Genomic DNA, 108,883 nt, shown 5'->3' on the forward strand with positions numbered 1-108,883 from the left:
CTGCTCGGTGGGGCCGAGCTTCCACCCCTCCCGTACCCCCCACCAGCCCAAAACAGCCTGCAGGCGCTTCTCTCGGAGAAGCGCGTAGCGATCTGCAGGCGTGCTTGTGTCTTGTGGTCGTTGTCTTGTCGCCCGGAGGGCGCGGCATGGCCGCACTCGGAGCCCCCGCCCCAGGCGCCCGGAACCCTGGTTGATGGTCTCGTTCCCCCCTGCCCTTCCTCCGGGGGCTTCCCGGCAGTTCTTGGCTTTCCGTGACGGGGTGGGCTGTCAAGGGTGGCCGTAGGCCATCGCGCAGCGACGCGACCGTAGGGAGCGCCCTTGATAGGGCGCCCCGGCGCGGAGAGACAGTGGAACTGGCGGGCAGCCCCCGGGGCCTCTCCGACCCCGAATGTGTGTGATCCGGCCTTCGCGGCGGAGCCGCGTTGGGCATGGCTCGGGGGTAAAGCGGGGCGTATGGGGCTGGGGGTCGGTAACGATCCGGCCTCGTGGGTGGCTGAGAGGTGTCGTCGGATGGGTGGAGGTGATCGCTCCGGGGTTGGGGTATCCACCAATTGGACTGGCGTTCGGGGTGGTTCTGGTTTGCGGGGTGGAAGGGGCGTGCTCGGTGTTCTCGCACGTCAGGCGTCTGGGTGGGGTGGTGGTTCGCTGGCGCGACAGGGGGAGGGGGGTTGGGGGCGCGGGTTTCGCATACGCCGTCCTGGTCGCGGCCGCTAGTGGAGGAACCTCCATGGATGGGTGCGCGAAACCTCAACAATTTGTGGAAGTCGACGATATCTGGGAAGCCCCCCACAGGCGTTCAATTCCGGTCACACGGCGAGCGGCTGCCCGTAACACGGCGCGGCTTCGATTCGCGTGAACGCACTGACAACCCTGGCGGATCAACGGGTTCGCGACCCACTCCGTCCCAGGGATAACCAGGTCCCAGATCCCCCATTCCTCTCGCTTACCTACCTCTTGAAGGGCAAGGCAGAGATGGCACGTGTCGCCGCCCGGCTTTCCACCAACGGAGAGCAGAGCACGCACCCGGTCGACGAGGTGCTCCCCCTCCCCAAGCTCGCGCTGTACGGCTTCCAGCACGTGCTCGCGTTCTACGCCGGTGCGGTGATCGTTCCGATCCTCGTCGGCAGCGCGCTCAAGCTCACCCCCGAGCAGTTGGTCTACCTGATCAACGCGGACCTCTTCACCTGCGGCATCGCCTCGATCATCCAGGCCTGGGGCATCGGCCGGATCGGTGCGCGGCTGCCGATCATCCAGGGCGTCACCTTCACCGCCGTGTCCCCGATGATCGCCATCGGACTGGGCGCGGGCGGCGGGACGGCCGCCCTGTTGGTGATCTACGGAGCCGTCATCACCGCGGGCATCGCGACCTTCGCCTTCGCCTGGATGCCCGCCCGGGTGTTCAAGGTCGTGATGTCGTTGTTCCCGCCCGTCGTCACGGGCACGGTGATCACGATCCTCGGCATCGTCCTGCTGCCGGTCGCCCTCAAGGACGTCGTCGGCGGTGCGCCGCTGGTCGGCGACGGCGGTGACCCCACGCAGCTGGCCTACGCCGCCGGCACGATGCTCTTCGTCCTGGTCGTGATGCGGCTGGGCAAGCCCTTCCTGTCCAGCATCGCCGTCCTGCTCGGCCTGGTGGGCGGCACCCTCGTCGCCTTCGCCCTCGGTGACGCGAAGTTCGACGCCGTCAGCGCCTCCGACTGGGTCGGGGTCACCACGCCCTTCCACTTCGGCGCCCCGAAGTTCGAGTGGTTCCCGATCCTCCTCATGCTGATCGTCATGCTGATCACCATGGTCGAGACGACCGGTGACACCTACGCCGTCGGCGAGATCGTCGGCAAGGACATCGACAGCGAGACCGTGGCCCGCGCCCTGCGCGCCGACGGCGCGGCCACCGCGATCGGCGGTCTGCTGAACTCCTTCCCCTACGTCGCCTTCGCCGAGAACGTCGGGCTGGTGCGGGTCACCAAGGTCAAGAGCCGGTTCGTGGTGGTCGCCGCGGGCGTGATCATGATCATCCTGGGGCTGCTGCCCAAGGCCGCGGCCATCGTTGCGGCGATCCCGCCGGGCGTCCTCGGCGGCGCGGCCACCGTGATGTTCGGCATGGTCGCCCTGGCGGGCATCCAGACCCTGGGCAAGGTGGACCTCAAGGAGGAGAAGAACGCGCTGATCGTCGGCGTCTCGCTCGCCTTCGCGCTCTTCCCGGCCACCGTCCCGGCCTTCTTCGAGAAGCACATGAGCGTGGACACGGCCTCGCTGCTCAACAGCGGCGTCACCCTCGGTGCCACGGCCGCGATCGTGCTCAACCTGCTCTTCAACGGCCTGTCGAAGGGCGACCCGCACGCGGTGGCGCCCGTACCCGAGGCGGTCGTGCCGGCGCAGGCGACGGAGGGCGAGAGCGCCCCGGCGCCGACCGTCTGACCCGTCGGCTCGGACCGTCCCCGGACCGGCTCCCTCCGCCGGTCCGGGGACACCGGCGTCCGTGGTCTGTCAGTGCCGTACGGGACAATGGGGCCATGAGTCTGTTCCGCGACGACGGCATCGTGCTGCGCACCCAGAAGCTGGGTGAGGCGGACCGCATCATCACGCTCCTGACCCGTGGCCACGGCCGGGTCCGGGCCGTGGCCCGCGGCGTGCGGCGGACCAAGTCGAAGTTCGGCGCCGGGCTGGAACCCTTCTCCCACGCCGACGTGCAGTTCTTCGCCCGGGGCAGCGATCTGGTCAGCCGCAGCCTGCCGCTGTGCACCCAGACCGAGATCATCCACCCCTACGGCAACGGCATCGTCGTGGACTACGCCCGCTACACCGCCGGCACCGCGATGCTGGAGACGGCCGAGCGCTTCACCGACCAGGAGGGCGAGCCCGCCGTACAGCAGTACCTCTTGCTCGTCGGCGCCCTGCGCACCCTCTCGCGCGGCGAGCACGCGCCCAACCTCATCCTCGACGCCTTCCTGCTGCGCTCCCTCGCGGTCAACGGCTACGCCCCCAGCTTCACGGACTGCGCGAAGTGCGGGATCCACGGACCCAACCGGCATTTCTCCGTCGCCGCGGGCGGGGTCGTCTGCGGGGACTGCCGGGTGCCCGGCAGCGTCGTACCCTCGTCGGAGGCCGTAGGACTGCTCAGCGCCCTGCTCACCGGGGACTGGGCGCACGCGGACGCCTGCGAGGCGCGCCACGTCCGGGAGGGGAGCGGCTTGGTCTCCGCCTATTTGCACTGGCATCTGGAGCGCGGGCTACGCTCCCTGCGATACGTCGAGAAATAGGAGCTGGACACATGGCACGACGCGGGATCCTGGGACGCAGCCGCAGGGACTACAAGCTTCCGGAGCCGCACCCGTCCGGTGCGCGCCCGCCGAAGATTCCCGGCGAACTGATCCCGAACCACGTCGCGGTCGTCATGGACGGCAACGGCCGTTGGGCCAAGGAGCGCGGCCTGCCGCGCACCGAGGGGCACAAGGTCGGCGAGGGCGTGGTGCTCGACGTGCTCAAGGGCTGCCTGGAGATGGGCGTCAAGAACCTCTCCCTGTACGCCTTCTCGACGGAGAACTGGAAGCGCTCGCCCGACGAGGTGCGCTTCCTGATGAACTTCAACCGCGACGTCATCCGGCGCAGGCGCGACGAGATGAACGAGCTGGGCATCCGCATCCGTTGGGTCGGCCGCATGCCGAAGATGTGGAAGTCGGTCGTCCAGGAACTCCAGGTCGCGCAGGAGCAGACCGTCGACAACGACGCGATGACGCTGTACTTCTGCGTGAACTACGGAGGTCGGGCGGAGATCGCGGACGCGGCGCAGGCGATCGCCCGCGACGTGGCGGCGGGCCGCCTCGACCCGTCGAAGGTCAATGAGAAGACCTTCGCGAAGTACATGTACTACCCGGACATGCCGGACGTGGACCTCTTCCTGCGGCCCAGCGGTGAGCAGCGCACCTCCAACTACCTGCTCTGGCAGAGCGCTTACGCCGAGATGGTCTTCCAGGACGTGCTGTGGCCGGACTTCGACCGGCGCAACCTCTGGGCGGCCTGCCTGGAGTACGCGCAGCGCGACCGCCGCTTCGGCGGGGCGCTGCCGAACACGCCGGAAATCCCCGGACAGCCGGGCTGAGCGGGGCCTATCCTCACCGCCATGGACACGGGTGGGGATCAGGCACATGACATGAGCGTGGGGGCCGGTGACGGCGGGGCGGAGCGATCCGTGGAACTCGTCTACCGGCCCACCACGCAGGACCTGGCCGAGGCGCTGCGCGCCCGGGCCCGGCACACGGGCTCCGGGCGACTCCAGCGGTGGCTGCTGCTGAGCGCCGGGCTGTTGATCACCTTGGTCAGCGGCCTGGCGCTGTTCGCGAAGGGTCCGTTCGACGCCTCGCGGCTGGTGTTCCCGTGCGCCGGGCTGCTGATGCTGGCCCTGGCGTTCTACGGGCCGCAGCTCACGGCGCGCACCATGGGCGGCCTGCTGGCCAAGATGGGGGAGACCCGGGCCGTGGTCGGTGACGCCGGGCTACGGGTGACCACGGCGGACAGCGAGACGCGGATCGCCTGGGCGCTGCAACCGACCTACGTGGAAACGCCCGCGACATTTGTCATGTTGAGCGACGACAAGCGCTCCGTGGCCATGACGGTGCTCCCCAAGCGCGGGGTCGCGGACCCCGCCGACCTGGAGCGGCTGCGGGCGATCCTGGACCGGAACCTGCGGCGGCGCTGAGCCCGCCGCCGGCGCCGGATCAGCCCGCCGCGGCGCAGTCCGCGCAGGTGCCGAAGATCTCCACGGTGTGGGCGACGTTCACGTAGCCGTGCTCGGCGGCGATCGTCTCGGCCCACTTCTCCACGGCCGGGCCCTCCACCTCGACGGCCTTGCCGCACTTGCGGCATACCAGGTGGTGGTGGTGCTCGCCGGTGGAGCAGCGCCGGTAGACGGATTCGCCGTCGCTGGTGCGCAGCACGTCGACCTCGCCCGCGTCGGCCAGGGACTGCAGGGTGCGGTAGACCGTGGTGAGGCCCACGGAGTCGCCGCGGTGGCGGAGCATGTCGTGCAGCTCCTGGGCGCTGCGGAACTCGTCCACCTCGTCCAGCGCGGCCGCGACGGCGGCCCGCTGCCGGGTCGAGCGCCCTCGTACTGGCGCGGTGTTCATCTCGCCAGGGGCAGTCGCCACCGGGTCCTCCTCGTCTAGGGCCGTCGTGCCATTGTGCCAGTCCGGCGGTCCCGGGTACCCCGTCCGGAGCGCTACTGGACCTTCACGTCGTCCCGGGTGCAGACCTGTTCGGTGGCGCGCGCGGCCCGGGCCCGCCGCCGGGCGAGCGGGGTGGAGACGAGCGAGAGCACCAGGAAGACGGCGATGGCGAGGAGCACGATCATGGCGCCCGAGGGAACGTCGATGTAGTACGTCGCGGCCGTGCCGGTCAGCGAGATCGTGAGGCTGAGGGCCATGGCCAGGCCCAGGGTGGCGGCGAAGCCGCGGGTGAGTCGCTGGGCGGCCGCGACGGGGATCACCATCATGGCGCTGACCAGCAGCAGGCCGACGATGCGCATGGCGACGGTGACGGTGACGGCCGCGGTGATCGCGATCATCAGGTTCAGGAAGCGCACCGGCAGGCCGGCGACCCGGGCGAACTCCTCGTCCTGGCAGACCGCGAAGAGCTGGCGGCGCAGGCCGATGGTGATGGCGAGGACGAAGGCGGACAGGATCGCCATCGCGGTGACGTCCTCGGGGGCGACCGCGGCGATCGAGCCGAACATCGGGCCCAGCAGCTTGGCGGTGGAGCCGCCCGGGGCCAGGTTGATGATCATCACGCCGCCCGCCAGGCCGCCGTAGAAGAGCATCGCGAGCGCGACGTCGCCGCTGGTCTTGCCGCGCGCGCGGATCAGCTCCATGCCGACGGCGCCGATGACGGCGACCAGCGTGGCCATCCAGACGGGGCTGCTCTGGAGCAGGAAGCCCAGCGCGACACCGGTCATGGCGACGTGGCCGAGGCCGTCGCCCATGACCGCCTGGCGGCGCTGGACGAGGTACGTGCCGATGGCGGGGGCCGTGATGCCGACGAGGGCCGCGGCGATCAGCGCCCGCTGCATGAAGGGGTAGGTGAGGAGGTCCATCAGCTCAGCAGTCCCGTCCGGATCGGTTCGGCGTCGTGGGCCGCGTGAGGGTGTACGTGGTCGTGGCCGGGCAGCGCGTGCTGGCCCAGGGCCTCGGGGGGCGGTCCGTCGTGCGTGACGCAGCCGTCGCGCAGGACGACGGCCCGGTCGATGAGGGGCTCCAGCGGGCCCAGCTCGTGCAGGACGAGCAGGACGGTGGTCCCGGCCTCCACCTGGCCGCGCAGGGCGTTCGCGAGGACCTCCTGGTTGGCGAGGTCGACGCCCGCCATCGGCTCGTCCATGATCAGGAGCTCGGGCTCCACGGCGAGGGCCCGGGCTATGAGCACGCGCTGGTGCTGGCCGCCGGAGAGGGCGTTCACCGAGGAGTCGGCGTACCCGTCCATGTCCACCAGGGCGAGGGCGCGCTGCACGGCCGCCTTGTCGGCGGCGCGCAGCCGTCCGAAGCGGGTGAGGGCCAGGCGGCCGGCGGAGACGACCTCGCGCACGGTGGCCGGGACGCCGCTGGCGGCGGTGGTGCGCTGGGGGACGTAGCCGATGCGCGACCACTGCCGGAAGCGCTTGAAGTCCGTACCGAAGAGGGAGAGCGTGCCGGCGGTCAGCGGGACCTGGCCGACGACGGCGCGGACGGCCGTGGACTTGCCGGAGCCGTTGGCGCCGAGCAGGGCGACGACCTCACCGCGCCGCACGGTGAGGTCGACCCCGCGCAGCACGGGGCGCGAGCCGAGCGTGGCCGTGGCCCCGCGCAGGGATATGACGGGCTGCTCCGCCGCTGTCGCGGCTGCCGTGGATTCCATGGCTCGCGCCTCCGTTGCTGCTACTGCTGCCATTACTTGTTGCCGAGCGCCTTCTGCAGGTTCTTGAGGTTGGACCGCATGATCGCGAAGTAGTCAGCGCCCTGGGACGTGTCGGTGATTCCCTCGAGCGGGTCGAGGACGTCGGTCTTCAGTCCCGTGTCGCGGGCGAGCGTCTTGGCCGTCTTGTCGCTGGCCAGCGCTTCGAAGAACACGGTCGTCACATTGTCCTTCTTCGCGACGTCCTGGAGCTGCTTCATCCGGGCGGGGGTCGGCTCGGACTCGGGGTCGACGCCGGAGATGCCCTCCTGGTCGAGGCCGTAGCGCGCGGCGAGGTAGCCGAAGGCGGAGTGGGTGGTGATGAAGGTCTTGGAGGCCGTGTTCTTCAGGCCGTCCTTGAACTCGGTGTCCAGCGCGCCCAGTTTGGCCACGAGGTCGTCGGTGTTCTTCTTGTAGTCCGCCGCGTGGTCCGGGTCGGCCTTCTCCATCGCGGCGCCGACGCCCTTGGCGATCTCCGCGTACTTGACCGGGTCGAGCCAGACGTGCGGGTCCTGACCGGATTCGCCGTGGCTGTGCCCGTGGTCCGCCTCGCCCTCGGCGTGGTCGTGGCCGGAGGCGTCGTGCACCTCCAGCTTGGTGAGGGTGGCGGCGTCCACGACGTTCTTGGCGGGGGTCTGCGCGACGGCCTTGTCGACGGCGGGCTGCAGGCTCTTGAGGTAGACGACGAGGCCGGCCTCGCCGAGGCGGGCGGTCTGCTGGGGGGTGATCTCCAGGTCGTGCGGTTCGACGCCCGGCTTGGTCAGGGAATCGACCTTCACGTGGTCCTTGCCGATCTGCTCGGCGAGGAACTGCATCGGGTAGAACGACGCCATCACGCTGAGTCTGCCGTCCTTGTCGGTGCCCGCGGCGGCGGTGCCGGAGCAGCCGGTGAGGGCCGCGGCGCCGAGGGCTGCGGCGGTGGCGAGGGCGGCGGTGGGTATGAGGCGTCGTACGTTCATGACATCCATTTTCATCAAAGATGGAAACGATTGTCAACAAGCTGGGCAGCGGAGCCCCTGCGGCCGCTTTAAGGGGATCCGATTTGAAGGAGGGGGTGGGCGCGCCGGTAACCTAAAGGCTTCGCCGTTCGTCCTCGTAATGAAGAGAGCACCGTGGCCGCCGACAAGATCGAAACCATCGTCAGCCTGAGCAAGCGCCGTGGCTTCGTTTTCCCGTGCAGTGAGATCTACGGCGGCTCCAGGGCTGCCTGGGACTACGGCCCGCTCGGAGTCGAGCTGAAGGAGAACATCAAGCGCCAGTGGTGGCGTTCGATGGTCACCGGTCGTGAGGACATCGTCGGCCTCGACTCCTCCGTGATCCTGGCCCGTGAGGTCTGGGAGGCCTCGGGCCACGTCGCGACCTTCTCGGACCCGCTGACCGAGTGCACCTCCTGTCACAAGCGCTACCGCGCCGACCACCTGGAGGAGGCGTACGAGGCGAAGCACAAGCGCCTCCCCGCGAACGGCCTGGCCGACATCAACTGCCCGAACTGCGGCAACAAGGGCCAGTTCACCGAGCCCAAGCAGTTCTCCGGCATGCTCCAGACCCACCTCGGCCCGACCCAGGACGCCGGTTCCGTCGCGTACCTGCGCCCGGAGACCGCCCAGGGCATCTTCACCAACTTCGCCCAGGTGCAGGTGACTTCCCGCAAGAAGCCCCCCTTCGGCATCGCCCAGATGGGCAAGTCCTTCCGCAACGAGATCACGCCGGGCAACTTCATCTTCCGCACGCGCGAGTTCGAGCAGATGGAGATGGAGTTCTTCGTCAAGCCGGGCGAGGACGAGCAGTGGCAGGAGTACTGGATGCAGGAGCGGTGGAACTGGTACCGCGACCTCGGCATCCGCGAGGAGAACATCCGCTGGTACGACCACCCGAAGGACAAGCTGTCCCACTACTCGAAGCGCACCGCTGACATCGAGTACCGCTTCAACTTCGGTGGCAACGAGTTCTCCGAGCTGGAGGGCGTGGCCAACCGCACCGACTTCGACCTCAAGGCGCACTCCGCGGCCTCGGGCCAGGACCTCACCTACTTCGACCAGGAGTCGGGCGAGCGCTACACCCCGTACGTCATCGAGCCGGCCGCCGGTGTGAACCGCGCGATGCTCGCCTTCATGCTCGACGCGTACAACGAGGACGAGGCCCCCAACGCCAAGGGCGCCATGGAGAAGCGCACCGTGATGCGCTTCGACCCGCGCCTGGCGCCGGTCAAGGTCGCGGTGCTGCCGCTGTCGCGCAACGAGAAGCTCTCGCCGAAGGCCAAGGGCCTCGCCGCCGACCTGCGCAAGAACTGGAACATCGAGTTCGACGACGCGGGTGCCATCGGCCGCCGCTACCGCCGCCAGGACGAGATCGGTACGCCGTTCTGCGTCACCGTCGACTTCGACACCCTGGACGACAACGCGGTGACCGTGCGCGAGCGCGACACCATGAAGCAGGAGCGCGTCTCCCTGGACCAGATCCAGAGCTACCTCGGCAGCCGCCTGCTCGGCTGCTAGGGCCACCTGTACGAACGGGGGTGGCCCGGTGCGCACAGCGCACCGGGCCACCCCTTCGTCGTGTCCCTCCGGATCAGGCGGTGCTGGCGACGGCCCGCTCGGCCGCCTCGCGCGCGGCGGCCCTGACCGCGCCCTCGGCCTGCTTCCGCTTCGAGTAGCGGATGGTCCAGAAGATCAGCGCCACGAGGAAGCCGTAGATCAGGACGGGGCTGAGGACCACCATGGTGTCGGTGGTCAGCGTGTACGCCAGCACCACGCGCAGCGCGGCCTCGACCAGGTAGGCGACGCCCCACACGGTGGTCATCTTCCTCATCGACGCACGGAACTCCGGGTACTGCCACAGCCCGTTGAAGTGGGCCACGCCCGCGGCGGTGCCGTCGGTGCCGAACTTGCGGCCGAAGTAGAACATCAGCGGCCGCGGCGCCAAGAGCGTGGCGACGCACAGCGTGCCGAACAGGCCGGTCACGGCCGAGTCCTTGACGAGCAGGGCGCGGGCCGAGTGGGTGCCGACCAGGGTGACCAGGGCGGTGATCACCAGGAACACCAGGGTGACGATGGCGAATTCGTCGATGTGGCGGCGCCAGGCGAGCGAGACGACGGTGTCGACCACCGGCCAGGCGCTGCTCAACAGCAGCGCGGTGAACTCCGTCCACCCCCGGCCGGTGAGGATGTTGTAGGTGACGATCGGCGCGACCACGTTGAAGACGATGGTCACGATCCAGCCGATCGCCGTGGCCGAGCCCGAACGGGCCGGTGGTGCGGCCTGTGTTGCCGGTGTTTCTTGAGCGGACAACGTTCCCCCTGAGGCATGCCTGATGAAGTGCGGTAAGGGGAACGTAAAGACGATGCCCGGTCAGGGCAACGGCCTGCCGCACAAAATGATCACCAAGCTGTCCGGACCACCCGGTTCCGGCTCTGCTGGGCGGTCCGTGGCACCCGGGGCGAGAGGCGTCAGGCGCGCAGGCCCCGGACGATGAGTGCGCAGACGGCCTCGAACTCCGTGATGATCGTCGGCGAGAGCCAGTCCGCCGCGTACTGCGGGTCGTGGAAGCGGCCGGTGGCGTCGAAGACGGCGCGGGCGGCCGCCGGCACGTCCGGCGCGGCCAGGGATCCGGCGGCCACGCCCTCGGCGATGATCCGGGTCAGCTGGGCGATCAGCTGGCTGAGGTGGTCGTCCACCACCCCGCTGTTCTCGGCGAGCAGCACGGTGTAGGTGGCGAACAGCTCCGGGTCGGCGCCCGCCTTGTGCCGCTTGGTCTCGAACAGCGCCTCCAGCCACGCCTCCAGCTTGGAGGGGGCGGTCGCGGTGGGAGCCGAGACGATCTCCTCCAACATCACCACGTTGCGCGAGAGCCAGCGGTCGGTGACCGCCTCGCGCAGGGCGGCCTTCGACGGGAAGTGCCGGTAGACGCTGCCGTGGCTGACTCCGAGGGCGCGCGCCACGTCCACCACGGTCGCCTTCGTGGGGCCGAAGCGGCGCAGCACCTCCTCGGTGGTTTCGAGGATGCGCTCGGGGGTCAGGGGTTCGGCAGCTGCGGGAGGCATGTCTACGACCGTACCGGCAGCTCAGTGCTCACTGTCGAGGTGGGCCATCTGCGCCGCCGGATACCGCTCGCCCGCCGCGGCGCCGGCGGGCACGGCCGCCTCGATCGCGGCCAGATCGGCAGGGGTGAGGACGGTGTCGAGGGCGCCCAGGGCCTCCGCCAGCCGGTCCCTGCGGCGCGCGCCCACCAGCGGGACGATGTCCTCGCCGCGCGAGAGCACCCAGGCGATGGCGGTCTGCGCCACGCTGACGCCCTTGTCGTCGGCCACCTTGCGCAGGGCGTCGACCAGGTCGAGATTGCGGTCCAGGTTGTCCCCCTGGAAGCGGGGGCTCATCCCGCGGAAGTCGCCGGGGGCGAGGGCGCGGTCGCGGGTGAAGTGGCCGCTGATCAGGCCGCGCGAGAGCACCCCGTACGCCGTGATGCCTACGCCCAGCTCGCGGGCGGTGGGCAGGATCTCCTCCTCGATGCCGCGGGAGATCAGGGAGTACTCGATCTGGAGGTCGGAGATCGGTGCGACCGCGGCGGCCCGGCGCAGGGTGTCCGCGCCGACCTCGGACATCCCGATGTGCCGGACGTGCCCCGCCTGTACGGCCTCGGCGATCGCGCCGACGGTCTCCTCGATCGGGACGTCCGGGTCCACGCGGGCGATCCGGTAGATGTCGATGTGGTCCCGGCCGAGGCGCTGGAGCGAGTAGGCCAGGAAGTTCTTCACGGCCGCGGGGCGACCGTCGTATCCGGTGAAGCCGCCCTCGACGGTGCGCAGCGCGCCGAACTTGACGCTGGTGAGGGCCTGGTCCCGGGCGGCGGCCGGAGCGGTCCGCAGGGCTTCGTTGATCAGGAGTTCGTTGTGCCCCATGCCGTAGAAGTCGCCGGTGTCCAGCAGGGTGACCCCCGCGTCCAGGGCGGCGTGGATGGTGGCGATGGATTCCGAGCGGTCCGCCTCGCCGTACAGGGCGGACATGCCCATGCAGCCGAGGCCGAGCGGATGGACGGTCGGGCCGGTGGTGCCGAGGGTGCGGTGGTGGGTGGTCTGGGCGTTCTGCGTGTGCTCGTTCGTCGTCATGCCAGAAGAATGGCATGACAGGTGACAGATTTCAATATCTGTCACCCGTTCTCCATCCCCTTCACTCGAACGGGCGCTCGGGCGCGCTCACGCCGAGGCGATGCGGAGCGTCAGGGCCGCGGCCGAGACCAGCGTGAGCACGGCCGCCGGGGCGAGTTCGTAGTGCTTGACCCGCAGATGGGCGATGACGGCGCCGATGAAGTAGAGGGTCACGCCGGTCGCGGCGGCTATGCCCAGGGGGGTGGACCAGAGTCCGCCGACGAGGCCGACGGCGCCGGCCGCCTTGAGTGCCGCCAGTCGGGGCAGCCAGGAATCGGGCACGCTCACGGCGCGCATGTTCGCGGCCACCGGCTCCGCGCGGCGGGCGGTGAGCGTCGCGGAGGTGAGCAGGATGAGCGCGAGGAGGGTGGCGGTGGTGGCGTACGCGATGAACATGAAGTTCTCCAACGATCGAGGATTGCTAATCATTGAATAGCATCAATGATCGATGGATGGTAATCATTTCCTGACTGTTACGGTAAGGAGATGACCGCTCAGGATGCCCAGCACGTCGCCCAGCGCCTCGGGATGCTGCTGGCCTGGCACGGTTCGGCCACGGAGGCCCGCATGCGGCGGGCGCTCAACGCCGCCGGCCTGACCCCGCGGCACGTCCTGACCCTGCTGCACCTGGAATCGGGACCCGTGAGCCAGCGGGCCCTGGCCGAGCGGCTGGAGGTGGACCCGAGCGTGCTCGTCGGCCTCCTCAACGACCTGGAGGGCGCCGCCCTGGTGGAGCGGCGTCGCGACCCGGCCGACCGGCGCCGTCACAACGTCGCCATCACCGGGGCCGGCGCGGACGTGCTGCGCACGACGAACGAGGCCCTCGACGCCGTGGAGCAGGTCCTCTTCGCCCGCCTGTCGGAAGGGGAGCGCGACCTGCTGCGCGACCTGCTCGGTCGGGTCGACACGAACGCCGCGGACTTCAGCTGCGGCGAGTAGCCCCGCGGCGGGAGCAGGGCGGACCGGGGGAGGGTGGCCCCGGGGTCAGGCTGCCTGGACCTTCTCCAGCGTCCGGGAGGTCCGTACGGCCGTGGCCCGGGCCCAGCGGCCGCTGGTCAGCAGGCCCACGACGAGGACGGCCAACCCGCAGGCCGTGATGATCCACCAGGCCGGTCGGGCCGCGTCCGCGAAGGCCGTCGCCGTGTAGGCGTGCCCGCCGAGCCCGGCCGCCAGCACCGCGCCGATGACCGCGACCCCCAACGTGCCGCCGGTCTGCCTGCTGGTGGAGGCCACCGCGGCCGCCACTCCCGCCTGGGCGCGGGGCATCCCGGAGACGGCGGTGTTGGTGATGGGCGCGTTGACCATGCCGAAGCCGAGCCCGAAGAGCACGTACCCGGTGAAGAGCGGCGCGGCCCCGGCCGCGGCGTCGAAGGCGGCGAACAGCAGGCCGCTGGCCCCCATCGACACCCCCGCGACCAGCAGCGGCAGCCGCGGCCCGCGCGAGCCCACCAGCCGTCCCGACAGCGGGGCCATGAGGAAGGTGAGCGTGGCCATGGGCAGCATGTAGAGCCCGGCGTGCAGCGCGCTCAGCCCGCGCACCTCCTGGAGGTACAGGGTGTTGAGGAAGAGGAAGCCGGACAGTGCGGCGAAGGCGCTGACCGCGATCACGGTGGCCCCGCTGAAGGGCGCGCTCCGGAAGAACCGGGGGTCGATCAGCGGGTCGGCCCGCCGGGGTTCGTAGACGAGCAGGCCGACCAGCGAGGCGACGGCCAGCGCCGCGCAGCCCAGGGTCAGCGGGGAGGCCCAGCCGGCGGCCGGCGCCTCGATGATCCCGTAGGTCAAGGAGCCCAGCAGGGTCATGACGAGCAGCTGGCCCACCGGGTCCGGGCGGCGCGGCCGCTCCGCGCGGGACTCGGGGACGTAGCGCAGGGTCAGGAGCAGGGCGAGGAGGCCGACGGGGAGGTTGACCCAGAAGATCGACCGCCACCCGACGGAGTCGACGAGCAGCCCGCCGATCAGCGGGCCCGCGGCCATGGAGATGCCGACGACCCCGCCCCAGACGCCGATGGCGCGGGCGCGTTCCTTCGGGTCGGTGAAGGTGTTGGTGATGATCGACATCGCGACCGGGTTGAGCATCGAGCCGCCGACGGCCTGGATCATCCGGAAGACGACCAGCCATTCCAGGCTGGGGGCCAGCGAGCACAGCAGCGATCCGGCGGCGAAGAGCACGAGTCCGGCGGTGAAGACCTTGCGGCGGCCGATCCGGTCGCCCGTGGAGCCGGCGAGCATCAGCAGCGAGGCCAGGACCAGCGTGTACGCGTCGATCGTCCACTGCATCCCGGAGACCGAGGCGTCCAGTTCGCGGCGCATGGATGGCAGCGCGACGTTCAACACGGTGTTGTCGAGGCTGACGATCAGCAGGCTCATGCAGCAGATGGCCAGGATCAGGATGCGGCGCCCGGGGCTCACGTCGTGCATGATGCCGATAGTACGCCTAACTAAACAAATGAGGTGCGTGGCGCGGCTGGGCGACAATGGGGGCATGACCACGCTCCCCCCGCCCCTCGCGATCGGCCCGCACACCGTGCAGCCCCCGGTGGTGCTCGCGCCGATGGCCGGGATCACCAATGCCCCGTTCCGCACCCTCTGCCGCGAGTTCTCGGGCGGCAAGGGGCTCTTCGTGAGCGAGATGATCACGACGCGCGCGCTGGTCGAGCGCAACGAGAAGACCATGCAGCTGATCCACTTCGACGAGAGCGAGAGGCCCCGCTCGATACAGCTGTACGGCGTCGACCCGGTCACGGTCGGCAAGGCGGTCCGCATGATCGTGGAAGAGGACCGGGCCGACCACATCGACCTGAACTTCGGCTGCCCGGTCCCCAAGGTGACCCGCAAGGGCGGCGGCTCGGCCCTGCCCTACAAGCGGAACCTGCTGCGCGCGATCCTGCGCGAGGCGGTCGCGGGCGCCGGCGATCTGCCGGTGACGATGAAGATGCGCAAGGGCATCAACGACGACCACCTCACCTACCTCGACGCGGGCCGGATCGCCGTCGAGGAGGGCGTCACCGCCATCGCGCTGCACGGGCGCACCACCGCCCAGCACTACGGCGGCACCGCCGACTGGGAGGCCATCGCGCGGCTCAAGGAGCACGTGCCGGAGATCCCGGTGCTCGGCAACGGCGACATCTGGTGTGCCGAGGACGCGCTGCGCATGGTCCGCGAGACGGGCTGTGACGGCGTGGTGGTCGGACGCGGCTGCCTGGGGCGGCCGTGGCTGTTCAACGACCTCGTGGCGGCCTTCGAGGGCCGTCCCGAGGACTTCCACAAGCCGACGCTGCGCGAGGTCGCGGCGACCATGCACCGCCACGCGCAGCTGCTGGGGGAGTGGATCGGCGACGAGGCGCGCGGGGTGATCGACTTCCGTAAGCACGTGGCCTGGTACACCAAGGGCTTCTCGGTGGGCTCCGAGATGCGGCAGAAGCTCGCCGTCACCTCCTCCCTGGCCGAGCTGGACGCTCATCTGAGCGAGCTCGACCTGGACCAGCCGTGGCCGGACAGCGCGGACGGTCCGCGCGGCCGGACGTCCGGAAACAACCGAGTTGTCCTCCCCGAAGGCTGGCTCAAGGATCCCTACGACTGTGCCGGGGTCAGTGAGGACGCCGAGCTGGACACGTCCGGCGGCTGAGAAAAGGGCTTCCGGCACCCCCTCGGGCGGCGTGAGATACGCCACGCATGGGTGGGGTTGCGCTCAGATGAGCGCCCATTTCGCGGCTATGACTTCCAAAGGGTGGCACTGGGTGCCACCCTTTGTGCGTTCAAGACTTGAACGCAAATGTATCGATGATCGCTCATCCGAGCGCAAGCAAGCCGAAGCGAGCACTTCTCGCTTCGGGATGTGAAGGCTCTGGGGGTGCTCCAGCTACCCGCGAGTTACTTTCGATCTCCTGGCGCACGGGTGGTTACGGCCATGTGACCGCCAAGTGGACGTACCCATAAGCCTTCGATCTGGGTATGTTCCTGGCCGTCAGGGCAGCCACCCGAGTCCTCGAGGAGTCGAGACCCGTGTCGGAAAACAAAGATCAGAAGTTCGTTTACGACTTCACCGAGGGCAACCGGGACCTCAAGGACCTTCTCGGCGGCAAGGGGGCCAACCTCGCCGAGATGACGAACCTGGGCCTCCCCGTCCCGCCCGGCTTCACCATCACCACCGAGGCGTGCAAGGTCTACCTGGAGAGCGGCGACGCCCCGGTGGAGCTGCGCGACGAGGTGAGCGCCCACCTGGTCGCCCTCGAGGCGAAGATGGGCAAGAAGCTCGGTCAGTCGGACGACCCGCTGCTGGTCTCCGTGCGCTCCGGCGCGAAGTTCTCCATGCCCGGCATGATGGACACGGTCCTCAACATCGGCCTGTCCGACGAGTCGGTCAAGGGCCTCGCCGCGCAGGCGGGCAACGACCGCTTCGCCTGGGACTCGTACCGCCGTCTGATCCAGATGTTCGGCAAGACGGTCCTCGGTGTCGAGGGCGAGCTCTTCGAGGACGCGCTCGACGAGGCCAAGGCCGCCAAGAAGGTCACCGTCGACACCGACCTGGACGCCGCCGACCTGCAGAAGGTCGTCGCGCGCTTCAAGGAGATCGTCGCGCAGGAGGCCGGCCGGGAGTTCCCGCAGGACGCCCGCGCGCAGATGGACCTCGCCGTCGAGGCGGTCTTCAACTCCTGGAACACCGACCGCGCCAAGCTCTACCGCCGCCAGGAGCGCATCCCGAGCGACCTGGGCACCGCGGTCAACATCTGCTCCATGGTCTTCGGCAACCTCGGCCCCGACTCGGGCACCGGCGTCGCCTTCACCCGTGACCCCGCCAGCGGCCACCAGGGCGTCTACGGCGACTACCTGCAGAACGCGCAGGGCGAGGACGTCGTCGCGGGCATCCGCAACACGGTCCCGCTCGCCGACCTGGAGTCGATCGACAAGGCGTCGTACGACCAGCTCATGCAGATCATGGAGACCCTCGAAACGCACTACAAGGACCTGTGCGACATCGAGTTCACCATCGAGCGCGGCCAGCTGTGGATGCTCCAGACCCGCGTCGGCAAGCGCACCGCGGGCGCGGCCTTCCGCATCGCCACCCAGCTCGTCGACCAGGGCCTGATCGACGAGGCCGAGGCCCTCCAGCGGGTCAACGGCGCCCAGCTCGCGCAGCTGATGTTCCCGCGCTTCGACGAGGCGGCCGCCTCGCAGCTGATCGGGCGCGGCATCGCCGCCTCCCCGGGCGCGGCCGTCGGCAAGGCCGTCTTCGACTCCTACACGGCCGTCAAGTGGTCCCGCTCCGGCGAGAAGGTCATCCTGATCCGCCGCGAGACCAACCCGGACGACCTGGACGGCATGATCGCCGCCGAGGGCATCCTCACCTCGCGCGGCGGCAAGACCTCGCACGCGGCCGTCGTCGCCCGCGGCATGGGCAAGACCTGCGTCTGCGGGGCCGAGGAGCTGGAGGTCGACACCAAGCGCCGCCGGATGACCACCGCCTCCGGCGTGGTCGTCGAGGAGGGCGACGTCGTCTCCGTCGACGGCTCCACCGGCAAGGTGTACCTGGGTGAGGTACCCGTCGTACCGTCGCCGGTCGTCGAGTACTTCGAGGGCCGGATGCACGCCGGTGCCGACGACGCCGACGAGCTCGTCTCCGCCGTGCACCGGATCATGGCCTACGCGGACCGCGTCCGCCGGCTGCGGGTCCGGGCGAACGCCGACAACGCCGAGGACGCGCTGCGCGCCCGCCGCTTCGGCGCCCAGGGCATCGGCCTGTGCCGCACCGAGCACATGTTCCTCGGTGAGCGCCGCGAGCTGGTCGAGCACCTGATCCTCGCGGACACCGACAAGGAGCGGGAGGCGGCACTGAGTGCCCTCCTGCCGCTCCAGAAGAAGGACTTCGTCGAGCTGTTCGAGGCGATGGACGGGCTCCCCGTCACCGTCCGCCTGCTCGACCCGCCGCTGCACGAGTTCCTGCCCGACATCACCGAGCTGTCGGTGCGCGTCGCCCTCGCCGAGTCCCGCAAGGACCACAACGAGAACGACCTGCGCCTGCTCCAGGCCGTGCACAAGCTGCACGAGCAGAACCCGATGCTGGGTCTGCGCGGTGTCCGCCTCGGCCTGGTCATCCCCGGCCTGTTCGCCATGCAGGTCCGCGCCATCGCCGAGGCCGCGGCCGAGCGCAAGAACGCCAAGGGCGACCCGCGGGCCGAGATCATGGTCCCGCTGGTGGGCACGGTCCAGGAGCTGGAGATCGTCCGCGAGGAGGCCGACCAGGTCATCGCCGAGGTGGAGGCCGCCACCGGCACCAGCCTCAAGCTGACCATCGGCACGATGATCGAGCTGCCGCGCGCCGCGCTGACCGCCGGTCAGATCGCCGAGGCCGCGCAGTTCTTCTCCTTCGGCACGAACGACCTGACCCAGACGGTGTGGGGCTTCTCCCGCGACGACGTCGAGGCCAGCTTCTTCACCGCGTACCTGGAGAAGGGCATCTTCGGGGTCTCCCCCTTCGAGACCATCGACAAGGACGGCGTCGGCGCGCTGGTCCGCAGCGCCGTGCAGGCGGGCCGGGCGACCCGCCCCGACCTCAAGCTCGGCGTCTGCGGCGAGCACGGCGGCGACCCCGAGTCGGTGCACTTCTTCCACGAGGTCGGCCTCGACTACGTCTCCTGCTCGCCCTTCCGGATCCCGGTGGCGCGCCTGGAGGCGGGCCGTGCCGCCGCCGAGTCGAAGGGCAGCGACAGCCGCTGACCCCCTACGGCGTGGCCGCCGCTCCGCACGCTCCGCGCGTGCGGTGTCCGCCTCCCACGCCCCTCAGACCGCGCCTGCCCCGGGTTCCCTGACACCCTGGGGTGGGCGCGCCTGCGTTGTGAACAAGTGCGGCGTGAAGAGCGCGGTGTGAAGAAGCACATTGTTCAACAACTCTTTACGTCAGCAGGCGGTGGACGGATCCCCACCCGTCCACCGCCTGCTGACAATCTGCCGGGCACGTCGGCGCTTCCCGGTGCGACCGACCGCCAGGCCCCGCAAAGCCCCCCACGGCCTTCGCGGAGCGTTTCGGTCGCGCCGGAGTGTGCCCGGCGGAGTACAGGATTTCGGTTGTCACACCCCCGCCGAAAGGGGTTTCAACTGTGGCCGAAAGGCTGTGGTGACGTCGTGTGACGGCATGCATACTCATGAGGCGGGGGGATTGCGGTTGCACAGGTGGGGGTTCGGTGCTTCGTATCCATTTCACTGGAGTGGACCTGGCACGCGTACGGATGGCAGGGCGTCCCGATGCGTTGTGGGAAACGATTCTCAGTTTTCACCGTTTAAGGGACCGGCGTGATGTCCGGTTGTTCGGTGAATGGCGTACTACAACGCGGAGCAGGTTGAATAGTGAAACACGTTTGCTCGGCGCGCTCATACCGAGTCGCGGCTATTTCCCCGATTTCCTGACCCCTGTCGAAGGACAGTACGGATGGGACACGGGGCTCGACGCGCTGCGCGGGATCAGGCCCGAGCGGATGCGTCGGGAGCTGCTCGTGCTGGGGCAGGGGGCGCCGCCCTCGCCGCGGTTACGGGACTTCGTCGACGACGGTCCCCGGTACCTGCCGCGGCTCATGGACGAGCTGCGCGGGTACCACCGGGCGGCCGTGGAGCCGCACTGGACGCACATCCAGGCGCAGATCGAGGCCGAGCGGGCCGCCAGGGGCCGCGCGCTGCTGGACGGCGGCGCGGACGAGCTGCTGGCCTCGCTGCCGCCGATGCTGCGGTGGCGGGCGCCGGTGCTGGAGTGCGACTACCCGGTGGACCGGGACGTCCGGCTGCGCGGGCGAGGACTGCTGCTCCAGCCGTCCTTCTTCTGCCGGCGCACGGCGGTGACGCTCCACGACCCGGAGCTGCCGCCCGTACTGGTCTACCCGGCCGCGGCGCAGCTCGCCTCGGCCCAGACCGGCGGCGAGGCGGCCCGGCCCGTGGAGGAGCAGCGCCAGCGGACCCTGGGCAAGCTGGTCGGGCACACCCGCTCGGTGGTCCTGCGGGCCATCGGGGACGGCGCGACGACCAGCGAGCTGGCCCGCCGGGCCGGGGTCTCCCTGGCCTCGGCCAGCCAGCACGCCTGCGTGATGCGGGAGGCGGGCCTGGTGACGACCCTGCGCCGGGGCAGCGCGGTGCTGCACACCGTGACCCCGCTGGGCGCGGCCCTGCTGAAGGGCGGCGCGGTGGCCTCGTGAACGGCCCCCGGGAGCCCCGCGGGGCTCCCGGGGGCCCCGGGAGGCGTTCGGGGGCCGCTCGTCGGCGAGCGCGGGACCTTGGGCCCTGGGGCGCCGGGGAGCGGCGCAGGAGGGTGGAAGCATGGACTCCTCCCCTGTCGAAGGCACCGTCGTCGAAGCCGACATCCAGGGGCGCGCCGACCTCGACGTCGTGCTGCGCCGCTTCTACCGGGCGGCCTTCGCCGATCCGGCCATCGGGCCGTTCTTCACCGAGGTCGCGGGCACCGACCTGGACACGCACCTGCCCCGGATCACCGACTTCTGGGAGCGTGCCCTCTTCCGCAGCGCCGACTACCGCCGCAACGCCTTCGCCCCGCACGCCGCGCTGCACTCCGCGCGGGCGATGACCGCCGCCGACTTCGGGCGCTGGGTGCAGCTGTGGCGCGCCACCATCGACGGACTGCACCGCGGGCCGAACGCCGAGCGGGCCAAGGCGCAGGGCGAACGGATCGCGCTCACCCTGCACAAGCGGCTGGCCGGGGCGGACGGGACGCGCGACGGCGACGGCACCGGTTTCATTGCGCTGGCCGCCCTGGAGCTGCGCGCCGGAGCGTGAGAACGCCCTCGCGGAAGGCCGGTGAAAAAAGTCTTCCCCGCGGCGATGAGTTTCCGACGGGGCCGCGGTCTACCCCTCGTAAGCACCGGACGCCACCGGACGCCGCCGGCGCTCCGGACGGCGCCGGAACACCGGACCGCACCGCGCGAGAGAAGCGAGCCCCAGATGTCAACGATGATTTTCGTCAATCTGCCGGTCAAGGACCTGGACGCGAGCAAGGCGTTCTGGACGAAGCTCGGCTACGGCTTCAACGCCCAGTTCAGCGACGAGAACGGCGCCTCCATGGTCATCAGCGACACCATCGTCGCGATGCTCCTGACCGAGGCCCGCTTCAAGGACTTCACGCACAAGGCCATCGCGGACACGGCCGCCACCACCGAGGTGCTGCTGTGTCTGAGCGCCGAGAGCCGGGCCGCCGTGGACGAGCTGGTCGACGGGGCCGTCGGGGCGGGTGCCACCGAGCCCCGCGCGGCCCAGGACCACGGCTTCATGTACGGCAGGGCCTTCGAGGACCTCGACGGCCACACCTGGGAGATCATGTGGATGGACCCGGCCGCCGTCCAGGCCTAGGCCGCCGGCACGGGTGAGGTCGCGGCGGTCCGTACGGGGTACGTCCGGACCGCCACCTCCTCGTCGTCCAGGCACTGCCCGGTCGCCAGGTCGAAGCGCTGCTTGAGCAGCGGCGACGCCACGAACGGCCGGCCCTCCACACAGCCCACCAGCCCGCGCGAGAGCACCTGCGCCCCGGTGAAGGGGTCCTGGTTGCCGATCGCGTACGTACGCCCCGCGCGGTCGACGAACACCGCGGCCTGCGTTCCGTCCGGCAGCAGGGCCGCGACCCCGCGCCCCGGAGTGAGCTCCGTGTACTCGCACACCGTCAGCCAGCCTTGCGGAACCTGCAGTTCTACGGTCATCGGGTCCCTCCCAGGGGTTCCAGGGTCAAGAAGGTCAGGTCGGGCTTGACCTGGTCGCGTTCCGCGACGAACTTCACGGTCGGGTCGGGGGCGCCGGGCGCGTTGACGAAGGAGACGAACCGGCGCAGCCGCTCGGGGTCCTGCAGCGTCTCGGCCCACTCGTCCCGGTAGTGCGCCACGTGGTCGGCCATCAGGGACTCCAGCTCCCCGCACAGCCCGAGCGAGTCGTGGACGATCACGTCCCGCAGGTGCTCCAGGCCGCCCTCCAGCCGCTCCAGCCAGGCCGAGGTGCGCTCCAGCCGGTCGGCGGTGCGGATGTAGAACATCAGGAACCGGTCGATCAAGCGGACCAGTTCGGCGTCCGACAGGTCCTGGGCCAGCAGGTCGGCGTGGCGCGGGGTGGCCCCGCCGTTGCCGCCGACGTACAGGTTCCAACCGCTCGCGGTGGCGATCACCCCGAAGTCCTTGCTCTGCGCCTCCGCGCACTCGCGGGCGCAGCCGGACACCGCCGACTTCAGCTTGTGCGGGGCGCGCAGGCCGCGGTAGCGCAGCTCCAGGTCGATGGCCATGCGCACGCTGTCCTGGACGCCGTAGCGGCACCAGGTCTGCCCCACGCAGGACTTCACGGTGCGCAGCGCCTTGCCGTAGGCGTGCCCGGACTCGAAGCCGGCCTCGACCAGGCGGGCCCAGATGTGCGGGAGCTGGTCGACCCGGGCGCCGAAGAGGTCGATGCGCTGCCCCCCGGTGATCTTCGTGTAGAGGCCGAAGTCGCGGGCGACCTCGCCGATCACGATCAGCTTGTCGGGGGTGACCTCGCCGCCGGGGATGCGCGGGACGACCGAGTACGAGCCGTTGCGCTGGAGGTTCGCGAGGAAGTGGTCGTTGGTGTCCTGCAGCGCGGCCTGTTCCCCGGCCAGTACGTAGCCGGGCGCGCCCACGGTCGGGGCGAGCGAGGCGATGATCGATCCGACGGTCGGCTTGCAGACCTCGCAGCCGTTGCCGCCGCGCGCCGCCTCCCTACCGTGGCTGTCGAGGAGGCCGTCGTACGAGGTCACGCGCAGGGTGCGGACGATCTCGTACAGCTCGGCGCGGGTGTAGGGGAAGCAGGCGCAGAGCCCCTGCTCGGCGGCGGGCGGCAGCAGCTGGCCGATCACCTTGACGCAACTGCCGCAGCCGGTGCCCGCCTTGGTGCACTTCTTGACCTCGGGCAGGGTGGCGCAGGCGGTGATGGCCTTCTTCGTGACGTTGTGGCAGGAGCAGATGACCGCGTGGTCGGGCAGCGAGGCGGGGCCGAGCTGGACGGCGGCGCCGACCCCGGCGGGCAGGACGAGCTGTTCGGGCGCGGCGGGCGGCACGCTGCCGGTGAGCGGCCGCAGCAGCCCGTAGGAGTCGGCGTCACCGACGAGGACCCCGCCGAGCAGCACCCCGTCGGGGGAGACGACGAGCTTCTTGTAGATCCCCGAGCGGGAGTCGGAGTACACGACGTCGAGGCAGTCGGGGGTGGCGCCGTGGGCGTCGCCGAAGGAGGCCACGTCCACGCCGAGCAGCTTGAGCTTGGTGGAGAGGTCGGCGCCGGTGAACCGCTTGTCGCGGCCCAGCAGGTCCTCCGCTGCCGTCTCCGCCATCTCGTAGCCGGGCGCGACCAGGCCGTAGACCCGGCCGTCGGTGGCCAGGGCGCACTCGCCGATCGCGTAGACGTGGGGGTCGGAGGTGCGGCAGTGGGCGTCGACGGCGATGCCGCCGCGTTCGCCGACGTCCAGGCCGGCCGCGCGGGCGAGCTGGTCGCGGGGGCGGACCCCGGCGGAGAAGACGACGAGTTCGGTCTCGACCGAGGAGCCGTCGGAGAGCGCCATGCCGCTGACGGAGCCGTCCGCCGCGGTGAGCACCTCCTGGGTGCCGACGCCGGTGTGCACGGTCAGGCCCATCGACTCGATGGTCCGCAGCAGGGCCGCGCCGCCGCCGTCGTCGATCTGCGCGGGCATCAGCCGGGGCGCGAACTCGACGATCCGGGTGGCCAGGCCGAGTCCCTGGAGCGCGCCGGCCGCCTCCAGGCCCAGCAGGCCGCCGCCGATGACCGCGCCGCTGGTCCGCCCCTTCGCGTACGCCTCGATCGCGAGGAGGTCCTCGATGGTGCGGTAGACGAAGCAGCCGGGGGCGTCCTTGCCGGGGACGGGAGGTACGAAGGGGTAGCTGCCGGTCGCCAGGACCAGCACGTCGTAGCGGAAGACCTGCCCGGAGCGGGAGGTGACGGTGCGCGCCTCCCGGTCGATGTGCTCCGCCGGGTCGTCGAGGTGCAGCTCGATCCCGTGGGAGGCCATGAACCCCTCGGGGGTCAGCGACAGGTCCTCGGCGGAGCTGCCGGAGAAGTACGAGGTGAGGTGGACGCGGTCGTAGGCGGGGCGCGGCTCCTCGCAGAGCACGGTGATCCGGTGGGTGGCGGTGGCGCCGCGCTCGGCGAGCGCTTCGAGGTAGCGCTGGCCGACCATCCCGTGCCCGATGAGCACGACCTGGGGGGTGGGCGTCGTGGATGCGGCCATGTTCAGGAGCCTCCGTCGTCGGTGAGCAGGTGGGAGAGGTCGTCGTGCGCGCGCAGGGGCTCGTCGCCCTCCCAGCTGCGGGCGAGGGCGCCCACGGTGGAGAGTTCGCCGAGCAGGACCCCGCCGACCAGCCGGTCGCCGCGGACGACGACCTTGCGGTAGGTGCGCCGGGTGGCGTCCGAGAGGCGGATCACGTCGTCCCCGGGCCGCGCGGTGGTCTCGCCGAAGGCGGCGAGGTCCAGGGGGCGCGGGCCGCGGGAGAGGGTGAGCCGGGTGAGGGCGCGGGTGCCGCTGTAGCGCGGCGGCCCGGATCCGGCCGGGGCCGCGCCGGTGAGGTGGGCGGCGAGGGCGTCGGCCTGCTCCAGTGCGGGGCCGGCCAGGCCGTACACGCGGCCCGCGTGCTCGGCGCAGTCGCCGATGGCGTGGATCCGCGGATCGCTCGTGCGCAGCGCGTCGTCGACCACGACGCCCTTGCGCACGTCGAGTCCCGCCGCCCGGGCCAGGCCGGTGCGGGGGCGCACCCCGCAGGCCAGGACGACGAGGTCGGCGTCGAGGTGGAGGCCGACCGCGAGCTCGACGCCCGTGACCCGGCGACCGGCGCCGTCCGCGCGGGTGGTGAGGCCGCGCACCCGGCACTCGGTGTGGATCTCGACGCCGAGTTCGCCGAGGTGGCTGTGGAGCAGGGCCGAGGCGTCCTCGTCGAGCTGGCGCTCCATCAGCCGGGTGCCCTGCTGCGCCAGCACCACCCGTACCCCGCGTTCGGCGAGGGCGCGGGCGGCGGAGACCCCGAGCAGCCCCCCTCCGATGACCACGGCGTTCATGTCGAGGCGGGCGGTGACGGCGCGGTCCAGGGCCAGGCAGTCGTCCATGGTGCGAAAGGCGTGCACCCCGTCCGGGAGGTCCCGGCCGTCGGGCTCGAACAGCCCGCGCAGGGGCGGCAGCACCGGGTTGGATCCGGTGGCCAGGACCAGGGCGTCGTACGGGTGGGTGCTGCCGTCGTCGCAGCGCACCCGCCGCTCGGCCCGGTCGACGCGCACCGCCCGCACGCCCCGGCGCAACGCGGGGCCGGGGGCGGGGAGGGCGGTCACCTCCGGCGCGTAGCGGCCCGCGAGGACCTCGGCGAGCAGGACCCGGTTGTAGGGGAGGTGCGTCTCCTCGCCGAGGACGGTCACCGTCGCGTCCGCGCCGAGCCGGCCCGCGAGCCGCAGGCCCGCGAGGCCGCCACCGATCACCACCACGTGCTGTTGCGAGGTCATGGCGTCAGCCTGCGCGCCCGCTGTTTCCCGGCCGCATCGCCTCTGTTACCCGTACGGAACACGCGTCTCAGCACCCGGGTTAAGGGGCCGTGAGGCGTTCCTCAAGGCCGCCTTAAGGATCATCCGGAGGGGGCCGCGGCCGCCTAGCGTGGGCCGCATGCGAGATGTGGCGGGGCGGGGCACGGCGGTGGACGCGCGGGTGCGCGGCGGGTGGGGGGCGGTCCTCGGGGCGGTCGCGGTGCCGGGTGCGGGTGCGGTGACGGCGGTGCGGGTCCGGGGTGCGATGGGCGTCGGGGCCGCGCTGGTCGTCCTGCTCTGGGCGGTGCAGGTGCACCCCTCGGCCCGGCTGGACGCGCTCTTCGCCACCGCCGCGCACCTCACCGGGCTGCTCGCCGGGTACGGGATCCTCGTCATGCTCTTCCTGATGGCCCGGGTGCCCGCCGTCGAGCACGGGGTGGGCGCCGACCGGCTGGCCCGCTGGCACGCCCTCGGCGGCCGCCACGTCCTGCTGCTCTGCTTCGGCCACGCCCTCTTCGCGCTCCTCGGGTACGCCGTCCACGGCGGCCTCGACGTCCTGACCGCGGCCCGGGACCTGCTGGGCTACCCGGCGCTCGCCGCCGCCACCGCCGGGACCGGGCTGCTGGTCTGCGTGGGGGTGACCTCCGCCCGGGCGGTACGCCGCCGGGTCTCGCACGAAACCTGGCGCGGGGTGCACCTGTTGGTCTACCTCGCCGCCGCGCTCGCCTTCGTCCACCAGCTCGCGGGCCCGGACCTGCGCCCCGTCGCCTGGTTCTGGGCGCTGGCGCACACCGTGGTCGCGGTGCTGCTGCTCTGGTACCGGGGCGTGGTGCCCGTGCGCCAGGCCCTGCGGCACGCGCTGCGGGTCCTGGAGGTGCGCGATGAGGGGCCCGGGGTGGTGTCCGTGGTCATGTACGGCGCGCACCTCGCCGAACTGCGGGCCGAGCCGGGTCAGTTCCTGCGCTGGCGGTTCCTCCGGCGCAGGCTCTGGTACACCGCCCTGCCGTTCTCCCTCTCCGCCCCCGTCCGGGGCAACACCCTGCGGATCACGGTGAAGGCGCTGGGCGGCCACAGCCGCCGGATCCGCAGGCTGCGCCCCGGCACCCGGGTGCTCGCCACCGGCCCCTTCGGCGCGCTCACCGCGGCCCGCCGGACCCGGCCGCAGGTGCTGCTCATCGCGGGCGGGGTCGGGATCACCCCGATGCGGGCGCTGTTCGAGACGCTGCCCGGCGAGCCGGGGGACATCACCCTGCTCTACCGGGCGCGGGCCGAGGAGCACCTCGTCCTGTGGTCGGAGCTGGAGGCCATCGCCGCCGGGCGCGGGGCCCGGCTGCACTACCTGCTCGGGCCCTCGGACGCGGCCTATGATCCGCTGGCCCCGCGGGCGCTGACCGAGCTGGTGCCCGACCTGGTCGAGCACGACGTCTACCTGTGCGGGCCGCCGGGGATGGCCGGGGCGACGCGGGCCGCGCTGCTGCGGGCCGGGGTGCCGGACGGACGTATCCATTCCGAATGCTTCAGCTCCTGATGCCCCTGATGCCCCCGAGAGGCGACCGCTCCATGCGTCACCCGCTGCACGTTGCCCTGTCCGTCGGAGCGGCGGAGGCGGTCGACCCGGTGTCCGCCGCGCCGCCCGTACGGCCGGTCCCCGCGGCCCGCGCCCGGCACCGCAAGCCGCCGGTGCGCCCCGCGCTGCTGGGGGCGCTGGCCTGCGTACCGGCCGGGCGCCGGGTCGCCGCGGGGCTCGGGCTGGCCAGCGTGCTCGCGGCGACGATGCTGACCGCAACGGTGGAACCGTCCGCTCCGGTGGCCCCGGACCGGATTCCCGCAGGTCCAAGCTCAAACCTTGCGCAAGTTTCCCGGGATTGATGGCCCTTGCACCCACAAGATCCATAGGGTCGGGCCGTGCCTGACATATCAACGACCATGATCATCGTGCTGTGCGCCGCAGCGGCCGCCGCGGGCTGGATCGACGCGGTGGTGGGCGGCGGCGGACTGCTGCTCCTGCCCGCCCTGATGCTCGGCCTGCCGTCCCAGGTGCCGCTGACGCACGCCCTCGGCACCAACAAGGCGGTGGCCATCGTCGGCACCACGGGCGCGGCGGTGACGTACGCCCGCAAGGCCCCCGTCGACGTGCGCATCGCGACCCGGATCGGGCTGGCCGCGATGGCCGGCGCCGCGGGCGGGGCCGTGCTGGCGGGGGTGTTCAGTAAGGACACGATGCGCCCCGTGATCATGGTGGTGCTGCTGCTGGTCGCCGCGTTCGTGATCTTCCGCCCCGGCTTCGGCTCCGCCCCGGCCACCGGCCCCGTCAGTCGGCGCCGCGTCGTCGCCGCGATCGGCCTGGCCGGGCTCGGCATCGGCTTCTACGACGGCCTGATCGGCCCCGGCACCGGCACCTTCCTCGTCCTCGCCCTGACCGCCCTGCTCCACCTCGACCTGGTCACGGCCTCCGCGACCGCGAAGATCGTGAACGTCGGCACCAATGCCGGCGCGCTCGCCGTCTTCGCCTCCAAGGGCGAGGTGATGTGGCAGCTGGCCGCGCTGATGGCCGTCTTCAACCTGATCGGCGGGATGGCGGGCGCCCGGATGGCGCTGAAGAAGGGCAGCGGCTTCGTGCGGGTCGTCCTGCTGACGGTGGTGTCCGCGCTGGTCGTCAAGCTCGGCCTGGAGCAGTGGGGCTAATCGGGGTCCTCGGTGCCAGAGGGGCCGGAGTGGCTGGATGGTTCGGAGGCCGCGGTGCGCGGCTGCTCGCGGACGTCCGTGAGGTGGGCGAACACCACCACGTTGCCCTGGTAGCCGGTGCGCGGCGAGAAGCGGCCGCCGCAGGTGATCACACGCAGTTCGGCGCGTGGCGAGGGCCCGTAGACGAGCCGGTCGGGGAAGGCCCCGGCGTCGTACACCTCCACCGCGTGGACGGTGAACACGGCCGTGCGCCCGTCCTCACGGGTCACCTCGATCAGGGCCCCGCGGCGCAGCGCGCCCAGCCGGTAGAAGACCGCCGGGCCGGTGGCGGTGTCGACGTGCCCGGCGATGACCGCGGTGCCGACGGCGCCGGGGGTGGTGCCGTCCCGGTACCACCCGGCCAGGTCGCGGCGTGCGGGCGGCGGGGCCGCCAGGCTGCCGTCGGCCTCCAGGTCGAGGCCCGTCAGCGGGGCGTCCACCCGGATGGCGGGAATCCGGATCCGCCGGGGCGGGGAGCCGGGGAGCGGGGCGGCGGCCCGTACGCGGGGCGTGGTGGCGAGGGCGTCCGCCGGGGACGGTCGGGGCGGATGGACCGGCTCCGCGGAGCCGCTGGTGACCAACCAGATGCCGACGCAGGCGGTGAGCGCGACGAGCCCGGCGCGACCGGCGCCCGTACCGGCGCCGCGGGCCGCCAGGAGGCGGTGGTGCGGGGCGGGGCCGGGACGGTGGTGTGGACGGTGCGGGCCGTGGTGGTGGTCGCGGTCGTGGCCGGAGGTGCGCATGCGTGCCCCCTTGGTGCGGGTGCTTGCCGGTGGCGCGGGTGGTGCGGTGCTCGCGGTGGAAGAGGCCGTCGCCCGACCCCGCGAACGGGGGGGACCTCGCGGGGCGGGCGACGGCGGGGCGGTACCGGTCGGACCGCGGCCGGGGCCGCGGTGGGCGTCCGTCAGTTCCGCGTGCCGCTCGCCCGGCGACGCAGGAACCAGGTACCGCCGACGGCGGTCACGGCCAGTACGGCCGCTCCCGCCGCGATCTTGGTGGGGTCGGCGGTCGTCGTCGTGCCGCCGCCCACCCCCGTCCGGACGTGCCCCTGCGGGCCGCGCTCGGTGACGACCAGGTCACCGGTGGCGAACTTGCCGTCCGCGCAGGTGGCGCCGATCTCGTAGGTGCCGGGCGAGGTGTCGCGGGAGACCTGGAACTGCCCGACGACCATCTCCGCGCGGGTGCCCGGGGTCAGCTTGAACCGGCCGCCGCCCACCGTGGACGCGTCCCCCTCGGCGTGGCTGGCGCGCCCGCAGGCGGAGGTGTTCACGGTGACCGTGGTGCCGGCGACGGCAGACTTGGGCCAGACCTCCAGCGGGGCGAAGTCCCCGGGTGCGAAGCTCCCCACGCCGAAGTCCGCGGCGGCCACCGCTCCCGCGACCGGACCGGCGAAGGCGACGGCGGTCAGTGCGGTGGCGGTGAGCACGTGGGCGGTGCGTCGGCGCACGGGTCCTCCTGGGAAACGGGGTCGTGTTCCGAGGTAAGCCCGGGTGCGCGTGGAGCGCCTCCTGATGGAATGTCAGATTCCGCTGCGGCTCGGGCGTGTCCCGCCATCACGGCACGTCAGGACCGCTCCGCGGCCATCCGGGTGCCCCCGCCCCGTCCGGGTGACGAGGCGACGCGTCGCCGCCGCCGGGAGCCGGCGCGGGCGGGAGCGTGAGCAGGGCGTGCGCGCCCCCGTCGGCCGGATTGGACAGTTCCACCCGGGCTCCGATCACCTGGGCCTGCCCGAAGGCGATGGTCAGCCCGAGGCCGGTGCCCTGCCCCCGCTCGACCGTGCCGGTCAGGAACCGCTGCGGCCCCTCGCGCAGCAGCTGCTCCGGGTAGCCCTTGCCGTGGTCCCGCACCGCGACCGTGGTCCCGCGGACGGTGACCTCGACCGCGCCGCCGCCGTGCTTGCGGGCGTTGACGAGGAGGTTGCCGAGGATCCGCTCCAGCCGCCGCACGTCCGTCCGTACGTACGCGCTCGCGCCCGACCGGACCACCGTGTCCGGGCGCGGTCGCTGGTGCGGCCCCGGAGGCGGATCCGGGAGTTCCGCCGTGAACCGGATGTCCGCGGCGACCCCCGACCGCTCCGTGATCGCGGCGACCAGCGGGCCCAGCCGGTGCACGTCCAGGGCCGCCTCCTCCCGGTTCGAGTCCAGCCGCGCCACCTCCAGCAGGTCCTCCGTGAGGCTGCGCAGCGCGGCCACCCGGTCGCGCACCAGCTCGGTCGGCCGGCCCTCCGGCAGCAGCTCGGCCGCCGTGTGCAGCCCGGTCAGCGGGGTGCGCAGCTCGTGCGCGACGTCGGCCGTGAAGCGCTGCTCGGCCTCCAGCCGGGACTGGAGGCTGGCCGCCATCATGTCCACGGCCGAGGACAGGTCGGCCACCTCGTCGCGGGCTCCCGGCACGCCCGGGGACCCGATCCGGGCGTCCAGATCGCCGTCGGTGATCCGGCGGGCGGTCTCGGCGGCCGTCCGCAGCCCCTTGCTGAGCCGGCTGGCCAGCAGGGCTCCGGCAACGGCCGCCAGGGTGACGACCGCCAGTCCGTACGCCACGAGCTGCTGGTCCAGATCAGCCAGCTCGCCCTGCTCCGCCGCCAGCGACTGGTGGACCGACAGGGTGTGCTTGCCGTCGATCGGGCGCGCGGCCCACACCGTGGGGTGGTCGCCGGACATGTCGATGTAGGTGCTGCGCCGCCCGCTGAGGGCCAGGTCGCGCAGCGGGGGCGGCAGGCCCGGGGCGTCGACCTCGCCGGCGGCCGCGCCCGTCTTGTCGGTATCGAGCCGGCCGGTCAGCTCGTAGAACTGGCGGACCCGGAAGAGCTCCACGGTCGCGCCCGTGCGGGCGGCGGCCGACACCTGGTGGACGCGGGCCCGGTGGATGAAGACGCCGATCGTGACCGCGACCAGGGAGCAGCCGACGGCGAGGAGCATGGCGATCTTCCAGCGCAGGCCGAGGGAGCGCAGCCGGTGGCCACGGCGGAGCGGGAGGCGGCCCCCGGGCGGCGTCGTCACCGGCCCGCCGCCCAGTCGCTGCCCGGGCCGGCGCCGGGGCCGGTATCGGGAGCCGTACCGGAACCGGGTTTGTGGTAGCGCTTCTCCTCGCTGGAGACCGTCATCCGCGTGCCGTCCCAGCGGAAGCGGGCGGCCTGCTCGATGCCCTCGTCGGGGGTCGTCCGTACGAGCAGGTCGGCTCCCATCGCCTCGACCTCCATGCGCAGGCCGGTGGTGTAGAGGACGGACACGACCTGGCCGTCGACCACCGTGTACACGCTGAGCACCGAGCGGCCGCTCTCCGTGTCGGCGGCGGCGATCAGTTCGAGGCCGCCGCTCGCGGTCAGGTCCTTGTAGACGGGCGGCCGGACCCCGGCCCGGCCGGGTGCGCTGATCGCCCCCTGGCGGGTGTACGGCCGCATCATCGGGTCGGCGCGCAGGATCTCCATGTACGACATGGCCCCGAGCCCGCCCGCGGGCACCGCGGGAGCGCCCTTGAGCGGCTGCGGCGGCGGCACCCGGGTGCCGACCTCGACGCCGGGGGCCTGATCGGTGTGTTCGGTCCAGGCGGGCCAGATCGGATCCGGCCGGGGCTGGGGGGACATGGGCGGCGCGGGTTCCCCCGGCGAGAGTCCGCCGGGCGCGGCGCAGCCGCCGGCGGCGAGCGCGCAGGCGCACAGCAGGGCGGCGGTGAGGCGGCGGGACAAGCGGGGTCGGCTCATGGGGGAGGGAGGGTGCCGTCGGGGTGAGGGGCGTGCGTACGGTGGACCGGGCGCGCGGCGCGGGGCCACCCGTCCGGGGTGTCCGTCCGGGTGGCCGGTCGGACGGTCCGGCCGGGCGCGCGGTCCGTCGCACCCGGTCCGTACCGTTCTATCCGAGGGGCGTCACGCATGGCATCGGTCAATCGGCCAGGAGAACAGTCGCCGGTCGAAGAGGAGGAGTTGCCCTTCTTCGTCTACGGCACGCTGCGCCCCGGCGAGGTCAACCACGACGCCTTCCTGCGCGGACGCACCCGTTCCGAGGAGCAGGCCCGGCTTCCGGACGCGCTGCTCTACGACGGTCCCGGCTATCCCTACGCCGTCCAGTGCGCGGGCGCGCAGACGCTCGGGGAGCTGGTCGCCGCGGCGCCGGGGCAGTACGCGCGGCTGCTGGCGGAGTTGGACCGGCTGGAGGAGTACCACGGGCCGGCCAGCCCGCTGAACCTCTACGAGCGGGTCCGGCGCACCACCCTGCGCCCCGACGGCACCACGGCCGCGGCCTGGGTCTACCTGGCCGCTCCGCAGCTGGCGGACGCACTGGCCCGGGCCGGCACCCCGATCCCGGGCGGCGACTGGCTGCGCCGCATGGGGCCCGCCGCGCCCTAGAGGCCCTCGGGTCCTAGAGGCCCTCGGCGCCGCGGTTGCGCAGGCGCTGTCCGTACTGCTGGAGCACCCACAGCTCTTCCTGGACGGCCGCGAGCTGCTCCGCGGGAGCGTTCGGGCCCAGCCGGGACAGGGTGCCCTGGATGTCGTGGACCCGGCGGTCGACCGCGCGCAGCCGGACCTGGACCAGCTGGACCCCGGCGTAGATCTCGTCCACCGTCTTGGCGTGGATGGCCTCCACGGCCAGTTCGGTGACCATCGCGCGGACGGTGTCGTTGGGGGCGGCGTCGCGGACCCGGGCGAGGTAGTCGTCGGTGCCCAGGGAGGCGCCGCCCGCGTCCTGGATCGCCTGGCGGACCGCCGCGTACGGCGGCGCGGTGAACTCGTCGGGGCCGTAGGCGTCGAAGGCGGGGGAGACCAGGGCCGGGCGCTGCAGGGCCAGCTTGAGCAGCTCCCGCTCGGTGCGGTGGGCCGGGCTGCGCAGGTTCAGCGCGGGACCCGGGGTGTGCCCGGCCGCTTCCGGGGCGCCCTGGTCGTGCGCGGACCGGGTACGGGCGCCCTGCTGCTGACCGGGGCCCTGGCCCTGGCCCTGCCCGGGGCGGCCGCCGCGTTCGCGGGCCCAGCGGGCGACCTGGGAGACCCGCTTGACGACGAACTGCTCGTCGCGGATGCCCAGCATGCCGGCGAGCTGGACCGCCGACTCGTGCTGGATCGCGATGTTCTTGATGGCCGCGACCACCGGGGCCGCCTCGTCGAGCGCGGCCGCGCGGCCCGCCGGGTTCTCCAGATTGTGCCGGGCCACCATCTGCCGCAGCGCGAACTCGAAGAGGGGGGTGCGGGAGGAGACGAGCGCGGCCACGGCGGCGTCGCCCTCGGCGAGCCGCAGGTCGCAGGGGTCCATACCGCCGGGCGTGATCGCGATGGAGGTCTCGGCGGCGAACTTCTGGTCGTCCTCGAAGGCCCGCAGCGCCGCCTTCTGCCCGGCCGCGTCACCGTCGAAGGTGAAGATCACCTCGGCGGTCGCGTTGTCCATCAGCAGCCGGCGCAGGATCTTGATGTGGTCCCCGCCGAAGGCCGTGCCACAGGTCGCGATCGCGGTGGTGACGCCGGCCATGTGGCAGGCCATGACGTCGGTGTAGCCCTCGACGACGACCGCGCTGGAGGTCTTCGCGATCTCCTTCTTGGCCAGGTCGATGCCGTAGAGGACCTGGGACTTCTTGTAGATCGGGGTCTCGGGCGTGTTGAGGTACTTGGGCCCGTTGTCGTCGTCGCGCAGCTTGCGCGCGCCGAAGCCGACCACCTCGCCGGTGATGTCGCGGATGGGCCACATGAGGCGCCCGCGGAAGCGGTCGATGGGCTTGCCGCTGCGGCTGTCCTGGGACAGGCCGGAAAGGATCAGCTCCTTGTCGGTGAAGCCCTTGCCGCGCAGGAACCGGGTGAGGTGGTCCCACCCGGCCGGGCTGTAGCCCACGCCGAAGTGCGCGGCCGCGGCCTGGTCGAAGCCGCGGGAGGCCAGGAACTTCCGGCCGATCTCGGCTTCGGGGCCGTCCAGCTGGTCGACGTAGAACTGGGCGGCGGCCTTGTTCGCCTCGACCAGCCGGATGCGCTCGCCGCGCCCGCTCTGACCGGGGGTGTAGCCGCCCTCCTCGTACCGCAGGGTGATTCCGGCGGTGCCCGCCAGCCGCTCGACCGCCTCCGAGAAGGAGAGGTGGTCGATCTTCATGATGAAGTCGAGGGTGTCCCCGCCCGCCTGGCAGCCGAAGCAGTGGTAGAGCCCCTTGCTCGGGCTGACCTGGAAGGAGGGGGACTTCTCGTCGTGGAAGGGGCAGAGGCCCTTGAGGTTGCCGCCGCCCGCATTGCGGAGCTGGAGGTACTCGGACACGACGGCGTCGATCGGGACCGCGTCCCGGACCGCCTTCACATCGTCGTCGTTGATCCTGCCTGCCACGCGTGAAGTCTACGGCCGGGCTCGGACAATCCCACCCGCCGCCCCTCCCCTCCCCTTCCCGCCCTCGCGCCGCCGGGCTACCCGGCCCGCTCCGAGGACGTGACCAGCGAGGACAGCGCGACGCTCGGGTCCGCCAGCGCGTCGCGGTCCACCTCCACCCCGGCGCGGATCAGCGCCTGGATGGGCTCGGTGACATCCCACACGTTCACGTTCATGCCGGCCAGCACCCGGCCCTCGGACAACCAGAAGGCGATGAACTCCCGCTTGGCCACGTCCCCGCGGATCACCACCTGGTCGTAGGCGCCGGGCGGGGCGTACCCCGAGTACTCCAGCCCCACGTCGTACTGGTCGGAGAAGAAGTACGGCACCCGGTCGTACGAGACCTCCTGGCCCAGCATGGCCCGGGCCGCGGCCGGTCCGCCGTTGAGCGCGTTCGCCCAGTGCTCGACCCGCAGCCGGGTCCCCATCAGCGGGTGGTGGGCGGCGGCCACGTCACCGGCGGCGAAGACGTCCGGGTCCGAGGTCCGCAGCGAGGCGTCCACCGCGATGCCGCCCCCGTGCTCCCGGTCGACCAGGGCGAGCCCGGAGGTCTCGGCGAGCGCCGTGCGCGGCGCGGCGCCGATCGCGGCGAGCACCGCGTGCGCCGGGTGCTCCTCGCCGTCGTCGGTGTGGGCGGCGAGCACCATGCCGTCGCGGCCGCTGATCTCGGTGAGGCGGCCGCCGAAGTGGAAGCGGACGCCGTGCGCGGCGTGCAGGTCGGCGAAGACCCGGCCCAGCTCCGGGCCGAGCACCCCGTGCAGGGGAGTCGCCTCCGGTTCCACGATGGTGACCTCGGCGCCGTAGCCGCGGGCGGCGGCCGCGACCTCCAGGCCGATCCAGCCCGCCCCGGCGATCAGCAGGTGGCCGTTCTCCCGGCCCAGGGTGGCCAGCACCCCGCGCAGCCGCTCCGCGTGGGCGAGGCGGCGCAGGTGGTAGACCCCGGCGAGATCGGTGCCCGGGATGTCGAGGCGGCGCGGCTCGGAGCCGGTGGCCAGCAGCAGCCGGTCGTAGTGCACCACGGTGCCGTCGCCGAGGACGACCTTCTTGGCGTCGCGGTCCAGCTGGACCGCGGGCTGCCCGAGGTGGAGTTCGATGTCCGCACGCGCGTACCAGGTCGGCTCGTGCACGAAGACGCTCTCGCGCTCCTCCTTGCCCGCGAGGTACCCCTTCGACAGGGGTGGGCGTTCATAGGGGTGGTCACGCTCGTCGCCGATCAGGATGACCCGGCCGGTGAACCCCTCCGACCTCAGCGTCTCGGCCGCTTTCGCTCCGGCCAGCCCTCCGCCGACGATGACAAACGTCCGGTGTGCGTCGACCACCTGATGCCTCCTCATAACCTCTCCGCCACATGCGACCACATGCGAGCGTCCCGCACCGAGCCTGCCGCGTGAAGGGGGAGTGGCCCGATCGGCTCACCTTCCGGCGCGTCGCGGGCGCAGCGCGATGCGGGAGTGCAAGGAGCGGGCCGCGGCGTCCGTGAGGCAGGCGATCTGGTCGATGACCGCGCGTTTGCGGGCCTTGTCGTCCGGCGCGGCGTCGAAGATCGCCCGGAACTGGGGGTCCAGTCCCTCGGGGGCGCGGGCGCTGAGCGCCTCCGCGAGTTCGGCCAGGACGATGCGCTGGTCGGCCCGCAGGCGCTCCTGTTCGTCGCGCTGCATCACGTACAGGTCGGCGACCGCCTTCAGGACGGCGCACTCGTTGCGCGCCTCGCGGGGGACCACCAGTTCGGCGGCGTACCGGGTGAGCCGGCCGGTGCCGTAGGCGGCGCGGGTGGCGCCTTCCGCGGCCAGGCAGAAGCGGCCGATCAGCTGGCTCGTGGCGTCCTTGAGACGGGCCTGGGCGACCGCGGAGCCGTCGTAGCCGTGCGGCCACCACTCCTGCTCCATCAAACGGTCCAGCGCCGCGCGCAGTTCCCCGGGATCGGTGTCCGCCGGGACGTAGCGCCCGATGGCGACCCGCCAGATCTCGTCCCGTTCGGGCTCGGCGAACAGCATGTTGGGGTCGAGGTGGCCCGCGTGCAGCCCGTCCTCGAAGTCGTGGACGGAGTACGCCACGTCGTCCGCCCAGTCCATCACCTGGGCCTCGAAGCACTTGCGGTCGGCGGGCGCGCCGCGCCGCAGCCACTCGAAGACCGGCAGGTCGTCCTCGTAGGCGCCGAACTTCACCGAGCCGGGGTCGGTGGGGTGGTCACCGCGGGCCCACGGGTACTTGGTGGCGGCGTCGAGACAGGCCCGGGTGAGGTTCAGGCCGACGCTGACCAGCTCGCCCGTGTCCGGATGCGGGGCGAACCGCTTGGGCTCCAGCCGGGTCAGCAGGCGCAGGGACTGCGCGTTGCCCTCGAAGCCGCCGCAGTCCTTGGCGAACTCGTTGAGCGCTTCCTCGCCGTTGTGCCCGAAGGGCGGGTGGCCCATGTCGTGCGAGAGGCAGGCGGCTTCGACGAGGTCGGGGTCGCAGCCCAGCGCCCAGCCGAGCTCCCGACCGACCTGGGCGCATTCCAGGGAGTGCGTGAGGCGGGTACGGGGGCTGGCGTCCCAGTCGTAGGAACGGGTGCCGGGGGTGACCACCTGGGTCTTCCCGGCGAGGCGGCGCAGCGCGGCGGAGTGCAGCACGCGGGCCCGGTCGCGCTGGAAGGCCGTACGGCCCGGGCGTTTGTCGGGCTCGGCGGCCCAGCGCTCGACCGCGGCCGGATCGTACGAGACGGGTGAGGGGACGGGGGTGGTGCCTTCCATGCCTTCCATGCTCAGACGTTAACCGGAGACACCGACAATCGGAGCAATCCGAACGAAGGCGGTCCTGCGGCGGGCCCGCGCCGGTCCTACGCGGTGGCCAGTTCCCGCGGGTCCGTGTGGCCGGAGCGTTGGTCGATGGCGGTTCGCGCGCGGTCCGCGAGCCATCCGGCCAGGGCCTCGTCGTAGCGCCGCAGGACGAGCCGGGCGAGTGCCGGGTGGGCGCCCAGCGGGTCGGCGGCCGGGCCGGGGGCGACCACCGCGCACTGGGCGGCGAAACGGCCCGGCGCGGTGAAGTACGAGGCCACGGCGGCCCGGTGGTGGCCGCGGGCGGCGAGGGCGCGCAGCGCCTCGGGCACGCGCGGCGCGGCGGCGGAGGCGTAGGCGGCGACGACGGGGACCCCGCCGAGGCGTTCGGAGAGCAGCGCGGCGGCGGCGCGGGTGTCGGCGGCCGAGTCCGGGTCGCGGGATCCGGCGGCGGCCAGGACGGCGGCGGTGCCCGGGGTCCAGCCCGCTTCGAGCAGCCGGTCGCGCAGCACCTCGACGAGCAGCGGGTGCGGACCGAGCGGGGCGGCGACGCGCACGTGCAGGTGGGGGGCGCGGGCGGCGGCCGCCGGCAGGTCGTGCTTGACGTGGTGGCCGCGGCCGAGGAGCAGCGGTACGAGCACCGCCGCGCCGGGGTCGAGGGCGTCGAGCACGGTGTCCAGCAGGGGTTCGTTCAGCTCGATGTGGCCGAGCCGGACCCGTAGCCGCGGGCGGAGGTCGCGGACGCGGTCGAGCAGGGCCGAGACGGTGTGCAGGGCGCGGGGGTCGCGGCTGCCGTGGGCCACGGCGACGAGGGTGGGCTGCATGTGTGGGTCCATGTGTGGGCTCCGTGGGGCCGGGCCCGCGGCGGTCGCACGCTGCGGAGCTGGGTGCCGAGCTGGGCCGTGATCCGGGTCAGCAGATCCGTGGTGGAGGCGGGGGGAAACGATTCGGGAGGGTGCGCGGGCTCCGTCATGGACCGATCCTGACGGGTGCAGGTTGCCGGGTCGTTGCGTGGGAGTGACGGACGTTTTCCAGGTGCTCACCCGCTCATTCGTACGAGTGAAAGGCGCGGTGGGCGGAACTGGGGCGCCCGTCCGGTTCGTCAACTTGTGCGAATGGTGTGGATCGTGGGGAGCGGGCCGCAGGGAGCGGACCGCGAGGAGAGGGCACGGGGGATCGGTCATGGGGTTCAAGTCGAGGTTCACGTCGAGGTTCAGTTCGGGTTCGGGCTCGGATTCGGATGCGGGGTCTGGTTCGGGGTCTGGTTCGGGGTCGGGATGGGGCACGGTGCGGACGCGGCGCAGGGTGGTTCAGGGGGTGATGCTCGGGTGCGTGCTGGCGCTGCTGCCTTCGGCGTGGACGCACGCGGCGGCGGGGGATCGGCTGCGCACGACGGCGAATGCGCCCGCCGCCGAGGTGGCCGTGGTCTTCGGGGCGGGCCTGTGGGACGGGCAGCCGACCCCCTATCTGGCGAACCGGCTGGACGCGGCCGCCGCGCTGTACCGGGCGGGCCGGGTCAAGGTGGTGCTGGTGACGGGGGACAACAGCCGCAGCGACTATGACGAGCCGGACGCGATGCGCGCCTACCTGACGCGGCACGGGGTGCCGGACGGGCGGATCGTCAGCGATTTCGCCGGCTTCGACACCTGGGACTCCTGCGTGCGGACCCGGGAGATCTTCGGGGTGCACCGGGCCGTGTTGATCAGTCAGGGCTTCCACATACGCCGGGCGGTGGCGCTCTGCGAGTCGGCGGGCGTCGAGTCCTACGGGGTGGGGGTCGACCAGGCGCACGACGCGACCTGGTACTACGGCGGCATCCGCGAGGTGTTCGCCTCCGGCAAGGCGGCGGTGGACGCCGTGTTCAAGCCGCAGCCGCACTTCCTGGGGCCCAAGGAGGAAGGGGTGTCGCGGGCCCTGACCGCTCTGGCAGACTGACGCCGCTCGGCAGGTATGTCGATTAGTCATATCCCTATCTGTAAGAGGTGTGGAACCGTGGCTGTGGTGGATCTGAGCGGCAAGGTCGTCGTCATCACCGGTGGGGCCCGCGGGCTGGGCGCCGCGGCGGCGCAGGCCGTCGTGGACGGCGGCGGCCGGGTGGTGATCACCGATGTGCTGGAGGCGGAGGGAGCCGCCACCGCGGAGAAGCTGGGCGACGCGGCGCGCTTCCTGCGGCACGACGTGACCAGTGAGAGCGACTGGCGGGCCGCTCTGGACCACGCGCTCACCGAGTTCGGCCGGATCGACGGGCTCGTCAACAACGCGGGGATATCCACCGGCCAGTTCCTGGAACACGAGAGCGTCGAGCACTTCCGTCAGGTCGTCGAGATCAACCTGGTCGGCGTCTTCATCGGCATCAAGACCGCGATCCCGTTGCTCCGGGCCCAGGGCGGCGGCTCCATCGTCAACATCTCCTCGGCCGCCGGCCTCACCGGCCTCGCGCTCACCGCCGGGTACGGCGCTTCCAAGTGGGGGGTGCGCGGCCTCTCGAAGATCGGGGCGGTCGAGCTGGCCGAGGCGAGGATCCGGGTGAATTCCGTCCACCCCGGCATGACGCTCACCCCGATGACCGCCCCCGTCGGCATCGAAGCGGGCGAGGGCAACTACCCCGGCACCCCGATGGGCCGGGTCGGCGCCCCCGAGGAGATAGCCGCTGCCGTCGCCTTCCTGCTCTCCGACGCCGCGGGCTACATGACCGGAGCCGAGCTGGCCGTGGACGGCGGATGGACGGCCGGGCTCACCGTCCGCCACCTCACCGGGCAGTGATCGGGCCGCCTCACCGGGTGCTGCGGCGGGCGCTGAGGTCGACGTACCCGACGCGTAACCGGGAGCGGTGGCCCGTGTAACAGCCCGCCCGCAAGGTGGCCCCATGCACCCTCGGGACCCCGCCACCGCCCCCACCGGCAGCACCCCGGCCCCGGCCGGGGCCGCGGCCGGTGTCACCGCCACGCACTGTCCGTACTGCGCCCTGCAGTGCGGCATGAACCTCCGCCCCGGGCCGGGCGCGGAGGGCGAGGGCGCCACCGTGACGGTGGAGGAGCGGGCGGACTTCCCCGTCAACCGGGGCGCGCTGTGCGGCAAGGGCCGCACCGCCCCCGCCGTGCTCTCCTCCCGGGTGCGCCTGACCCAGCCGCTCATCCGCACCCATGCCGGGCAGCTGGAACCGGCCACCTGGGAGGAGGCCCTCGACGCCGTCGCCGAGGGCCTGGCCCGCACGAGCCGTACGCACGGGCCGGACGCGGTCGGCGTGTTCGGCGGCGGCGGGCTCACCAACGAGAAGGCCTACGCGCTCGGCAAGTTCGCCCGGGTCGCCCTGGGCACCTCGCAGATCGACTACAACGGCCGCTTCTGCATGTCCTCGGCCGCCGCCGCCCACCAGCGCGCCTTCGGCCTCGACCGGGGTCTTCCCTTCCCCCTGGAGGACATCCCGCGCACCGGCTGCGTGATCCTGGTCGGTTCCAACCTCGCCGAGACCATGCCGCCCGCCCTGCGCTACCTCACCGAGCTGAAGGAGAACGGCGGCACGCTGATCGTCATCGATCCGCGCCGCACCCGCACCGCCGAACAGGCCGACCTGCACCTCGCCCCGCGCCCCGGCACCGACCTCGCGCTCGCCCTCGGCCTGCTGCACCTGGTCGTCGCCGAAGGGCGCACCGACGACGCCTTCATCGCGGCCCGCACCACCGGCTGGTCCGAAGCCCGGGCCGGCGCCATGGCCCACTGGCCGGAGCTGGTGGAGCGCCTCACCGGGGTGCCGGTGCCCCGGCTGCGCGAGGCGGTCCGGATGTTCTGCGCACCGGACACCGCCATGGTGCTCACCGCGCGCGGCCCCGAGCAGCAGTCCAAGGGCACCGACACCGTCGGCGCGTGGATCAACCTCTGCCTGGCGACGGGCCGCGCGGGGCGCCCGTACTCCGGCTACGGCTGCCTCACCGGTCAGGGCAACGGCCAGGGCGGCCGGGAACACGGCCAGAAGGCCGACCAACTCCCCGGCTACCGCAAGCTCACCGATCCGGCCGCCCGCGCGCACGTCGCCGGGGTGTGGGGCGTGGACCCGGACAGCCTGCCCGGGCCCGGGCGCAGCGCGTACGAGCTCCTCGACGCGCTCGGCACGGACGTCCGAGCCCTGCTCCTCATGGGGTCGAACCCGGTGGTCTCCGCCCCGCGCGCCGCCCACGTAGAGGAACGCGTGCGCGCCCTGGACTTCCTGGCCGTCGCCGACGTGGTGCTGTCGGAGACGGCGGCCCTGGCGGACGTGGTCCTGCCGGTCACCCAGTGGGCCGAGGAGAGCGGCACCACCACGAACCTGGAGGGCCGCGTCCTGCTGCGCCGCCAGGCCCTCACCCCGCCACCGGGGGTCCGCAGCGACCTCCACGTCCTGCACGGACTCGCCGGCCGGCTCGGGGTGGAGAAGGGGTTCCCCACGGACCCCGAGGAGGTCTTCGAGGAGCTCCGCCGCGCCTCCTCCGGCGGCCCGGCGGACTACGCGGGCATCTCCTACGCCCGCATCGAGGCGGAACAGGGCGTCTTCTGGCCCTGCCCCGCCGCCCCGGAACCGGACGCCGCCGCCCCCGACACCGACACCGCCGCCCCCACCGCGCCGCATCCCGGGACGCCGCGGCTCTTCCTCGACCGCTTCGCCACGGACGACGGGCGGGCGCGGTTCGTCGCCGTCGCGCACCGGGACGCCGCCGAGGTGCCGGACGAGGAGTACCCGCTCCTGCTCACCACCGGGCGGGTGGTGGCCCAGTACCAGTCGGGCGCCCAGACCCGGCGGGTCGCCGAGCTGAACGCGGCCGCCCCCGGGCCCTTCGTCGAACTCCACCCGCGGCTCGCGGCCCGCGTCGGCGCGCGGGAGGGCCGTCCGCTGGCCGTGGTCTCCCGCCGCGGCCGGGTGGTCGCGCCGGCCCGCATCACCGACGCCATCCGCGCGGACACCGTCTTCATGCCCTTCCACTGGCCGGGCGAGGGCCGGGCCAACATCCTCACCAACCCCGCCCTGGACCCCGTCTCCCGGATGCCGGAATTCAAGGTCTGCGCGGTCCGCGTCGAAGCCCTCACCGACCCGCCGCCCCCGCATGCGGGTTGAGCCGCCCTAGGCCGTGCCGCCTTGGGTCGTGCCCCGCGCGAACATCGGTGCCAGGAGGGCGAGCAGGCGCCGGGCGTGCCCCTCAGCGGTGGCGTCGGGTCCGGCGGTGAGCGCGGGGTACTCCTTGCGGAACTCGTCCCAGTCCGCCCCGGCGAGGCCCGCGAAGGCCTCCGGGGTGACGGGCAGCAGGACGCCCCCGGGCCCCTCCCACTCCCCGGACCGGCGGAAGACGTCCTCCAGCAGCGCGTGCGGCAGGGAGCAGTGCTCGGCCAGCAGCGTCGCGTCGTAGAGGTCCTTGCCCTGCGGGTACAGGTCGCAGGCCAGCCACATCAGCTTCCAGGCCAGCGAGAGTTCCTTCGTGGCCCCGAGCAGCCGCACCCCGGCGACCCGTACCGGTTCGGGTACGACCGGCAGCGCCTCGTTGAAGACGAAGTCCAACTGGACCTGCCCGCCGGGCAGGCCGGCTGCGGACCAGGGCAGCACCAGGCGGCGGCCCGGGACGCGTTCGTAGGTCCAGATGTACTCCGAGACGGCGTCGGACGCCGCGAACACCGGCGCGCCGCCCGCTTCCCGCGCCGCCTCCTCGGCCGCCGCCGCGACGGCGTCGAGCATCCGGTCCGTCCGCTCCTCCTCGATCTCCCAGTCGGCCGGTACGACGACGAAGTCGAGGTCGTGCGGCTCCCGCGCGGCCGGGCCGAACCACTGCTTCATCAGCATGCTGCCGCGCAGGACGAGCGAGTCCGACCAGCCGCTGGCGCCGACGGCCCGCAGCGCGATGTCCATCGCGCCGCGCCGGGCCCGTTGCCAGGCCTCGTGCACCGCGGGGTCGGAGATCTCCGGGTCGAGCGGGCGGAACGCGCTGGCGAAGTGCTTGAGGGCGGGGTCGAAGCCCAGGCCGCTCCCGCTGGCGCTGCCACTGGCGCTCCCGCCGGCGCCGGTGTCGGAGCGGCCCGTCGCCAGGGTCCGGGGGTAGCTGTCCAGCCGGCGGTGCCGCTCCGACTCCGGCTCCGCCGGGTCGTCCGGCCCGCCGCGGATCGAGGGCTTCCACTCGGTACCGCTCATCGTGCGTCCCCTTCCTCGTGCCCCGGAGCCCGCGGGCTCCCCGGGACCTCCTCGATCCAACCGTCGTCCACCGACAGGTCGCTGTCGTACAGCACGAACTCCCGCTCCCGTGCGAGGACTTCGTACCCCGCCCCGACCAGTTCCGCGGCCAGCGCGGCGCAGGCCGCCGCAGCCGCCCGCCGCGATCCGCGCCACCGCTGGGTCACGAACCGCTCGTGGTGCTCCCCGCCGGCCAGCAACTGCCGCGCGTTCCACGACAGGTGGGCCCCGTGCGGGGCGACCAGCGCCTCCAGGGCCGGCCGGTCGAAGGCGGTCGGCAGGCGCAGCTTGAGGTGGTGCTCGAAGTACCCGCCCCCCGGACCCGGGAGGTCCGTGGTCCAGGGCACCGTCTCCACCTTCACCCGCACCGGGTCGAAGCCGGCCGCCCGCAGCTCGGGCAGCAGGGTCCGGTGGCCCGTGCGGTCGGGCAGGGTCAGCATCGGCTGCGACACCATCCGGCCCCGGGCCAGGACGATGTGGGTCACCTTCAACCGCCGCTCGCCGGACCAGGCTTCGAGGCGGGCCAGGGTCGTCGGATCCGGGCAGCGCACCGTCACGTGGGTCTCGTACGAGGACATGGTGTCGATCATCTCGGACATGCGTCCGATCCGCATCGGGGTTCTCGCCGGGGGGTAACCATCCGGTCACGCACCGGACTCAGAAAGTGTCCGCACGCCCCTCGTGGCAGCGATGTGTCGTACCCCACACTGAGTTGCGGTGCCTGAGTCCTCGGAGCCCTGGAGGTCGCCCCCGTGCAGACCCAGACCCTGTCCGTGACCGAACCCGCAGCGGCGCCGGAAGCCGCAGGCGCCGCGGAAGAGCCCGAGCCCGAGGTCGAGGCCGTGGACGAAGAGCCCGAGGCGCCGGAGCTGATCGAGCTGGTGCCGACGCAGCGCAGGCGCAACGACAGCAGCGCTGGAAGCGGGCCGTCCGCCGACCTGTTCCGGCAGTACCTGCGCGAGATAGGCAGGATCCAACTGCTCACGGCGGAGGAGGAGGTCGAACTCGCCCGGGCCGTGGAGGCGGGGCTGTTCGCCGAGGAGAAGCTGGGCACCGCGACCGGCCTCGACACCCGCCTCGTCCTGGACCTCGACAAACTGGTCGTCATGGGCCGGATGGCCAAGCGCCGCCTGATCGAGGCGAACCTCCGCCTGGTCGTCTCCGTCGCGAAGCGGTATGTGGGCCGCGGGCTCACCATGCTCGACCTCGTGCAGGAGGGGAACCTCGGGCTCATCCGGGCCGTTGAGAAGTTCGACTACGCCCGCGGGTACAAGTTCTCCACCTACGCCACCTGGTGGATCCGCCAAGCCATGTCCCGCGCGCTGGCCGACCAGGCCCGCACCATCCGCGTGCCCGTCCACGTGGTGGAGCTGATCAACCGGGTCGTCCGCGTGCAGCGCCGCATGCTGCAGGAGCGCGGGTACGAGCCCACGGCCGAAGAGGTCGCCGTCCACCTGGAGCTGACGCCCGAGCGGGTCCTGGAGGTGCTGCGGCTCGCCCAGGAGCCGGTCTCGCTGCACGCCCCCGTGGGCGAGGAGGACGACGTGGCCCTCGGCGACCTGATCGAGGACGGGGACGCCGCCTCGCCCGTGGAGTCCGCCGCGTTCTTCCTGCTGCGCGAGCACCTGGAGGCCGTGCTCTCCACCCTCGGCGAGCGCGAGCGGAAGGTGGTGCAGCTGCGGTACGGGCTCGCCGACGGCCGCCCCCGGACCCTGGAGGAGATCGGGCGGATCTTCGGCGTGACCCGCGAGCGGATCCGCCAGATCGAGTCCAAGACCCTCAACAAACTGCGCGACCACGCCTTCGCCGACCAGCTGCGCGGCTACCTGGACTGACACGGCGACGCCCGGGACGGCCGAAGGGGGCGCCCCGAAGGACGCCCCCTGGCCCACCTCACCCCGCGCCGGACCGGCGCGCCGGGTCAGTCGACCTCGGCCACCGCCTGCGCGAACTGCGCCGCGTACAGGCGCGCGTACGCGCCCTCCGCCGCCAGCAGTTCCTCGTGCGTGCCCTGTTCCACGATCGAGCCGTCCTCCATCACGAGGATCACGTCGGCGTCGCGGATCGTCGACAGCCGGTGCGCGATCACGAAGGACGTGCGACCGGCCGCCAGCCGGGCCATCGCCTTCTGGATCAGCACCTCCGTACGCGTGTCGACCGAGCTGGTCGCCTCGTCCAGCACCAGGATCACCGGATCCGACAGGAACGCCCGCGCGATCGTGATCAGCTGCTTCTCGCCCGCGCTGACGCCCGCGCCCTCGTCGTCCAGCACCGTGTCGTAGCCGTCGGGCAGGGTGCGGATGAAGCGGTCGGCGTGCGCGGCGCGCGCGGCCTCCTCGATCTCCGCGCGCGTCACCTCGCGCGCGGAGGAGGCGCCGTACGCGATGTTCTCGGCGATAGTGCCGCCGAAGAGCCAGGTGTCCTGGAGCACCATGCCGATGCCGGAGCGCAGCTGCTCGCGGCTCATCTTCGCGATGTCCACCCCGTCCAGGGCGATCCGGCCGCCCGTGACCTCGTAGAACCGCATCAGCAGGTTGACCAGCGTGGTCTTGCCCGCACCCGTCGGGCCGACGATCGCGACCGTGTGGCCGGGCTCGACGGACAGCGACAGGTTCTCGATGAGCGGCTTGTCCGGCTCGTAGCGGAAGGAGACCTTCTCCAGCGAGACCGCACCGCGGACCTCCTCGGCAAGGTCCTGGACCACCGTGTCGGCCTCCTGCTCCTCGGCGTCGAGCAGCTCGTAGACCCGCTCCGCCGAGGCCACGCCCGACTGCACCAGGTTCGCCATCGACGCGAGCTGCGTCAGCGGCATCGAGAACTGGCGCGAGTACTGGATGAAGGCCTGCACGTCACCGATCGACAGGGAGCCCGAGGCGACCCGGAGCCCGCCGACGACCGCGACCAGCACGTAGTTGATGTTCGAGACGAAGAACATCACGGGCTGCATGACCCCGCTGACGAACTGCGCCTTGAAGGAGGCCCGGTACAGCGCCTCGTTCTGCTCGGCGAAGGTGGCCGCGGACTCCTGCTGGCGCCCGAAGACCTTCACCAGCGTGTGCCCCGAGTACATCTCCTCGATGTGCGCGTTGAGCGTGCCGGTGACCTTCCACTGCGCCACGAACTGCGGCTGCGACTTCTTGCCGATCTTCGCCGCGATGAAGATCGCCATCGGCACCGTCACCAGCGCGACCAGCGCCAGCAGCGGTGATATCCAGAACATCATCGCCAGCACGCCGATGATGGTCAGCAGCGAGTTCAGCAGCTGCCCCATCGTCTGCTGGAGCGTCTGACCGATGTTGTCGATGTCGTTCGTGGCCCGGCTGAGCACCTCGCCGCGCTTCTGCCGGTCGAAGTACGCCAGCGGCAGGCGCGAGAGCTTGTCCTGCAGCTCCTCGCGCATCCGGTACAGCGTGCCGTTCATCACGCGGTTCGCCAGCCGGGTCGCGACCAGCATCAACAGGCCGGCCGCCGTGAAGGTGGCCAGCGCCCAGAGCGCGACCACGCCGACGCCGGTGAAGTCGATGCCCTGGCCCGGCGTGAAGTCCGTCCCGGACAGCATGTCGGCCATGCCGCCCTCACCCTTGGCGCGCAGCCCTTCCAGGGCCTGCTCCTTGGTGATGCCGCGCGGCATGTTCCGGCCCACCAGCCCGGCGAAGACCAGGTCGGTCGCCTTGCCGAGGATCTTCGGGCCGACCACCGAGCAGGCGACGCTGCCGATGACCGCGAAGACCATGCCCCACAGCGGGGCCCGGTCCTTCGTCAGCTGCTCCAGCAGCCGCTTGCCGGAATTCTTGAAGTCCAGGGACCGCGTCGTCGGCGGTCCCATCATCATCCGTCCACCGGGCCCGCTCATGCGGCCTCCGCCTCCGTCAGCTGGGAGAGCACGATCTCCCGGTAGGTCTCGTTGCCGGCCATCAGTTCGTGGTGGCGCCCCTCGCCCACCACCCGGCCCTCGTCCAGCACGATGATCCGGTCCGCGTCGCGGATCGTGGACACGCGCTGGGCGACGATGACGACGGTCGCGTCCTCGGTCTCGCGGGCGAGCGCCGCGCGCAGCGCCGCGTCCGTCGCGTAGTCCAGGGCCGAGAAGGAGTCGTCGAAGAGGTAGATCTCGGGGCGCTGCACCAGCGTGCGGGCGATCGCCAACCGCTGGCGCTGGCCGCCGGAGACGTTCGTTCCGCCCTGGGCGATGGGAGCCTCCAGGCCGCCCTCCAGCTCGGACACGAACCCCTTGGCCTGGGCCACTTCCAGGGCCTGCCACAGCTCCTCGTCGCTCGCCCCGGGGCGCCCGTAGCGCAGGTTGGAGGCGACGGTTCCGGAGAAGAGGTACGGCTTCTGCGGCACCATGCCGACCGTCTTGGCCAGCAGCGCCGGATCGAGGCGCCGCACGTCCTCGCCGTCGACCAGCACCTCGCCGCCCGTCACGTCGAACAGCCGCGGTACGAGCCCCAGCAGCGTGGACTTGCCGCTGCCCGTGGACCCGATGACCGCGGTCGTCTCGCCGGGCCGCGCCACGAGGTCCACCCCGCGCAGCACGGACGCCTCGGCGCCCGGGTAGCGGAAGTCGGCCCCGCGCAGCTCCAGCTGCCCGTGCCGGGCCAGCTCGCGCACCGGATCGGTGGGCGGCGTCACGCTGGTCTCGGTGTCCAGGACCTCCTGGACGCGCTCCGCGCAGACCTCGGCGCGCGGCACCATCATGAACATGAAGGTGGCCATCATCACGGACATGACGATCTGCATCAGGTAGGCGAGGAAGGCGGTCAGCTGACCGATCTCCATCCCGCCGCTGTCGATGCGCATCGCGCCGAACCAGATCACGGCGACGCTGGAGATGTTCACGACGAGGATGACCGTCGGGAACATCAGCGCGAGCAGCTTGCCCGACGCCAGGGAGACCGCGGTCAGGTCGGCGTTGGCCTGCCGGAAGCGGTCCTTCTCGTAGTCGTCGCGGACGAAGGCGCGGATCACCCGGTTGCCGGTGATCTGCTCGCGCAGCACCCGGTTCACCGTGTCCAGCCGCGTCTGCATGAGGCGGAAGAGCGGACGCGTCTTCCAGACGATCGCCCCGACCGCGATGCCGAGCACCGGCACGACCGCCGCCAGCACGCTCGACAGCTTCAGGTCCAGGGACAGGGCCATCCCGATGCCGCCGACGCACATGATCGGCGCCGAGACCATCAGGGTGAAGGACATCAGGACCAGCATCTGGATCTGCTGGACGTCATTGGTCGTACGGGTGATCAACGAGGGCGCACCGAAGTGGCCCAGCTCCCGTGCGGAGAAGCTCTGCACCCGGTCGAAGACCGCGCCGCGGATGTCACGGCCGACGGCGGCCGCGGTGCGGGCACCGAAGTACACCGCGCCGACGTTGCACACCAGCTGCACGAGCGACACACCGAGCATCAGTGCGCCGAAGGACAGGATGTAGCCGGTGTCACCGTTGACGACACCGTTGTCGATGATGTCCGCGTTGAGCGTGGGGAGGTACAGGCTGGCGCTGGTCTGCAGCAGCTGGAGCAGGACCAACAAGGCGATGGGTTTCCGGTACGGACCCAAATAGGTCCGCAGAAGTCGTATGAGCACGCGCAGGCTCCGGTCGGCAAGATCGAGGGGGTTCACCCCATCTTCGGCCAACCGGGGACGTGATCCCCACCCTTTTTCGCAAAGCCGGGTCAAAAGGAGTACGTCGGGAGCGCGAGCCCTACGCCGCCCCTCAGGCCTGGAAGGCTCCGGGGTGGATCTGCTCGCGCGTCGCGACGTACTGCTGGCGCACGGCCTGCCACACCGCGAGGTCCTCGCCCGGTTCGAAGACCTGCCCCGCGGGGGCGGGCCACACCGGCGGGGTGTGCGGGGCCAGCGTGCCCTGCGCCACACCGAGCGCCCACGCCGCCTGGCGCGCCGCACCCAGCGCCGCGTAGTCCGCGGGCTGCGGTACGACGACCTGCGTGCCGAACAGTCCCGGCGCGGCCGCCTGCACCGCGGGCAGCTCGGCCGCCGCGCCCAGCAGGAAGACCCGACGGATCTCCACGCCCCGCGTGCGCAGCACGTCGAGGGCGTCCACCAGCCCGCACAGCATGCCCTCGAAGGCCGCCCGCGCCAGGTGCTCCGGCTTCATCGAGTCGCGCCGCAGCCCCGACAGGGTCCCGGCGGCGTGCGGCAGGTTCGGGGTCCGCTCGCCCTCCAGGTACGGCAGGAGCACGAGCCCGTGCGCGCCCGGCGTCGACTTCAGGGCCAGCTCGGACAGCTCTTCCAGGTCGGTGCCCAGCATTTCGGCGGTGCCGCGCAGGGCCCGTACCGCGTTGGAGGTGTTCACCACCGGCAGGTGCATCCCGGCGGCGTCGGCGAGCGAGGTGATCAGGCCGTTCGGCTCCGACAGCGCCTCGTGGTGCACGGCCATCACGGAACCGGACGCGCCCAGGGAGACCACCGCGTCGCCCGGGCCGAGCCCGAGGCCGAGGGCGGCGGCCATGGTCTCGCCCGTACCGGCGGAGATCAGCAGCCCCTCCGGGGTGGTGCCCGCGGCGTCGGACGGACCGAGCACCTCGGGCAGCATCGCCCGGTGACCGAGCGCCAGCTCGACGAGGTCCGGTCGGTAGGAACCGGTGGCCGTCGACCACCAGCCGGTGCCGGAGGCGCCGCCGCGGTCGGTGGTGCGGCGCGCCGGGCGGCCCAGCAGCTGCCAGACGAGCCAGTCGTGCGGGGACATCAGGAGCGCCACGCGCCGCGCCGCCTCGGGCTCGGTGCGCGCCAGCCAGGCCAGTTTGGCGATCGGCTGCGCGGAGTGCGGGACGGATCCGACGGCTTCCGCCCAGACCCGGCGACCGCCGTGCCCCTCGACGGCGAGCGCCTCGATGAGGTCGGCGGCGGCGACCTGGCCGCGCTTGTCGTTGCCGACGAGGGCCGGACGTACGAGCGCCCCCTTGGTGTCCAGCGCGAGCAGCCCGTGCTGCTGCGCGGAGACGCCGATGGCCTGGACCCCTTCGAGCAGCCCGCCGCCCGCTGCTTCGCCCAGCGAGAGCAGCCAGGCCTGGGGGTCGGTCTCGTGGGGGTTCGCGCCGTCGGGTTCGGACCCGCCGTGCTGCGGATGGGGTGCGTACCCCTGGCGCAGCACGGCGCCCGTGTCGGTGTCGCAGACGACGATGCGAGTGAAGGTGGAAGAGCTGTCCAGCCCGGCGACTATCCCCATGGGTTGAATTCTGCCGCACCGCCGGACGGCCGTGTCCGCCGCGGTCCGGTGGGCCCGGCTCCGCTTCGGGCGCGGCCGTCGGCTGTCAGGTGCCGGCCGTCAGGTGTTGCTGGTGCCCCACTCGTCATCGGCGCCGGAGCCCCGGCCGCGCAGCCCCCGCACCCGGCCGACCAGCGCGTCGGGCACGGCGTCCCCGACCTTGTCGCTCACCGCGGCGAACGCCTTGCCCGCGAACTGCCGGCCGCTCTGCCCGGCGGTCTCGGCCGCGTTGCGCACGGCGGGGTTCTGGGCGAGCTCCCGCGCCGACTTCTTGAGCTGTTCGTAGCGCTCGCGCCCGGCCCGGGTGCCCAGCACGTAACCGAGGGCCAGTCCCGCGACGAACGTGACCTTGTACCGCATGTCTGCCGCCCTTCGAAGTGTCGGTGCCCGGCCCGCCCGGCCCTGCGCGATACCGATTGGCGGAGCACCCCCCTGCTTGCGCTAATCTATGTCTCGCAACGAACGAGCGCCCCTCGGCACCACCGATGGTCGGCTGTTTGGCGCACGCAGCAATCCCCTGTAGCTCAATTGGCAGAGCAGCCGACTGTTAATCGGCAGGTTACTGGTTCGAGTCCAGTCGGGGGAGCGCGATCCCCTGTAGCTCAATTGGCAGAGCAGCCGACTGTTAATCGGCAGGTTACTGGTTCGAGTCCAGTCGGGGGAGCGATGAAGAAGAGGACCCGGTGGGTCCTCTTCTTTTTTGTCCCGCTCGGGAACCGGGCAGCCCTCGGCGCGGTCTCTCTGAACAGGCGAAGCCGATCATGCGAGGCATCCGAGGCAGGAGATCGTATGAGCGGCTATGCTGCGGCAGACGGCGCGTACAAATGTGCGCGACGCGCCGTGAGGGGCGGTAGCTCAGCCGGTTAGAGCAGCGGACTCATAATCCGTCGGCCGTGGGTTCGAGTCCCACCCGCCCCACTGCGAGCCGCAGGTGAAGAATCGTTCTCACCTGCGGCTTTGGCGTGTCCGGGGTCTGTCGCACCATCAGGCGGGCCGAGCTCAAGCCTTTGGCTGGGAACCACCTGGGAACGCGGGTCGGCCGTCTCGGGCTGATCGCGCCGACGGCGCGGCACCAGTGAGGGCGGCCTTCTCGGCGGCGTCGCGCCCGACCCCACCCAGCAGGTGTGGGTACAGGTCTGTGGTGATCCTCACCGTGGAGTGCCCGAGGCGCTTCGACACGATCGTCATGTCGACCCCGGCGGCGAGCATCAGTGACGCCTGCCCGTGTCTCAGGTCGTGCAGTCGCACCTGTCGCAGTCGCCGGCGCGCTGCGCAGCGTCGCGTGAATGCGGTCGATGCGTAGCCGACGGAGTGCGCCCAACACCACAGCCCCGCCAACCAGCGGGGCTGTGCGTGTACGGGAGAAGGTCAGGCCCCGTCGGCCGACGGCTGGGCCACGTCCCATCCGCCGATGTGAGGCTGGGGAGCGTGCTTGGCGGCGCCGGGCGGCAGCGCGGCGAGGCAGGCGGTCGAGTAGGCGTTGACGAGCAGCGGCAGGACGTCGGTGGCGACCACGAGCGAGATCCACCGCTGGTGAAGCTCTGATCCCTCCATCGGCCCGTCGCAGACACTGCTCATGAAGGCTGCCCGGGCGGGGATTGCTCGAGGGCCTCGCCGACGGGGGGTGCGGCGAGGCCCTGCCCCGACGGTACAACCCGCAGCCGGTCTGCGGACCGCAGGATCATTGAATTGCATAAGTTTGCAATTTCATAGATGCTGTGGGTGCTGTGTCCGTAGGTAGCCGCGGGCACAGCACCAGCTGTCTGCCCCGGCGTGCGGGGTGATGAGAAGGGTGCGAGACCGTGCCGGTTCCGCTGTATCAGGCCAAGGCCGAGTTCTTTCGGATGCTCGGGCACCCGGTGCGGATACGGGTTCTGGAGCTGTTGCAGGACGGGCCGATGCCGGTAAGGGATCTGCTGGCCGCGATCGAGGTCGAACCGTCCGCGCTCTCGCAGCAGCTCGCGGTGCTGCGCAGGTCGGGGATTGTGACCTCCGTGCGTGACGGCTCGACCGTGGTCTACGAGCTGGCGGGCGGGGACGTCGCGCAGCTGATGCGGGCGGCTCGGCGGATCTTGACCGAGGTGCTGGCTGGACAGCGCGAGCTGTTGGAGGAGCTGCGGGAGTCCGAGGTCCCGGCCTCGTGACCGTGAACGCCTTCCTGGCTTCCGTGCTCGGGCGGGTCCGTTCGGTGCTGCCGGCCAGGGCTGACTTCTCGGTCATGGGTCGTAGCCCCCGCCGGGATCTCCTGGCCGGGCTGACCGTGGCGATCGTCGCTTTGCCGCTCGCGCTCGGCTTTGGCGTCTCTTCCGGGCTGGGTGCCGAGGCGGGGCTCGCCACGGCCGTGGTCGCGGGCGCGCTCGCCGCCCTGTTCGGCGGCTCCAACCTCCAGGTGTCGGGGCCGACTGGTGCGATGACCGTGGTGCTGGTGCCGATCGTCGCCCAGTACGGGCCCGGTGGCGTGCTGACGGTCGGCCTGATGGCCGGTGTCCTGTTGATTGGCCTCGCGCTGCTGCGGGCCGGGCAGTACATGAGGTATGTGCCGGCGCCGGTGGTGGAGGGGTTCACCCTTGGTATCGCGTGTGTGATCGGCCTTCAGCAGATGCCCAATGCGCTCGGTGTGGCCAAGCCGGAGGGGGAGAAGGTCCTGCTCGTGGCCTGGCGGGCGCTCGTGGAGTTCGTGGCGTTCCCGAACTGGACCGCGATCGGTCTCTCGGCTGGTGTCGCGGCAGTGATGCTGGCAGGGGCCCGCTGGAAGCCGACGATCCCGTTCTCGATCGTCGCGGTGATCACCGCGACCGTGCTCGCGCAGGTCTTCCACCTGGACGCGGCGGCCCCGATCGGTGACCTGCCCTCCGGCCTGCCGGCCCCTTCCCTCGCTTTCCTGGACCTGTCCGCCCTCGGCTCGCTGCTCGCCCCCGCTGTGGCTGTCGCGGCGCTTGCCGCGTTGGAGTCTCTTCTGTCGGCGACGGTCGCGGACGGGATGACGGTGGGGCAGCAGCACGATCCGGACAAGGAGCTGTTCGGTCAGGGCATAGCCAACCTGGCGGCCCCGCTGTTCGGCGGCGTCCCCGCGACGGCCGCGATCGCGCGGACTGCGGTCAACGTCCGTAGCGGCGCCTCCTCCCGCCTGGCCGCACTCACCCACGCCGCAGTGCTCGCGGTGATCGTGTTCGCCGCGGCCCCGCTCGTCTCGAAGATCCCGCTGGCCGCGCTCGCCGGTGTGCTCCTGGCGACGGCGATCCGCATGGTGGAGGTCGGCTCGCTGCGGGCGATGGCGAAGGCGACGCGCTCGGACGCCGTCGTACTGCTCCTGACCGCCGCCGCGACCCTGGTCCTCGACCTCGTCTACGCGGTGATCATCGGGCTGGTCGTCGCAGGTGCCCTGGCGCTGAAGGCGGTGGCGAGCCAGGCACGGATGGAGCAGGTGGACTTCCGCCCGGATCTGCCCGGCGAGCACAGCGACGAGGAGCACGCCCTGCTGGCGGAGCACATCGTCGCCTACCGCATCGACGGCCCCCTCTTCTTCGCCGGCGCCCACCGCTTCCTCCTGGAACTCTCCGAGGTCGCCGACGTGAAGGTGGTGATCCTGCGGATGTCCCACATCACGACGTTGGATGCCACAGGCGCCCTGGTGCTGAAGGACGCGGTGGAGAAGCTCGACCGGCGCGGCATCGCCGTCATGACCTCCGGCATCAGGCCCGGCCAGCGCCAGGCCCTGGACGCCGTCGGCGCACTCGACCTGCTGCGCTTGGAGGGACGTGAGTACGCCACCACCCCGGAAGCCATCGCCGGGGCCCGCAAATACCTGGAGCAGGCGGGACTGCTGCCCCGTACACATCACCGACCGCACCGCATCCGGAAGGCCGCCCGATGACCGTCCCCGCCGACCGCCGCATGATCGAGGTCTCCGGCACCGAGGCCCTGTGGCTCCTCGAAGGCTCCAGCCAAGGCCGACTCGTCTACGTCCAGCGGGACCTAGCCGTGGTCCGCCCGGCCGTGCACGTGATGGAGTGCGGGCGCATCGTCGTCCGCTCGCCCGTCCAGGCGGCCACCATCCCCGGGCGTGCACTGCTGACCTACCAGGTCGATGAGATCCGCACCCCGGCCGGAACCGGCTGGACGGTGACCGCTCACGGGCCGGCGGACGTCATCGCCGATGCGGACGAGGCCGCCCACTACCGGCGCACCCTGCCCGGCTGGGCCCATGGCCCGCACGACACCCTGCTGCGTCTGCACCCGCAGCAGGTGTCCGGGTTCCGCCTGGCCCGCACGGCTTCGGGGGCGGGCCGGTGAGTGTCCAGGTCGAGACGATGCCCTACCGGCACGTGCTGGACGTACCGGGCACAGGCCCGGCTGTCCGCATTGCCCGCGAGACCACCGAACGAGTCCTGGTGGAGTGCGGCGTGGGCCTTCGCCATCCCAGCGTCGGCCCTGCCCTGCTGATCCTGGCCGAGCTGGTCACCAACGCCGTCCGCCATGCCGCCCTGACCTCCCCGACGATCACGGTCACCTACGCGCACGGGCCGGGGGCGTTCGCGTTCGCCGTCCACGACCGCCACCCCTACCAGCCCGCCCTGTTCGGGGCGCTCGCCACTGCCCCGGGCAGCGGTCTGGCCATGGTGGTCGCGATGACGATGGAGCTGGGCGGCACGGCCCTTGTGAGGCCGGACGCGGACGGGCGCGGCAAGGCCATCTGGATCACCCTCCCCCTGTGAAGCCGAGGAACTGACGATGACGATCGAATGGCGGTACACGACCCGCGAGGACCTGGGCGTGCTGTCCCTGGCGGGCTACCTCGGCGCGGAAGCCGTGGATCGGTTCACCGGCGCCATCGGGTGGGCTCTCGCCCGGGGCACCGGACCGGTCATCCTCGACCTGACCGGACTCATGGGCTGGTCGGCCGGAGGGCAGATCGCCGTCGCCCAGGCCGCACGCCACCTGGCCGAGAACGGCCGCCGCCTGGAGCTCGCGGCGATTCCCGCGGACGGCTCTCTCGTCCCCGACGCCACGTGCCCGCCCGTCGCCGTCCACTGCGACCTCTCCGCGGCCTTGGCCGCCCACGGGGCCCAGGACGCGGTCAAGCAGTGGCGCACCGATGACTGGCCGGACCCGCATCGTTCGGCCGCACCCGCCCTCACCTGAACACCAGCACCAGCACCAGCACGATCTACGAGAACGGCAAGGACATCCACGCCATGAGCGACATCATCGTCAAGGACTCCAACGGCACACCGCTCGCCGACGGCGACTCGGTCACCCTGATCAAGGACCTCAAGGTCAAGGGAACCTCCGAGACCCTCAAGCGCGGCACCCTGGTCAAGAACATCCGTCTCACCCCCCGTCCGGCCGAGGTCGAGTGCAACACGAAGCAGGTCAAGGGCCTGGTCCTGCGGACCGAGTTCCTCAAGAAGGCCTGACCGGCGAAGGACCCGCTCTGCGAGGGTCGAACGTCACGCAAGCCGCCCACCGGGTCCCAGGAGTTGCAGGGATCTGCAATTGTGGAGGTCGCAAGGTGTGAAGAGGGGCGAGCGAAGGCCCCGCTGAAGGAACGGTTCCGGGTGGATGAGATGGGCAGTCACGGCAGGGGTACCCAGGTGAGCACACCGCTGTACCAGCTCAAGGCGGAGTTCTTCAAAACGCTGGGGCACCCGGTCCGCATCCGCGTCCTGGAACTCCTGGCCGTACGTGAACACGCGGTCGCCGAGATGCTGCCGGAGGTCGGGGTGGAGGCGGCGAGCCTCTCCCAGCAGCTGGCCGTCCTGCGCAAGGCCAACCTGGTGGTCACCCGCCGCGAGGGCTCCAACGTCTACTACAAGCTCACCCACCCTCAGATCGCCGAACTGCTGCGGGTCGCCCGCGGCATCCTCTCCGGCGTCCTGGAGGGTCAGGCCGAACTCCTGGCCGACCTGCGCGCCACCAGCCACATCTAGGCAGGACGCCCGGCGCGGGCCCCAGCAGGGCCGCGCCCCACCTGCGGCGGCCGTCTTCCGTTAGTGCGGGTTCAACGCGCTTCTGACACCGGAAGACGGCCGCTCCTCACTTCTGGGCGTGCTGGCCGAGATAGAAGAGCAGCCACACGAACCCGGCGAACAGGTGCGTGCCGAAGATGTAGAAGAAGGCGCGCAGTGTGACGCCCTTGGCCAGCCACCGTTCCTGTTTGGCCGCCTCGCTCTCCACGGGCTTGTCGTCCGTCATGACGGCTGCCCTCCTTTCCGGGTGTCGGTTTCATCCTGGGCTGGGACGTGCGGGCGGACAAGGATCTTCATGCCGTGCTCGCCGGCATGCTCGATGACGGCTGCCACCTCGCTTGCCTCGACCGTGCGGCTATCGACGACGGCGCTGGTGCCGAGGTAGGTGATCTCGTAGAGCTGGACAGCCCGGGGCTCCATGCTGTTCATGGGGTTCCCTCGGGCAGGATGAAGCGGACGATGACCGCCTTGCCGCGCCCGCCGGAAGCTGGCTCGATGCGGACGTCGCCACCGAAGGTGCGTGCCAGGTCGACCACCGTGCGTAGCCCCTGCCCTGAGGCCCCGTCGGCGTCGGCCGGCGTGATGGGGCGCGGGTCCAGATCTGCGACGGAGACCACGAGCATGTGGTCCGTCACGTGGAGGGTGACCTCGGCCTCCGGGGACTGCGGGGCGTGGCGGACCGCATTGGTGACGAGCTCGCTGACCACGAGCAGCACGGCCCCGAACAGGGAGGAGGCGTCCTGCAGGCCGAACAGGCCCAGGGATCGTTCCGTACGCTCGCGGGCGGCCCGTACCGAGCCCGGTACCAGCGGCACCGTCCACGTGTGCCTGCGCGTCTGCGGCAGCGCCGGCTGCCCGCTGGGGTGCCGGGCCATTACCGCGGCCTCGGACAAGACCGTGACGCCATCCGATTCACCGGCTGTCCCCGCCGGTGGCCACGCCGTGATCGTGGGCCACGCGCAGCGCGTCCTCCAACTCCTCCGCGGCCTGCGCCTCCTCGAAGGCATCGTCAACCTCCCGCGCAGCCCGGACACGAGCCCGCGCCACCCGGACCCGTTCCAGCGCCGCTTCCTCGAACCCTGCCACACCGCAACCCCCGTCCACAGAATCCAGAACTAGTAAATTGCATAACTCTGCAAGTCTAGCGGGTGCGGTTCCGCCGAACGCTTCACTGTGGGCGGGGGTCAGTGGATCCGGTGAACCCGTTGGCTGGTCAGTTCGTACCGGGCTCCGATCACGGCCAGCCTGCCCGCCGTGATCCTGGGCGTGAGGTCGGGCTCCGCGACCAGGTACTGCATATGGCAGGGCAACAGCTCCCCGCCCTGGGCCATGTGGACGGCGGCGGTCACGGCACCGCACGACTGGTGCCCGAGAACGACGACGAGCGGTCCGCCAGCGGGCGTTGCCCGCCGCCAGTTCCAGTAGCGCGGCCTCGGGAGTCCTGGGCCGCTGGCCCTTCCCCTCGGGCCGGTGACGGTCGCGGTCGCGGCGGTATCGGACACCAGCCCGGCGACCACCGCCACCGCCCCGGTCAGCGCCGCTCGGACGAGTTGGCGCCGCCCCGGCAGCGCATCCCGTTCGGCATCATCTGTCATGCAGGCACAAAGTATGAGCATCCCGGTCGGCGCGCGGGCTGCCGCTGCCGGTCGTGTGTGCTGTACACGACAGCCTCGTCCTCAAGCTGCGGCCTGCTCGATCTTCGCGCGGTAGGTCGTACGGGCTTCCTCGTCGATCTGCTCCTCGTGTTCGGGGCGCATCCCGGTCCGGCCGTCGAGGCCCTCGCGCAGGATGTCGGCGTGCCCGGCATGCCGGTTGGACTCGCCGAGGACATGGACCACGACGGCGAACAGGTTCGTTTCGGCATAAGGCTCCGGCCACCACGGCACGTGGCCGGGGGCGTCGTATTCGGACAGGCCATCGAGCTTCCAGAGCAGCGCCTCGCGGTCCCGCCGCAGTCTCGCGTGCAGGTTGTCCTTCGCGAATTCATCGATCATGCGGCATGAGCCTTCCATGGGCTGTTCGTGGTCTCAGGGTCCCGCACGTGGTCCGCAAGGGCCGGCAGAGCCGAGGGGTGTGGGGCTGGGGGCGTGACGGCTCGCGGCCGACCTGACCTGCGACGGTTACCGCGCAGGAGAACTGCGCGCATGCCGTTCGGTGCCGTTCTCTGATCCCGTTGAGCAGTTCGGGACGGGGACCGGGGAGGTGGGCGAGTGCCAGGTGAGAATCCAGCTGGCGGTAAGCGCCGCGGCGCCGCCCGCCAGGGCGATTGCGCCGCCTGTTCCGATGCCTGCGGCCACCGAGCCGAAGCAGGCCGGCCCGACGCCCTGCAGGGTCATGCCGCCGGAGCCGAGCAGGCCGAAGGCCTGGCCCTGGCCGTCCTGCGGCAGGGCGTCAAGGAACGGCCGTTGCAGGCCGAGACCGTAGGCGAATCCGAAGCCGCAGAGCAGCAGCAGACAGGACGAGACGCCCACTCCGGGCTCGGCGGCGAAGCCGACCAGCGGCAGTCCCATCAGCGCGATCAACGGGACCACCAGTCGTTCCCGGGTGGGCGGCCGTAGCAGTCGACCCACCAGCAGGTCACCGACCAGCATGCCGACTGGCAGACAGCCCATCAGCACCGCGTACCAGCCGGGCGCGAAGTGGCGTTCTCCCGCGTAGGCGACGATCAGGCCTTCCGCGCCCGCCACGAACGCGGGCGGTAGCCACTGGGCCAGCATCAGTCGTCGCACCGTGTGCCCGCGCAGCAGCAGGCCGGCCCCGTGCAGGCTTGCCCGGACGGTCCCGCCCTCGCCCCGAGCGCTGCCGGGTGTGCCGCCGAAGTCTCCCGGCTGCAGCCGGGGTAGCCGGATGCGGACAGCGAGCGCGCAGCCGAGGTAGAGGGCGGCGCTTACCGCGAGCGCCCGGTGCGGGCCGAGTACCGCGACGGCCGCACCTCCCAGCGCCAGACCGAACAATTGCGCGCCGGAGGACGCGATGTTGTTCAGTGAACGGCCCAGTACATAGGCGTCGCCCTCCAGCCACTGAGCGACCAGCCGACTCGACGCGCCGCTGAACACCGGTGTGGCGAGGGCGACCAGCGCCACGACACCGAGGCTTGCCGCGATCGGCATCCGCACCAGGGCGAGCAGCAGGGCGGCGGCGCACTCCAAGGCGTAGCCGCCGGCGATGAGCGCGCGGGGCGGCAGTCGGTCGGCCAGTGAGCCCAGCAGCAGCGAGCCGAACAACTGCGGGAGAAAGCCGATGCCGAAGGCCAGTGCGCTCAACAGCGCGGAGCCGGTGGCCGCGAAGACCAGAACCGAGAACGTGGTGATCCGCATCGCGTCGGCGGTGATCGCGACGGTGCGGGTCGAGAAGAGCAGTCGGAATCGCGGATCGGCCAGCACCTCCCGGTAGGTGGCACGGCGGGTGCCCTGCGCGGATTCGGCGGTTGGGATCATGACGCCCAGCCTCGCCGTGTGCCCACGCCACCCACCAATGATTCGTCGCTGGACGAATCGGAACAGACATCCCGCGGTAGCCTCGCAGGGTGCTGCGCTTCGAAGTCTCCGTCGAGGACCTGCTGCGCAGCCGCTTCGCGCTGTCGCCCGCACTGGACCTCTGCCTACTGCTGCGCTCGCTCGTCGGCCAAGGCCAGCCGCTGCCGCGAGCCTGGGCCGCCCGGCTCATGCCGGCCTTTGAACGGCTTCGTCGCGAGACCGAACTGAACTCCGCCCTCGCGCTGCAGACCCCGCAAGGCGGACCGAACTTCGTCGCCCCGCCCCCGCGCGGCCTGAACCAGACCTGGGCTGACGACCTGGCCGTGATCCGGGCCACGCCGCTGGAAGCGGCTCGCCACGAATTCGCCGCCGCCGCGACCGGCCCGTTCGCCCGTGATCCCCGCGTACGCGCAGTTCTGGACTCGGCGGACGCCGTCTCCAGGATTGCCGAGGCGATGGACCAGGCGTGGCACGAGCTGCTCGCCGCGGACTGGCCGCAACTGCGCGCGATCTGTGAGCGCGATGTCGTGCACCGGGTGGGGGTGATCGGCGAACACGGATGGGCCGCGACCATCGAGAGCCTGCACCCGGGTGTCGCCTGGCGCGCCGGCGGTATCGAGATCGGCTTCTTCCGAGGCGGAACAGTCCGCCTCGCCGGCGACGGGCTCCTGCTGATCCCTTCAGTCTTCGTCGGGCATATCGCCGCCCACCTGGAAGACCCCTGGCCCAGGACCTTGGTCTATCCAGCCCGCGGCACCGCCGCCCTGTGGGGCGAACAGGAGACCGTCCCCCGACCGGACGCGCTGACCGCTCTGGTCGGCCGGGCTCGGGCCCGGCTGCTGTTGGCGCTGGACGCCCCGGCCAGTACCAGTCACCTCGCCCGAAGCCTCGCCATGGCACCCGGCGCGGTAGGCGACCACCTCGCCATCCTGCGGGGTGCGGGGCTGCTCGTCCGCGCCCGGTCCGGACGGTCGGTGCTCTACCGGCGCACCCCGCTCGGCGAGGCACTGGTCGCCGGTTCGGGCTGAGGTCGCAGATCAGCACTGCTGGCATGTGGCAGAAGTAAACCCCAGGTGAGACGGGTCATGTGATGGGGTTCGAGTCCCACCCGCCCCACCATCGCTTGATTGAGCAGAAACGTTCTGACCAGCATCTCGGCTGGCAGACGGGTGTCAGGCCGCGTCGGCCGTGTCGGCCGCCACCTGGTCGCGCAGGGAGTCGCAGATGCGCCGGATCAGTCGGGACACGTGCATCTGGGAGATGCCCAGCTCCTCGCCGATGAGGCTCTGGTTCATCTCCCGGAAGAACCTCAGGTAGAGGATCCGCCGGTCCCGTTCCGGCAGGGCCCGCAGGAGCGGGCGCAGCGCCTCCCGGTCGACGATCCGGTCGAAGCCGGGCTCCGTGCGGCCGAGGGTCTCGGCCAGCGGGTGCTCGTCCTGGGAGCGGCCGAACGCCGTCTCGATGGACAGGGTGGTCCAGCTGCCCAGGGCCCCCTGGCCCGTCCGCACCTCCTGCTCGGTCAGGCCGGTCGCCGCGGCTATCCGGGACACCGCGGGGCCGTGTCCGTCGGCCGGGGAACACAGTTCCGGGTCCGCCGCGCGGACCTGGACGCGCAGTTCCTTGACGCGCCGCGGCACGTGCACCGCCCACAGGTTGTCGCGGACGTGCCGCTTCACCTCGCCGATGATCGTCGGTACCGCGAAGGCCTCGAAGGCGGTGCCGTAGGTCGGGTCGTACCGGGCCACGGCTTTGACCAGGCCCAGTTGGGCGACCTGGCGCAGGTCCTCGAAGGGCTCCCGGCCGTTGCTGAACCTGCGGGCGAGGCGTGCGGCCATCGGTAACCAGGCGCACACCACCTCCTGCCGCAGGGCCGACCGCTCCGGGCCTTCGGGCAGGGCGGCGATGCGCCGGAAGGCGTCCGCGGTGTCCGGGGCGTCGCCGTGCGGGTGCCGCCGGGGATCTTGGACGCTCTGCGGCGGCACGGGACGGGGGTCAGCGCCGGCGGGCATGCCGGGCCCCGGGGGTCGATCGTTCGGGGCCGTCGCCCCTCCGGTCGGGCGGTTCGCCGGGAAGGGTGCGCAGGGGGAGGTCCGTGGCTCCGCCGAGGGAGCGGACGAGCCATCCGCGGATGGTCATTGACGCAGTCTTGGTCGTCCGGCCCATGCCCATGGGGTTCCTTCGGTGAGGTCCTGCGTGAAGGGTGGGCTCCGCGGGGTCCGGGCGGAACGGGGGAGGTCTCATGCGCCGCCCGGATGCTCCGGGGCCGGCATGACGCCGCGCCAACAGTGAACGCCCGTTCGTCCTGAGCGTCAACACCCCTTATGAGATGGCTTGTTCGCGTGACCTGGGTGGGTATGCAGGCGGTCCGTGCGAGGGCTACGCTCGATGGCGAAGCCCCAGTCCCCGGCAGCGTCGGTTCCGTTCCGCTCCGGAGGCTCGCCGTGGCTCTGTTCATCGTGGTCGTGATCCTCGCCGTGTTCGCCCTCGGCTTCGCCCATCCCGTCTGGTGGGTGGCCGCCGTCCTCCTCGGGTACGCGCTCGTTCCCCACCGCCGCGGCCGCTGGCGCGGTCGCCGGGAAGGCCGTTGGGACTACGAGGACTACGACGAGTACCGGGACGACCGGGACCGGGTGGACCGCTGGAGCCGTCGCTACGGCCGTCAGCGGCGCGCCCGCTGGGACCGCGAGGACCGGCGCGACCGCGGGCAGGACCGGGACCGGGACCGGTCCGCCTGAGGGTCCGGGTCCGGCGGTCGGGGGCCGCGGTTCGCTCAGCCCTCCAGGCCGGGCAGCGGCTCCGTACCGTCGATGACGGCGGCCGCCAGCTCCACCAGTCGTCGGTTGTGCGAGCGCGCGTAGTCGCGCAGGGCGCTGAACGCCTGCTCCATGTCCATACCGAGGCGTTCCGCGAGCTTCCCCTTCGCCTGTTCGATGAGGACGCGGCTGTTCAGCGCGGTCTGGAGCTGCTCGTTCAGCACCGTGCTGCGCAGCGTGGTGCGCTGCTGGAGCACGCTGATGGTGGCGACGTCCGCCATGGCCTGGGCGATCGTGGCCGACGCGGGGTCGATGGGGCCGGACCCGGCGCCGCGGAAGAGGTTCAGCGCGCCGACGATCTCGTTGCGCAGCCGCATGGGCACCGCCTGGACCGACGAGAAACCGCTCCGGACGGCCTGGGAGGCGAAGAGCGGCCAGCGGTCGGCTTCGGCGCCGATGTCGCGGACCGTCACGGGTTTGCCGTGCTGGAAGCACTCCAGGCACGGTCCTTCGTCGTTCTGGAGCTGGAACAGTTCCAGCAGTCGCACCTGCTCGCTCGAAGCGGCCATCACGCGCAGGTGGCCGTCCCGGTCGGCGAGCAGCACACCGGCCGCACTCACCCCGAGCAGGCTCACGCAACGGTCGGTGAGCAGCCGCAGGAAGTCGATGAGATCGAAGTCGGCCACCAGGTTGTCCGCCAGCTCGACGAAGGTCTTGGCCAGTAGGTGCTCGGTCTCGGTGTCCGCCAGGCTGGTGGTGCTCGCCGTGGTGGCGGGGGATTCCTCTGTCGGTCGGTTCATCAGGACTCCTGTGTGGTCGGCTCGGCGTCCGGATGGAAGCGGAGCCTGCGGCTCACCACATCGGCGGCCACTGTGGTGAGGCGGAGGCCGTGGGCGTACGCGTGGGCGCGCAGCCGGAGGAAGGCCTCTTCGATGCCGACGCCGAGCTGCACCGTGAGCATTCCGGTGGCCTGATCGATCTCGGCCCGGTAGCCGCCCGGTGCCTCGAGCCAGCCTCCCCGGTCGGCGGTGGCCGTGGCGTCCGGCGTGGTGGTGCGGGAATCGAGCAGGAGCAGCGCGGCCGTGTCGGCGAAGGCCATGGCGTCGGACAGCTGCCCCCGATCCAGCTCGACGGGCCGCGAGCAGTAGAGGTCCATGACCCCCGGCCCGATCGCGCCGATCTGCAGCGGGAAGGCGAAGACCGCGCCCGCGCCCGCGGCGAGCGCCCCGTCCGTGAACATCGGCCAGCGCGCGCCCGGTTCGCTCGCGCGCAGGTCGGGCATCAGCACGGCCGCGCCGAGGGCGAACGCATCGAGGCACGGTCCCTCGCCCAGCGTCAGTTGCAGCTCTTCCAGCCGCTCGCTGATCCGGTCCGTGCCGCACACGGGGTGGTGGTTCCCGCCCCGGGTCATCGCCGTCACCGCCGCCCCGGAGACCGGCAGGGCTGCCACGGCCGCGGTGCAGGCGTCCAGCACGGCGGGTTCGCCGCCGCGCCGGGCCGCTTCCGCGCTCACCTGTGAGTGGATCCGTAGTCGCCGGTTCCGGTTTTGGGGCATCTGCTCACCCTGACTTCCACAAGTGGGAGAGGCGCGCCCGCCGGGGGGGAATGGCGTGTGTACCCAGCGTCTCACGGCCAGGCCGCCCCGGACGACTCATGGAGGGGCCAAAACGGGTCAGAAGTCCTCCGTCTCGTCGGCCAGCTGACGCAGTACGTCGTCCAGGTTCTCGCGGCGGGCGAAGGCGACGCGCTGGCGCTGTGCGCCCGAGCCGTCGCGCAGGAGTCCGGCCAGGGCCTTGGCCGCGTGGTCGAGGTCGCCCGCGGCGGCCAGTTCCGGGGCGATCAGGTCGAGCATGGCCTCCGCCAGGTCGGCCGCCGGCACCTCCGCCCCGCTGTAGGGGTCCAGGCCGAAGCCCTCCAGCCCGTCGTGGGCCGCCCGCCAGCGCGCGAGGCGCAGTACGTCCTCCCGTACCACCGGGTCGGGACGGCCTTCGGCCAGCTCGCGCAGGGCGGTGGCGACCAGGGCGCGGGCCAGCTCGGCCTGGAGGACGGCGCCGTCGACGTCCGGGGACATGTCGGGGGCCCGGATCTCCAAGGTCGGCCAGTTCCCCGAGGGGCGCAGGTCCCAATAGACCATCTTGGTGTCGAGGGCCGCCCCGGAGCCGAGGAGCGCCTGGACCGAGCGCCGGTAGTGCGCGGTCGAGCTGAAGTGCGGGGGCAGTCCGGCCGAGGGCCAGGTGGACCAGGCCATCGCGCGCCAGCTGGCGTGACCGGTGTCCCGGCCGTCCCAGAAGGGGGAGTTGGCCGCCAGCGCGATCAGCGTGGGCAGCCAGGGCCGGACGCGGTTGGCCACCGCCACCGCCGTGTCCACGTCCAGCGTGCCGACGTGGATGTGGCGACCGCAGCTGACCAGGGTCTGGGTGAGCGAGCCGTAGCGGCGGGCCTGTTCGCGTTGGCGCGGCTCGTCGTCGCTCAGGTGCAGCGGCCCCGACGCGGCCATGACGGGCGAGGGGCTGGCCAGCAACCGGCAGCCGTGCGCACGGGCGGCCTTCGCGAGGCTGCGCCGCAGCGCGGTGAGGTCCTCGCGCAGAGCGGTGGCCGAGTCGGCGATCGGAGAGGAGATCTCCACTTGGTAGCGGGTGCCCTCGGCGTGCAGTTGGGTCGGATCACCGGCGGCCGTCGCGAGGACCTGAGGGGCGGCCGGGGCCAGTCGCAAGGTGCGGGCGTCGACGAGGAGGAACTCCTCCTCGACGCCGACCGTCAGGGGGACCGTCCCGGTGCGCCCCAGTATCCCGGGGCCGCGGACGGTGTTGCTCGGAGTGCTCTTGCCAGGTTCGATCACTGCGCCTCCCTGGACATTCGAGTCGTTTCATCATGAGCTGAACGACAGGGGGTGAGCGCACGTCGATTCGGTCAAATGTCCGGTGATAGTGGCGAGTTAGCGGCCGGGGGGCGGGTCCTGCGGGGGCCCGGAGCCCGGTGGTGACGAAGGGGAGGGAGAGGAGGGCGCGGGGCGGGCGGGCGCGCGGCGCGTCCACGGGCCGGAAATCGATCGAGCGCCGCGGGGGCGGACGGTTAGCATCCGATGTGACTCGTACGACCCCACGGACCCAGTCCGAAGACGCGGCCCCCGACGGCCCGGGCCCCGGCCCCGCCGCCGGCCCGAAACGGCGCATATTCGCCGACCTCACGCCCCTGCGGACCTCCCCCGACTACCGGCGGCTGTGGGCCGGCAACACCATTTCCTGGATGGGCCAGGCGATGACCGCCCTGGCGATCTCGCTCCAGGTCTACGACATCACCCGCTCCAGCTTCTACGTCGGGCTCGTCGGGCTCTTCTCGCTGGTCCCGCTCGTGGTCTTCGGCCTCTACGGCGGCGCCGTCGCGGACACCGTCGACCGGCGCAAGCTCGGCCTCTACAGCTCCTCGGCCGCCGCCGTCCTGTCGGTGGCCCTGGCCGGCGCGGCGCTGCTCGACTACCACCGGGTCTGGTTCCTCTACCTGGTGGTCGCGCTCCAGGCGGTCTGCGGGGCGCTCACCTCGCCCGCCCGAGCCGCGATGATCCCCAAGCTGCTGCCGGCGGAGCAACTGCCCGCCGCGAACGCGCTGACCTCCCTGACCACCACCTTCGGCTTCACCGCGGGCCCCATGCTCGGCGGCCTGATCGTCGGCTGGTGGGGGTACCAGGCGGCGTACCTGATCGACGCCGTCGCCTTCTCCGCCGCGCTCTACGCGATGTGGCGGCTGCCCGCCATGCGCCCCGAGCGGACGGACGACGGCCGGGGGCGCGCCTCCGTCCTGGACGGGCTGCGCTTCCTCGGTACCCGCCCCAACATCCGGATGACCTTCTTCTCCGACCTGTGCGCGATGGTGCTGGCCCAGCCCAAGGCGCTCTTCCCGGCCATCGCCCTGCTCTGGTACGGCGGCGACGCCAAGACCGTCGGGCTGCTGGTGGCCGCGCCCGCGATCGGCTCGCTGCTCGGCGGGCTCTTCTCCGGCTGGCAGGGCCGGATCAGGCGGCACGGTCTGGCCATCTTGATCTCCGTGGGCGCCTGGGGCCTGGCCATCGCCGTCTTCGGGCTCACCCGGAACCTCTGGCTGGGCCTGCTCTTCCTCGGCCTCGCCGGTTGGGCCGACACCATCTCGATGGTGTTCCGCACGACGATGCTCCAGGCCGCCACCCCCGACGACATGCGCGGCCGTCTCCAGGGCGTCTTCATCGTCGTCGTCGCGGGCGGCCCGCGCCTCGGTGACTTCCTGGCCGGCTCCGTCGCCCAGCTCACCTCGCCGGGGATCGCGATCACCGGCGGCGGGCTCGCGTGCGTGCTCGGGCTCGTCCTGCTGGGACTGCGCTGGCGCGGCTTCGCCCGTTACGACGCCCGCTCGCCGCAGGCCTGACCGGCGCGACCCGTCATGCCGGGACCGGTTCGCGGGTGCGGTCGCCGCCCGCGCTACCGGTGTTGACCGTGGTCGTCGGCTCGAACAGCAGGATCGAGACCTCTTCCTCGGCCACCGGGCAGTGCTCCGTCCCGCGCGGTACGACGAAGAGCTCGCCGGGACCGAGCGCCACCGAACTCTCGCCCGTGCCCGCCCCGTCCGCGTCCCGCAGGAGGAGGGTCAGGGTCCCGCTCACCACGAGGAACAGCTCGTCGGTGTCCTCGTGGGAGTGCCAGACGAACGAACCGAGCAGCTTGGCCGCCCGGACGTCGTAGTCGTTGACGCGGGCGATCCGCCGGGGCGCCCAGTGGTCGTCGAAGCCGGCCAGCTTCGCCGCGACATCGACCTTCCCCACCTTCCCCACCCTCGTGCCGGTCCGCTCCGAACTGCCGTGTGTCGTCATGGGGGAAGCCTGCCCGGGCCGCGCGGGAGGCGTCTTGTACGTTGTTGACGTGAGCGTCCACGCGTGGCATCCACCGGTCCCCGGCATCGCCGAGGTGTTCCACGCCCGGTTCACCGCACACGCCTACCCCGCCCACGTCCACGACACCTGGACGCTGATGGTCCTCGACGGCGGCCGGGTCGACTTCGCCCTGGAACGCGAACGGCACGGCGTCGGGGTGCCCCGGGCCGGGGCGTCGGACACGGTGATCCTGCTGCCGCCCGGGGTCGCGCACGACGGGCGGACCGTCACCGAGGCGGGCTTCCGCAAGCGGGTGCTCTACCTCGACGCCGACGTCCTGGCCCCCGCGCTGACCGGAGCCGCCGTCGGGTCCCCGCTGCTGCGGGACGCGGTGCTGCGGGAGCGGGTGCACGGGCTGCACCTGCTGCTGGGGGAGGCGGCTTCCGCGCACGAGGGCCCCACGGCCGAGCGGCTGGAGGCGGAGTCCCGGCTCGCCTTCATCGCCCAGCGGCTGCGGGAGCGGCTGAACGGGCGGCAGCGGGAGCCGTACGCGCCCCCGGGCGCGGGGCTCGGCGTGCGGTTGCGCGAGCTCCTGGACGCGCGCCTCGTCGAGGGGATCACCCTGGCGGAGGCGACCGCGGTGCTGGGGCACGTACACCCCACGCACCTGATCCGCGTCTTCCGCCAGGCGTACGGGCTGCCCCCGCACGCCTACCTGACCGGGCGGCGGATCGAGGCCGCGCGGCGGCTGCTGCTCGCGGGGATGGCGCCGGCCGAGGTGGCGGGGGCGGCGGGCTTCTACGACCAGGCCCACCTGACCCGCCACTTCCGGCGGCACGTGGGGACCACCCCGGCGCGCTTCGCCCGTTCCGGCCGCGCCGGCTGAGGCGCACGCGCCCCGGGCTCAGGCGAGCCGGAGGGCGCCGCGGCGGTGCCGGGCCGGCCGGACGTCCGGGTCGCCCGCCCCGGCCGTGCGCACCGCGGCGCGCACGACCGTACGCAGCCGGGCGCGGGCGCGCCGTTCCTCCTGGGCGGCCCAGCGGGCCACCGAGGGGTCGCGCAGCAGCCACGGCAGCCGGCGGGTGACCGACCGGCGGCGGACGGCCGCGGGCCGGACGCGACGGCCCGCCCGCTCCGCCTCGGCGCGCAGCCGGGCGCTGAAGCGCAGGTCGTAGAGGGTGACGGTGAAGATGAGGGGGAGCGGGCCGCCCTGCTGGAGGGCGGCGTCGAGAGACCTGCGGTGGTGGGCGGTGCGTGACAGGGGGGCTCCCGGGTCAGCGCCGCCGGGCGGTTCCCGGCGGTACCTACCGGAAGCCGTGCGGTCCGCGGCCGGGGCGCGTCACGGCTTCGGGGTGACGATGCCGCGCGCCACCCCCAGGTCCACCAGGTCCTGCGGGCGCAGGCGCAGCTGGTCCGCGGTGGCCGGGGCCTGCTCCGCGGGGCGCTTGAGGATGGCCGCCGCCAGCTCCGGCGCGATGACGGAGAAGTAACTGTCCGGGGTGACCCAGGTGTTGCCGGGCGCGGCCAGCGCCAGGGCCCCGCCCGAACCGCCCTCGCCGATCAGCAGGGTGGTCACCGCCACCGTGGCCGCCGCCAGCGCGGCGAAGGCGTCCGCGATGGCCGCGCCCGCCCCGGCGTGTTCGGCCGCCGCGTCGTTGGCGGCGCCCGGGGTGTCGATCAGGGTCAGCACCGGCACCCCGAGCCGGTCCGCGAGGCGGATGACGCGGGCGGCCGTCCGGTACCCGGCCGGGCGGATCGCGGTGCCGCACTGGGCGGCGTACGCGACGGCCCGGCCCGCGCGCAGCCCGAAGCCGCACAGCATCCCCGGATCGGTACCGCCCGCCCGGTCCCCGGAGAGGGGCAGCCGCAGGTCGAAATGGGCGTCCAGGTACGCGAGGGCGTGCGGCCGACCCGGATGACGGGCCTGGCGCACGGCTTCCCACCCGGTCGCCGGCGGCGGTACGTCCGCCAGCGCGGCCGGGGGATCGACCGGCCCGGGGTGCGGCGAACCGAGCAGGCGCAGCCAGTCGCCGACGGTCCGGGCGAGTTCCCCGGCCGGCACGACGGCGTCCACGTGCCCGGCGGCGTACTGGGCCTCGGCGGTGTAGGCGGCCGGATCCGCGTCGGCCGGGCGCACCCGGGACCCGGCGAAGCCGACCTGTGCGCCGGGCAGGGCCAGTACGACGTCCGCGCCGGCGCCGAGGGTGGCCCAGCCGCCGCCGGTCGTCGGGTCGCGCAGCACGGCGATCTGCGGCAGCCCGGCGGCCCGGTTGAGGACGGACTGGCGCGCCACGCGCTGGAGTTGGGTCAGCGCCAGCATGCCCTCCTGCATCCGGGAGCCGCCGGTGGCGATCAGGGAGAGGAGGGGGAGGCGGTGGGCCCGGGCGTGGGCGTAGGCGGCTTCGAGGCGGTCGCCGGTGCGCTCGCCGAGAGAGCCGCCGAGGAAGCCGAACTCGAAGGAGATCAGGGCGGTTTCGCGCCCGCCGACGCGGGCGGTGCCGGTGACGACGGACTCCCGCTCGCCGGTACGGGCGGCCGCGCGGGCCCGGGAGTCGTCGTAACCGTCCCAGCCGAGCGGTCCGTCCGGGCGGGACTCCCGCTCGGGGACCGGGAGTTCGGTGAAGCTGTCGGGGTCGCAGACGGAGTCGATGGCGGCGCGGGCCGAGAGGCGGGTCGTCACGGCGCCAGCGTACTGGGTGGTCGGACGGCCGGGCGGGGTCAGGGGAGGGGCAGGGCGATCTTGACCGCGTAGAGGGCGATCAGGCCGTAGCCGAGCCGGAAGGTCCAGGCGCGGGCGGCGTCGGAGATCCTGCTCCCGGCGAAGGAGCCCACGGCGGCGAGCAGTTGCTGCCACAGGAGGGAGGCGAGGAGCACGCCCCCGACGAAGGCGGCTCCGGCGGGACCGGTGCCGATGCGGGCGCCCTGGGCGGTGGTGAGGGCGGCGAAGTAGAGGGCGGTGGTGGGGTTCACGGCGGTGAGGCCGACGTACCGGGTGAAGGCCCGGCGCGCGGTGGCGGTGGCGGTGATCGTCGCGGTGGCCGTGGCTCCGGGGGCGGCAGCGGGGGCTCCGGTTCCGGCGGGATCGGGGGGTGCGGGGGAGCGGTGGTGGCGCCACAGGCCGTGGGCGGCGATCGTCAGGAGGATCGCGGCGGACAGCAGGCGCACCCAGGCCTCGACCGGGGCCAGGGACGCCGCGACCCACGGGCCGAGCGCCGTGGCCAGGGCGGCGTAGGCGAAGTCGACCACGGCGATTCCCGCGGCCCCGGCGACCGCCGCGCGGCGCGAGCGCATCGCCTCCTGGAGCAGGAGCACGCTCATGGCGCCCATCGGCATCGCGACGCCCAGTCCGGCGGCCGCGCCGGCGAGGGCGGGGTTCATCAGGTCCATGGGCCGAGCATCGGGCGGCCGGGGCGCGGGACGGCGGTGGATATCGGCCGTGGCTGCGACAATCGCGGTATGGACCGCCTCGACAGGGAGATCCTCGGCATCCTCCAGCAGGATGCGCGGATCTCCTACCGCGACCTCGGCGTCCGCGTCGGGCTCAGCGCCAACGCCACCGCCGACCGGGTGCGCCGGATGCGCCGCGACGGGGTGATCCTCGCCTTCACCACCGTCGTGGACCCGGCCGCCGACACCCGCGGCGGCCTCGTCGTCTTCATCGACGTCACGCTGCGGCCCGACACCACCAACGAGGAGTTCGAGCAGCGGGTGACCCGCCTGCCCGGGATCACCGAGGTGGTGCACGTGACGGGCGAGCACGACTACCTCGTCCGTGCCAGGGCCGCCGACCCGGCGGCGCTGGACACCCTGCTGCGCCGGCTCAAGCGGGAGGCCGGGGTGGCCCAGTCCAGCACCCGCATCGCCCTGCGCGCCGCCAGCCGGCCCCAGCCCTAGGCCCTGTTCCGCACGGCTGCCTCGCCCCCCCCTCAGCCTCGCCGAACCCAGCCTCGCCGGCGTTTGAGGCGCGGGGTCTGGGGCGGAGCCCCAGGAGCCCCGCAGGGGACAACGGCCCTGGCGGGCCGCCCCGGGCTCCGCCCGGACCCGCGCCTCAAACGCCGGCGAGGCTGAGAGTGGCCCGGCCCAGGGAGCCCCGGTGAGGCTGAGGGTGGCCCGGCCCAGGGAGCCTCGGTGAGGCTGAGGGTGGCCCGGCCCAGGGAGCCTCGGTGAGGCTGAGGGTGGCCCGGCTCAGGGAGCCTTGGTGAGGCTGAGGGTGGCCCGGCTCAGGGAGCCTCGGTGAGGCTGAGAGTGGCCCGGCCCAGGGAGCCTCGGTGAGGCTGGATGTGGCCCGGCCCAGGGAGCTCCGGTGAGGCTGGATGTGGTGCGGCGCTGGGAGTGGGGGTGGCGCCCCCGCCGCGCTACAGCGCCGATCGCCAGGTCACTTCCGTGCCGCGGGCGCCCGGGTCCGTGATGCCGTCGTCCGAGACGGTGAGGGTGACCCGGCCGGGGCCGGCGGTGGTCTCCGCCTCCGCCGTCACGGTGACCTCGATCGAGGTGACCTCGCTGCGCCGGTGCGCCGCGGCCAGCGCTCCGCGCAGGGCCGCCAGCAGGGAGGCCGCCACCGGATCGGAGAGCAGCGCGTCCACCGCCCCGGTGAAGTGCACCGACGGTTGGAAGCCGAAGAGGACCGCCGCGCCCCCGGTCTCCCGCAGCACCCGTCCGCGAAAGGTGGTCGGCGCGTCGGTGGGCGGCTGCTGGAGGGCGAAGATGGCGGTGCGCACCTCCTGGATGGTGGAGTCCAGCTCGTCCACCGCCCGGCCCAGCTCCTCGCCGACCGTGTCCCCGGACGGCGCGGTGGAGGACCGGCGGCGCGTGCTCTCCAGCATCATCTCCGTCGCGAACAGCCGCTGGACCACCAGGTCGTGCAGGTCCCGGGCGATCCGGTCGCGGTCCTCGTAGACGGCCAGCTGCTCGCGGTCGTACTGCGCGTCCGCGAGGACGAGCGCCAGCGCGGCCTGGGAGGCGAACTGCGAGGCCAGCAGCCGGTCCACGGCGTCGTACGGCTTCCCGCCCCGGTGCCGGGGGAGCGCCAGCGTGCCGATCAGCTGCCCGCCGCTCTGCAGCGGGAGCATCATGCTCGGTCCGAACCGCACCCGGACGTGCGTGGTCATCCGGGGGTCGGTCGCCGAATCGTCTATGAAGACGGGCTCGCCGCCGAGCAGTTGTTCCAGGACGGCCGAGCCGGGCGCGATCGCCGTGCCGACCAGGTCCCCGGGATCGCCCTCGGTGGAGGCGGCCACGATCTCCATGCCGCCCACCGCGGTGGGCTGGAGCACCACACCGGCCGCCGCGTCCGCGAGGATCCGGGCCCGCTCGGCCACGCACATGAGCGCGTCGGCGGCCGGGCGCCCCGCGAGCAGGGTGGTGGTCACGGCGGCCGCGCCCTCGATCCAGCGCTCCCGGCGGCGCGCGGTCTCGTACAGCCGGGCGTTGCCGATCGCTATGCCCGCCTGCGCGGCCAGGACCCGGACGAGCGCGAGGTCGTCCTCGGTGAAGGCTCCGCCGCCGCGCTTCTCGGTGAGGTAGAGGTTGCCGAAGACCTCGGTGTGCACCCGGATGGGCACGCCGAGGAAGGTGTGCATCGGCGGGTGGCCGGGCGGGAAGCCGGCCGCGCGCGGATCCTTGCCGAGCTCGGTGATCAGCAGCGGGCGCGGATCGCTGATGAGCGTGCCGAGCAGGCCCGAGCGGCCGTCCGGCAGCCGGGGGATCGCGTTCCGCTCGGCCTCGGTCATCCCCGCCGTGAACAGCTCGGTGAGCCGGACGTGCTCGGGGTCGACGACCCCGAGCGCTCCGTAGCGCGCCGCGCACAGCTCGGCCGCCGAGTCGACGATGTGCTGGAGGGTGGCGTGCAGCTCCAGGTCGGAACCGACGCTGAGCACCGCCTCCAGCAGGACCGGGAGTCCCGCTTCCGGATCGCCCGACCGGTCCGACCGGTCGGGCCGCTCCGGCTGGTCCGCCCGGCTCGTCCGGTTCATTCGGCCAAGGGGTTCAGAACCATGGGGGTGATCTTCCCTTCGAGCATCGCGCCGAGACCGAGTACGGCGCACACGTCCGGCCGTTCCGCGATGTGCACGGGCATCCCGGTGGCGTCGCGCAGCATCTGGTCCAGGCCGGGCAGCAGGGCGCTGCCACCCACCATCATGATCCCCCGGTCCGTCAGGTCGGCGACCAGGTCGGGCGGGCAGTCCCGCAGCACCTTGCCGATTCCGTCCATGACGGCGGTCAGCGGGGTGTGGATGGCATCGCGCACCGCGGCCGTGTCCACCTGCACGGAACGTGCCAGTCCGGTCGCGACGTCGCGGCCGTGGATCAGGGTGGAGGCGGGGCCGTCCTGGGTGATGCCGTTGCCGTGCAGGGCCAGTTGGAGCGGCCGGACCGCCTGGCTCGGCAGCATCAGCTCGTGCGCGTGGCGCAGGTGCTGGACGACGGCGTGGTCGATGGCGTCGCCGCCCACCGGAACGCGCTCGGCGGTGACGATCGAGCCGAGCGAGAGCACCGCGACCTGAGTGGCCGCGGCCCCGCACACCATGATCATCGTCGCGGTCGGCTGCTCCACGGGCAGGCCGCAGCCGACGGCCGCCGCGATCAGGGTGTCCACCAGCTCGACCCGCCGGGCGCCGAGCCCGACCAGGGTCTCCACGGTCGCCCGCTGGGCCAGCGGGTCCGCGTCGTGCGGGGTGCAGGCGGCGGCGCGCAGCCGGGGCTTGCGGCGCAGGGCGCGCCGCAGCTTCTCGCCGAGGAGGTGACGCAGCATCCGCTGGGCCATCTCGATGTCGACGACGGTTCCGCCGGAGACGGGGCGGACCACCCGGATGTAGTCCGGTGTGCGCCCGGTCATCCGTTCGGCGAAGGTTCCTACGGCGATGAGGGCGCCGGTCCGCGTGTTCACGGCGGCGACACTCGGCTCGTCGACGACCAGGCCGGCGCCCTTCACGTAGACGCGGGTCCTGGCGGCCCCGAGGTCGACGGCGACGTGGCAGCGGCGCAGCTGCTCAAGACTGACGGTCACGGCAGGTCCTCCCGAGAGCGCTGATGCGAGGGCCGATGAATACCGGCCGCAATCAGTATCTTCTGGGGTAATTCGGACATATTGCCCGTTGTGATGCTCCGGTCGTGGTGCGGTCAGGGGCTCTCCGGGGCCCGCGAGGGTGCTGCACGGGGGTGGTTTTCTGTACCGACAGGCGACACGATGCCCCCACATTCCGTGCTACCCGTGCGTAACAAGGTAAGGGGGACCCGATGCTGACGGCCCGCCAGAAGTTCCTGACCCTTCTGACGCTCTGCCTGACCTGCTGCCTCGCGCTCGTGGCGCCGCTCCCGGCCCAGGCGGCGCACCGGGCCGAGCTCCGGGCCGCCGCCCCGGCGGTGCGCCACGTGCCGGTGATCTTCGTCCACGGTTACAACGCGGACCCCGGGGTGTGGGGCGCGCTGCGCGAGGACCTGCGCGCCGCCGGGTACGCGGACGCGGAGCTCTTCTCCTGGGGCTACGACACCCACCAGTCCGTCAACGAGGTGCTCTCGGGCCGCTTCGCCACCTACGTCGAGGAGGTCCGCCGCCAGACCGGCGCCGCCCGGGTCGACGTGGTCGCGCACTCCTTCGGCTCGCTCGTCACCCGCTGGTACGTGAAGTTCGGCGGCGGGGCCCCCGTCGTCGACCACTGGATCTCGCTCGCCGGACCCAACCACGGCACCTACATCAGCTGGGGCTGCGTCATCTGGGACCAGGCCTGTCGTGACATGAGCCCCGGCTCCTACGTGCAGAAGAAGCTCGCGGAGGGCGACGAGACGCCCGGCGCGGTCTCGTACGCGACCTTCTGGTCCTCCTGCGACGAGGTCATCAACCCCGACAGCAGTGTGGCCCTCGCCGGCGCCCTGAACACCCACGCGGGCTGCCTCAAGCACAACGACTTCCTCGGCGACGACGGGGTCTCGGCCGGGGTCCGCGCCTTCCTGGGCACGTGAGGTGACGGTCGCGCGAGGCCCCGGTCCGCCGGCTACGCGTGCGCGACCCGCTGGAGCAGGCCGTAGGTGAACTCCGCCACGCAGGGGCGCGCCGCCCCGGTGGCGTCGGGCCCGGTGAAGGCCAGTCGCCACCGGGTCGGCGCGGTGCCCTCCATCGGGCGGGCGGGCGCGAAGGCCCGCGCCACCTCGTCCACCGTCGCCGACCACGGCAGCAGGTCGTCCAGGGTCGCCAGTACGGGCCCGGGCGCGCCCGGCGCCCGTACGAGCCACTCGTTCCACACCGCCCCGTCCGGCGCGGCCAGCACCTCGAAGCGCAGGTCGGGCCAGAGCGGTACGGGCCACAGCAGCGCCTCGCACTCCAGGTCCCCGATGCTGCGCCGGGCCACCGATTCGGCCGGACCCAGCACCGAGCGGTAGCGGCTCAGCGCCCCGCGCGCCCGGGGCGAGCGGACCATCGCCTGCCACCGCTTGTTCGCCTCCCGCTGCTCGGCGAGGGAGGCTCCGAGCCGGATCCGGGCCCGGTCGGCGAGCTCGGGCTGGAAGTCGGACATCCGGCGCAACAGCACCAACTGGAAGTCCTCCGGGCCGAAGCGGGGCGTGGGACGGGAGGCGGGGGCGGCGGCCATGTGCCCCAGAATTGCACACAGGATCCTTACACCCCCGCGATACGGATGTTGCAGACGACCACGTAGCCTGCGGGCCCCATGGACTATTGCCACGCCTGCCGGAGACACCTCAACGGCGCACTGGCGTGCGCCGGCTGCGGAACTCCGATCGAGTACCTGACCGACACGCCCGCGCCCGCCGCACCGCCCGGGTACGCCGGCCAGCCCGCCCACCCCGACGGCCCCACCGCGCAGTTCGCCGCCGTGCCCGGTGCCGCCGCGCCCGGCGCCGTTTCCTACGGCGCCCTTCCCTACGGCGGCGCCCCGGCCGGCGCCGCGGGAGAGGACGCGCAGGCGAGCCGCCGCGCCGGAGCCCGCCGTCGGGTGCACCGGCGTCGCCGCCGGACCGCCCTGACCATGGGGCTGGGCCTGGTGCTCGCCGTCGGGGTCACCTTCGCGCTGGCCCGGCTCACGACCGACGGGCGGCAGGGCTCGTCCGACGTCATGCTCAAGGACGGCGCGGGCGCGCAGCAGCCGCTCTCGACCCGGGACCCTTCGGACACGGGCGCGTCCCAGCCCTCAGGGAGCGCCTCGGCGAAGCCCAGCGCCTCGGCCTCGGCCAGCCCGTCGGCCAGCGCCTCCCGCTCCGCGAGCGCCTCGGCCTCGGCGAGCGCCTCGGCCTCGGCCCGGCCGTCGGCCAGCACCTCCGGGCCGGACGGGCCGGTGGGCCCGAGCACGTCGACGCGGTCCCCGCAGAGCCCCTCGGCCTCCACGAAGCCCTCCAAGAAGCCGAAGCCCTCGCCGAGCCCGTCGCAGACCGACCCGGACGAGTGCTGGCCCTGGTGGTGGTGCTGAGCCGATGCGCGGGGCCGGCCGGGAGGTCAGCCCAGCATCAGCTTGAGCAGGTCCCGCAGGACCGCCCGCTCGGCCGCGGAGAGCCCGGCCAGCGGCTCCCGCGCGAAGTCGAGCGACTCGCGCAGCCGGTCGGCGGTCTGTAGTCCCTCGTCGGTGGCGGCGGCCAGCTTCACCCGCCGGTCGGCCGGGTCGGGGCGGCGCTCGACCAGGCCCCGGCCCTCCAGCCGGTCGATGATGCCGGTCACGTTGGACGGCTCGCACTTGAGCTTCTGGGCGATCCTGCGCATGGGCAGCGGCTCCAGGGAGAGCAGCCCCAGGACGCGCGCCTGGGCGCCGGTCAGCTGGTGGCTGGCGGCCGCGTGCTCGTACTCCTCGTGGTAGCGGGCCACGACGGTGCCGATGAGTTCGACGACCTCGACGGTCAGGGGGTCCGTGCGACGACTGGGCATGGAACCAGCGTACCCATTTACTTGACAACATGAAATATCCAGGAGCATGGTTGTTTCAGGTCGTTAAGTAATTTCTCTCCGGGAGCGCTTCATGTCTGAGATTCCTGCCGTCAGCCGCGAGTGGCATCTGGTCGCCCGTCCGCAGGGCTGGCCCGTCGCCACCGACTTCGCGCTGCGCGAGGTGCCGCTCTCGGCGACCCCCGGGGCCGGCCGCATCCTCGTCCGCAACCTCCACATGTCGGTGGACCCGTACATGCGCGGCCGGATGAACGACGTGAAGTCGTACATCCCGCCGTTCCAGCTCGACGCCCCGATGGACGGCGGCGCGGTCGGCGAGGTCGTCGCCTCCGCCGCCGAGGGCTTCGAGGTCGGGGACCACGTCCTGCACGGACTGGGCTGGCGCGAGTACGCGGAGTTCGACGCGAAGCACGCCGTCAAGGTGGACGCCTCGCTCGCCCCGCTCTCCGCCTACCTGGGCGTGCTCGGCATGCCGGGCATGACCGCCTACGCGGGCCTCTTCGAGGTCGCCTCCTTCAAGGAGGGGGACTCCGTCTTCGTCTCCGGCGCGGCGGGCGCGGTCGGCAGCCTCGTCGGCCAGTTCGCGAAGATCAAGGGCGCGTCCCGGGTGATCGGCTCGGCCGGTTCGGACGAGAAGGTGACCACCCTCACGGAGAAGTACGGCTTCGACGCCGCCTTCAACTACAAGAACGGCCCCGTCGCCGAGCAGCTGAAGGAGGCCGCCCCCGAGGGCATCGACGTCTACTTCGACAACGTCGGCGGCGACCACCTGGAAGCGGCCATCAGCTCCCTCAACGTGCACGGCCGGGCCACCCTGTGCGGCGCGATCGCGCAGTACAACGCCACCGAGCCGACCCCCGGCCCGCGCAACCTCGCGTTGGTCATCGGCAAGCGGCTGCGGCTCCAGGGCATCCTCGTCGGCGACCACGCCGGCCTCCAGCAGCAGTTCGTCCAGGACGTGGCCGGATGGCTGCGTTCCGGTGAGCTGACCTACGACGAGACGGTCGTCGAGGGCGTGGAGAACGCGGCCGAGGCGTTCCTGGGTCTGCTGCGCGGTGACAACACCGGAAAGATGATCGTTTCTTTCACCGGTTAGGCTCACCCCAGACCGTCGCGATCGTGGGCGCGAGTCGCGGCGACTTACCAGGAGGATTTCCTTACATGTCGATCCAGCAGTCCGACGTCGTCTACACCGCTGTCGCCACCGCCGAGAACGGCCGTGACGGCCGCGTCGCCACCAGCGACGGTCAGCTCGACGTCGTCGTGAACCCGCCGAAGGAGATGGGCGGCAGCGGCGCCGGCACCAACCCGGAGGCGCTCTTCGCCGCCGGTTACAGCGCCTGCTTCCAGGGTGCGCTCGGCGTCGTCGCCCGCAACGAGAAGGCCGACATCTCCGGCTCCACCGTCACCGCCGAGGTCGGCATCGGCAAGAACGACGAGGGCTTCGGCATCATCGTCAAGATCTCGGCCTCCATCCCGAACGTGGACGCCGCCACCGCCAAGGACCTCATCGAGAAGGCCCACCAGGTCTGCCCGTACTCCAAGGCGACCCGCGGCAACATCACCGTCGAGCTGGCGGTCTGATCTCCGCACCCAGTACGCAGCACGGGCCGCACCCCCGCCGAGGGGGTGCGGCCCGCGCCGTAAGCTGGCCCGATGAGTGATCTTGCGGGGGGATTCCGCTATCTACTGGCCGGGCAGCGCTGGGTGCTGGGACACGGGCGTTGGCTCGGCTTCGGCCTGCTGCCGGGACTGGTGTCCCTGGTCCTGTACGCGGGCGCGATGATCGGGCTCGGCTTCGGCGCCGACGACTTCGTCGCTTGGGTGACCCCCTTCGCCGACGACTGGTCCTCGCCCTGGCTCGCGGTCTTCCGCGGCTTCCTGACCGCCCTGGTCTTCGGGCTCGGCCTCTTCCTCGCGGTGATCACCTTCACCGCGGTGACCCTGCTGATCGGCCAGCCGTTCTACGAGTCCCTCTCCGAGGAGGTCGACCGCGGCGAGGGCGGCGAGGTGCCCGAATCCGGTCTCTCCCTGTGGCGGGAGCTGTGGATCTCGGCCCGCGACAGCGTGCGGCTGCTCGGGCGGGTGCTCCTCTACGGGGTCCTGCTCTTCGCCCTCGGCTTCATCCCGGTGATCGGGCAGACCGTCGTCCCCGCCCTCGGCTTCTGCGTCTCCGGCTACTTCCTCACCCAGGAGCTGACCAGCATCGCCCTCATGCGCCGCCGGGTGGAGCTCCCCGGGCAGCTCGCCCTGCTGCGGTCGCGACGGATGCTGGCCCTCGGCTTCGGCGTACCGCTGGTGCTGGCCTTCATCGTGCCGCTGGTGGCGGTGTTCCTGATGCCCGGCGCGGTCGCGGGCGCCACCCTGATGGTCCGGGACCTCACCGCGGACCCGGAGCCCGACTCCGGCGGCGGCGCCGGCGCGGGCGAGGGCGCCCGCGCGGAGGGCTTCGGCCCGCCGCCCGAGGACTACGGTCCGCCGGCCACGGCATACGGAACCCAGCCCGCGGGATACGGCCGCCCGACCGGCGGGGTCGACGGCGGCTTCAACGGCTGAGCAGCTCGATCGCGCCGGCCGTGTCCTCGGCCCCGTGCGCGGGGTCCGCGGCCAGCCGGCGCGCCATCAGCTCCAGATAGGGGGCGATCAGCTCCGCGCTGACCCCCTGTTCCTCGGCCGTGCGCAGCAGCGTCGGGGAGCCCGCCACCTGCATGGCGAGGTGGGAGACCACCCCCGAGGTGAAGTCGCCCGACTCCAGCCGCTCGGCCGCCCCCGGTACGAAGTGCCCCATCGCGCCCAGCCACTCCGACAGCAGCGGGGCCAGGGACGAGGGTGCGATCCCCTCGCTCCGGATCAGCGCGTAGGCGTGCGAGACCCCGGCGAACAGCCCGTACATCGCGCTCAGCAGGGCCACGTCGTGCAGGGCCGCGTGCCCGGGGTCCGTGCCGACGAACCGGGCCCCGGCCGGGACCTCCAGGGCCGCGCGGTGCTCCTCGTACAGCTCCCGCGCGCCGCTGTAGAAGACGTAGCCCCCGGCCCCGGGGACGCCGATCATCGGCGGCACCGCCATGATCCCGCCGTCCAGGAAGCGGGCCCCGCGGGCCGCGGCCAGGGCGGCCAGGGCCCGCGCGGCCGCCGGGGTGCCGGTGGTCAGGTCCACCAGGTCCTTGCCCGCCAGGTCGACCCCGTCCAGGGCCTCCTCCACCGAGGCGTCGTCCAGCAGGCACAGGACCACCAGCGTGCCCGCGGCCACCGCGTCGGCGGCACTGGCGGCGACCGCGGCGCCCTCGGCGGCGAGCGCCGCGGTGCGGGCGGGCGTGCGGTTCCAGACGGTCAGGGGGTGCCCGGCGGCGAGCCAGGCGCGGGCCAGGGCGGAGCCCATGGCCCCGGTGCCGAGCAGGGTGACATGGGTAGGTGCGGACGGTGTGGTGTGTGTCGTGGTCATGGCCCTTAGCCTTGGGGCGGGCCGAAGGATGATCAAGTACGTACTTCGAAGTGGGTGCTTACCCCGAGGTGGGTGCCCACCCGCGGGTGCGTGCGCGGGCGAGGGGGAGGACGCGGGATGGCGGCGACGAGCAGGCCGGGATCGAGCCACTGCGGGATCGACGCGGCGATGGACGTCATCGGCGGCAAGTGGAAGGTGCTCATCCTGTGGGCCCTGGGCGAGGCGCCGCGGCGCTTCGGCGCGCTGCGCAGGCTGATCCCCAACGTCACCGAGAAGGTGCTCGCCGCGCAGCTGCGCGAGCTGGAGGCCGACGGCATCGTGCACCGCGAGGCGTACGACGAGGTCCCGCCCCGCGTCGAGTACTCCCTGACCCCGCTGGGCATCGAGCTGAACGAGGCGCTGGCCCCGCTGGGCGCCTGGGGCCGCACGCACCTCGTATCCAGCGCCCCGACGGCTTAGGCCCCCCGCAGCAGGGTCAGGAAGGACCGGAAGGCCGCCGGCATGTCCACCGATTCCGGGGCCAGCAGCCACTGGTACTGGAGGCCGTCCATGACCGCGGTGAGCAGGGGCGCCGCCTCCTCGGGGGTGAGTCCCGACGGCAACCGGTCGCCGAACTCCGCGCGCAGCGCCGCGCCCATTTCCCCGCGCACCTGCGCGTAGCGCTCGGTGAAGAACTCCCGCGCCGGGTGCTCGTCCGTCACGCTCTCGCCCAGCAGCGCCGAGAAGGTCTGCACGATCCCGGGGCGCATCGCGTTGTACTCCACCAGCGAGGCCAGCAGGTCCAGGCGCCAGTGCTCGCCCGAGGTCCGCGAGCCGCCGCCGGTGTCCCAGCGGTCGCGCTCCTCCAGGACCGCGACCAGGAGGGACTCCTTGGTGGGGAAGTAGTGCAGCAGGCCCTGCTGGGTGAGCCCCACCCGCTCGGCCACGGAGGCCAGGGACGCGCCCCGGTAGCCGCGTTCCGCGATGACCTCGACCGCGGCGCGCAGGATGTCCCCGCGCCGCTCCTCGCTCCTGGCCCTGGCCATCCGTCCCGCCTTCCTCCGTGTCGATCGCGCCAGCAGGACCGTACGCCATGTCCGTGAAATAACGAACACATCACGAACCCTACCGTTCTACAGGGAACAGGTCCACGATGGGGTCACCCGCACCCAGCAGCACCCGACGAGGAGGCAGGCCGTGGCAGGCGAAGCCCTCAGCACCCCCCAGGAATCCCGAGCCGACCGGACCCGCGAGGACGCGGTGGAAGCCGCACTCGGCAAGCTCGATCTCGACACCAAGGCCCGGCTGCTCGCCGGCCAGGACATGTGGACGCTGCCCGCCCTCCCCGAGATCGGGCTGGGCTCCCTGGTCTTCTCCGACGGGCCGATCGGCGTCCGCGGCGTCCGCTGGACCGCGGACGACCCGTCCGTCGCGCTGCCCTCGCCGACCGCGCTCGCCGCCGCCTGGGACCCGGCGCTGGCCCGCCGGGCCGGCCGACTGCTCGCCCAGGAGGCCCGCCGCAAGGGCGTGCACGTCCTGCTCGCGCCCACCGTCAACCTGCACCGCTCCCCGCTGGGCGGGCGCCACTTCGAGTGCTACTCCGAGGACCCGTACCTGACCGGCGCCATCGGCACCGGCTACGTCCAGGGCGTCCAGGACGGCGGGGTCGGCACCACCGTCAAGCACTTCGTCGGCAACGACGCCGAGACGGACCGCTTCACCGTCGACAACGTCATCGCCCCGCGCCCGCTGCGCGAGCTGTACCTGGCGCCCTTCGAGGCCATCGTCACCAACGCCCACCCGTGGGGCATCATGACGGCCTACAACAAGGTCAACGGCAGCTTCATGTCCGAGCACCGCTACCTCGTCAACGAGGTGCTGCGCGGCGAGTGGGGCTTCGACGGCGCCAACGTCTCCGACTGGATGGCCGCCCGCTCCACCACCGGCGACATCCTCGGCGGTCTCGACGTCGCCATGCCCGGACCGCAGACCGTCTACGGCCCCCCGCTCGCCGCGGCCGTCCGGGCCGGGGAGGTCCCCGAGTCCGCCGTCGACGACGCGGTGCGCAACGTCCTGCGCCTCGCCGCCCGGGTCGGCCTGCTCGAAGGCGCCCCGGCCGTCGTCACCACGGCCCCGACCGCCGTCGACGGCCACGCCCTCGCCCGCGAACTGGCCGCCCGCGGCTTCGTCCTCGTACGCAACGAGAACGCCGCGTTGCCGCTGGCGACCGGGCAGCGCGCCCGGATCGCCCTGTCCGGAGCCGCCGCCCGCGACGCCCGGGTCCTCGGCGGCGGCAGCGCCACCGTCTTCCCCGAGCGGATCGTCTCCCCGCTCGTCGGCCTGACCGCGGCCCTCCCGCAGGGCGCGCTGACCTTCAGCGTCGGCGCCGACCCCAGCGAGGAGCCCACCCCCGCCGACGCCGGCTTCGAGCTGCGCGCGGTCTGCCGGGACGACTCCGGGACCGTCATCGGCGAGGGCAGCCTGCCGTCCGGCCAGGTCCAGTGGATCGGCGACGACCTGCCCGCCGGGGTGACGTACGAGACGATGGCCTCCATCGAGGTCACCGGCACCTTCGTCCCCCGCGAGAGCGGCGAGCACGCCTTCGGCACCCGGGGCCTCGGCGCCTTCGACCTCGCGGTCGACGGCGAGAGCGTCTGGGCGGGCGTCCAGCGCCCGGGCGGCGAGTCCGACCCCTTCGAGGCGTTCTTCGGCGCGCCCCGGGTGCGGGCCCGCGCCGTCCTCGCGGCGGGCGAACCGGTCGAGGTCTCGCTGACCTACCAGGTCCCGGACATGAGCGCGCTGCCGCTGCGCGCGATCATGTTCTCGCTGCTCCACCTCGGACCGCGGCGCGACGCGGACGAACTGATCGCCGAGGCCGTGGCCGCGGCGCGGGAGGCGGACACCGCCGTCGTGGTCGTCGCCACCACCGAGCGCGTCGAGTCCGAGGGCTTCGACCGCACGGACCTGGAGCTGCCCGGACGCCAGAACGACCTCGTGCGCGCCGTCGCCGCCGCCAACCCGAACACCGTGGTCGTCATCAACACGGGCTCCCCGGTCGAACTGCCCTGGCGGGACGAGGTGGCGGCGATCCTGCTGACCTGGTTCCCCGGGCAGGAGGGCGGGGCCGCGCTGGCCGACGTGCTCCTCGGCGAGCGCGAGCCCGGCGGGCGCCTGCCCACCACCTGGCCCGCCGCGTTCACGGACGCGCCGGTCACCGAAGTGGTCCCGCGGGAGGGGCGGCTGGAGTACCGCGAAGGGCTCCACATCGGCTACCGGGCCTACGAGAAGGCCGGCGCGAGCCCCGCCTTCTGCTTCGGGCACGGCCTCGGCTACACCGACTGGGCCTACGAGTCCCTGGAGGTGACCGCCGACGCGGCCCGGGTCCGGATCCGCAACACCGGTGCCCGCCGCGGCCGCGAGGTCGTCCAGGTCTACCTGGCGCCCGTGGGCGACCCGGTGGAACGCCCGGAGAGCTGGCTGGCGGGCTTCGCGAGCCTGGAGGCGGACGCCGGCGAGAGCGTCGAGGTCGAGATCGCGCTGCCCGCGCGGGCCTTCGAGATCTGGGACGAGGAGGCCGGGGCCTGGCGGCGCGTGGGCGGGACGTACGAGGTGCGCGCGAGCCGTTCCCACGCCGACGCGCGGCTGACCGCGACCCTCGAGGTCGGCGCCTGATCTCCACCGACGGCCGGCTGGCCGGAAATCACCCATGAACCGGACCGGGGGCGGGCCCTGACCCCCGCCCCCGGTCCACTTGTCCGACCATCGACCGGTCGGAGGATCAGATGGGCGGCTTGGCGGAGGTCACCTGGCGGTGCGCCAGCTCCGCCAGCCGGGCCTGGCCGTCCTTGCCCGGGTGGAACCAGTCCCAGTGGCTCAACTGCTCGGTCGTGAACGGGTACTGGAAGACGGCCCCGCCGTCGTAGCGACACAGCTCGTCCTTCGCGCAGACCTGCCGCAGCACCTCGTTGTACTCCACCACGCGCGCCCGCACCTTCTCGCGCCGCGCCGTCGCCGCGGGCGTCACCGACTCGGCGTCCGCCAGCATCGACTGACAGATCCCCAGCTTCCAGATCTGCCGGCCCATCGCGCTGCCCTTGCCCTGTTCCCACAGCCGCTGCAGGTCCGGCACGCTCGACACGTACACCTGGGTCGTGGGCGCGGCCGCGCGCAGCCCCGCCAGGGCCTTCTCGAAGCCCTCCCGGAAATCGGTGACCGAGGTCATCGACGAAGCCGTGGGCCGGCAGGCGTCGTTCGCCCCCACCATCACCGTGACCAGGTCGGGACGCTGCGCGGCCGCGGCCGTCAGCTGCCCGCCCAGGTCCGCCATCCGGGCCCCGGTGACCGCGTAGTTCCAACTGCGCTCGGGGGTCAGGGCCTCGCCGAGCAGTCGGGTCGCCAGCGAGTGCACCTCGGGATCGTTGCCGGTGGCCCACGAGACCTCGGGGCAGTCCGCCAGTACCGAACAGGCGTCGAACCCGCGGGTGATGGAGTCCCCGACGGCGGCGATCGACGCGGGAGCGGTGTTCCAGCGCGGCGCGGCCTGCGCCCCGCGCTCACCGCCCGCGGCGCCCCCGGGATCCTGGCAGCCCGCGGCGCCCAGGGTCAGCACGGCCGCCGCCGCGCCCGCGCGCAGAACGGACTTCCGACTGCGGCGGCGCGCGGAGGTGGTGGTGCGCATGGGTGAGGTCCCTCCCTCGTCGTCCGGCGTACCCCGGGGGCGTCCTGCTGAGTGAAAGCTGTGTGATTACGGGGCTCGGAGCGACCGTACGTCACACCACGACCCCCGGCGCACGGTAGCTTTTTCCCGTGGCGTTTCGGCCGCACGTCCCTTGCCGCAATGTCAGATCATTTCCGGTAAATTACATCACGTCACAATCTGTCCGTTTTCAGGAGTTTATTCCCGACCTCGTCCCACACTGGAGGTCCCGGTGACGACACGTGGAGTTCTGTACGTGCATTCCGCACCGCGCGCGCTCTGCCCGCACGTGGAATGGGCGGTCGCGGGCGTACTCGGAGTGCGGGTGAACCTCGACTGGATCAGGCAGCCCGCCTCCCCGGGCACATGGAGATCCGAGTTCTCCTGGCAGGCCGAACCGGGCACCGCCTCGAAGCTCGCCTCCGCGCTGCGCGGCTGGCACCTGCTGCGCTTCGAGGTGACCGCCGAACCCTGTTCCACCGCCGAGGGGGAGCGCTACAGCTCCACCCCCGAACTCGGCATCTTCCACGCCGTCACCGGCATGCACGGGGACATCCTCATCCCGGAGGACCGGCTGCGCGCCGCCCTCGCCCGGTCGGTCCTCGGCGAGAGCGACCTGGAGGCGGAGGTCGCCGCCCTCCTCGGGAAGGCCTGGGACGACGAACTGGAACCTTTCCGCTACGCGGGCGAGGGCGCTCCGGTGCGCTGGCTCCACCAGGTGGTCTGAGCCTCTTCCGCGGCAACACGCGAGAAGGCCCGCTCCGGGAATCCGGAGCGGGCCTTCTCGCGTACTACGTGCGGGATCAGACGGTACGGAAGGCGAGCGACACGTTGTGCCCGCCGAAGCCGAACGAGTTGTTGATCGCGGAGATCGGACCCTCCACGGGCAGCTTGCGCGGCTCGTCGCGGACGATGTCCGCCGTGATGTCGTCGTCCAGGTCGTCGACGTTGATCGTCGGCGGGGCGATGCGGTGGTACAGCGCCAGCACCGTCGCGACGGTCTCGACACCGCCCGCGCCGCCCAGCAGGTGACCCGTCATCGACTTGGTCGCCGAGATCGCGATGTGGTCGAGGTCGTCGCCCAGGACCTTGCGCAGGGCCTTCAACTCGGCCGTGTCACCCTGAGGGGTGGACGTGGCGTGCGCGTTCAGGTGGACCAGCTCGGCCGGGTCCAGACCGGTGTTGTCCAGCAGGTTGCGCAGCGCGGCCGCGACACCGCGACCGGTGGGCTCGGGCTGCGCGATGTGGTGGCTGTCCGCGGACAGACCCTGGCCCAGCACCTCGCAGTAGACCCGGGCGCCGCGCGCGGCGGCGTGCTCGGCGGACTCCAGGACCACCACGCCGGCGCCCTCGCCGAGGACGAAGCCGTCGCGGGCCTTGTCGTAGGGGCGGGAGGCCGTGGTGGGGTTCTCGTTGTTCTTGGACATCGCCATCATGTTGGCGAACGCGGCGATCGGCAGCGGGTGGATCGCCGCCTCGGTGCCGCCCGCGATGACCACGTCGGCGCGGCCGGTGCGGATCATCTCGACGGCGTAGCCGATGGCCTCGGCACCGGAGGCGCACGCGCTGACCGGGGTGTGCACACCGGCCTGGGCGTTGACCTCGAGGCCGACGTTGGCCGCCGGGCCGTTCGGCATGAGCATGGGGACCGTGTGCGGGGAGACCCGCCGCACGCCCTTCTCCTTCAGCACGTCGTACTGGTCGAGCAGGGTGGTGACGCCGCCGATGCCGGAGGCGATCACGGTGCCGAGGCGCACGGGATCGACCGAGGGGTCCTCACCGGCCGGGCCGGTGTAGCCCGCGTCGGCCCAGGCCTCGCGGCCCGCGATCAGCGCGAACTGCGCCGAGCGGTCGAGCTTGCGGGCGAGCGGGCGGGGCAGTACCTCGCCCGGGTCCACGGCGGCCAGAGCCGCGATGCGGACCGGGAGTTCGGCGAAGCGCTCGCCTTCGAGGGGCTTGACCCCGGAACGACCGGAAAGCAGACCTTCCCAGGTCGAAGCGCTGTCGCCACCCAGCGGAGTGGTTGCGCCGATACCGGTGACGACCACGGTGCGATTGGTCGGGCTCACAGGAATTCTTTCTCCACGTGTAAGAGGGTGCTGAATTGTCACGGCGCCACCGCCGGGTGGCGACAAACGCTCGTCAGGCTCAGGCAGCCTGGTGCTTGAGGATGTAGTCCGCGGCGTCGCCGACCGTCTTGAGGTTCTTGACGTCCTCGTCCGGGATCTTGACGTCGAAGCGCTCTTCGGCGGCGACGACGACCTCGACCATGGACAGCGAGTCGACGTCCAGGTCGTCGGTGAAGGACTTGCCGATCTCGACGTCCTCGACGGGGATACCGGCGATCTCGTTGACGATCTCCGCGAGACCCTCGACGATCTCTTCCTGCGTGGCGGCCATGTGGCGCTCCTTCTTAGATAGCTAACTCTGCTGGTACAGGTCGGGAAGGGATCCCGGGCCCTAGGGGAGGGTAACGACCGTGGCTGCGTAGACGAGGCCCGCCCCGAAGCCGATGACGAGCGCGGTGTCGCCGCTCTTCGCCGCCCCGGTCGCCAGGAGCCGCTCCATCGCGAGCGGGATCGAGGCGGCCGAGGTGTTGCCGGTGGTCTCGACGTCACGGGCGACCGTGACGTGTTCCGGCAGCTTCAGAGTCTTCACCATCGAGTCGATGATCCGCATGTTCGCCTGGTGCGGGATGAAGACGTCCAGGTCGTCGGCGGTGATCCCGGCCGCGTCGAGCGCCTGCTGGGCCACCTTGGCCATCTCGAAGACGGCCCAGCGGAAGACCGCCTGACCCTCCTGCGTGATGGCCGGGAACTTGCCGCCGCCGTCCTTGCCGAGCCACTCGTCCCACGGCACGGTCTGCTTGATGGTGTCGGACTTGTCGCCCTCCGAACCCCACACGGTGGGGCCGATGGCCGGCTCGTCCGAGGGGCCGATGACCACGGCGCCCGCTCCGTCACCGAAGAGGAAGGCCGTCGCGCGGTCCTCCAGGTCGGTCAGATCGGACAGCCGCTCGACACCGATGACCAGGACGTACTCCGCCGAACCCTCGACGACCAGGCCCTTGGCCAGGGTCAGTCCGTAGCCGAAACCGGCGCAGCCGGCGGAGATGTCGAACGCGGCGGGCTTGCCCGCGCCGATCCGGTGCGCGATCTCGGTCGCGACGGCCGGGGTCTGCTTGAAGTGCGAGACCGTCGAGACGATCACGGCGCCGATCTGCTCCGGCGAGACCCCGGCGTCGGCCAGCGCCTTGCCGGAGGCCTCGACCGACATCGCGGCGACGGTCTCCTGCGGCGAGGCCCAGTGCCGGGTCGCGATGCCGGAGCGCGAGCGGATCCACTCGTCGGACGAGTCGATCGTCTCCAGGATCACCTCGTTGGGGACGACCCGCGTGGGGCGGTAGCCGCCGACACCGAGGATGCGCGCGTACGGGGAACCCTTTGCAGGCTTGATCTTCGACATGCTGTGTGGGCTCCTTCTCTCAGACCGCGTGCTCGGCGATGAGCGCAGCGGCCTTCTCGAGATCGTCGGGCGTCTTCAGCGCCACGGTCGGTACGCCCTTGAGGGCGCGCTTGGCCAGCCCCGTCAGGGTGCCGCCCGGGCACAGCTCGATGATCCCGGTGACGCCTTGTGCGGCGAACGTCTCCATGCACAGGTCCCAGCGGACCGGGTTGGCGACCTGGCCGACGAGGCGGGCGACGACGTCGGCGCCCTTGGTGACGATCTGCCCGTCCTTGTTGGACACGTACGTCAGCACCGGGTCGGCCGGAACGAGGGCCTGGGCGGCCTTCTCCAGCGTGGCGACCGCGGGTGCCATGTGGTGCGTGTGGAAGGCGCCCGCGACCTTGAGGGCGACGACCTTCATGGTGCCTTCGGGCTTGTCGGCCACCAGGGCTTCGATCTGCTCCACGGTGCCGGCGGCCACGATCTGGCCCGCGCCGTTGACGTTGGCCGGGGTGAGGCCCATCGCGGTCAGGTGGGCGACGACCACGTCCGGGTCACCGCCGAGCACGGCGGCCATGCCGGTCTCGGTGACCGCGGCGGCCTCCGCCATGCCCAGCCCGCGGGTGCGGACGAAGGACAGCGCCTCCGCCTCGCTCAGCACACCGGCGTAGGCGGCGGCGGTGATCTCGCCGACGCTGTGACCGGCGACCGCGCCGAAGGCGGTCGGGGAGCCCAGCGCGGAAGCGGACAGCAGACCCGCCGCCACCAGCAGCGGCTGGGCCACGGCGGTGTCGCGGATCTCGTCCGCGTCGGCCTTCGTGCCGTAGTGGGCAAGGTCGAGCTCGATGGCGTCCGACCATGCGGCGACGCGGTCAGCGGCACCGGGGAGGTCGAGCCAGGAAGTCAGGAAGCCGGGCGTCTGAGCGCCTTGGCCGGGAGCGACGAGTACGAGCACCCTCACACTCTCTCTTGAGTTCGGCCTGCGCCGCCCGTGGGGACAGGGACGAAGAACCGTCGGGGTAATTGTTGATGTCCGACAAAAGTCTAGGACGGCTGTTCGCCGTCGGCCAGACGCCCCAGGATCAGGGCGATCCGCAGAGTGAACGCCGAGCGGACATCCGACGGCGACCAGCCGGTGACGTCGGTCACACGTCGGAGCCGGTACCGCACCGTATTCGGGTGCACGAACAGCATCCGGGCCGCCCCTTCGAGGCTGCTCGCCTGCTCCAGGTAGACGCTCAGCGTCTCCAGCAGGGCGGATCCGGCCTCTTCGAGCGGTCTGTAGATCTCCTCCACCAACTGCTCCCGCGCAGAAGGGTCCGAGGCGATCGCGCGCTCCGGAAGAAGATCATCCGCGAGGACCGGGCGCGGGGCGTCCTGCCACGCCGTGCACGCCTTCAGTCCGGCCGCGGCGGCCTGCGCCGACTTCGTCGCGTTGAGCAGGTCCGAGACCACCGGACCGGCCACCACCGCCCCCGCCGCGAACGGCCCGATCAGGGACTTCGCGACCTGCATCGGATTGTCGCTGCCGCCCGCGATCACGACCAGCCGGTCGCCGAGGACCCCGGTCAACACCTGGAGCTTGTGGTGCCGCGCGGCCCGCCGGATCGCCTCCACCGTCAGCTCGCTGTCCCCCTCCGGGGCGGTTCCCAGCACCACGCACACGTGGTCGGGGGAGCTCCAGCCGAGCGCCGCGGCACGCGAGAGCGCGCCCTCGTCCGCCTCGCCGGACAGCACCGCGTTGACCACGAGGGACTCCAGCCGGGCGTCCCAGGCGCCGCGCGCCTCGGCCGCCTGCGCGTACACCTGGGCGGTCGCGAAGGCGATCTCCCGGGCGTAGACCAGCAGCGCCTCGCGCAGGATCGACTCGTCGCCCGGGGCGGCCACCTCCTCGATGGCGGACTCCATGACCTCGATCGTCGTACGGACCATCTCGACGGTCTGGCGCAGGGTGATCGCCCTGGTCAGCTCGCGCGGGGCGGTCCCGAAGACGTCGGTGGAGATCGCCTGCGGCGTCTCCGGGTGCCGGAACCACTCGGTGAAGGCGGCGATGCCCGCCTGCGCGACCAGGCCGATCCACGAGCGGTTCTCCGGGGGCATCGCCCGGTACCACGACAGCGTCTCGTCCATGCGGGCGATCGCGTTCGCGGCGAGGCGCCCGGAGGACTTCTCCAGCCGCCGCAGGGTCGCCGCATGGGGATGGGCGGGATGCACCTGGTGGGCGGGATGCGTGGGATGCGCGGGGGGCTGCTCACGTTCGGGTTGGGGCACGGGACAAGACTGCCCTATCCGGACCCCGCCGCGGAGTGCCGGGTCGGCGGCCCGGCCCCGGGGCCAGGAGCGGCCGGGCCGCTACGGTGGCCCCCATGATGGAAGTACGACGCGGCGCGGACCGGTACCCGGGCGGGGACGAGCAGGCCGGGATCAGCACCCGGCACGCCTTTTCCTTCGGCCGTTCCTACGATCCGGACAACCTCGGCTTCGGCCCGGTCCGGGCCTGCAACGAGGAGTACCTCGCCCCCGGCGCGGGCTTCGAGGAGCACTCCCACCGGCACACCGAGATCGTCACCTGGGTCGCCGAGGGCGAGCTCACCCACCGGGACAGCACCGGGCACGCCACCGTGGTGCGAGCCGGGGACGTGCAGCGGCTCAGCGCGGGCGACGGCGTCCGCCACGTCGAACGCAACGACGCGCAGGTGCCGCTCCGCTTCGTCCAGATGTGGCTGGCCCCGACGAGCGCCTTCGACCCGGACGGCGCGGGCGACGGCGGGTCCGGCGACCCGGACGGGCAGGGGCCCGCGTACGAGATCGTCCGCGACCTCGCGGACGACGCGCCCTACGCGGTCCCCGCCGCCGGCGCGGTGCTCCGGGTGCGCAGGCCCGGCGCGGGCGAGCGGATCGCCGTACCGGCCGCGCCCCGGGTCTACCTGCACGTGGTCCGCGGGGACCTGCGGCTCGACGGCGCGGACGACGGCGCGCCCGGCGTGGAGCTGGGCCCCGGGGACTCGGTGCGGATCACCAAGGAGAGCGCTCTGGAGGTCGTCGCGGGCTCCCCGGGGGAGCTGCTCCTGTGGGAACTGCCGTAGGCCCGGTCGCCTAGGGATGCCTGCCGGTCAGCCGTGGTGACCGGCGAGGGAACCGATCAGCCCGTCGAGTGAACCGCCCAGCGGGTCCCCGGACGGGTCCGCGGCGCGGGAGCGGATCGCCGGGAGCCGGCGGTAGAGGGCGGTGCCCGGGCACTCGGTGGAGAACGCGTCGCGGTGGCCGGAGATCCGCTCGAAGCGGGCCTGGACGCCGCCCCGGAACTTGCCGTTGTCGAGCCCGGACGTCAGCGTGACGCTGCCCTGCGGGTCGTACCCGTACCGGCCCAGCTTCCAGGCGGCGAGCCGGGCCACCGCCGTCATCGCGGCGTCGGAGGGTTCCTGCGTGGAGTACTCGCCGATGACCGCGACGCCCATGGTGTCGGTGTTGAAGCCGAGGGTGTGCGCGCCGGTCACCGGCCGGTCGACGCCGCCGCGACGGCCCTCGAAGACGGTGCCGCACTTGTCGACGACGAAGTTGTAGCCGAGGTCCTTCCAGCCGTTCGTGCGCACGTGCAGGGTCTGCAGGCCGCGCATCAGGGCCGCCGAGTCGGTGCAGTCGTAGGCGTTGGTCTGCGCGGTGTGGTGCACGAAGACCGCCTTGACCTCCTGGCCGTACACGGGGTCGTTGCCCGGTTGTTCCCGCGCGCCCCAACCGGAACGGGACACCACGTCGGGGCGGGCGGCGGCGGGGGCGCCCGCCGGGTACGCGGCCGGTACGGCGTCCCCCGCGTCCCCCGCGGTCGGGTCGGTGGCCGCCGGGTCGGCGCCGGGGTCGACCAGGTCCAGTCGCAGTCCGGGGGGCAGCGCAGCGCCGTGGTCCGCGACCTGGACCTCGACCCCGGTGGAGGGCCCGGCCCACAGCGGCTCGGACACCCCGCGCGCGCCCTCGCCCCGCTCGGTGCCCAGCACGGTCCAGGGCGACCAGGCCCCGGTCCGCGCGGACTTCGTCCGGACCCGGATCTCTGCGTCGAGGGCCCGGTCGGGCTCGTCCCAGGAGACGGCGAGCATGCTGAAACCGGCGGTGTCCCCGTCCTCGAAGGAGGCGCCGGACCCGTTCGCCCGCAGGGGTTCGGTGCGCAGGGCGGCGCCCGGCACCCCCCGTACGGCGAGCAGTCCGACGATGCCGGTGGTGAGGGCGGCGGTGGCGGCCGTCACCACGATGCTGCGGGTGCGCACCCGGTTCTCCCCGAAGATCAACGGTGGATGGGAACCGGAATCTATCGACGCAACGGGGCCGGAACCGGGACGCGGGCCACGGCAATCGGGTCGGATGGGGGCATAGCCCCGGTGGTGTCACCCGTTCGACACCGCCGTCGAACGTCCTTTCAGCGGCGCCCGGCCAGCGCGGCGAGCACCCCGTCGGTGAAGGGCGGCCAGGCCTGGACCGCCCACGGCCCGAAGGGCCGGTCGGTCAGCGCCACGCAGGCGGCGCGGGCGTCCGGGTCCACCCAGAGGAAGGTGCCGGCCTGCCCGAAGTGGCCGAAGGTGCGCGGGGAGGAGCCGGCGCCCGTCCAGTGCGGGGACTTCCCGTCGCGGATCTCCAGGCCGAGGCCCCAGTCGTTGGGGGACTGGTGACCGTAGCCGGGCAGGACGCCCTTGAGGCCCGGGTGCACCACGGCGGTGGCCTCGGCGACCGTGCGGACGTCCAGCAGCCGGGGGGCCTGCAGCTCGGCGGCGAAGCGGACGAGGTCGGCGACCGTGGAGACGCCGTCCTTGGCGGGGGAGCCCTCCAGGGTGGTCGAGGTCATGCCCAGCGGTTCCAGCACCGCCTGGCGCAGGTACTCGGCGAAGGGGATGCCGGTGGCCTTGGTGATGTGGTCGCCGAGCACCTCGAAGCCGGCGTTGGAGTACAGTCGCCGCTCCCCGGCCGGGGCCATCGCGCGGTGCTCGTCGAAGGCGAGGCCGCTGGTGTGCGCGAGCAGGTGGCGCACGGTCGACCCCTCGGGGCCGGCCGGTTCGTCCAGCTCGATCGCCCCCTCCTCGTACGCGACGAGCGCGGCGTAGGCGGCGAGCGGCTTGGTGACGGAGGCCAGCGCGAAGCGGTGGTCGACCGGCCCGTGGGCACCGGCGAGGGTCCCGTCGGCGCGTACGACGGCCGCCGCGGCGGTCGGTACCGGCCAGGTGTCGATGATCCGCAGGCTCTCCATGATCTCCGTGCTCTCCATGGGGCCGAGCCTACTTGCTTGGAGTGCACTCAAGGGTTTTAGCGTGGTGGTCATGAGCCTGACGCAGCCGCAGACGCGGTACACGATCAGCGAGGTCGAGGCCCGGACCGGACTGACCCAGCACACCTTGCGCTGGTACGAGCGGATCGGGCTGATGCCGCACGTGGACCGCTCGCACGCGGGCCAGCGCCGGTTCAGCGACAAGGACCTCGACTGGCTCGGCTTCGTGGGCAAGCTGCGCGCCACCGGGATGTCGGTGGCGGACATGGTCCGCTACGCGGAACTGGTCCGCGAGGGGCAGCACACCTTCCGGGAGCGGCGGGAACTGCTGGAGCGGACGCGGCGGGAGGTGCGGGCGCGGATCGACGAGCTGACGGACGCGCTGGCCGTACTGGACTACAAGATCGGCTTCTACGCGGATACCGCGGACACCGCAGACACCGCGGACACCGCGGAGATCGCGGACATCGGGCACGCGAACAAGGGACAGGGGAAGGCGCAGTCATGACGAACACCACCGGCAACACCTCGGGCACTCCGAGCACTCCGAGCACCTCGAACACTCCGACCGACCGGATCGCACAGGTCGAACTGGGCAAGGGCGGCCCGCTGGTCGGCGTGCAGGGGCTCGGCTGCATGGGCATCAGCGAGTTCTACGGCGACACCGACGAGGCGGCGGCCCGCGACACCCTGGGCGCCGCCCTGGAGGCCGGGATCACCCTCTTCGACACCGCCGACGTCTACGGCCGGGGGACCAACGAGGAGTTCCTCGCGCCGTTCGTCGCCGCGCACCGGGGCGAGATCACCCTGGCCACGAAGTTCGCGATCGAGCGGACCGACGACCCGCAGTACCGGGGCGTGCGCAACGACGCGGCGTACGTCCGCCAGGCCGTCGAGGGCAGCCTGCGCCGGCTCGGCGTGGACGTCATCGACCTCTACTACATGCACCGGCGCGACCCGCGGGTGCCGTTCGCGGAGTCCGTCGGCGCGATGGCGGAGCTGGTGGCCGAGGGCAAGGTCCGCCACCTGGGCCTGAGCGAGGTCACCGGCGCCGAGCTGCGCGAAGCGCACGCGGTGCACCCGATCGCCGCGCTCCAGTCGGAGTGGTCCCTGTTCAGCCGGGACGTGGAGCGCAGCGCGGTGGCCGCGGCGGCGGAGCTGGGCGTGGCCTTCGTGCCCTACTCCCCGCTCGGGCGCGGTTTCCTGACCGGGGCGTTCGCGGACGCCGGTGCGGAGCTGTCGGAGGGCGACTTCCGGCGCTACCAGCCGCGGTTCACCGGGGACAACGCGCGGACCAACGCCGCGCTGCTGGAGCCGGTGCGCCAGGTCGCGGCGGCGCACGGGGCCACCCCGGCGCAGGTCGCGCTGGCCTGGGTGCACCAGCGGGCATCGGTCCACGGCCTGACGGTCGTCCCGATCCCGGGCACCCGCAAGCGCGGACGCCTCGTCGAGAACGCGGCGGCCACCCGGATCGTCTTGACGGAGGCCGAGCTGGCCCTGCTGGAGCCGATCGCCTCCCGCGTCGCGGGCGACCGCTACCCGGACATGACCTCGACCTCGGCGGCCCGCGAGTCCTGAGGGCCGGGGCCGGGGCCGGCGCCGCGGCGGCCTACGCCTCCGACGCGTACCGGTCGCGCAGGGCCCCGTACTCGGCGTCCGTCAGCAGTCCCGCCCCGTGCAGTTCGCCGAGGTGGCGCATCCGGTCCGGCTCCGGCGGGGCCGGGGCCGTCAGCGGTCCGGCCGCCACCGGCGTCCGGCTGCGCACTGCCGCCAGCACCGCGGCCGCGAACGGCAGCGATTCGTGCACGGCCCCGTAGCCCAGGGAGAAGAGCACGGTCGCCGGGTCGTGCTCCGGCGCCCGCTCCTCCGCGTCGTCCTCGCGCGATCTGAGCCGGAGGTACCCGCCGGGATTCTCCGGCGTGCGCCACTCGACCCCGGTCAGCGCGGCCAGCGGGTAATGCTGGTCGCCCGACTTCCACTTGGTGCTGGAGGCGCCGGTGCGCGACCAGCGCAGGCTCACCCCGCTCTCGTCGAGGGTCGCCCGGGCGTCGTACCCCTTGAGGTGGAGCGGCGGCTTCGGTGCCTCGACCAGGAAGCGCGGGGCCGGCTCGGCGGGGTCCGGGCCCAGCCGGGCGCGCAGCCCGTCGGCCAGCGCGGTGGCCAGCGGCGCCCGGTCGGCGGGCAGCACCAGCCGGTAGGGGTCGCAGAGGTCCTTCAGCTGTCCCGCCGCGGCGTCCATCAGCGGATCGGCCCCGGGCCGCGGGACGGCACGCAGGACCACCGTGTCCCGCTTCCCCGCGGTCACGGTCACGCTCACCTCGGACAACGCCTCGTGGGGAATGCGGCGCTGACCCAGCGCATGCCAGAGCCGCGGCATGCGCAGTGCGGACATCCCCCGTTCGAAGCGGATGAGCACCGAGTCCGAGTCGAACTCCCAGACGGCATGGTTTCCGGCCAGTACGTCACCCATGCGGCTCATCGTAAAGGGCGGCGGGCCTGTGCGTCCCCTGACTGTGGGGGTCGTTTTCCAGCCGTCTACGTGCTTCAGCCCGCTTCTGTGCCGGAAATTCCCCGCCGGCAGGAGTCGTCCCCGCTCGCGCACACCGCGGAAGCGTACGAACCGGTTCCGATTCGCGCGAAGTTCTCCAATGAGCCGGTACCCGGCTCGAAATAGCCGGTGTGGCTCTTGGCCCCGGCCGCCGAGAGCCGGCGCGCGCCGAAGGCGGCCGAGACCGGATCGGCCCCGTGCCCCACCCCGCCGAGCTCCAGGTGCGGCACGTCCGCGATCCAGTCCCCGGCGTCCCGCATCGCCCACACGCGCGCCGAGGTGTGCAGCTCGGCCGCGTTCTGCACGCGCATGCCGGGGCTGCCCGAGACCACCACGTCGCTCACCCGGCGCGGCAGGTCGGGGGCGGCGACCCCGCAGACCACCGAGCCGTAGCTGTGGCAGAACAGCGTCACCGGCGCCGCGCCGGGCAGCGCCGCGGTCAGCGATTCCAGTCGTACGGCGCCCTGCGCGGCCAGCCGGCCGGTGGCCGCGTCCACGCCGAGCCCGTCGGGGCTGACGTAACCGGCCCAGGCGATGACCGCGGTCCGGGTGTCCGGAGCGGTCGTGCGCTCGGCCTCGTAGAGCGATTCGGCCATGCCGACGGGAGCGCTGTAGCGGCGCTGGGAGCGCTCGAAGGTGATCAGGTCGGTGTCGACGCCCGGCACGACGACCGAGACGCGCTGCGCCCGGTCCAGGTCGCCGAAGACCTCGGCCACCAGGCCCTCGCCGGTCGGGTCGAAGACGAGGATCTGCCGCGAGGGGTCGGCCAGGGACTCCAGGCGGTGCAGCCGCCGCATCGCCTCGTCCCGGTCGGCCGGGGTCAACGCCACGTCCTGGGAGCGGACCTCCTCGGTCCGGCTCGCCTGCGCGAGGGAGCGCCGGTTGGCCCGGAAGCGGGTCTGGGCGGGTACCCCGTCGAGGTTGCCGACGACCAGGGGATAGGTGTCGGCGAGCCGGCCCCGCTCCGCGCCGTCGAGTTCGGAGAAGAAGCGCGCGACGGTCCGTACGGGGGCGTCGGCGGGCGGTACCGGGCGGCCGCCGATCCGGGCGCCGGCCCAGGCGGCCAGGGCCGTTCTGCGGACGGAGACGTTCTCCTCGGGCCGGTGCACGGCCGTCCAGCCGGTCGTCGCCAGCATGACGAAGACCACCGCGAGCGCGAGCAGGGCGTGCACCGTGCCGGGGCTGGTCGAGGTGGCGGGGGAGGCGGGGCCGTGCAGGCCGGAGAGGTTCACTGGGAGACAGCCTAGGAGACCTTTCCGGCCTGCGGGACGCCGGGTGACAGGGGTCACGGGCCTTCGGGCACGGCCGTCACCGAGGGGTTCCGGACCGTCTCGTTCAGGTACGAATCGGGCGCCAATCGGTGGCGAGGGCGGGGCCGATCTGGTCGAGGTAGTCCTCCGTCATCCGGCGGATCGCGGCGACGCTCGTGTCCTCGCCCTGGCCCCAGAGCCGCCCGGTCACCCGCATCACCCCGGAGAACGCCGCCACCACGACCCGGGGTCGAGGGTCGGCGTCCAGGTCGAGGCCCTCGCGCGCCGCGATCAGCCGGGCGGTGCGCTCCTCCAGCTCGGCGGAGCGGCGCAGGTGGACCGCGAGCAGCGCGGGCGTGGACTCGATGAGCTGGTAGGCCCGCATGTGCAGGTCGACCGGGACCACCTCGCCGACGGCCTCCTCGATGGTGTCCCAGGCGGTGAGCACCGCGGCCCGCAGGGCCACCAGCGGTCCCTCGGAGGCCGGCCGGGCGGCGAGGGCGGCCACGAAGTGGGACTCCACCAGGTCCTGGACGGCGAAGGCGACCTCCTCCTTGCTGGCGAAGTACCGGAAGAAGGTGCGCTGGGAGACCTCGACGGCTTCGGTGATCTCGTCGACGGTCGTCTCCTCGTAGCCCCGCGTGGTGAAGAGCGTGAGGGAGGCGCGCAGCAGGGCGTCGCGGGTGCGGCGCTTCTTGCGTTCGCGCAGGCCGGCGGGGGCGGGCGGCGGCGTGTGGGGCGCGGGGCGCGCCGTCGGTGCGCCGGTCCGCTGGTCGGTCATCACCGCGGGGGTCCTCTTCGTCGGGCTACGGGTCGGGGTGGGCGGTCAGGGTACCTGTGACCGACGTGACAGTGACTGTCTTGTTGGGCCGTCTGTGAAGTGTCAGTCGCTGTCACTATCCTGTCCGCATGACTCGTCAGATCAGCCTCGACAAGCAGCTGCCCGACCAGGGCGCCGCGGCGGGAAGGCCCTCAGGTCTGCGCGGCCACCCCTGGCTGACCCTCTTCGCCGTCGCGCTCGGCGTCATGATGGTCACCCTCGACGGCACGATCGTCGCGGTCGCCAACCCCGCCATCACCGATGAGCTCCACGCCAGCCTCGCCCAGGTGCAGTGGATCACCAACGGCTACCTGCTCGCCCTCGCGGTCTCCCTGATCACCGCGGGCAAGCTCGGCGACCGCTTCGGCCACCGTCAGACCTTCCTCATAGGCATCGCCGGATTCGCCGCGTCCTCCGCCGCGATCGGCCTCTCCTCCAGCGTCGAGTTCGTCATCGGCTTCCGCGTCGCGCAGGGCGTCTTCGGCGCCCTGCTGATGCCCGCCGCGCTCGGCCTGCTGCGCGCCACCTTCCCCGCCGAGAAGCTCAACATGGCCATCGGCATCTGGAGCATGGTCATCGGCGCCTCGACCGCCGGCGGCCCCATCGTCGGCGGGCTGCTCGTCGAGCACGTCAACTGGCAGTCCGTCTTCTTCATCAACGTGCCCGTCGGCATCCTCGCCCTCGGGTTCGGCCTGTTCATCCTGCTCGACCACCGCGCCGAGAACGCCCCCCGGTCCTTCGACGTGGTGGGCATCCTGCTGCTGTCCGCGGCGATGTTCTCGCTGATCTGGTCCCTGATCAAGGCCTCCGAGTGGGGCTGGGGCGACAGCAAGACGCTGCTCTTCCTTGCCGGGTCCCTCATCTGCTTCGGGCTCTTCGCCTTCTGGGAGACCCGGGTCGCCGAGCCGCTGGTCCCGCTCGGCATGTTCCGCTCGCTGCCGCTCTCCGCGGGCGTCGTGCTCATGGTCCTGATGGCCTTCGCCTTCATGGGCGGGCTCTTCTTCGTCACCTTCTACCTGCAGAACGTGCACGGCATGAGCCCCGTGGACAGCGGCCTGCACCTGCTGCCGCTCACCGGCATGATGATCGTCGGATCGCCCCTGGCGGGCCTCGCGATCACCAAGATCGGCCCGCGCCTCCCGCTGATCGCGGGCATGGTCGCCACCGCCGTGGCCTGCTTCGGGATGTCCCGCCTCACCCCGGACACCGGCACCGTCACGATGTCCGTCTGGTTCGGCCTCATGGGCCTGGGCCTCGCCCCGGTCATGGTCGGCGCCACCGAGGTCATCGTCGGCAACGCCCCGCTGGAGATCTCCGGGGTCGCCGGCGGGCTCCAGCAGGCCGCCATGCAGGTCGGCGGCAGCCTCGGCACCGCCGTGCTCGGCGCCGTCATGGCGAACGAGGTGTCCTCCTCCTTCGCCGACAAGTGGAGCGCGGCGCGGCTGCCACCGCTCACCCCCGAACAGGCCGAGCAGGCCGCGGGCGCCGTCACGGTGGGCGCGGCGCCGGTCCCCGAAGGGGCCCCCGAGGCCCTCGCACGGGCCATCACGGCGGTGGCCCATGACACCTTCGTGTCAGGCATGCACACCGCCTTCGTCGTCGCCGGCTGCGTCGCCGTGGTCGCCGCCGTGGTCGCGGGCTTCACCAGGCGCGGGGAGAACGCGGCCGCCGGCGCGGGCGCGGCCCACATCTGACCCACGCTCCACCCGCCGCGCAGGCGTCAACTACGCGGCCCGCGCAGCCCCGCCGGACCCGTCCGGCGGGGCTGTCGCCTATCCGGGTGGACCGGCCCGAGGGGTCTTCCGCCCGACCGTCTTCGCAGGTCAGCGTGGTGTCAGCGGCACTCGCAACGGACCTCTCGGCCCACCGGGCCACCCGTACGAGTGCCTTGTGACCACAAGGAGTTGACCCGTCATGCGTACGAGTTCCACCGTGCTCGCCGCCGTCTTCCTGGCCGCCACCACCCTGCTCCCCGGCGCGGCCTCCGCCGCCCACGCCGCCGGGCCGCCGCCGCTGGGGGCCTGCGCCACCGGGCAGCTCTGCTTCTGGGCCAAGCCGGACTTCAAGGGCACCAAGCAGATCCACGAACTGACCGACCTGACGACCAACGACTGCGTCTCGCTGCCGCCGGGCAAGAGCGCGCAGGCACTCGCCAACCGCACCGGACGGCCGGTGACCACCTACCAGTCGGCCGAGTGCATCGAGACCGGCGAGTTCCAGACCTACCCCGGCGACGGCACCTGGCTGCCCCAGTCCCCCTACCAGGTGAGGGCGTTCAAGGTGTGGGAGCGATAGCCGCCGCGGGCTCCGGGTGCGGAGCCGGTACGTCGGCCCCCGCGCCCGGGGTCGCCCCGCCGAGGCGGGCGACCTCGGCGCGCAGGGCCCGTACCTCCTCGGTCAGTTCGAAGAGGGCGGCCGCCTGGAGCCGCTCCGCGTGGTCGTCGCGCTCGAACCGGGAGATGAACCAGGCCGCGATGTTCGCGGTCACCACACCCAGCAGCGCGATCCCCGACAGCATCAGGCCCACCGCGACCAGCCGCCCCAGACCCGTCGTGGGGGAGTGGTCCCCGTACCCCACGGTGGTCATCGTGGTGAAGGACCACCACACCGCGTCCTGGAGGTTGCGGATGTTGCCGCGCGGGGCGTCGCGCTCCACGCTCAGCACGGCCAGCGAGCCGAACATCAGCAGCCCCACCACCGCCCCCGCCACATAGGTGGTCAGCCGCACCTGCGGAGCCATCCGGGCCCGCCGCCCCACCAGCAGCAGCGTCGAGACCAACCGCAACAGCCGCAGCGGCTGGATCATCGGCAGCAGCACCGCCGCCAGGTCCAGCCAGTGCGTGCGCACGAACAACCGCCGGTCCGCCGCCAACCCCAGCCGCACCGCGTAGTCCCCCGCGAACACGCTCCACACCACCCACTCCGTCAGCAGGCACCCCTCGTGCACGGAGCCGTCCGCGTCGGGAACGATGATCGGAAGGGCGTACGCGACGCCGAAGGCCACCGCGCAGACGAGCAGGGGGAGCTGGGTACGGCGCTCCCAGCGGAGCTGCGCGGGCTGTTCCTTCATGCGGGGCATCGTAGGGAACGACGGCGGGGCGCCGAGGGCCAGCCACCTGTTGGGCCCTCGACGCCCCGCCGGACAACGCGACCGTGACGGCTAGGCGTCCCCGCCCGCCGCGCCCGGGTCGGCCGCCGTGACGTCCAGCAGCTGGTAGCGGTCGATGGCCTGCTTGAGCACCGAGCGGTCGATCCGCCCGGCCTTGGCCAGCTCGGTCAGCGTCGCCAGCACCACCGACTGGGCGTCGATGTGGAAGAAGCGACGGGCCGCGCCGCGCGTGTCCGCGAAGCCGAAGCCGTCCGCGCCCAGCGAGGTGTACGCACCGGGCACCCAGCGCGAGATCTGGTCCGGGACCGCCCGCATCCAGTCCGAGACGGCCACGAACGGCCCCTCGGCACCGGACAGCTTGCGCGTCACGTACGGAACGCGCTCGTCCTCCTCCGGGTGGAGCAGGTTGTGCGTCTCCACCTCGACCGCGTCGCGGCGCAGCTCGTTCCAGGAGGTCGCCGACCAGACGTCCGCCCGGACGTTCCACTCGGCGGCCAGGATCCGCTGCGCCTCCAGCGCCCACGGCACCGCCACGCCCGAGGCCATGAGCTGCGCCGGGACGCTGCCCTCGGTCCCGCGGGAGATCCGGTGGATGCCCTTGAGGATGCCCTCCACGTCGACGTCCGCCGGCTCGGCCGGGTGCTGGATCGGCTCGTTGTAGACGGTCATGTAGTAGAAGACGTCCTCGGCGGCCGGGCCGTACATCCGGCGCAGGCCGTCCTTGACGATGTGCGCGATCTCGTACCCGTAGGCCGGGTCGTAGGCGACGCAGCCCGGGTTGGTCGAGGCCAGCAGCTGGGAGTGGCCGTCGGCGTGCTGGAGGCCCTCACCCGTCAGGGTGGTCCGGCCGGCGGTCGCGCCGAGCACGAAACCGCGCGCGAGCTGGTCGGCCATCTGCCAGAACTGGTCACCCGTGCGCTGGAAACCGAACATCGAGTAGAAGACGTAGACCGGGATCAGCGGCTCGCCGTGCGTCGCGTACGCCGAACCCGCGGCGATCAGCGAGGCCGTGCAGCCGGCCTCCGAGATGCCGTCGTGCAGCATCTGGCCGGTCGGGGACTCCTTGTAGGCGAGCAGCAGGTCGCGGTCGACCGCCTCGTACTGCTGGCCCAGCGGGTTGTAGATCTTGGCGCTCGGGAAGAACGCGTCCATGCCGAAGGTGCGGTACTCGTCGGGCGCGATCAGCACGAACCGCTTGCCGATCTCCTTGTCCCGCATCAGGTCCTTCAGGATGCGGACGAAGGCCATGGTGGTGGCGATCGACTGCTGTCCCGAGCCCTTCTTGGCGGCCGCGTACGTCGCGTCGCCCGGCAGCTGCAGCGGCTTGGCGCGCACCACGCGGGTCGGCACGTAGCCGCCCAGGGCGCTGCGCCGGTCGTGCATGTACTGGATCTCGGGGGAGTTGCGGCCCGGGTGGTAGTACGGCGGGGCGCCGCCTTCGAGCTGCTGGTCCGTGATCGGGATGTGCAGCCGGTCGCGGAAGCGCTTGAGGTCGTCGACCGTCAGCTTCTTCATCTGGTGGGTCGCGTTGCGGCCCTCGAAGTTCGGGCCCAGCGTCCAGCCCTTGACCGTCTGGGCCAGGATCACGGTCGGCTGGCCCTTGTGCGCCTTGGCCGCCGCGTAGGCCGCGTAGACCTTCTTGTGGTCGTGCCCGCCGCGGCCCAGGTGCTGGATCTGCTGGTCGGACATGTTCTCGACCATCGCGCGCAGCCGGTGGTCCCCGCCGAAGAAGTGCTCACGGATGTACGCGCCCGACTCGGTGGCGTACGTCTGGAACTGCCCGTCGGGGGTGGTGTTCATCTTGTTGACCAGGATGCCGTCGCGGTCCTGGGCCAGCAGCGGGTCCCAGGAGCGGTCCCAGATCAGCTTGATGACGTTCCAGCCGGCGCCGCGGAACTGCGACTCCAGCTCCTGCATGATCTTGCCGTTGCCGCGCACCGGGCCGTCGAGGCGCTGCAGGTTGCAGTTGACGACGAAGGTCAGGTTGTCGAGGTTCTCGCGGGCGGCGATCGACAGCTGGCCGAGCGACTCCGGCTCGTCCATCTCGCCGTCACCGAGATACGCCCAGACGTGTGACTTGGAGGTGTCCGCGATCCCGCGCGCCTCCATGTACCGGTTCATCCGGGCCTGGTAGATCGCGCCGAGCGGGCCGAGGCCCATCGAGACGGTGGGGAACTCCCAGAAGTCCGGCATCAGCCGCGGGTGCGGGTAGCTGGAGAGGCCGTAGGGCGCCTTCGACTTCTCCTGGCGGAACGCGTCGAGCTGCTGCTCGGAGAGCCGGTCCAGGAGGTAGGCGCGGGCGTAGATGCCGGGGGAGGCGTGGCCCTGGAAGAAGATCTGGTCGCCGCCGTCGCCCTCGTCCTTGCCCCGGAAGAAGTGGTTGAAGCCCACGTCGTAGAGGGAGGCGGAGGAGGCGAAGGTCGCGATGTGGCCGCCGACCCCGATGCCCGGGCGCTGCGCGCGCGAGACCATCACGGCCGCGTTCCAGCGGGTCGCGTTCAGGACCTTGCGCTCGATCTCCTCGTTGCCGGGGAAGAAGGGCTCGTCCTTGGTCGCGATGGTGTTCACGTAGTCCGTGCTGCGCATCTCGGGCACGGCCACGCGCTTCTCGCGGGCCCGCTCGATCAGCCGCAGCATCAGGTAGCGGGCACGCTCACGGCCCCGCTCGTCGACCGCTGAGTCGAGGGAGTCGAGCCACTCCTGAGTCTCCTCCGGATCGAAGTCCGGGACCTGACTCGGCAGGCCGCCAATGATGATCGGGTTGCGATCGGATGCGGAAGCCACGCTGTTCCTTCGCTGTCGGGGGAGTCGTGCCTTGGGGCGCCGGCTCCCATCGTCTACCGCTCGGCCGAAATCGTCATCTGTACCGCTGGGTAACAGCTGGAATATCAGGCCACACTCAAGGGGTGGGGAGCGGGTCCGGCCAAATCGCAACCTTACGCCCAAGTCGTTCGGCGCCTTCGTAAGGCCGTTCGTCCTTCAAACAAGTGTCAAAGTCCCCATCGGGTGCCGAATGCGTCCCAATGGTGTGGGATGAATCACGAGGGGTTCGCGCGGGCAGGCTTAAAGTTGCGGCGAGACCGCCGCAATCGTCACTGTTTCGACGGTCTCGGCCACCGGGTACTTGCGCGATCCGCCGCGTCCGTGTGGACTACGCCCAATGCTGCGCGTACGCGCGCCGCCGAAGACATTCACCGATACATGAGCAGGAGGCACCCCGTGAGCGCGACCGCGGACCACGCGGAGACCAGTCTGGTTTCCAGGCTGGGTTTCGAGTCCGAACAGGTGGTCCAGGAGATCGGCTACGACGACGACGTCGATCAGGAATTCCGTGAGGCCATCGAGGACCACATCGGGGGTGATCTCGTCGACGAGGAGTACGACGACGTCGCCGATGCGGTGCTGCTCTGGTTCCGGGACGAAGACGGCGATCTGACGGACACGCTGGTCGACTCCATCAACTTGGTGGAGGACGGCGCACTGATCCTGCTGCTGACCCCCAAGACCGGTCGTCCCGGTTACGTCGAGGCCAGCGACATCAGCGAGGCCGCCCAGACGGCGGGCCTGGCGCAGACCAAGAGCGTCAGCGTCGGCAAGGAATGGGCCGCCAGCAAGCTGGTCACCCCCAAGGCCGCCAAGTCCAAGCGCTAGCCACGCGCCCAGACAAGTGGAGGAACCCCGTCGGCCCCGGCCGGCGGGGTTTCTGCTGTTCCTACCCCCGGGCGCATACGGTCCTGTGGGGGCCTCGCCTAGGCTGGGCCTCACCCGAACGGCTCAATGAAGGGATACGAGAGATGGCGATCGAGGTCGGCACCAAGGCCCCGGACTTCGTACTGAAGGACAATCACGGAGCCACCGTGCGGCTCGCCGATTTCCGCGGCGAGAAGGCCGTGGTCCTGCTCTTCTACCCCTTCGCCTTCACCGGCGTCTGCACGGGTGAGCTGTGCGAGCTGCGCGACCAGCTGCCGCGGTTCCAGAACGAGGACGTACAGCTGCTGGCGGTCTCCAACGACTCCGTGCCGACCCTGCGCGTCTTCGGCGAGCAGGAGGGCCTGGAGTACCCGCTGCTGTCGGACTTCTGGCCGCACGGCGAGACCTCCCGCGCCTACGGCGTCTTCGACGAGGAGAAGGGCTGCGCGGTCCGCGGCACCTTCATCATCGACAAGGACGGCATCGTGCGCTGGACCGTCGTCAACGGGCTGCCCGACGCGCGTGACCTGAACGAGTACATCAAGGCGCTCGACAGCATCTGAGCCGCTATCGCACGTTTCCGTACGAAAACCCCGTACGGGCGGGAACCCGTCACTAGGATCGAAGCGTTGATCCGGTAGCAACCGCACGACGGGGCCCCGCCCCACACGAAACCAATGGAGGACCCGTGGGAGTCAGCCTCAGCAAGGGCGGCAACGTCTCGCTGACCAAGGCCGCGCCGAACCTGACGGCGGTCATCGTCGGTCTGGGCTGGGACGCTCGCACCACCACCGGCGTCGACTTCGACCTCGACGCCAGCGCGATCCTGACCAACGACCAGGGCAAGGTCGCCAGCGACGCCAACTTCGTGTTCTTCAACAACCTGAAGAGCCCCGACGGTTCGGTCGAACACACCGGTGACAACACCACCGGTGAGGGCGAGGGCGACGACGAGGCCATCAAGGTCAACCTCGCCGGCGTCCCGGCCGACGTCAACAAGATCGTCTTCCCGGTCTCGATCTACGAGGCCGAGGCCCGCCAGCAGAGCTTCGGTCAGGTCCGCAACGCGTACATCCGCGTCGTGAACCAGGCCGACAACACCGAGCTCGCCCGCTACGACCTCTCCGAGGACGCCTCGACCGAGACCGCCATGGTCTTCGGCGAGCTGTACCGCAACGGCGCGGAGTGGAAGTTCCGTGCCATCGGCCAGGGCTACGCCTCGGGCCTGCGCGGCATCGCGCAGGACTTCGGCGTCAACGTCTGAGACCGAGCGTGAGCCCGGGCCCGAGGGGGGCCGGGTCCGAGGGGCAAGAGCAGGTCACCGTCCGGCGCCGTGCACAGTCGTGTACGGCGCCGGATGTTCTTCATCGGCGTACCGTCGCCGGCACATCTCCGGGGAGGACCACATCATGGGCGTCACACTCGCCAAGGGGGGCAATGTCTCCCTCTCCAAGGCCGCACCGAACCTGACCCGGCTGCTGGTCGGCCTCGGCTGGGACGCGCGCTCGACCACGGGCGCGGACTTCGACCTCGACGCCAGCGCCCTGCTCTGCGCGGGCGGCCGGGTGCTCGGTGACGAGTACTTCGTCTTCTACAACAACCTGAAGAGCCCCGAGGGCTCCGTCGAACACACGGGGGACAATCTCACCGGTGAGGGTGAGGGCGACGACGAGTCGGTGCTGATCGACCTCACCAAGGTGCCGGCGGCCTGCGACAAGATCGTCTTCCCGGTCTCGATCCATGACGCCGATGCCCGCGGGCAGTCGTTCGGCCAGGTCACCAATGCCTTCATCCGCGTCGTGAACCAGGCGGACGGCCAGGAGTTGGCGCGCTACGACCTTTCGGAAGACGCCTCCAGCGAGACCGCGATGATCTTCGGAGAGGTCTACCGCTACGGCGCCGAATGGAAGTTCAGGGCGGTGGGGCAGGGGTACGCGTCGGGCCTGCGGGGCATCGCTCTAGACTTCGGGGTCAACGTTTCGTAAAGCCGTACAAGACGATGGGGTGCCCGTGGTTCTGAAAACCTTCGGCTGGTCGTTCGCGATTACCGCGCTCGGCCTGGCCGCGGCGGTTCTCTACGGGGGGTGGAAAGCGTTCGGGATCGTCGCGATCCTGTCCATCCTGGAGATCTCGCTGTCCTTCGACAACGCGGTGGTCAACGCCGGGATCCTGAAGAAGATGAATGCCTTCTGGCAGAAGATCTTCTTGACCATCGGCGTCCTCATCGCCGTGTTCGGCATGCGCCTGGTCTTCCCGGTCGTGATCGTGGCGATCACCGCGAGCATCGGCCCCTTCGAGGCCGTCGACCTCGCGATGACCGACAAGGACCGCTACCAGCAGCTCGTGACGGACGCACACCCGTCCATCGCGGCCTTCGGTGGCATGTTCCTGCTGATGATCTTCCTCGACTTCATCTTCGAGGACCGCGACATCAAGTGGCTCGCCTGGCTGGAGCGTCCCCTCGCCAAGCTCGGCAAGATCGACATGCTGTCGGCCTGCATCGCGCTGATCGTCCTGCTGATCACGTCGTTCACCTTCGCCGCCCACGCCCACCAGCACGGCGGCCTGGAGGTCGACAAGGCGCAGACCGTACTGGTCTCCGGCATCGCCGGTCTGATCACCTACATGATCGTCGGCGGTCTCTCCGGCTACTTCGAGAACAAGCTCGAAGAGGAGGAAGAGGCCGAGCACGAGGCCGAGGAAGAGGCCAAGCGGACCGGCAAGAGCGTCTCGGCGGTCGCCATGGCCGGCAAGGCCGCGTTCTTCATGTTCCTCTACCTGGAGGTCCTGGACGCGTCCTTCTCCTTCGACGGGGTCATCGGCGCCTTCGCGATCACCAACGACATCGTGCTGATGGCCCTCGGCCTCGGCATCGGTGCCATGTACGTCCGGTCGCTGACGGTCTACCTGGTCCGCCAGGGCACCCTCGACGACTACGTCTACCTGGAGCACGGCGCGCACTACGCCA

110 protein-coding genes, 3 tRNA genes and 2 pseudogenes (1 of these 115 cut by a window edge) are annotated in these 108,883 nt (G+C 72.1%); 52 read left to right on the forward strand and 63 right to left on the reverse strand.

Features of this window, described 5'->3' with window-relative positions:
* Window positions 1–972: 972 nt before the first annotated feature.
* From ACZ4UB_RS09005 to ACZ4UB_RS09020, 4 genes are all read left to right on the forward strand, one after another.
* On the forward strand, window positions 973–2,418 hold the full coding sequence (locus tag ACZ4UB_RS09005; protein ID WP_468069259.1) for a nucleobase:cation symporter-2 family protein: 1,446 nt from the start codon (window positions 973–975) through the stop codon (window positions 2,416–2,418).
* A 95-nt stretch (window positions 2,419–2,513) separates the two neighbouring features.
* The gene (gene recO / locus ACZ4UB_RS09010) at window positions 2,514–3,260 is read left to right on the forward strand and encodes a DNA repair protein RecO (RefSeq protein WP_354380182.1); all 747 of its coding nucleotides are present in this window, start codon (window positions 2,514–2,516) and stop codon (window positions 3,258–3,260) included.
* An 11-nt stretch (window positions 3,261–3,271) separates the two neighbouring features.
* Window positions 3,272–4,099 carry an isoprenyl transferase gene (locus ACZ4UB_RS09015; protein WP_354380181.1) on the forward strand — a complete coding sequence of 276 codons (828 nt, stop codon included), beginning with the start codon at window positions 3,272–3,274 and terminating at the stop codon, window positions 4,097–4,099.
* 21 nt (window positions 4,100–4,120) lie between these two features.
* Complete coding sequence (locus ACZ4UB_RS09020) at window positions 4,121–4,696, forward strand: YcxB family protein (protein WP_468069260.1); 576 nt, start codon at window positions 4,121–4,123, stop codon at window positions 4,694–4,696.
* Window positions 4,697–4,715: 19 nt separating this feature from the next.
* Here ACZ4UB_RS09020 and ACZ4UB_RS09025 read toward each other — a convergent pair whose 3' ends face one another.
* From ACZ4UB_RS09025 to ACZ4UB_RS09040, 4 genes are all read right to left on the reverse strand, one after another.
* Window positions 4,716–5,144, reverse strand: coding sequence for a Fur family transcriptional regulator (locus ACZ4UB_RS09025; RefSeq protein ID WP_354380179.1), 429 nt, complete (start codon window positions 5,142–5,144; stop codon window positions 4,716–4,718).
* A gap of 71 nt (window positions 5,145–5,215) precedes the next feature.
* Complete coding sequence (locus ACZ4UB_RS09030; RefSeq protein WP_468069261.1) at window positions 5,216–6,085, reverse strand: metal ABC transporter permease; 870 nt, start codon at window positions 6,083–6,085, stop codon at window positions 5,216–5,218.
* Complete coding sequence (locus ACZ4UB_RS09035; RefSeq protein WP_468069262.1) at window positions 6,085–6,879, reverse strand: metal ABC transporter ATP-binding protein; 795 nt, start codon at window positions 6,877–6,879, stop codon at window positions 6,085–6,087. The genes ACZ4UB_RS09030 and ACZ4UB_RS09035 overlap by 1 nt, the downstream gene beginning before the upstream one ends.
* A 32-nt stretch (window positions 6,880–6,911) precedes the next feature.
* Window positions 6,912–7,874: a metal ABC transporter substrate-binding protein gene (locus ACZ4UB_RS09040; protein ID WP_468069263.1), complete on the reverse strand. Its 963-nt coding sequence runs from the start codon at window positions 7,872–7,874 to the stop codon at window positions 6,912–6,914.
* 153 nt (window positions 7,875–8,027) lie between these two features.
* Between ACZ4UB_RS09040 and ACZ4UB_RS09045 the strand changes: the two genes are divergently transcribed.
* Window positions 8,028–9,410, forward strand: a complete 1,383-nt coding sequence (locus tag ACZ4UB_RS09045; RefSeq protein WP_354380175.1) for a glycine--tRNA ligase — start codon at window positions 8,028–8,030, stop codon at window positions 9,408–9,410.
* 73 nt (window positions 9,411–9,483) lie between these two features.
* Here ACZ4UB_RS09045 and ACZ4UB_RS09050 read toward each other — a convergent pair whose 3' ends face one another.
* The 4 genes from ACZ4UB_RS09050 to ACZ4UB_RS09065 form a co-directional block, all read right to left on the reverse strand.
* Window positions 9,484–10,203, reverse strand: a complete 720-nt coding sequence (locus ACZ4UB_RS09050; RefSeq protein ID WP_468069264.1) for a VC0807 family protein — start codon at window positions 10,201–10,203, stop codon at window positions 9,484–9,486.
* A gap of 158 nt (window positions 10,204–10,361) precedes the next feature.
* The gene (locus tag ACZ4UB_RS09055) at window positions 10,362–10,955 is read right to left on the reverse strand and encodes a TetR/AcrR family transcriptional regulator (protein WP_468069266.1); all 594 of its coding nucleotides are present in this window, start codon (window positions 10,953–10,955) and stop codon (window positions 10,362–10,364) included.
* A 21-nt stretch (window positions 10,956–10,976) separates the two neighbouring features.
* Entirely contained in the window at window positions 10,977–12,017 is a 1,041-nt protein-coding gene (locus tag ACZ4UB_RS09060; RefSeq protein ID WP_468069268.1) for an aldo/keto reductase, read from the reverse strand.
* 87 nt (window positions 12,018–12,104) lie between these two features.
* Window positions 12,105–12,464 (reverse strand): DoxX family protein, encoded by a 360-nt coding sequence (locus tag ACZ4UB_RS09065; protein ID WP_468069269.1) that lies wholly within the window; start codon window positions 12,462–12,464, stop codon window positions 12,105–12,107.
* Window positions 12,465–12,542: 78 nt separating this feature from the next.
* Between ACZ4UB_RS09065 and ACZ4UB_RS09070 the strand changes: the two genes are divergently transcribed.
* Complete coding sequence (locus tag ACZ4UB_RS09070; RefSeq protein ID WP_467958208.1) at window positions 12,543–12,995, forward strand: MarR family winged helix-turn-helix transcriptional regulator; 453 nt, start codon at window positions 12,543–12,545, stop codon at window positions 12,993–12,995.
* 45 nt (window positions 12,996–13,040) lie between these two features.
* Here ACZ4UB_RS09070 and ACZ4UB_RS09075 read toward each other — a convergent pair whose 3' ends face one another.
* Window positions 13,041–14,474: an MFS transporter gene (locus ACZ4UB_RS09075; protein WP_468069271.1), complete on the reverse strand. Its 1,434-nt coding sequence runs from the start codon at window positions 14,472–14,474 to the stop codon at window positions 13,041–13,043.
* A gap of 64 nt (window positions 14,475–14,538) precedes the next feature.
* On the opposite strand from ACZ4UB_RS09075, the gene dusB reads away from it, so the two are divergent.
* The 5 genes from dusB to ACZ4UB_RS09100 all read left to right on the forward strand — a co-directional run bounded on the left by dusB (window position 14,539) and on the right by ACZ4UB_RS09100 (window position 21,398).
* The gene (gene dusB / locus ACZ4UB_RS09080) at window positions 14,539–15,681 is read left to right on the forward strand and encodes a tRNA dihydrouridine synthase DusB (RefSeq protein ID WP_468069272.1); all 1,143 of its coding nucleotides are present in this window, start codon (window positions 14,539–14,541) and stop codon (window positions 15,679–15,681) included.
* Window positions 15,682–16,058: 377 nt separating this feature from the next.
* Complete coding sequence (gene ppdK, locus ACZ4UB_RS09085; protein ID WP_468069274.1) at window positions 16,059–18,770, forward strand: pyruvate, phosphate dikinase; 2,712 nt, start codon at window positions 16,059–16,061, stop codon at window positions 18,768–18,770.
* 464 nt (window positions 18,771–19,234) lie between these two features.
* Window positions 19,235–20,233 carry an ArsR/SmtB family transcription factor gene (locus ACZ4UB_RS09090; RefSeq protein ID WP_354380166.1) on the forward strand — a complete coding sequence of 333 codons (999 nt, stop codon included), beginning with the start codon at window positions 19,235–19,237 and terminating at the stop codon, window positions 20,231–20,233.
* Between the two features lie 121 nt (window positions 20,234–20,354).
* Entirely contained in the window at window positions 20,355–20,828 is a 474-nt protein-coding gene (locus ACZ4UB_RS09095; RefSeq protein ID WP_468069277.1) for a group III truncated hemoglobin, read from the forward strand.
* A gap of 165 nt (window positions 20,829–20,993) precedes the next feature.
* Entirely contained in the window at window positions 20,994–21,398 is a 405-nt protein-coding gene (locus ACZ4UB_RS09100) for a VOC family protein (RefSeq protein WP_468069278.1), read from the forward strand.
* On the opposite strand, the gene nirD is transcribed toward ACZ4UB_RS09100, so the two are convergent.
* From nirD to ACZ4UB_RS09115, 3 genes are read right to left on the reverse strand one after another with little or no spacing between them, the layout of a single operon-like run.
* Window positions 21,395–21,742 carry a nitrite reductase small subunit NirD gene (gene nirD / locus ACZ4UB_RS09105; RefSeq protein WP_354380163.1) on the reverse strand — a complete coding sequence of 116 codons (348 nt, stop codon included), beginning with the start codon at window positions 21,740–21,742 and terminating at the stop codon, window positions 21,395–21,397. The two genes, ACZ4UB_RS09100 and nirD, sit on opposite strands and share 4 nt — an antisense overlap.
* Complete coding sequence (gene nirB, locus ACZ4UB_RS09110; RefSeq protein ID WP_468069280.1) at window positions 21,739–24,279, reverse strand: nitrite reductase large subunit NirB; 2,541 nt, start codon at window positions 24,277–24,279, stop codon at window positions 21,739–21,741. The genes nirD and nirB overlap by 4 nt, the downstream gene beginning before the upstream one ends.
* Window positions 24,280–24,281: 2 nt before the next feature.
* A complete protein-coding gene (locus ACZ4UB_RS09115; RefSeq protein WP_468069281.1) occupies window positions 24,282–25,535 on the reverse strand; it encodes an NAD(P)/FAD-dependent oxidoreductase in 1,254 nt (417 codons plus the stop codon).
* Between the two features lie 157 nt (window positions 25,536–25,692).
* Here ACZ4UB_RS09115 and ACZ4UB_RS09120 point away from each other — a divergent pair, with 157 nt between their 5' ends.
* The 3 genes from ACZ4UB_RS09120 to ACZ4UB_RS09130 are packed head-to-tail and all read left to right on the forward strand — an operon-like array spanning window position 25,693 to window position 28,238.
* Window positions 25,693–27,081: a ferredoxin reductase family protein gene (locus tag ACZ4UB_RS09120; RefSeq protein WP_468069282.1), complete on the forward strand. Its 1,389-nt coding sequence runs from the start codon at window positions 25,693–25,695 to the stop codon at window positions 27,079–27,081.
* Between the two features lie 32 nt (window positions 27,082–27,113).
* Complete coding sequence (locus ACZ4UB_RS09125; protein ID WP_468069283.1) at window positions 27,114–27,422, forward strand: hypothetical protein; 309 nt, start codon at window positions 27,114–27,116, stop codon at window positions 27,420–27,422.
* A 36-nt stretch (window positions 27,423–27,458) separates the two neighbouring features.
* Window positions 27,459–28,238, forward strand: a complete 780-nt coding sequence (locus ACZ4UB_RS09130) for a sulfite exporter TauE/SafE family protein (RefSeq protein WP_468069284.1) — start codon at window positions 27,459–27,461, stop codon at window positions 28,236–28,238.
* On the opposite strand, the gene ACZ4UB_RS09135 is transcribed toward ACZ4UB_RS09130, so the two are convergent.
* The 4 genes from ACZ4UB_RS09135 to ACZ4UB_RS09150 form a co-directional block, all read right to left on the reverse strand.
* Window positions 28,235–29,020, reverse strand: a complete 786-nt coding sequence (locus ACZ4UB_RS09135) for a class F sortase (protein ID WP_468069285.1) — start codon at window positions 29,018–29,020, stop codon at window positions 28,235–28,237. The genes ACZ4UB_RS09130 and ACZ4UB_RS09135 overlap by 4 nt on opposite strands.
* Before the next feature lie 161 nt (window positions 29,021–29,181).
* On the reverse strand, window positions 29,182–29,724 hold the full coding sequence (locus ACZ4UB_RS09140) for a hypothetical protein (protein ID WP_468069286.1): 543 nt from the start codon (window positions 29,722–29,724) through the stop codon (window positions 29,182–29,184).
* Between the two features lie 106 nt (window positions 29,725–29,830).
* Window positions 29,831–31,273 carry an ATP-binding protein gene (locus tag ACZ4UB_RS09145; protein WP_468069287.1) on the reverse strand — a complete coding sequence of 481 codons (1,443 nt, stop codon included), beginning with the start codon at window positions 31,271–31,273 and terminating at the stop codon, window positions 29,831–29,833.
* Window positions 31,270–31,974, reverse strand: a complete 705-nt coding sequence (locus ACZ4UB_RS09150; protein ID WP_468069289.1) for a hypothetical protein — start codon at window positions 31,972–31,974, stop codon at window positions 31,270–31,272. Before ACZ4UB_RS09150 ends, ACZ4UB_RS09145 begins: the two co-directional genes overlap by 4 nt.
* A gap of 168 nt (window positions 31,975–32,142) precedes the next feature.
* Here ACZ4UB_RS09150 and ACZ4UB_RS09155 point away from each other — a divergent pair, with 168 nt between their 5' ends.
* Entirely contained in the window at window positions 32,143–32,616 is a 474-nt protein-coding gene (locus ACZ4UB_RS09155; RefSeq protein WP_468069291.1) for a gamma-glutamylcyclotransferase family protein, read from the forward strand.
* Between the two features lie 13 nt (window positions 32,617–32,629).
* Here the strand turns inward: ACZ4UB_RS09155 and dnaG are convergent, their stop codons facing one another.
* The 4 genes and pseudogenes from dnaG to ACZ4UB_RS09175 form a co-directional block, all read right to left on the reverse strand.
* A complete protein-coding gene (gene dnaG, locus ACZ4UB_RS09160) occupies window positions 32,630–34,561 on the reverse strand; it encodes a DNA primase (protein WP_354380152.1) in 1,932 nt (643 codons plus the stop codon).
* A 77-nt stretch (window positions 34,562–34,638) separates the two neighbouring features.
* Window positions 34,639–35,919: an NAD(P)/FAD-dependent oxidoreductase gene (locus tag ACZ4UB_RS09165; RefSeq protein WP_468069292.1), complete on the reverse strand. Its 1,281-nt coding sequence runs from the start codon at window positions 35,917–35,919 to the stop codon at window positions 34,639–34,641.
* A gap of 93 nt (window positions 35,920–36,012) precedes the next feature.
* Complete coding sequence (locus ACZ4UB_RS09170; RefSeq protein WP_468069294.1) at window positions 36,013–37,338, reverse strand: deoxyguanosinetriphosphate triphosphohydrolase; 1,326 nt, start codon at window positions 37,336–37,338, stop codon at window positions 36,013–36,015.
* A 77-nt stretch (window positions 37,339–37,415) separates the two neighbouring features.
* Window positions 37,416–38,326: pseudogene (locus ACZ4UB_RS09175) on the reverse strand (sirohydrochlorin chelatase).
* A 347-nt stretch (window positions 38,327–38,673) separates the two neighbouring features.
* On the opposite strand from ACZ4UB_RS09175, the gene ACZ4UB_RS09180 reads away from it, so the two are divergent.
* The 3 genes from ACZ4UB_RS09180 to ACZ4UB_RS09190 all read left to right on the forward strand — a co-directional run bounded on the left by ACZ4UB_RS09180 (window position 38,674) and on the right by ACZ4UB_RS09190 (window position 42,439).
* Window positions 38,674–39,288 carry a SanA/YdcF family protein gene (locus tag ACZ4UB_RS09180; RefSeq protein WP_468069653.1) on the forward strand — a complete coding sequence of 205 codons (615 nt, stop codon included), beginning with the start codon at window positions 38,674–38,676 and terminating at the stop codon, window positions 39,286–39,288.
* 63 nt (window positions 39,289–39,351) lie between these two features.
* Window positions 39,352–40,116 carry a glucose 1-dehydrogenase gene (locus tag ACZ4UB_RS09185; protein ID WP_354380330.1) on the forward strand — a complete coding sequence of 255 codons (765 nt, stop codon included), beginning with the start codon at window positions 39,352–39,354 and terminating at the stop codon, window positions 40,114–40,116.
* Between the two features lie 103 nt (window positions 40,117–40,219).
* Window positions 40,220–42,439, forward strand: a complete 2,220-nt coding sequence (locus tag ACZ4UB_RS09190) for a molybdopterin oxidoreductase family protein (protein ID WP_468069295.1) — start codon at window positions 40,220–40,222, stop codon at window positions 42,437–42,439.
* A gap of 6 nt (window positions 42,440–42,445) precedes the next feature.
* Here the strand turns inward: ACZ4UB_RS09190 and ACZ4UB_RS09195 are convergent, their stop codons facing one another.
* Both ACZ4UB_RS09195 and ACZ4UB_RS09200 read right to left on the reverse strand, forming a co-directional pair.
* Window positions 42,446–43,501, reverse strand: a complete 1,056-nt coding sequence (locus ACZ4UB_RS09195) for a nucleotidyl transferase AbiEii/AbiGii toxin family protein (RefSeq protein ID WP_468069296.1) — start codon at window positions 43,499–43,501, stop codon at window positions 42,446–42,448.
* A complete protein-coding gene (locus tag ACZ4UB_RS09200; RefSeq protein ID WP_468069297.1) occupies window positions 43,498–44,139 on the reverse strand; it encodes a hypothetical protein in 642 nt (213 codons plus the stop codon). The genes ACZ4UB_RS09195 and ACZ4UB_RS09200 overlap by 4 nt, the downstream gene beginning before the upstream one ends.
* Before the next feature lie 153 nt (window positions 44,140–44,292).
* Between ACZ4UB_RS09200 and ACZ4UB_RS09205 the strand changes: the two genes are divergently transcribed.
* On the forward strand, window positions 44,293–45,375 hold the full coding sequence (locus tag ACZ4UB_RS09205; protein ID WP_468069299.1) for an RNA polymerase sigma factor: 1,083 nt from the start codon (window positions 44,293–44,295) through the stop codon (window positions 45,373–45,375).
* A gap of 86 nt (window positions 45,376–45,461) precedes the next feature.
* On the opposite strand, the gene ACZ4UB_RS09210 is transcribed toward ACZ4UB_RS09205, so the two are convergent.
* From ACZ4UB_RS09210 to ACZ4UB_RS09225, 4 genes are all read right to left on the reverse strand, one after another.
* Window positions 45,462–47,393: an ABC transporter ATP-binding protein gene (locus ACZ4UB_RS09210; RefSeq protein ID WP_468069302.1), complete on the reverse strand. Its 1,932-nt coding sequence runs from the start codon at window positions 47,391–47,393 to the stop codon at window positions 45,462–45,464.
* A complete protein-coding gene (locus ACZ4UB_RS09215) occupies window positions 47,390–49,123 on the reverse strand; it encodes an ABC transporter ATP-binding protein (RefSeq protein WP_468069303.1) in 1,734 nt (577 codons plus the stop codon). Before ACZ4UB_RS09215 ends, ACZ4UB_RS09210 begins: the two co-directional genes overlap by 4 nt.
* Before the next feature lie 130 nt (window positions 49,124–49,253).
* Window positions 49,254–50,726 (reverse strand): FGGY family carbohydrate kinase, encoded by a 1,473-nt coding sequence (locus tag ACZ4UB_RS09220; protein WP_468069304.1) that lies wholly within the window; start codon window positions 50,724–50,726, stop codon window positions 49,254–49,256.
* Between the two features lie 99 nt (window positions 50,727–50,825).
* Complete coding sequence (locus ACZ4UB_RS09225) at window positions 50,826–51,125, reverse strand: YtxH domain-containing protein (protein WP_404005542.1); 300 nt, start codon at window positions 51,123–51,125, stop codon at window positions 50,826–50,828.
* A 153-nt stretch (window positions 51,126–51,278) separates the two neighbouring features.
* On the opposite strand from ACZ4UB_RS09225, the gene ACZ4UB_RS09230 reads away from it, so the two are divergent.
* From ACZ4UB_RS09230 to ACZ4UB_RS09240, 3 genes are all read left to right on the forward strand, one after another.
* Window positions 51,279–51,351 (forward strand) — tRNA-Asn (locus ACZ4UB_RS09230).
* 5 nt (window positions 51,352–51,356) lie between these two features.
* Window positions 51,357–51,429 (forward strand) — tRNA-Asn (locus ACZ4UB_RS09235).
* A gap of 180 nt (window positions 51,430–51,609) precedes the next feature.
* Window positions 51,610–51,683, forward strand: a tRNA-Ile gene (locus ACZ4UB_RS09240).
* An 81-nt stretch (window positions 51,684–51,764) separates the two neighbouring features.
* Here the strand turns inward: ACZ4UB_RS09240 and ACZ4UB_RS09245 are convergent.
* Together ACZ4UB_RS09245 and ACZ4UB_RS09250 are read right to left on the reverse strand one after the other, a co-directional pair.
* Window positions 51,765–52,103 (reverse strand): tyrosine-type recombinase/integrase, encoded by a 339-nt coding sequence (locus ACZ4UB_RS09245; RefSeq protein ID WP_468069305.1) that lies wholly within the window; start codon window positions 52,101–52,103, stop codon window positions 51,765–51,767.
* A gap of 30 nt (window positions 52,104–52,133) precedes the next feature.
* The gene (locus ACZ4UB_RS09250; protein ID WP_468069307.1) at window positions 52,134–52,343 is read right to left on the reverse strand and encodes a hypothetical protein; all 210 of its coding nucleotides are present in this window, start codon (window positions 52,341–52,343) and stop codon (window positions 52,134–52,136) included.
* A 224-nt stretch (window positions 52,344–52,567) separates the two neighbouring features.
* Between ACZ4UB_RS09250 and ACZ4UB_RS09255 the strand changes: the two genes are divergently transcribed.
* The 7 genes from ACZ4UB_RS09255 (at window position 52,568) to ACZ4UB_RS09285 (ending at window position 56,695) form a co-directional block, all read left to right on the forward strand.
* Entirely contained in the window at window positions 52,568–52,909 is a 342-nt protein-coding gene (locus ACZ4UB_RS09255) for an ArsR/SmtB family transcription factor (protein WP_327252635.1), read from the forward strand.
* Between the two features lie 74 nt (window positions 52,910–52,983).
* A complete protein-coding gene (locus ACZ4UB_RS09260; RefSeq protein WP_468069655.1) occupies window positions 52,984–54,639 on the forward strand; it encodes a SulP family inorganic anion transporter in 1,656 nt (551 codons plus the stop codon).
* Window positions 54,636–55,058: a pyridoxamine 5'-phosphate oxidase family protein gene (locus ACZ4UB_RS09265; protein ID WP_468069309.1), complete on the forward strand. Its 423-nt coding sequence runs from the start codon at window positions 54,636–54,638 to the stop codon at window positions 55,056–55,058. The genes ACZ4UB_RS09260 and ACZ4UB_RS09265 overlap by 4 nt, the downstream gene beginning before the upstream one ends.
* Window positions 55,055–55,480, forward strand: coding sequence for an ATP-binding protein (locus ACZ4UB_RS09270; RefSeq protein ID WP_468069310.1), 426 nt, complete (start codon window positions 55,055–55,057; stop codon window positions 55,478–55,480). Before ACZ4UB_RS09265 ends, ACZ4UB_RS09270 begins: the two co-directional genes overlap by 4 nt.
* A 16-nt stretch (window positions 55,481–55,496) precedes the next feature.
* Window positions 55,497–55,907, forward strand: coding sequence for an STAS domain-containing protein (locus tag ACZ4UB_RS09275; protein ID WP_468069311.1), 411 nt, complete (start codon window positions 55,497–55,499; stop codon window positions 55,905–55,907).
* Between the two features lie 53 nt (window positions 55,908–55,960).
* Window positions 55,961–56,182, forward strand: coding sequence for an alkylphosphonate utilization protein (locus tag ACZ4UB_RS09280; RefSeq protein WP_468069313.1), 222 nt, complete (start codon window positions 55,961–55,963; stop codon window positions 56,180–56,182).
* Between the two features lie 177 nt (window positions 56,183–56,359).
* Window positions 56,360–56,695, forward strand: coding sequence for an ArsR/SmtB family transcription factor (locus ACZ4UB_RS09285; RefSeq protein WP_327252632.1), 336 nt, complete (start codon window positions 56,360–56,362; stop codon window positions 56,693–56,695).
* Between the two features lie 106 nt (window positions 56,696–56,801).
* On the opposite strand, the gene ACZ4UB_RS09290 is transcribed toward ACZ4UB_RS09285, so the two are convergent.
* The 7 genes and pseudogenes from ACZ4UB_RS09290 to ACZ4UB_RS09320 form a co-directional block, all read right to left on the reverse strand.
* A complete protein-coding gene (locus tag ACZ4UB_RS09290) occupies window positions 56,802–56,960 on the reverse strand; it encodes a DUF6126 family protein (RefSeq protein WP_468069315.1) in 159 nt (52 codons plus the stop codon).
* A complete protein-coding gene (locus ACZ4UB_RS09295; RefSeq protein ID WP_468069316.1) occupies window positions 56,957–57,163 on the reverse strand; it encodes a hypothetical protein in 207 nt (68 codons plus the stop codon). The genes ACZ4UB_RS09290 and ACZ4UB_RS09295 overlap by 4 nt, the downstream gene beginning before the upstream one ends.
* Complete coding sequence (locus ACZ4UB_RS09300) at window positions 57,160–57,627, reverse strand: ATP-binding protein (RefSeq protein WP_468069317.1); 468 nt, start codon at window positions 57,625–57,627, stop codon at window positions 57,160–57,162. Before ACZ4UB_RS09300 ends, ACZ4UB_RS09295 begins: the two co-directional genes overlap by 4 nt.
* 19 nt (window positions 57,628–57,646) lie before the next feature.
* The gene (locus tag ACZ4UB_RS09305; RefSeq protein ID WP_468069318.1) at window positions 57,647–57,820 is read right to left on the reverse strand and encodes a hypothetical protein; all 174 of its coding nucleotides are present in this window, start codon (window positions 57,818–57,820) and stop codon (window positions 57,647–57,649) included.
* 98 nt (window positions 57,821–57,918) lie between these two features.
* A pseudogene (locus ACZ4UB_RS09310) lies at window positions 57,919–58,122 on the reverse strand (carbonic anhydrase); the annotation flags it as partial.
* Between the two features lie 288 nt (window positions 58,123–58,410).
* Window positions 58,411–58,728, reverse strand: a complete 318-nt coding sequence (locus ACZ4UB_RS09315) for a mycothiol transferase (RefSeq protein WP_468069319.1) — start codon at window positions 58,726–58,728, stop codon at window positions 58,411–58,413.
* Window positions 58,729–58,854: 126 nt separating this feature from the next.
* The gene (locus ACZ4UB_RS09320) at window positions 58,855–60,171 is read right to left on the reverse strand and encodes an MFS transporter (protein WP_468069320.1); all 1,317 of its coding nucleotides are present in this window, start codon (window positions 60,169–60,171) and stop codon (window positions 58,855–58,857) included.
* Between the two features lie 89 nt (window positions 60,172–60,260).
* Between ACZ4UB_RS09320 and ACZ4UB_RS09325 the strand changes: the two genes are divergently transcribed.
* Window positions 60,261–61,238 (forward strand): winged helix-turn-helix domain-containing protein, encoded by a 978-nt coding sequence (locus ACZ4UB_RS09325; RefSeq protein WP_468069321.1) that lies wholly within the window; start codon window positions 60,261–60,263, stop codon window positions 61,236–61,238.
* 144 nt (window positions 61,239–61,382) lie between these two features.
* Here the strand turns inward: ACZ4UB_RS09325 and ACZ4UB_RS09330 are convergent, their stop codons facing one another.
* Together ACZ4UB_RS09330 and ACZ4UB_RS09335 are read right to left on the reverse strand one after the other, a co-directional pair.
* The gene (locus ACZ4UB_RS09330; RefSeq protein WP_468069322.1) at window positions 61,383–62,219 is read right to left on the reverse strand and encodes a SigB/SigF/SigG family RNA polymerase sigma factor; all 837 of its coding nucleotides are present in this window, start codon (window positions 62,217–62,219) and stop codon (window positions 61,383–61,385) included.
* Entirely contained in the window at window positions 62,203–62,346 is a 144-nt protein-coding gene (locus ACZ4UB_RS09335) for a hypothetical protein (RefSeq protein ID WP_468069323.1), read from the reverse strand. Before ACZ4UB_RS09335 ends, ACZ4UB_RS09330 begins: the two co-directional genes overlap by 17 nt.
* 305 nt (window positions 62,347–62,651) lie before the next feature.
* Between ACZ4UB_RS09335 and ACZ4UB_RS09340 the strand changes: the two genes are divergently transcribed.
* A complete protein-coding gene (locus ACZ4UB_RS09340; protein WP_468069325.1) occupies window positions 62,652–62,945 on the forward strand; it encodes a hypothetical protein in 294 nt (97 codons plus the stop codon).
* 35 nt (window positions 62,946–62,980) lie between these two features.
* On the opposite strand, the gene ACZ4UB_RS09345 is transcribed toward ACZ4UB_RS09340, so the two are convergent.
* The 3 genes from ACZ4UB_RS09345 to ACZ4UB_RS09355 form a co-directional block, all read right to left on the reverse strand.
* Window positions 62,981–63,763 carry a GAF and ANTAR domain-containing protein gene (locus ACZ4UB_RS09345; RefSeq protein ID WP_468069327.1) on the reverse strand — a complete coding sequence of 261 codons (783 nt, stop codon included), beginning with the start codon at window positions 63,761–63,763 and terminating at the stop codon, window positions 62,981–62,983.
* Window positions 63,763–64,476: an ANTAR domain-containing protein gene (locus ACZ4UB_RS09350; RefSeq protein ID WP_468069329.1), complete on the reverse strand. Its 714-nt coding sequence runs from the start codon at window positions 64,474–64,476 to the stop codon at window positions 63,763–63,765. The genes ACZ4UB_RS09345 and ACZ4UB_RS09350 overlap by 1 nt, the downstream gene beginning before the upstream one ends.
* A 159-nt stretch (window positions 64,477–64,635) precedes the next feature.
* Window positions 64,636–65,802, reverse strand: a complete 1,167-nt coding sequence (locus ACZ4UB_RS09355; RefSeq protein ID WP_468069331.1) for a carboxylate-amine ligase — start codon at window positions 65,800–65,802, stop codon at window positions 64,636–64,638.
* 245 nt (window positions 65,803–66,047) lie between these two features.
* Between ACZ4UB_RS09355 and ACZ4UB_RS09360 the strand changes: the two genes are divergently transcribed.
* Window positions 66,048–67,358, forward strand: coding sequence for an MFS transporter (locus ACZ4UB_RS09360; RefSeq protein WP_468069333.1), 1,311 nt, complete (start codon window positions 66,048–66,050; stop codon window positions 67,356–67,358).
* A 13-nt stretch (window positions 67,359–67,371) separates the two neighbouring features.
* On the opposite strand, the gene ACZ4UB_RS09365 is transcribed toward ACZ4UB_RS09360, so the two are convergent.
* Window positions 67,372–67,752, reverse strand: a complete 381-nt coding sequence (locus ACZ4UB_RS09365; protein WP_468069334.1) for a cupin domain-containing protein — start codon at window positions 67,750–67,752, stop codon at window positions 67,372–67,374.
* Between the two features lie 46 nt (window positions 67,753–67,798).
* Between ACZ4UB_RS09365 and ACZ4UB_RS09370 the strand changes: the two genes are divergently transcribed.
* Window positions 67,799–68,686: a helix-turn-helix domain-containing protein gene (locus ACZ4UB_RS09370; RefSeq protein WP_468069336.1), complete on the forward strand. Its 888-nt coding sequence runs from the start codon at window positions 67,799–67,801 to the stop codon at window positions 68,684–68,686.
* A gap of 18 nt (window positions 68,687–68,704) precedes the next feature.
* On the opposite strand, the gene ACZ4UB_RS09375 is transcribed toward ACZ4UB_RS09370, so the two are convergent.
* The 3 genes from ACZ4UB_RS09375 to ACZ4UB_RS09385 all read right to left on the reverse strand — a co-directional run bounded on the left by ACZ4UB_RS09375 (window position 68,705) and on the right by ACZ4UB_RS09385 (window position 71,187).
* Window positions 68,705–68,848 (reverse strand): hypothetical protein, encoded by a 144-nt coding sequence (locus ACZ4UB_RS09375; RefSeq protein ID WP_468069338.1) that lies wholly within the window; start codon window positions 68,846–68,848, stop codon window positions 68,705–68,707.
* A 291-nt stretch (window positions 68,849–69,139) separates the two neighbouring features.
* On the reverse strand, window positions 69,140–70,480 hold the full coding sequence (locus tag ACZ4UB_RS09380) for a carboxyl transferase domain-containing protein (RefSeq protein WP_468069340.1): 1,341 nt from the start codon (window positions 70,478–70,480) through the stop codon (window positions 69,140–69,142).
* Window positions 70,481–70,518: 38 nt separating this feature from the next.
* Window positions 70,519–71,187 (reverse strand): LysE family transporter, encoded by a 669-nt coding sequence (locus ACZ4UB_RS09385; protein WP_468069342.1) that lies wholly within the window; start codon window positions 71,185–71,187, stop codon window positions 70,519–70,521.
* 69 nt (window positions 71,188–71,256) lie between these two features.
* Here ACZ4UB_RS09385 and ACZ4UB_RS09390 point away from each other — a divergent pair, with 69 nt between their 5' ends.
* A complete protein-coding gene (locus ACZ4UB_RS09390) occupies window positions 71,257–71,694 on the forward strand; it encodes an Lrp/AsnC family transcriptional regulator (RefSeq protein ID WP_354380131.1) in 438 nt (145 codons plus the stop codon).
* 461 nt (window positions 71,695–72,155) lie between these two features.
* Here the strand turns inward: ACZ4UB_RS09390 and ACZ4UB_RS09395 are convergent, their stop codons facing one another.
* Both ACZ4UB_RS09395 and ACZ4UB_RS09400 read right to left on the reverse strand, forming a co-directional pair.
* Window positions 72,156–73,772 carry a GAF domain-containing protein gene (locus ACZ4UB_RS09395; RefSeq protein WP_468069343.1) on the reverse strand — a complete coding sequence of 539 codons (1,617 nt, stop codon included), beginning with the start codon at window positions 73,770–73,772 and terminating at the stop codon, window positions 72,156–72,158.
* Window positions 73,769–74,806: a rod shape-determining protein gene (locus ACZ4UB_RS09400; protein WP_354381889.1), complete on the reverse strand. Its 1,038-nt coding sequence runs from the start codon at window positions 74,804–74,806 to the stop codon at window positions 73,769–73,771. Before ACZ4UB_RS09400 ends, ACZ4UB_RS09395 begins: the two co-directional genes overlap by 4 nt.
* A 230-nt stretch (window positions 74,807–75,036) precedes the next feature.
* Between ACZ4UB_RS09400 and ACZ4UB_RS09405 the strand changes: the two genes are divergently transcribed.
* Window positions 75,037–75,759 (forward strand): esterase/lipase family protein, encoded by a 723-nt coding sequence (locus ACZ4UB_RS09405; RefSeq protein ID WP_468069344.1) that lies wholly within the window; start codon window positions 75,037–75,039, stop codon window positions 75,757–75,759.
* Between the two features lie 32 nt (window positions 75,760–75,791).
* On the opposite strand, the gene ACZ4UB_RS09410 is transcribed toward ACZ4UB_RS09405, so the two are convergent.
* Window positions 75,792–76,385 (reverse strand): hypothetical protein, encoded by a 594-nt coding sequence (locus ACZ4UB_RS09410; protein WP_468069345.1) that lies wholly within the window; start codon window positions 76,383–76,385, stop codon window positions 75,792–75,794.
* A gap of 78 nt (window positions 76,386–76,463) precedes the next feature.
* Between ACZ4UB_RS09410 and ACZ4UB_RS09415 the strand changes: the two genes are divergently transcribed.
* Window positions 76,464–77,219: an SCO2400 family protein gene (locus tag ACZ4UB_RS09415; protein ID WP_468069346.1), complete on the forward strand. Its 756-nt coding sequence runs from the start codon at window positions 76,464–76,466 to the stop codon at window positions 77,217–77,219.
* A 26-nt stretch (window positions 77,220–77,245) separates the two neighbouring features.
* Here ACZ4UB_RS09415 and ACZ4UB_RS09420 read toward each other — a convergent pair whose 3' ends face one another.
* Entirely contained in the window at window positions 77,246–77,668 is a 423-nt protein-coding gene (locus ACZ4UB_RS09420) for a MarR family winged helix-turn-helix transcriptional regulator (protein WP_468069347.1), read from the reverse strand.
* A 91-nt stretch (window positions 77,669–77,759) separates the two neighbouring features.
* Here ACZ4UB_RS09420 and ACZ4UB_RS09425 point away from each other — a divergent pair, with 91 nt between their 5' ends.
* The 3 genes from ACZ4UB_RS09425 to ACZ4UB_RS09435 all read left to right on the forward strand — a co-directional run bounded on the left by ACZ4UB_RS09425 (window position 77,760) and on the right by ACZ4UB_RS09435 (window position 80,242).
* Window positions 77,760–78,782 (forward strand): NADP-dependent oxidoreductase, encoded by a 1,023-nt coding sequence (locus ACZ4UB_RS09425; protein ID WP_354381884.1) that lies wholly within the window; start codon window positions 77,760–77,762, stop codon window positions 78,780–78,782.
* Window positions 78,783–78,847: 65 nt separating this feature from the next.
* Window positions 78,848–79,270, forward strand: a complete 423-nt coding sequence (locus ACZ4UB_RS09430) for an organic hydroperoxide resistance protein (protein WP_351044105.1) — start codon at window positions 78,848–78,850, stop codon at window positions 79,268–79,270.
* Window positions 79,271–79,342: 72 nt separating this feature from the next.
* Complete coding sequence (locus tag ACZ4UB_RS09435) at window positions 79,343–80,242, forward strand: EI24 domain-containing protein (RefSeq protein WP_468069349.1); 900 nt, start codon at window positions 79,343–79,345, stop codon at window positions 80,240–80,242.
* Here ACZ4UB_RS09435 and ACZ4UB_RS09440 read toward each other — a convergent pair.
* A complete protein-coding gene (locus ACZ4UB_RS09440; protein WP_468069350.1) occupies window positions 80,232–81,128 on the reverse strand; it encodes an NAD(P)-dependent oxidoreductase in 897 nt (298 codons plus the stop codon). The two genes, ACZ4UB_RS09435 and ACZ4UB_RS09440, sit on opposite strands and share 11 nt — an antisense overlap.
* 117 nt (window positions 81,129–81,245) lie before the next feature.
* On the opposite strand from ACZ4UB_RS09440, the gene ACZ4UB_RS09445 reads away from it, so the two are divergent.
* A complete protein-coding gene (locus ACZ4UB_RS09445) occupies window positions 81,246–81,587 on the forward strand; it encodes a winged helix-turn-helix transcriptional regulator (protein WP_468069352.1) in 342 nt (113 codons plus the stop codon).
* On the opposite strand, the gene ACZ4UB_RS09450 is transcribed toward ACZ4UB_RS09445, so the two are convergent.
* Complete coding sequence (locus tag ACZ4UB_RS09450) at window positions 81,584–82,153, reverse strand: TetR/AcrR family transcriptional regulator (protein ID WP_468069353.1); 570 nt, start codon at window positions 82,151–82,153, stop codon at window positions 81,584–81,586. The two genes, ACZ4UB_RS09445 and ACZ4UB_RS09450, sit on opposite strands and share 4 nt — an antisense overlap.
* A gap of 151 nt (window positions 82,154–82,304) precedes the next feature.
* On the opposite strand from ACZ4UB_RS09450, the gene ACZ4UB_RS09455 reads away from it, so the two are divergent.
* Window positions 82,305–84,779 carry a beta-glucosidase gene (locus ACZ4UB_RS09455; RefSeq protein WP_468069354.1) on the forward strand — a complete coding sequence of 825 codons (2,475 nt, stop codon included), beginning with the start codon at window positions 82,305–82,307 and terminating at the stop codon, window positions 84,777–84,779.
* 106 nt (window positions 84,780–84,885) lie between these two features.
* On the opposite strand, the gene ACZ4UB_RS09460 is transcribed toward ACZ4UB_RS09455, so the two are convergent.
* Window positions 84,886–85,785: an SGNH/GDSL hydrolase family protein gene (locus ACZ4UB_RS09460; RefSeq protein WP_468069355.1), complete on the reverse strand. Its 900-nt coding sequence runs from the start codon at window positions 85,783–85,785 to the stop codon at window positions 84,886–84,888.
* A 250-nt stretch (window positions 85,786–86,035) separates the two neighbouring features.
* Here ACZ4UB_RS09460 and ACZ4UB_RS09465 point away from each other — a divergent pair, with 250 nt between their 5' ends.
* Entirely contained in the window at window positions 86,036–86,530 is a 495-nt protein-coding gene (locus ACZ4UB_RS09465) for a DUF3145 domain-containing protein (RefSeq protein WP_354381877.1), read from the forward strand.
* A 76-nt stretch (window positions 86,531–86,606) separates the two neighbouring features.
* On the opposite strand, the gene ACZ4UB_RS09470 is transcribed toward ACZ4UB_RS09465, so the two are convergent.
* The 5 genes from ACZ4UB_RS09470 to ACZ4UB_RS09490 all read right to left on the reverse strand — a co-directional run bounded on the left by ACZ4UB_RS09470 (window position 86,607) and on the right by ACZ4UB_RS09490 (window position 91,521).
* A complete protein-coding gene (locus ACZ4UB_RS09470) occupies window positions 86,607–87,872 on the reverse strand; it encodes a beta-ketoacyl-[acyl-carrier-protein] synthase family protein (protein WP_468069356.1) in 1,266 nt (421 codons plus the stop codon).
* A gap of 79 nt (window positions 87,873–87,951) precedes the next feature.
* A complete protein-coding gene (locus ACZ4UB_RS09475) occupies window positions 87,952–88,203 on the reverse strand; it encodes an acyl carrier protein (RefSeq protein WP_354381875.1) in 252 nt (83 codons plus the stop codon).
* 60 nt (window positions 88,204–88,263) lie between these two features.
* Window positions 88,264–89,268, reverse strand: a complete 1,005-nt coding sequence (locus tag ACZ4UB_RS09480) for a ketoacyl-ACP synthase III (RefSeq protein ID WP_354381874.1) — start codon at window positions 89,266–89,268, stop codon at window positions 88,264–88,266.
* Window positions 89,269–89,287: 19 nt separating this feature from the next.
* Entirely contained in the window at window positions 89,288–90,205 is a 918-nt protein-coding gene (locus ACZ4UB_RS09485; RefSeq protein ID WP_468069358.1) for an ACP S-malonyltransferase, read from the reverse strand.
* Window positions 90,206–90,294: 89 nt separating this feature from the next.
* Window positions 90,295–91,521 (reverse strand): PucR family transcriptional regulator, encoded by a 1,227-nt coding sequence (locus tag ACZ4UB_RS09490; protein WP_467958306.1) that lies wholly within the window; start codon window positions 91,519–91,521, stop codon window positions 90,295–90,297.
* 95 nt (window positions 91,522–91,616) lie between these two features.
* Here ACZ4UB_RS09490 and ACZ4UB_RS09495 point away from each other — a divergent pair, with 95 nt between their 5' ends.
* A complete protein-coding gene (locus tag ACZ4UB_RS09495; RefSeq protein WP_468069359.1) occupies window positions 91,617–92,336 on the forward strand; it encodes a pirin family protein in 720 nt (239 codons plus the stop codon).
* A 27-nt stretch (window positions 92,337–92,363) separates the two neighbouring features.
* Here the strand turns inward: ACZ4UB_RS09495 and ACZ4UB_RS09500 are convergent, their stop codons facing one another.
* Both ACZ4UB_RS09500 and ACZ4UB_RS09505 read right to left on the reverse strand, forming a co-directional pair.
* Complete coding sequence (locus ACZ4UB_RS09500) at window positions 92,364–93,509, reverse strand: peptidoglycan recognition protein family protein (protein ID WP_468069361.1); 1,146 nt, start codon at window positions 93,507–93,509, stop codon at window positions 92,364–92,366.
* 149 nt (window positions 93,510–93,658) lie between these two features.
* On the reverse strand, window positions 93,659–94,480 hold the full coding sequence (locus tag ACZ4UB_RS09505) for a serine hydrolase domain-containing protein (RefSeq protein ID WP_468069658.1): 822 nt from the start codon (window positions 94,478–94,480) through the stop codon (window positions 93,659–93,661).
* A 70-nt stretch (window positions 94,481–94,550) separates the two neighbouring features.
* Between ACZ4UB_RS09505 and ACZ4UB_RS09510 the strand changes: the two genes are divergently transcribed.
* Together ACZ4UB_RS09510 and ACZ4UB_RS09515 are read left to right on the forward strand one after the other, a co-directional pair.
* On the forward strand, window positions 94,551–95,006 hold the full coding sequence (locus ACZ4UB_RS09510; RefSeq protein WP_468069363.1) for a MerR family transcriptional regulator: 456 nt from the start codon (window positions 94,551–94,553) through the stop codon (window positions 95,004–95,006).
* Window positions 95,003–96,076 (forward strand): aldo/keto reductase, encoded by a 1,074-nt coding sequence (locus tag ACZ4UB_RS09515; protein ID WP_468069364.1) that lies wholly within the window; start codon window positions 95,003–95,005, stop codon window positions 96,074–96,076. The genes ACZ4UB_RS09510 and ACZ4UB_RS09515 overlap by 4 nt, the downstream gene beginning before the upstream one ends.
* 31 nt (window positions 96,077–96,107) lie before the next feature.
* On the opposite strand, the gene ACZ4UB_RS09520 is transcribed toward ACZ4UB_RS09515, so the two are convergent.
* From ACZ4UB_RS09520 to ACZ4UB_RS09530, 3 genes are all read right to left on the reverse strand, one after another.
* Window positions 96,108–96,968 carry a DUF4429 domain-containing protein gene (locus ACZ4UB_RS09520; RefSeq protein ID WP_468069366.1) on the reverse strand — a complete coding sequence of 287 codons (861 nt, stop codon included), beginning with the start codon at window positions 96,966–96,968 and terminating at the stop codon, window positions 96,108–96,110.
* A 74-nt stretch (window positions 96,969–97,042) separates the two neighbouring features.
* A complete protein-coding gene (locus ACZ4UB_RS09525; RefSeq protein ID WP_468069660.1) occupies window positions 97,043–98,182 on the reverse strand; it encodes an alpha/beta hydrolase in 1,140 nt (379 codons plus the stop codon).
* 199 nt (window positions 98,183–98,381) lie between these two features.
* Window positions 98,382–99,077 carry a TetR family transcriptional regulator gene (locus tag ACZ4UB_RS09530; protein ID WP_468069367.1) on the reverse strand — a complete coding sequence of 232 codons (696 nt, stop codon included), beginning with the start codon at window positions 99,075–99,077 and terminating at the stop codon, window positions 98,382–98,384.
* A gap of 140 nt (window positions 99,078–99,217) precedes the next feature.
* Here ACZ4UB_RS09530 and ACZ4UB_RS09535 point away from each other — a divergent pair, with 140 nt between their 5' ends.
* Both ACZ4UB_RS09535 and ACZ4UB_RS09540 read left to right on the forward strand, forming a co-directional pair.
* On the forward strand, window positions 99,218–100,810 hold the full coding sequence (locus ACZ4UB_RS09535; protein WP_468069662.1) for an MFS transporter: 1,593 nt from the start codon (window positions 99,218–99,220) through the stop codon (window positions 100,808–100,810).
* A 220-nt stretch (window positions 100,811–101,030) separates the two neighbouring features.
* Window positions 101,031–101,411, forward strand: a complete 381-nt coding sequence (locus tag ACZ4UB_RS09540; RefSeq protein ID WP_354381865.1) for a peptidase inhibitor family I36 protein — start codon at window positions 101,031–101,033, stop codon at window positions 101,409–101,411.
* Here the strand turns inward: ACZ4UB_RS09540 and ACZ4UB_RS09545 are convergent.
* Window positions 101,392–102,186: a potassium channel family protein gene (locus ACZ4UB_RS09545; RefSeq protein ID WP_468069369.1), complete on the reverse strand. Its 795-nt coding sequence runs from the start codon at window positions 102,184–102,186 to the stop codon at window positions 101,392–101,394. The two genes, ACZ4UB_RS09540 and ACZ4UB_RS09545, sit on opposite strands and share 20 nt — an antisense overlap.
* A 90-nt stretch (window positions 102,187–102,276) precedes the next feature.
* On the reverse strand, window positions 102,277–105,009 hold the full coding sequence (aceE, locus tag ACZ4UB_RS09550; RefSeq protein WP_468069371.1) for a pyruvate dehydrogenase (acetyl-transferring), homodimeric type: 2,733 nt from the start codon (window positions 105,007–105,009) through the stop codon (window positions 102,277–102,279).
* Window positions 105,010–105,444: 435 nt separating this feature from the next.
* Between aceE and ACZ4UB_RS09555 the strand changes: the two genes are divergently transcribed.
* The 5 genes from ACZ4UB_RS09555 to ACZ4UB_RS09575 form a co-directional block, all read left to right on the forward strand.
* Complete coding sequence (locus ACZ4UB_RS09555) at window positions 105,445–105,876, forward strand: DUF3052 domain-containing protein (RefSeq protein WP_351044148.1); 432 nt, start codon at window positions 105,445–105,447, stop codon at window positions 105,874–105,876.
* 143 nt (window positions 105,877–106,019) lie between these two features.
* Window positions 106,020–106,478, forward strand: a complete 459-nt coding sequence (locus ACZ4UB_RS09560; protein ID WP_354381903.1) for a peroxiredoxin — start codon at window positions 106,020–106,022, stop codon at window positions 106,476–106,478.
* Between the two features lie 125 nt (window positions 106,479–106,603).
* Entirely contained in the window at window positions 106,604–107,179 is a 576-nt protein-coding gene (locus tag ACZ4UB_RS09565; protein ID WP_330330217.1) for a TerD family protein, read from the forward strand.
* A 145-nt stretch (window positions 107,180–107,324) separates the two neighbouring features.
* Entirely contained in the window at window positions 107,325–107,900 is a 576-nt protein-coding gene (locus ACZ4UB_RS09570) for a TerD family protein (protein ID WP_354381862.1), read from the forward strand.
* 25 nt (window positions 107,901–107,925) lie between these two features.
* Window positions 107,926–108,883 carry the 5' portion of a DUF475 domain-containing protein gene (locus ACZ4UB_RS09575; RefSeq protein ID WP_354381861.1) on the forward strand. It continues 158 nt past the right edge of the window, so the window shows 958 of its 1,116 coding nt (coding positions 1–958); the start codon lies at window positions 107,926–107,928; its stop codon lies beyond the right edge, outside the window.

The sequence above is a fragment of the Streptomyces sp. NPDC028419 genome, assembly GCF_055565515.1.

What these genes read in the sequence shown, in the direction of transcription:
- ACZ4UB_RS09005 (WP_468069259.1), top strand. Translation starts at nt 973, where the DNA reads ATGGCACGTGTCGCCGCCCGGCTTTCCACCAACGGAGAGCAGAGCACG.
- recO (WP_354380182.1), top strand. Translation starts at nt 2,514, where the DNA reads ATGAGTCTGTTCCGCGACGACGGCATCGTGCTGCGCACCCAGAAGCTG.
- ACZ4UB_RS09015 (WP_354380181.1), top strand. Translation starts at nt 3,272, where the DNA reads ATGGCACGACGCGGGATCCTGGGACGCAGCCGCAGGGACTACAAGCTT.
- ACZ4UB_RS09020 (WP_468069260.1), top strand. Translation starts at nt 4,121, where the DNA reads ATGGACACGGGTGGGGATCAGGCACATGACATGAGCGTGGGGGCCGGT.
- ACZ4UB_RS09030 (WP_468069261.1), bottom strand. Translation starts at nt 6,085, where the DNA reads ATGGACCTCCTCACCTACCCCTTCATGCAGCGGGCGCTGATCGCCGCG.
- ACZ4UB_RS09035 (WP_468069262.1), bottom strand. Translation starts at nt 6,879, where the DNA reads ATGGAATCCACGGCAGCCGCGACAGCGGCGGAGCAGCCCGTCATATCC.
- ACZ4UB_RS09040 (WP_468069263.1), bottom strand. Translation starts at nt 7,874, where the DNA reads ATGAACGTACGACGCCTCATACCCACCGCCGCCCTCGCCACCGCCGCA.
- ACZ4UB_RS09055 (WP_468069266.1), bottom strand. Translation starts at nt 10,955, where the DNA reads ATGCCTCCCGCAGCTGCCGAACCCCTGACCCCCGAGCGCATCCTCGAA.
- ACZ4UB_RS09060 (WP_468069268.1), bottom strand. Translation starts at nt 12,017, where the DNA reads ATGACGACGAACGAGCACACGCAGAACGCCCAGACCACCCACCACCGC.
- ACZ4UB_RS09070 (WP_467958208.1), top strand. Translation starts at nt 12,543, where the DNA reads ATGACCGCTCAGGATGCCCAGCACGTCGCCCAGCGCCTCGGGATGCTG.
- ACZ4UB_RS09075 (WP_468069271.1), bottom strand. Translation starts at nt 14,474, where the DNA reads ATGCACGACGTGAGCCCCGGGCGCCGCATCCTGATCCTGGCCATCTGC.
- dusB (WP_468069272.1), top strand. Translation starts at nt 14,539, where the DNA reads ATGACCACGCTCCCCCCGCCCCTCGCGATCGGCCCGCACACCGTGCAG.
- ACZ4UB_RS09095 (WP_468069277.1), top strand. Translation starts at nt 20,355, where the DNA reads ATGGACTCCTCCCCTGTCGAAGGCACCGTCGTCGAAGCCGACATCCAG.
- ACZ4UB_RS09100 (WP_468069278.1), top strand. Translation starts at nt 20,994, where the DNA reads ATGTCAACGATGATTTTCGTCAATCTGCCGGTCAAGGACCTGGACGCG.
- nirD (WP_354380163.1), bottom strand. Translation starts at nt 21,742, where the DNA reads ATGACCGTAGAACTGCAGGTTCCGCAAGGCTGGCTGACGGTGTGCGAG.
- nirB (WP_468069280.1), bottom strand. Translation starts at nt 24,279, where the DNA reads ATGGCCGCATCCACGACGCCCACCCCCCAGGTCGTGCTCATCGGGCAC.
- ACZ4UB_RS09115 (WP_468069281.1), bottom strand. Translation starts at nt 25,535, where the DNA reads ATGACCTCGCAACAGCACGTGGTGGTGATCGGTGGCGGCCTCGCGGGC.
- ACZ4UB_RS09120 (WP_468069282.1), top strand. Translation starts at nt 25,693, where the DNA reads ATGCGAGATGTGGCGGGGCGGGGCACGGCGGTGGACGCGCGGGTGCGC.
- ACZ4UB_RS09125 (WP_468069283.1), top strand. Translation starts at nt 27,114, where the DNA reads ATGCGTCACCCGCTGCACGTTGCCCTGTCCGTCGGAGCGGCGGAGGCG.
- ACZ4UB_RS09135 (WP_468069285.1), bottom strand. Translation starts at nt 29,020, where the DNA reads ATGCGCACCTCCGGCCACGACCGCGACCACCACCACGGCCCGCACCGT.
- ACZ4UB_RS09150 (WP_468069289.1), bottom strand. Translation starts at nt 31,974, where the DNA reads ATGAGCCGACCCCGCTTGTCCCGCCGCCTCACCGCCGCCCTGCTGTGC.
- ACZ4UB_RS09155 (WP_468069291.1), top strand. Translation starts at nt 32,143, where the DNA reads ATGGCATCGGTCAATCGGCCAGGAGAACAGTCGCCGGTCGAAGAGGAG.
- ACZ4UB_RS09170 (WP_468069294.1), bottom strand. Translation starts at nt 37,338, where the DNA reads ATGGAAGGCATGGAAGGCACCACCCCCGTCCCCTCACCCGTCTCGTAC.
- ACZ4UB_RS09180 (WP_468069653.1), top strand. Translation starts at nt 38,674, where the DNA reads ATGCTCGGGTGCGTGCTGGCGCTGCTGCCTTCGGCGTGGACGCACGCG.
- ACZ4UB_RS09190 (WP_468069295.1), top strand. Translation starts at nt 40,220, where the DNA reads ATGCACCCTCGGGACCCCGCCACCGCCCCCACCGGCAGCACCCCGGCC.
- ACZ4UB_RS09195 (WP_468069296.1), bottom strand. Translation starts at nt 43,501, where the DNA reads ATGAGCGGTACCGAGTGGAAGCCCTCGATCCGCGGCGGGCCGGACGAC.
- ACZ4UB_RS09200 (WP_468069297.1), bottom strand. Translation starts at nt 44,139, where the DNA reads ATGTCCGAGATGATCGACACCATGTCCTCGTACGAGACCCACGTGACG.
- ACZ4UB_RS09210 (WP_468069302.1), bottom strand. Translation starts at nt 47,393, where the DNA reads ATGAGCGGGCCCGGTGGACGGATGATGATGGGACCGCCGACGACGCGG.
- ACZ4UB_RS09220 (WP_468069304.1), bottom strand. Translation starts at nt 50,726, where the DNA reads ATGGGGATAGTCGCCGGGCTGGACAGCTCTTCCACCTTCACTCGCATC.
- ACZ4UB_RS09225 (WP_404005542.1), bottom strand. Translation starts at nt 51,125, where the DNA reads ATGCGGTACAAGGTCACGTTCGTCGCGGGACTGGCCCTCGGTTACGTG.
- ACZ4UB_RS09250 (WP_468069307.1), bottom strand. Translation starts at nt 52,343, where the DNA reads ATGAGCAGTGTCTGCGACGGGCCGATGGAGGGATCAGAGCTTCACCAG.
- ACZ4UB_RS09260 (WP_468069655.1), top strand. Translation starts at nt 52,984, where the DNA reads ATGGGTCGTAGCCCCCGCCGGGATCTCCTGGCCGGGCTGACCGTGGCG.
- ACZ4UB_RS09265 (WP_468069309.1), top strand. Translation starts at nt 54,636, where the DNA reads ATGACCGTCCCCGCCGACCGCCGCATGATCGAGGTCTCCGGCACCGAG.
- ACZ4UB_RS09275 (WP_468069311.1), top strand. Translation starts at nt 55,497, where the DNA reads ATGACGATCGAATGGCGGTACACGACCCGCGAGGACCTGGGCGTGCTG.
- ACZ4UB_RS09280 (WP_468069313.1), top strand. Translation starts at nt 55,961, where the DNA reads ATGAGCGACATCATCGTCAAGGACTCCAACGGCACACCGCTCGCCGAC.
- ACZ4UB_RS09290 (WP_468069315.1), bottom strand. Translation starts at nt 56,960, where the DNA reads ATGACGGACGACAAGCCCGTGGAGAGCGAGGCGGCCAAACAGGAACGG.
- ACZ4UB_RS09295 (WP_468069316.1), bottom strand. Translation starts at nt 57,163, where the DNA reads ATGAACAGCATGGAGCCCCGGGCTGTCCAGCTCTACGAGATCACCTAC.
- ACZ4UB_RS09315 (WP_468069319.1), bottom strand. Translation starts at nt 58,728, where the DNA reads ATGATCGATGAATTCGCGAAGGACAACCTGCACGCGAGACTGCGGCGG.
- ACZ4UB_RS09320 (WP_468069320.1), bottom strand. Translation starts at nt 60,171, where the DNA reads ATGATCCCAACCGCCGAATCCGCGCAGGGCACCCGCCGTGCCACCTAC.
- ACZ4UB_RS09330 (WP_468069322.1), bottom strand. Translation starts at nt 62,219, where the DNA reads ATGCCCGCCGGCGCTGACCCCCGTCCCGTGCCGCCGCAGAGCGTCCAA.
- ACZ4UB_RS09335 (WP_468069323.1), bottom strand. Translation starts at nt 62,346, where the DNA reads ATGACCATCCGCGGATGGCTCGTCCGCTCCCTCGGCGGAGCCACGGAC.
- ACZ4UB_RS09345 (WP_468069327.1), bottom strand. Translation starts at nt 63,763, where the DNA reads ATGAACCGACCGACAGAGGAATCCCCCGCCACCACGGCGAGCACCACC.
- ACZ4UB_RS09370 (WP_468069336.1), top strand. Translation starts at nt 67,799, where the DNA reads ATGGGGGAAGCCTGCCCGGGCCGCGCGGGAGGCGTCTTGTACGTTGTT.
- ACZ4UB_RS09385 (WP_468069342.1), bottom strand. Translation starts at nt 71,187, where the DNA reads ATGGACCTGATGAACCCCGCCCTCGCCGGCGCGGCCGCCGGACTGGGC.
- ACZ4UB_RS09390 (WP_354380131.1), top strand. Translation starts at nt 71,257, where the DNA reads ATGGACCGCCTCGACAGGGAGATCCTCGGCATCCTCCAGCAGGATGCG.
- ACZ4UB_RS09395 (WP_468069343.1), bottom strand. Translation starts at nt 73,772, where the DNA reads ATGAACCGGACGAGCCGGGCGGACCAGCCGGAGCGGCCCGACCGGTCG.
- ACZ4UB_RS09405 (WP_468069344.1), top strand. Translation starts at nt 75,037, where the DNA reads ATGCTGACGGCCCGCCAGAAGTTCCTGACCCTTCTGACGCTCTGCCTG.
- ACZ4UB_RS09410 (WP_468069345.1), bottom strand. Translation starts at nt 76,385, where the DNA reads ATGGCCGCCGCCCCCGCCTCCCGTCCCACGCCCCGCTTCGGCCCGGAG.
- ACZ4UB_RS09415 (WP_468069346.1), top strand. Translation starts at nt 76,464, where the DNA reads ATGGACTATTGCCACGCCTGCCGGAGACACCTCAACGGCGCACTGGCG.
- ACZ4UB_RS09420 (WP_468069347.1), bottom strand. Translation starts at nt 77,668, where the DNA reads ATGCCCAGTCGTCGCACGGACCCCCTGACCGTCGAGGTCGTCGAACTC.
- ACZ4UB_RS09425 (WP_354381884.1), top strand. Translation starts at nt 77,760, where the DNA reads ATGTCTGAGATTCCTGCCGTCAGCCGCGAGTGGCATCTGGTCGCCCGT.
- ACZ4UB_RS09430 (WP_351044105.1), top strand. Translation starts at nt 78,848, where the DNA reads ATGTCGATCCAGCAGTCCGACGTCGTCTACACCGCTGTCGCCACCGCC.
- ACZ4UB_RS09435 (WP_468069349.1), top strand. Translation starts at nt 79,343, where the DNA reads ATGAGTGATCTTGCGGGGGGATTCCGCTATCTACTGGCCGGGCAGCGC.
- ACZ4UB_RS09440 (WP_468069350.1), bottom strand. Translation starts at nt 81,128, where the DNA reads ATGACCACGACACACACCACACCGTCCGCACCTACCCATGTCACCCTG.
- ACZ4UB_RS09445 (WP_468069352.1), top strand. Translation starts at nt 81,246, where the DNA reads ATGGCGGCGACGAGCAGGCCGGGATCGAGCCACTGCGGGATCGACGCG.
- ACZ4UB_RS09450 (WP_468069353.1), bottom strand. Translation starts at nt 82,153, where the DNA reads ATGGCCAGGGCCAGGAGCGAGGAGCGGCGCGGGGACATCCTGCGCGCC.
- ACZ4UB_RS09460 (WP_468069355.1), bottom strand. Translation starts at nt 85,785, where the DNA reads ATGCGCACCACCACCTCCGCGCGCCGCCGCAGTCGGAAGTCCGTTCTG.
- ACZ4UB_RS09475 (WP_354381875.1), bottom strand. Translation starts at nt 88,203, where the DNA reads ATGGCCGCCACGCAGGAAGAGATCGTCGAGGGTCTCGCGGAGATCGTC.
- ACZ4UB_RS09480 (WP_354381874.1), bottom strand. Translation starts at nt 89,268, where the DNA reads ATGTCGAAGATCAAGCCTGCAAAGGGTTCCCCGTACGCGCGCATCCTC.
- ACZ4UB_RS09495 (WP_468069359.1), top strand. Translation starts at nt 91,617, where the DNA reads ATGATGGAAGTACGACGCGGCGCGGACCGGTACCCGGGCGGGGACGAG.
- ACZ4UB_RS09505 (WP_468069658.1), bottom strand. Translation starts at nt 94,480, where the DNA reads ATGGAGAGCCTGCGGATCATCGACACCTGGCCGGTACCGACCGCCGCG.
- ACZ4UB_RS09510 (WP_468069363.1), top strand. Translation starts at nt 94,551, where the DNA reads ATGAGCCTGACGCAGCCGCAGACGCGGTACACGATCAGCGAGGTCGAG.
- ACZ4UB_RS09515 (WP_468069364.1), top strand. Translation starts at nt 95,003, where the DNA reads ATGACGAACACCACCGGCAACACCTCGGGCACTCCGAGCACTCCGAGC.
- ACZ4UB_RS09520 (WP_468069366.1), bottom strand. Translation starts at nt 96,968, where the DNA reads ATGGGTGACGTACTGGCCGGAAACCATGCCGTCTGGGAGTTCGACTCG.
- ACZ4UB_RS09525 (WP_468069660.1), bottom strand. Translation starts at nt 98,182, where the DNA reads ATGCTGGCGACGACCGGCTGGACGGCCGTGCACCGGCCCGAGGAGAAC.
- ACZ4UB_RS09530 (WP_468069367.1), bottom strand. Translation starts at nt 99,077, where the DNA reads ATGACCGACCAGCGGACCGGCGCACCGACGGCGCGCCCCGCGCCCCAC.
- ACZ4UB_RS09540 (WP_354381865.1), top strand. Translation starts at nt 101,031, where the DNA reads ATGCGTACGAGTTCCACCGTGCTCGCCGCCGTCTTCCTGGCCGCCACC.
- ACZ4UB_RS09545 (WP_468069369.1), bottom strand. Translation starts at nt 102,186, where the DNA reads ATGAAGGAACAGCCCGCGCAGCTCCGCTGGGAGCGCCGTACCCAGCTC.
- ACZ4UB_RS09560 (WP_354381903.1), top strand. Translation starts at nt 106,020, where the DNA reads ATGGCGATCGAGGTCGGCACCAAGGCCCCGGACTTCGTACTGAAGGAC.
- ACZ4UB_RS09570 (WP_354381862.1), top strand. Translation starts at nt 107,325, where the DNA reads ATGGGCGTCACACTCGCCAAGGGGGGCAATGTCTCCCTCTCCAAGGCC.